Source organism: Catenuloplanes atrovinosus (assembly GCF_031458235.1).
GTDB classification, from domain to species: Bacteria; Actinomycetota; Actinomycetes; order Mycobacteriales; family Micromonosporaceae; genus Catenuloplanes; species Catenuloplanes atrovinosus.
Genome location: NZ_JAVDYB010000001.1, coordinates 7,864,664 through 7,978,724 on the forward strand (window position 1 = coordinate 7,864,664; position 114,061 = coordinate 7,978,724).

The window sequence follows — 114,061 nt, forward strand, 5'->3', positions numbered from 1 at the left end:
CGCTCGGCGGTGGCGAGGGCTACATGTTCAACGCCAAGGCCTCGCCCGCGAAGATCAAGGCCGGGCTGAAGTGGCTGACGTTCTGGTTCACCAGCGCGGAGCGGTTCGAGGCGGAGAACAAGTGGTCCGCGGACAACAAGATCCCGATCGGCCTGCCCGAGCCGGCGATCTTCACCGGTGATGCCGCGCAGCTCCAGGCCGCCGCGGACGCCAAGTACGCCAACGTGCCGCAGGAGAACTACGCGCCGTTCAAGGCCGCGATGCCGAGCATCCCGGTGAAGCTGGAGCCGCCGAACGCGCAGCAGATCTACGCGGTGCTGGACGTGGCCATGCAGAAGGTGCTGACCGAGCGCGACGCGAATGTGGACCAGCTCCTGGCGGACGCGGAGAAGCAGGTCAACCAGATCCTGGCATCGGTCAGGTGACGACGAGGGGCCGCCGGGACACCGGCGGCCCCGCCGCCCGCGGGGCGGGGCGGCGCACGGCGGCCGAGGACGCCGGTCACCTCGCGCGAGAGCCGTCCCGCGCCCCCTTCGTACCGCTGCATGCTTTGGAGAAAGGTGACCACGATGGCGGTCCTGTCGGCCGGAACACGCACGCCGCCACGGACCCCGCCCGGTCCGCGAGAGCGGCCGCGAAGCGGGCGTCTGCGGCGGGTGATCGGCGACAATCTGCTGGCCTACGCGTTCATGGCGGGCGGGCTCGCGTGTTTCGCGCTGTTCTCCTGGTACCCGCTGATCCGCGGCATCATGCTGAGCTTCCAGCAGGTCAACTTCGTGACCGATCCCTATTGGGTGGGCACGGAGAACTACGTCGCGCTGTTCGAGGATCCGCTGTTCTGGACCGCGTGGCGGAACACGCTGGTCTTCAGCGGGATCGCGCTGGTGTTCGGTTATCTGGTGCCGCTGTTCCTGGCGATTCTGATGAACGAGCTGCGGCACCTGAAGGGGTTCTTCCGGGTCGCGGTCTACCTGCCGGTGATGCTGCCGCCGATCGTGGTGGTGCTGCTCTGGCGCTATTTCTACGACCCGGGCAACGGCCTGTTCAACACCGTGCTGTCCGCGGTCGGGCTGCCCACCTCACAGTGGACACAGAGTTCCGGCACGGCGCTGTTCTCCCTGGTCCTGGTCTCGACCTGGGCGAACCTGGGCGGCGCCACGCTGATGTACCTCGCGGGTCTGCAGAGCATTCCGGGCGAGCTCTACGAGGCGGCGGAACTGGACGGCGCGTCGGTCTGGCAGCGGCTGCGGCACGTCACCATTCCGCAGCTGCGCTTTCTGATGCTGGTGCTGCTGCTGTTGCAGGTCATCGCGACCATGCAGGTGTTCATCGAGCCCTATCAGCTGACCGGCACCACGAATCCGGACACCATCACGGTGATGGTGCTGATCTACCGGTACGCGTTCACGGTGAACAACGACTTCGGCCTGGCCGCCGCGATGAGCGTGACGCTGTTCGTGGTGCTGGCCGCGTTCTCCGCCGTCTATCTGCGGCTCACCCGAAGCCAGGAGTCCTGATGCGCACGCTGATCTCGGAGACGGAGATCCGCCGCCACCGCGCGCTCTATCTCGCGGTGCTCGGCGCGGTGACGATCGCGTTCACGCTGGCGTTCCTCTTCCCGGTCTACTGGATGGTGACCGGCGCGCTGAAATCCCCGGTGGAGCTGGCCCAGCCGACCCCGACGCTCATTCCGGAGCGCTTCCGGCCGGAGTCCTATGCGGACGCCTGGAATCGGATGGACATCGCGCGCTACTTCGGCAACACGGTGTTCTACGCGTTCGGCGGCTGGCTGTTCGTGCTGGTCCTGGACGTGGCGGTGGCCTACGCGCTGTCCAAGCTGCGCCCGGTGCTGGGCAACGTGATCCTCGGCGGCATGCTGGCCAGCCTGATGCTGCCCGCGTCCGCGCTGCTGATCCCGGCCTACCTGACCGTGGCGGACGTGCCGCTGCTCGGCGTGAACCTGCTGAACACGCCGTGGGCGCTGTGGCTGCCCGCGGTGGCGAACGCGTTCAACATCTACGTGCTCAAGCGGTTCTTCGACCAGATCCCGAACGACCTGCTGGACGCGGCCGCGATCGACGGCGCGGGCCGGCTGCGCGTGCTCTGGTCGGTGGTGCTGCCGCTGTCCCGGCCGGTGCTCGGCGTGGTCTCGATCTTCGCCATCATCGGCATCTGGAAGGACTTCCTCTGGCCGCTGCTGGTGCTGCCGGAGCCGGCCGCGCAGACGCTCAGCGTGGCGCTGTCCCGGCTGTCCCTGACCAGCCAGGTGCCGCTGAACATGATGCTCGCGGGCCTGGTGATCGCCAGTATCCCGATGATCGTGATCTTCCTGATCTTCCAGCGCAGCATCATCGGGGGCCTCTCGGCCGGCGCGATGAAGGGTTGAAAGGTGTGAACGTGAGCAATTCGCCATGGTGGTGCGACGCGGTGATCTACCAGATCTACCCGCGCAGCTTCGCGGACGGCAACGGCGACGGCATCGGTGACCTGGCGGGCGTGCGAGCCCGCCTGGATCACCTCGTCGACCTGGGCGTGGACGCGATCTGGTTCAGCCCCTGGTACCCGTCGCCGCAGGCCGACGCCGGCTACGACGTCGCCGACTACCGGAACATCGAGCCGATCTTCGGCACGCTGGCCGAGGCCGAGCAACTGATCGCGGAGGCGCACGAGCGCGGCATCCGGGTCATCATCGACATCGTGCCGAACCACGTGTCGTCCGCGCACCCGTGGTTCCAGGCGGCGCTGGCCTCGCCGGACGCGCCGGAGCGGGAGCTGTTCTGGTTCCGGTCCGGCCCCGACCGGCCCACCGACTGGGAGGGCGAGTTCGGCGGGCCGACCTGGTCGCAGACCCCGGACGGTGCCTGGTACCTGCACCTCTTCGACGCGGCCCAGCCCGATCTGAACTGGAACCATCCGCGGGTACGGGAGGAGCACCTGGACATCCTGCGGTTCTGGCTGGAACGCGGGGTGGACGGGTTCCGCGTGGACTCGGCCGCGTTGCTGGTCAAGGACCCGGCGCTGCCCCCGGTGGCGCCGGACCGTCCGCACCCGTTCCACGACCTCGACGGCGTGCACGAGATCTACCGGTCCTGGCGGCGCCTGATCGACTCGTACGGTGGCGACCGCACGCTGATCGGCGAGGTGTGGCTGCCGGACCCCGACCGGTTCGCCCGCTATCTGCGCGCGGACGAGATGCACTCCGCGTTCAACCTTGAGTTCCTGTGCAGCCCGTGGGACCCCGCCCGGCTGCGCGAGATCATCGACGAGACGATCCGCGTGCACGAGCCGCTCGGCGCGGTCGCCACCTGGGTGCTCTCCAACCACGACGTGACCCGGCCGGTCACCCGGTACGGCCGCGCCGAGACCGGGTTCAGCTTCGCCGCCAAGCGCGAGGGCATCCCCACCGACCTGCGGCTCGGCACGGTCCGCGCGCGGGCCGCCGCGCTGCTCAGCCTCGCGCTGCCCGGCGCCGCCTACGTCTACCAGGGCGAGGAACTGGGCCTGGAGGAGGTCGAGGACATCCCGCCGGCGCTGCGGCAGGACCCGATGTGGCACCGCTCCGGGCACCGCGACCCGGGCCGCGACGGATGCCGGGTGCCGCTGCCGTGGTCGGGCGAGGAGCCGCCGTTCGGCTTCGGCACCGGGACGCCGTGGCTGCCGCAGCCGCGTGCGTGGAAGGACCGGACCGTGGCGGTGCAGCGGGCCGACCCGGCGTCGATGCTGTCGCTCTACCGGTCCGCGCTGCGGCTGCGCCGTACGCTGCCGTCCTCGCCGCTGACCTGGATGGACTCGGCGCCGGACGTGCTGGCGTTCCGCCGTGACCCGGGCTTCGGCTGCGTCGCCAACCTGTCCCCGGCCGCGGTGGCGCTGCCGGCCGGCTCCGCGGTGCTGCTCGCCAGCGGGCCGCTCGACGACGGGCTGCTGCCGCCGGACACCACGGTCTGGCTCGCTCTTTAGGGGTGTGGGCCGCGTCGTTGCCGGGCGCGCGGCCCGCTCCCGATCTAGGCTCGGCCGACATGACCACCGAAGCTGTCCTCGAAGAGAGCGCCGAGCCCGGCGAGATCTACACCGCCTACTTCCACACCGTGCAGGAGCTGACCGAGGCGCTGACGGCCGCGGACACGCTCGGCCTCGGCGTGCGGGTCGAGTCGTACACGGTGACCCCGGAGGACGACCCCGACTCGCAGACCACGGAGTTCAAGTTCACGCTGCTCACCGAGCAGCCGGTACGGACGGAGGAGGCGTGAACTGTCGGGGGGCCGCCCTACGATCCGGGGTATGGCCTACGACTTCCAGGTGACGATCGACAGCGCGGACCCGCACGCCCAGGCCGACTGGTGGGCGGAGACGCTCGGCTGGACCGTCGAGCCGCAGGACGCGGCCTTCATCAAATCCATGATCGATCAGGGGTACGCGACCGAGGCCGAGACCACGACGCACCGCGGTGCGCTGGTGTGGGCCTCGGGCGCGGCCATCCGGCACCCGTCCGACGACCGGCGCGTGCTGTTCCAGACCGCCCCCGAGGCGAAGACCGTGAAGAACCGCGTCCACCTCGACGTGCGCGTCGGCGACGAGAAGCGGGCGGCCGAGGTGGAGCGGCTCTCCGCGCGCGGCGCCACGTTCCTCTGGCGCGGGCAGCAGGGCCCGCACTCCTGGGTCACCATGGCCGACCCGGAGGGCAACGAGTTCTGCGTGGCTTGACCCTCCACCCGGTCGAGGGCGGAGGGTCTCCGGCGTGGAGAGCGACGAACTGCGCACCATCGGCGAGATGGCGCGGGCCACCGGCCTGACCATCAGCGCGCTGCGTTTCTACGACGGCGCGGGTGTGCTGGTGCCCGCGTCCGTCGACCCGCGCAACGGCTACCGGCGGTACGCGGCCGGCCAGGTCCCGGCCGCGCGCCTGGTCGCCGGCCTGCGCCGGGTCGGCATGCCGCTGCCCGGGATCACCGCGATGCTCGCCCGGCTGGACGACCGGCCGGCGCTGCACGCGATGCTCGACGCGCACCAGCGCCGCCTGGAGGACGGCCTGGCCTCGGCGCGGCGCGAGCTGTCCCGGATCCACCGGCTGATCGACGGTGACGACCCGTCCGAGGGAGGCGTGATGACCGTGCTGACCGTCTCCGCCGAGGTGCTGCGCGACGCGCTGGCGGCCGTCCGCTACGCCGCCGGCACCGACCCCGGCCTGCCCGTGCTCGGCGGCGTGTTCGTCGAGATCCTGGACGGCGCGCTGCGGCTGGTCGCCACCGACCGGTACCGGATGGCGATCGCGGACGTGCCGGTGGTCGACCTGGGCGGGCCGGACGTGGGCGTGGTCGCGCCGTTGCCGCTGGTGGACGCGCTGGTCCCGCTGCTCGGCGCCGGCGGCCCGGTCACCGTCTCGGTGGCGGCGGAGACGATCGCGGTGTCGGCCGGTGATCACGAGCTGAGCGGCGTACCGGTGCCGGGCGAGTTCCCGGACTACCGCCGGGCGCTCACGGCGCGGGCCGGGGAGCCGCTGCGGATCACCGTGGACGCGGGCGCGCTCCGCCGGGACGTGGCGGCCGCGCCCACGGTGGCGCGCGAGGACGCGTCCGTGCTGGTGCTGACCGTGAGCGAGGCCGGCGCGCTCGAGGTCGGCTCGCCGGATCGGCCGCACCGGGTGGCGGTCAACCGCGAGTTCCTGCTCGCGGCGCTGGACGCGGGCGGGCCCGGACAGCTCACGCTGGAACTGGACGGGCCGATCATGCCGCTGGCCCTGCGCGGGCGCGGCTCCTTCGCGATCCTGATGCCGGTGCGGCTGTGATCCGTACCCTTTCCCGGGTTGCACGCCGGGAGTTCTAAGGGTCGTGGACGGGACGCCGATGTGTGGCGTGCCCCGTCCCCCCAGACGATTGTGACCAGGCGTATGACGACCGAGCAGCCGCCCGGCGCTCCCCCGGCGAACCCCTACGAAGAGCTGACCAACGCCTACTACGCCCCCGGGCGGGGCGGATACGGCGCCGCACCTCAGGCGATGTGGGCGCCGCCGCCCACCCGCTCGTGGAAGGGCCCGGTCGCGGTCGGCGCCGTGGCCCTGGTGATGGTGGGCTTCGGCGCCGTGTTCGGCGCGAACGAGTTCGCCCGGACCAGGGTGTGCGAGGCGGTCGCCGCCTCCACCCCGGCACAGACCACCACGGCCACCACCGCCGGCACGCCCGCAGTGCAGACGACGCGGACCGTCGCGACCGAGGCCGAGCGGGAGCAGAGCGCGCAGCAGTTGCGCGACGAGATCGACGCCACCCGCCGGTTCACGGCCCTGCTCGTGGTGGACACCGACCTGAAGGTCGCGGTCAACGGGCTGACCACGGACGTGGAGACCATGCTCCGGCTGAACGAGGAGGTCAAGACCATAACGGCCGCTCAGCGTACGGAGTACGCGCAGAAGGTGGTCACGGTCGCGCAGGACCTGGACGGTCACTGGCGGGCGGCACAGCGCGCGTGCGGCCAGGCCGAGACCGGGCTGTTCCCGGCGCAGCCGTCATAGCCCGCGCCGTCACCGCCCCCGCGTCCACAGCCCTCGCTTTCACAGCCCTCGCTTTCACAGCCCGCCGTGAGACATCGGCTGTGGCGTGAGGACCGGGTAGTCCGGCAGGTCCGCCTCGGTCATCCCGGGTGGGCGCAACAGGAAGATCTTGGTGGCGAGGCGCTCCATCTCGCCACCCCGCCCGACGATCAGGCCCGCCGCGAAGTCGACCAGCGGCGTGGCCTCTTCGTCGGTGAGGCTGGTCAGGTCCATCACGACCGCGTACCCCTCGCGGAAGTAGTGCCCGACGTAGAACACCTCGTTGTAGCTCTGTGGACGCAGGGTCTTGACCATTTGTCCAGTCTCGCGGAGAGACCGCCCTCGTCAAGCCGTGTTCCGCCGTTTTCCTCCCGGCCCGGTGAGATCACTCGGCGGCGGTCAGCGCCCTCAGGTGGATCATCGTGTCGCGGATGACCTCGCGGAGGTCGCCGTCCTCGGCCGCGCCGGCCCAGCGCTCGAAGGCCACGCGGTAGACGGCGATGCCGGTGGCGGCGGCCAGGCTCGCGTCCAGGTCGCCGAAGCCGCGCCGCCGTAGCGCCTCCTCCAGCCGGGCGGACAGCGAGTTGAGCTTGATCAGCTCGCGTTCCCGCAGCTCGGCGCTGGACTCGATGATCGCCTGCCGCTTCCGGGCGAAGCCGTGGTCGCCGCCGAGCAGCCGTGCCGTGGCGTCCAGCGCGACCTCGACCGTCTCCAGCGCGGACGCCGTGGCCGGCGCCTTCTCCAGCGCGGCCAGCGACCACTCCTCCAGGTCGGCCGCGCCCTGGAAGATCACCTCGCGCTTGTCGGCGAAGTGCCGAAAGAAGGTGCGCGCGGTGACGCCGGCGCGCTCGGCGATGTCGGCCACCATCGTCTGCTCGAAGCCGCGCTCCAGGAACAGCTCGATCGCCGCCTCGCGCAGCCGGCTGTCGGCTCCCGGCTCCCACCGTCCCATGCCGCGAGTCTAGGTGACGTACCGGCCATGTTATTCGGTGACATGACCGTGCTAGCGTGCGTGATGTCACCTCATGACGTCACGTTCGTGGAGGTCCGGTTGAAGCGCGTTCAGTACCACCAGTACGGCGGGCCGGAGGTCCTGCGGCTCGAGGACTTCACCCCGGCGCGGCCGGGCCCCGGCGAGGTCCTGGTCCGGGTGCGGGCCGCGGCGGCCAACCCGATGGACTGGAAGATCCGTAGCGGTGCCCTGCGGTCGATGACCGGCCGGGAGTTCCCGCGCGGCATCGGGCACGACTTCGCCGGCGTCGTCGAGGCCGTCGGTGCGGGCGTCACCCGGCTCCGGGTCGGCGACGAGGTACTCGGTGGCGCGCCGTTGCGGGCGGCCGGGGCGTTCGCCGAACTGGTCCTGGCCGAGGAAAAGGCGGTGGCGGGGAAGCCGGCCGGCCTGTCGTTCGAGGACGCCGCCGCGCTCCCGACGCCGGCCGTGACCGCGTTCCAGGCGCTGATCGGCAAAGGGCGGATTCGGGCGGGACACGCGGTCTTCGTGCATGGCTGCCTGGGCGGGGTCGGGCGGTCCGCCTGCCAGATCGCGCTCGCGCGGGGTGCCGTGGTGGGTGGCAGCTGCCGCACCGGTACGGCGCCGGAGGCGCGGGCACTGGGGGTCGGCCCGATCGTGGACTTCGACTTCGACCCGGCGCCCCTCAAGGGACGGTTCGATCTCATCCTGGACACGGCCGGCACGCTGCCGGGCGGAGCGGCCCGGACGATGCTGAAGCCGGGCGGGCGCGTGATCGATATCGTCCCGACGCCGGCGAAGTTCCTGCGCAGCTACCTGCCGGGCGGTTTCCAGGTCATGATCGCGCAGGCGGTTCCGGAGGACCTGGAGGCGGTCGCGCGAGCCGCGGAAACCGGGGCACTCCGGTTGCCGATCGCGCGCACGGTGCCGCTCGCGGACGCCGTCCCCGCTCTGACCGACCTCGAGCGGGGCCGCATCCCGGCACGCGGCAAGCTCGTCATCACGGTGTAGCCGCTCTCCGGCGGCGTCGAGTGCCGCGCGGAGAAGCGCGTGCCCGCCATGGTCGGTGTGGCTCTGCGCCGCGGAGGGGTGACGATCTGCCGAAGCCGCGAGGCGCGGGTGACCCGGTGCGGGGCTCGCGGGGTTTCGGTGAGCGGCGGCGGGACCGGCTCCGACGGGGCGCCGGAGCGGCGGCGGAGGCGCCGCGAGGTTGGCCCGCGGGAGCATGCGGGTCGGGCCACGCCGGAAGCGGGAAAAGCGGTTTTAAGAGCCCATGAGGCGGCGGAACCAGCTGCGGAAGCCCGGGTTCGGGACCGTGGGGTGCGGGTCGGCATGGGGTGGGCGGGGTGGGGTGTACGTGTCGCCGTGGTAGACGCGGCCGGGCTGGCGTGGGGGGCGGTTGGCCGGTGCGTGGTGGGTGTCGGGGTGGGGGTTGGGGAAGGGGTTGGGGGCGGCGCCGGGGAGGCGGACGTGGTAGAGCATGTCGCGCAGTTGTTCGGCGGTGGGGCGGGAGCCGGGCTCGTTGGCCATGCCGCGGCGGAGGACGGCGGTGAGTTCGGTGGGCACGTTCGGCAGGTCCGGGATGGGCTGGTTGAACATGTCCATGATGGTGAGCAGGCTGGGGTTGCGGTCGTCCTTCCACCGCGGGGGCTTGCCGCGCAGCATGGCGTAGAGCGTGGCGCAGAGCGCGTAGACGTCGACGGCGGCGGAGGGGCGGGACGCGCGGAACATCTCCGGTGGCGCGTATGCGGGCGTGAGCACCTCGAGCGTCACGTTCGGGTCGCGCATCTCGGCCAGCACGGCGAGGCCGAAGTCGGCGAGGACGGCCTCGTTGAACTTGGAGTAGAGGATGTTGGCCGGCTTGACGTCGCGGTGCAGGACCTGCTCGGAGTGGGCGTCGGCCAGCGCGTCGGCGATCTTGATGCCGACGGAGCGGACCTGGGCGGCGGGGAGCGGGCCGCGGTTGGCGTACGAGCCGTCGCAGAGCTCCATGATCAGATATGGATGCCCGTCCGCGGTCACGCCGACGTCGAAGAGGTCGACGACGTGCGGGTGGGACGACATGCGGCTGGCGGCGCGCGCCTCGCGGAGGAAGCGCGCACGGTCCCGGTCGTCGCCGAGCGCGCGGTTCTCCACCTTGATGGCGACCTCGCGGTCGACGGAGATCTGCGTGGCCCGGTAGATCGTGGCGTAACCGCCCCGGGCAAACCTGCGCAGATCGGTCATTCCGGGCACGACGGGTACGCGCTCATTGCCGCCTGACCCGTTCGAGGGCGGCGGTGGCCGATCCGAGTCGCCGGTCACGGATTAGAAAATACGCGATGCCGCCGGTCGAGCCACAGGCCGATGCCGGTCGCCAGCGCGCCGATGCCCTCCCAGGCGGCGACGCCGAAGAACCGCTCGGGCGCCTCGCCGCTGACCACCAGCAGCGTGAAGACCGTGAAGGTCAGCAGCCGGAACACCACGGTGAAGAGGTAGAACGCGCGCCACTCGGTATAGACGGATACCAGATAGTAGATGCCCATGTTGAAGCTGGCCATCGACGACGCCATGATGAACACGCGCGTGTAGTCGCCGGCCGCCCGCTCAGCATCCGGGACGACCTCGAAGCCGAGGCCGGTCAGCATCGCGTCCGGCCGGAGCAGGCCGGTCGCGCCCATGATGATCGCCAGAATGCCGAAGACGGCCATCGTCCACCCGGCTATGGACCTGGGCAGCCTCATCTGATCCTCCACAAAGGTCTATGGCCGGATCATGCTATCGGTTGTTCCAGCGGAAAATCATCGGCCGGTTTCAGCCGGTCGAACATCGCGTCCGCCTCGGCGCGCTCGCTGACCTGCTCGCTGGCGTACGCGAGCCGGACCGCCTCGGCCGCGGCCTGGCACGCCTCCTCCGGCGCGTCGTTGGCCACCAGCGCAGCGGCCAGCACCCGGTACGACCGGACGCCGCTGCGCACGTCCTCGGCCGGCATCGCCACCGCGCGCCGCGCCCAGTCCAGCGCCTGCATCGACTGCCGCTCGGCCAGCAGCGCCTGCGCGTAGGTGGCGACCGCGTCCCGCCGGGAGAACAGCAGTGACGGCGCCCGCCCGGCCGCGATCGGCGCCAGCAGGCCCACCGCGGTGAGCGCGTCGCCGGCGGTGAGCCGCACCGAGGCCAGCAGCACGCGCGGACCGACCTGCGCCGGCGCGAGCGGGTTGTGCGGCTCCACCGCGGTCAGCACGGACTGCGCGTCCCGTTCCGCGCCGGGGACGTCGCCGAGCCGCAGCCGGACGAAGCCGCGCATGGTGCCGGCGATGCCGAGCAGCAGCGGGTGCGACGTGCGCCGGCTGTAGCCGAGCGCGTCGGTGAGCAGGTCGTGCGCGTGTTCCCACTGGCCGAGGCCGCGCGCGACCGCGCCGCGCACGGAGAGCGCGAACCCGCGGCCCCAGTCGTCGGAGATCTCGCTGAAGTCCCGGTACGCCACGCGCGCCTGGTGGTCCGCGTCGACCAGGTCGCCGAGCTCCGCGGCCGCGAACGCGTCCACCGCCCGCAGCGTGCCGACCGCCCACGCCTCGCCCAGCCGCTCGCCGAACGGCAGGAACGAGCCGGCCAGCCGTCGCGCCTCGCCGAGCTGGCCGGCGAGCAGCCGGGAGAACGCGGTGGTGCCGCGCACCCACGCGTGCCCGACCGGGTCGCCGAGCTCCGCGAACAGCTTCGTGGCCCGGTCCAGCACCGCCTCGCTGCCGGCGAAGTCGCCGCGCGCGGTGGTCACCCAGGCCAGGTCCTGCAGCGACCACGCCTGCCCGTGCCGGTCGCCGGCGGCCTTGGTCACCTGGAACGCGGCCGCGAACCGGCTGCTGGCCTGGCTGAGCCGGCCGGTGAAGAAGTCGTTCATGCCGAGCCGGCGCATCGCCTCCGCGCGCTCCGCGGTCAGGCCCGCGTCCGTGGCCACGGCCAGCGCCTCCTGCCACGCCTCGGCCGCGCGGTGGCCGTCGCCGAGCAGCCGGTGGGCCTGGCCGGCGATCAGCAGCGCGCCGGACCGGCAGGCGGTGTCGTCGCCCGCGTTCGCGCTGAGCTTCTCCGCCAGGTCCAGCGCCTCGGTGATCCGGCCGTTCTGCATCAGCGCGTTCGCGTGGACGAGCTGGTCGATGTCGGAGAGCGCGTCGTCGGCGAGCGCGGTGGCCCGCTCCGCGTAGTCGACCGCCAGCCCGGGCTCGCCCATCGCGTGCGCGCGGCGGGTGGCCCGGCTGAGCGCGGCCACGCCGAGCGGCACCACCTCGCGGACGTCCGAGTCGGTGCGCAGGCCGACCGCGTCCGCCAGCCGCAGCGCGGACTCCACGTGGTGCGCGATGAACAGGTCTCGGGCGTCCTCGGTCATGCCGCTGGGGCCGGCGAGCCCGCTGGACAGCAGCGGCTCGACCTCGTCCTCCTCGGCCGCGGCCCACCGGGCCAGGAACGCGTGCCGCTCGGCCAGGTCCGCCTTGCCGATCCCGGCGTACGCGGCCTCACGCATCAGCGGCGTGCTGAACGCGAACCCCCCGCGGGTACGGGTGAGCATGCGCCGCTGCAGCAACTCCTCCACGGCCCGCTCGAAGTCGCCGGGGTGCCGCCCGCAGAGCGCCTGGAGCGTGGCCGTGGCGACCGCGTCACCGATCACGGCGGCGTCGCGCAGCACCGCGCGCGCGTCCGCGGGCAGCGCGTCGATGCGCGCGGCCAGCACGGCCGCGAGGTCCCGGGAGAGGAGCTGCCGGTCGAGCGAGCCGGCCGAGAGGCGCCACCGGCCGGCCGCGTTCGCGCCGACCGCGGCCTTCAGCGCGCCGCGCTCCATCAGCAACGTGACCAGCTCGGCCAGGTAGAACGGGTTGCCCTGCGCGGTGGCGAGCAGCCGGTCGGTGTCCTCCGGCGGCAGCTTCCCGCCGTTCAGGTACGACGTGAGCAGCCGGGACGCGTCCGCACCGCGCAGCGGCGGCAGCGAGTGCACCTCGGCCTCGGACATCCGGGTCATGATCCCGGCGGTCCGGACCAGCTCGGGCCGGCCGAGCAGCAGCACCAGCGCGGGGCCGGTGAGCCGGCCGAGCGTCACGCCGAGCGCCTCTATCGTCTCCGGCGTCGCGTCGTGCAGGTCGTCCACCACCACGAACAGCGGCGCCTCCGCGGCGAGCCCGCTGAGCAGCACGGAGACCGCGGCCGGCAGCACCTCCGCGTCCGGTGGCGCCGGGATGTCCTGCGACGACCAGTCCGGCGCGCCGGTCGGGGTCTGCGGGTCGCCGTAGCCGAGCAGCGTCATCAGCGCGTCCACCGCGATCGGCTTGTCCGGCGACGTCCTCGCCAGGCGCTGGGCGACGCGGCGAAGCCGCTCCTCGACCGCGGCCCGGGTGGCGGCCGTGAACGGCTCGTGCGGCAGGCCGATCGCGGACCTGACCAGGTCGGCGAGGGGCGCCAGCCGGCGTCGCTCGCCGAACGCGGCGCACTTGACCGCCAGCACGGTGGCGCCGCCGGTGCCCTCGAAGCCGGCGGCCAGCCGCTCCGCCTCCGCGCCGAACCGGGTCTTCCCGATCCCGGCCTCGGCCGTCATGATCAGCACGCCGGGCTCGCTGCGGTCGATCACCTCGGCGAGCCGGCTGGCGACGCGGCCCAGCTCCGCCTCGCGGCCCACGAACGGCGCCTCGTCGCCCAGGCCGGACCGGGTGCCGGGCGCGTCGCGCAGGCCGAGCAGCTCGAACGCGGGGACCGGCTGCCGCTTGCCCTTCAGCTTGAGCGGGCGCAGCTGCCGCCAGGAGGCGATGTGCCGGGTCGCGGTCATGGTCGTCTCGCCCGCGTAGACCGCGCCGATCGCGGACGCGTCCGCCAGCCGGGCCGCGGTGTTCACGGTGTCGCCGATGACCGTGTACTCGAGGGACGCCTGGATGCCGGCGACCACCTCGCCGGTGTTGAGCCCGACGCGGAGGCCGAGCGGTGCGCCGCCGCCGCGCTCGTCGTCCAGCACGCGGCGGACCGCGCGCTGCATGGACAGCGCGGCACGGACCGCGCGCTCGGCGTCGTCCTCGTGCGCGACCGGCGCGCCGAAGACCGCCATGATCCCGTCGCCGGTGAGCTTGTCGACGTGCCCGCCGAACGTCTTCACGGCGCCGGCCAGCGCGGCCATCACCCGGTCGGTGACCGCGCCGACGCGCTCCGGGTCGACCTCCTCGGACCAGGAGGTGAAGTCGGAGAGGTCACCGAAGAGGACGGTGACGACGCGGCGCTCCGCCGCCGGCAGGACGGCGGCGGTCTCGGCGGCGGCGGGGAGGGCTGCGCCACAGTTGTGGCAGAACCGGGCATTCGGAACCGCCACCGTCCCACACACCGGACACGTCACGGTGGGTCCAACCCGGCGGATCCGCTGGGGAATTCCCGGTCGAGCGAGTGCAGGTGGTCGAGCTGGGCGCGCACCGACCACTCGGCGGCCCACCACAGCGAGCGATCGACGTCCGCGTAGACGTGCGCCACCACCTCCTGCGCGGTGGTGGCACCGGCCCGGACCGCGTCACGCACCTGGTCGAGGCGGGCGACGCGGTGCGCGTGATAGAACGCGGCGGCCGCGCCGGTGTCGGCCAGCGCCGGGCCATGGCCCGGAAGGGCGACGATCCCACGGTACGCCGAGAGCCGCTCCAGACTCGCCAGGTAGTCACCGAGGTGCCCGTCCGGCCAGGCGACCACGGTGGTGCCGCGGCCCAGGATCGTGTCGCCGGTCAGCACCACCCGCTCGTCGCCGCTGCCCGCCACGAGGCTGACCGAGTCGTGCGTGTGCCCGGGCGTGCGCAGCACCTCGACGTCGAGACCGTCCGGCGCGAGCCCGTCGAACGGCAGACCGTGCCGCGGGTCCGCGGCCAGCACGGGTGTGCCGCCCAGCCGGGACGAGAGCGCCTGCGCGCCCTCGACGTGGTCCGGGTGGCCGTGGGTGATCAGGATGGCCGTGAACGGCGCCCGCTCCGCGATCGCGGCCAGGTGCTCCGCGATCTCCGGACCCGGGTCCACGACCAGGCCGCGCTCGGCGCCGGGCGCGCGCAGCAGCCACGTGTTCGTACCGTCGAGGGTCATGGGGCCGGGGTTGGGCGCCCGCAGCAGCGTCACCCAACGAGGCAACGCCTCCGCGAGCTCTCCCGCGGAGGCGGTCACGTGACCCGGCCCACTCATGACACCGATCCTACGGCGCGGGTCGGGTCAGGCCGTCAGCTCGACGATGACCTCGACCTCGACCGGTGCGCCGAGCGGTAGCTCGGTCACGCCGACCGCGCTGCGGGCGTGCCGGCCGGTCTCCCCGAACACGGCGCCGAACAGCTCGGACGCACCGTTGATCACGGCCGGCTGGCCGGTGAAGCCCGGTGCGGACGCGACGAACCCGGTCACCTTGACGATCTTGCCGACCCGGCCGAGGCCGACCAGCGCCTCGATCGCGCCGAGCGCGTTCAGCGCGCACTGTCGGGCCAGCGGTGCCGCGTCCTCGGCGGACACCTCCGCGCCGACCTTTCCGGTGGCCGGCAGCTTCCCGTCGACGAACGGCAGCTGACCGGAGACGTAGACGTGATTGCCGGACTGCACGGCCGGCACGTACGCGGCGACCGGCGGCACGACCTCGGGCAGCGTCAGGCCGAGCTGCGCGAGGTTGGCGTACGGGTCGACCGGACCCAGGATCGGCTCGGTCATCGTTACTCCTTCGGGCGCTTCATATAGGCCACGAGCTGCTCCGGGTTCGGGCCCGGCACGACCGCGACGAGCTCCCAGCCGTCGTCACCCCAGTTGTCGAGGATCTGCTTGGTGGCGTGGGTCAGCAGCGGCACGGTGGAGTACTCCCACTTCTGCATGGTCGACAGCCTAGAGGCTGCGTCGCCGAGCCCCGCATGACCGCTCCGGTTACGCTGGCCGACGGCGTCCCTGACGCCCGGTGAAGAGCGCCCCCGCTGCACCCGACCGGAGGAAGTGAGATGACGACCCCGCCAGACGGTTCGTACCCTCAGGAGGGTTTCGGTCCTGCTCCCGCCCCTGCGCAGGAGGGCTTCGGCCCGGCACCTGCGAAGCCGGCGAAGAAGCGGCGCCCGGTGCTGATCGCGTCGATCGTGCTGGCCGTGGTGGTGCTGCTCTGCGGCGGCGGCGGCCTGGCCGCGTTCCTGCTGCTGCGGTCCGTGGAGTCCGGCACCGGCGCGCCCGAGCCCGCGCAGGCGGTCGACAGCTTCCTCACCGCGGTCTACGCGGACCAGGACACGCGCGAGGTCGGGCAGTACGTCTGCTCGGACAGCCGGGACAGCGAGGACATCGACGCCAAGATCCAGGAGGTCAAGGGGTACGCGGCGCAGTACGAGGACCCGAAGTTCGACTGGACCGCGCCGCAGGTGTCCGACCAGACCGGCGAGACCGCCACCGTGACCACCACGGTGACGCTGGTCACCGCGGACGAGAAGACGGCGGACCAGGCGCTGACCTTCACGGTCGTGGAGAACAATGGGTGGTGGGTCTGCGAGGTCAAGGGGTGAGCATGTGACGGGGTCCTGGTCCGCGCGCCTCCACGTGGTCACCGGCAAGGGCGGCACCGGCAAGACGAGCGTGGCCGCCGCGCTGGCGCTCGCGCTGGCTCGGGACGGCAACCGCACGCTGCTGGTCGAGGTGGAGGGCCGGCAGGGCATCGCGCAGCTGTTCGGCCTGGACCCGTTGCCGTACGAGGAGCGGCGGATCGCCACGGTGCCGGGCGGCGGCGAGGTCCGCGCGCTGGCCGTGGACGCCGAGGCCGCGCTCCTGGAGTACCTGGACATGTTCTACAAGCTCGGCGCCGCGGGCCGGGCGCTGCGCAAGGTGGGCGCGATCGACTTCGCCACCGCCATCGCGCCCGGCCTGCGCGACGTGCTGCTCACCGGCAAGGCCAAGGAGGCCACCACCCGGTCGGTGAACGGGCGCCGGGCGTACCACGCGGTGGTGCTGGACGCGCCGCCGACCGGCCGGATCGGCCGGTTCCTGAACGTGACCGCGGAGACCGCGCGGCTCGCCAAGATCGGCCCGATCAAGACGCAGTCGGACGGCGTGGCCGCGCTGCTGCGCTCGCCGATGACCGCGGTGCACGTGGTGACGCTGCTGGAGGAGATGCCGGTCCAGGAGACGCTGGACGCGATCGTGGAGCTGGACCAGCTCGGCATCCCGGTGGGCAGGGTGATCGTCAACAACGCGCGCCCGCCGCTGCTGGCCGGTGGCCGGCCGACCCAGGCGGAGCTGCGGCGCGGGCTGGCCGCGGCCGGGCTGCCGGCGGACCGCGCGACCGTGGCCGGGCTGCACGCGGAGGCCAAGGCGTACCTGGCCCGGCGCGAGCTGGAGGACTCGCTGCGCACCGAACTGGCCGAGCTGAACCGGCCGCTGATCGAGCTGCCGCAGCTGCCGGGCGGGGTGACGCGCGAAGGGCTGGACGTGCTCGCCGACACCCTGCTGCGCTGAGCGCGGGCCGTTACGCTCGTTTCGTGCCAGCTGATCTCGACGTTGACGCGATTCTCGCCGATCCGGAATCCCGCATCATCGTGTGCTGCGGTGCGGGCGGCGTCGGCAAGACCACGACCGCGGCCGCGGTGGCGCTGCGCGCGGCGGAGCGGCACGGCCGCCGGACGGTGGTGCTGACCATCGACCCGGCGAAGCGGCTGGCCCAGTCGCTCGGCCTCTCCGAGCTGGACAACACGCCACGGCAGGTCAAGGGCATCGACACCGAGGCCACCGGCGGCGAGCTGCACGCCATGATGCTGGACATGAAGCGCACGTTCGACGACGTGGTGCTCACCCACACCGACCCGCAGCGCGCACAGGAGATCTTCGCCAACCCGTTCTACGCGGCCATGAGCTCGACCTTCGCCGGTACGCAGGAGTACATGGCGATGGAGAAGCTGGGCCAGTTGCGGGCCCGCGACGAGTGGGACCTGATCGTGGTGGACACACCGCCGTCCCGCTCCGCGCTGGACTTCCTGGACGCGCCGGCCCGGCTGGCCCGGTTCCTGGACGGGAAGATGCTGCGGCTGCTGCTGGCACCGGCAAAGGCCGGCGGCAAGAGCGTCTTCAGCCTGGTCACCGCGTCGTTCGGGATGTTCTCCCGGGTGGTGCAGAAGGTGATCGGCGCGCAGTTGCTGACTGATCTGTCCGGTTTCGTGGCCGCGCTGGACTCGATGTTCGGCGGGTTCCGGCAGCGCGCCGAGCAGACGTACCGAATCCTTCAGGCCAAGGAGACGTCGTTCCTGCTGGTGGCCGCGCCGGAGCCGGACGCGATCCGGGAGGCGGCCTACTTCGCGCAGCGGCTGCGCGACGACCGGATGCCGCTGGCCGGCCTGGTGCTCAACCGCATGCACGCGCCGGACGCGGACGGGCTCTCCGCGGCGGACAGCCTGGCCGCGGCGGAGGCGCTGGACGCGTCCGGGGAGAGCCCGGCCACCGCGGACGCGCTGCGCATCCACGCGGCGCTGACCGAGCAGGCGGCGCGCGAGCAGCGGGTGGCGGCGCGGTTCACGGACGCGTTCCCCACGGTCCCGACGGTGGTGGTGATGGCGCAGCCCGCCGACGTCCACGACGTCGACGGGCTGCGAAGTATCGGCGATGCGCTCGCCTAGTCCCGTTATCCGGCGTGCACCAGGACGTTGGTGCGGCTCTTGTCCTGCTCGCGCAGGGCTGCCTCGAACATCTTCCGCCAACTCGCCACGTGCGGGTGCCGGCGCAGCAGCGCACGCCGTTCCCGCTCGGTCATTCCTCCCCACACCCCGAACTCGATGCGGTTGTCGAGCGCGTCCGCCAGGCATTCGTTACGGACCGGGCAGCCGCGGCAGATCCTCTTCGCCACGTTCTGCTCCGCCCCCTGAACGAAGAGCGCGTCGGGATCGCCGTTCTGACACGCCGCCATGGTCGGCCAGTCGCTGATCATCCCCATCTGTGCACGTCCCCCCAAGCTGTACCGCCGCCGACCCGTATCCCCCGGTCGCGGCACATGTCCCTTGCCGGTGCGTCCCGACCGGCCACAGATCCCCCGGTCACTCCCCGCTATCCTCGCGGCACGGAGGGTGACATTCGATCTCCGGAACATCATGCTCCGTAGTTAGGCGATTACGCAACGTTGTCGGTTAAATCGACCAGGTCAGACACTTCGCCCTCTTCACCAATATCGTGATATCTATCGATGGGCCGCGTGGCCGGCCGAGATGCGCCCGGGCGGGATTGGCGGAAAAGGCATCACCGGTGGCCGGGAGGCGGCACACTGGTGCGGGGGAGAGCTGCCGCACGCCACGGGTAGTGCGACTTGCACAACGAATGCAAGGCCCGCGAGACATGCTCTCGATCGGTCGGGTTTTCCGCCGCGCGTGCCATAACGGACAGAAGGTGTAATCAGCCCTTTTCGCCGTAGCCTTGGACCGTGAGCTGGATCAGGAAACGTGACCACACCGTCTTTTCCGGCGCGTCGTCACTGGCCATCTGCGGCCTGCTGGCAGGCATCGTGGTGGCCGCGGCCGCGTTCCCGGCGGTGGCCATGTCCGGCCTGGCCGCGAAGGCCGGCGCCGAGACGTTCGACCGGCTGCCCACCGAGCTGACCGTGCAGCGCGCCCCGCAGAACACCTACCTGTACGCGTCGGACAACCGGACGCTGGTCGCCATGATCTACGACGAGAACCGGAAGGACGTCGAGATCAACGACATCCCGCCGGTGATGCGCAACGCGATCATCGCGGCCGAGGACCACAACTTCTACCGGCACAACGGCGTCGACATGAAGGGCATCGCGCGCGCGTTCGTCAACAACAAGGCCGGTGCGGCGCAGCAGGGCGCGTCCACGCTCACCATGCAGTACGTCCGGATGGCGATCTCCTACTCCGCCGCGCACCCGGCCGACGTCGTCCGCGCCACCGAGGACACCAGCGCCCGGAAGCTGCGCGAGATGCGGTACGCCATGCAGGTCGAGCGGGAGATGTCCAAGGACAAGATCCTGGAGCGCTACCTGAACATCGCGCCGTTCGGCAACGGCGCCTACGGCATCTGGGCCGCCAGCCAGGTCTACTTCAGCAAGCAGCCGAAGGACCTGAGCACGGAGGAGGCCGCGATGCTGGCCGGCATGGTCAAGGCGCCGTCCGCGTTCGACCCGACCACGCCCACCGGTCACCCGCTCGCGCTCAGCCGGCGCGACTACGTGATCGACAACATGACCGAGATCGGCGCGGTCACGCCCGCCGAGGCGGCCCGCGCCAAGGCCGCCGAGCTCACCGTGAACGGCACCCGCACGCCGAACGGCTGCATCAACTCGTCCCACAACGAGTGGGGCTTCTTCTGCGACTACGTCTACCGCTGGTGGATGGAGCAGGGCGAGTTCGGCGGCACCCCGTACGACCGGGAGCGGCGGCTGAAGAGCGGCGGCTACCGCATCGTCACCTCGATGAGCGTGCAGACGCAGAACGCGGCCCGCCGGCACGTGCACAAGCGCGCCAAGGACGACAACCGCAACGCGCTCATGGTCGCGGCCGTGGAGCCCGGCACCGGGCGGGTGCAGGCGCTGGCCGTCAACCGGGTCTACAAGAACGACGACGCGCACAACGAGCCGAACAGCGACCCGGCCAAGCGCCGCGCCGGGCTGCGCGGCACGTACCCGAACACCACGAACCCGGTGGTCACCGGCAGCGCGGACGTGCACGGGTACCAGGGCGGCTCGGTCTTCAAGATGTTCGCGCTGGTCGCGGCGCTGGAGAAGGGCTACCCGCTGAGCTACTCGATCTACGCGCCGGAGACCTACCACTCCCGGTACGTGATCAGCGCGTCCAGCCCGGCGGCCTGCGCGGGCCGCGCGCTCTACTGCCCGAAGAACGCGGCCAAGAGCATGACCGGCGTGCACAACATGTGGAGCGCGTTCGGCGCGTCCGTGAACACGTACTTCATCCCGCTGCAGGAGCGGGTGGGCGCGGACAACGCGGTGGACGTGGCCAAGCGGCTCGGCATCCGGTTCCGCGCCGCGAACGACGCCCGGTTCGCCGACGACGAGCAGGCCGCGTCGCAGTGGGGCGCGTTCGCGCTCGGCGTCTCCTCCACCACGCCGCTCGACCTGGCCACCGCGTACGCCACGCTCGCCGCGGACGGCCGCCACTGCGAGCCGATCCCGGTCATCGAGATCCGCCAGGAGGGCGAGGCGCTGCCCGCGGCCCGGCCCCGCTGCAACCAGGTGATCGCCAAGGACGTGGCGCGCGCCGCGATCGACGCGGCCCGCTGCCCGGTCGGCGACCGCTCCGAGACCTCCCGCTGCCGGGGCGCCACCGCCGGGTCCGTGCGCCGCGCGGTCGGCAAGCCGATCGCCGGCAAGTCCGGCACCACCGACGGCGACCGCACCGCCAGCTTCGTCGTCACCACCCGGCAGCTCACCGTGGCCGGCATCGTCGCGGACACGGACAACGCCAGCACCACCATGCGCGGCGGCGGCGACGGCTGGGGCAACCCGCACACCGAGGCGGTCAACCCGGCCGTCTACCTCACGCTCGCGGACGCCATGGAGGGCGTGGAGGCCGAGGACTTCCCGCCGCCCAGCCGGCGGATGCTCGACGGCGAACAGGTGGACATCCCGAACGTCCGCTGCGACTCCGAGCCCGACGCCCGCACCCGCCTGCTGGCCCGCGGCTTCGAGGTGCAGGTCGCGACCGGGCGGTACGACTCGTCCTGCCCGGCCGGCACGGTCGCGGGCACCGAGCCGGGTGGCAGCACCATCGAGGGCGGCGTGGTGGTGCTCCGGCTCAGCTCCGGCCGCCCGACCCGGCCGGCCACGCCGAGCCCTTCACCGTCCGCCCGCTGAGAACCGCGCCGGGGGTACGTACCCCCGGCGCGTTCTGGTGGACTCAGACCGCGAGCTGGCGGCGGACCTCGGCCGCCACCCGGCCGCCCTCCGCGCGCCCGGCCACCGCGGCCCGCGCCGCCTTCATCGCCGGCCCCATCGCGGGCGTGCCGCCCAGCCCGGCCAGCGCGCCGGCCACCACCTCGGCCAGCTCCTCGTCACCGAGCTGCTTCGGCAGGTAGCGGTCCAGGATCTCGTGCTCGGCCAGCTCCTTCGCGGCCGACTCGGCGCGGCCCGCGTCCGCGAACGCCTGCGCCGACTCACGGCGCTTCTTGGCCTCCTTGGTGAGCACCGTCAGCACCTCGTCGTCCGAGAGATCCCGCTTCGCCGACCCGGCGACCTCCGCGTTGCCCACCGCGGTCAGCGCCATCCGCAGCGTCGAGGTGGTGAGCTCGTCGCGGGCCTTCATGGCGGTGTGCAGGTCGTCGTTGAGGCGGTCCTTGAGCGTACCCATGGGCAGTGAAACTACCCTGGTCTCCATGCGGAAGCGCACCCTTTTCAGTCTGGCCGCCGGCACGGTCGCCGCCGGCGCCGCCACCCTCGCCTACGCCTCGCTCGTCGAGCGCAACATGTTCACACTGCGCCGGTTCGACGTGCCGGTGCTGGCCCCCGACGCCGAGCCGCTGCGCATCCTGCACCTCTCGGACCTGCACATGATGCCGGAGCAGCGCCGCAAGCAGCGCTGGGTCGCCGCGCTCGCCGCCACCGATCCCGACCTCGTCGTGGTCACCGGCGACAACATGGCCGACCCGGCCGCCGTCCCCGGCGTGCTGCGCGCGCTCCAGCCCCTGCTCGACCTGCCCGGCGCGTTCGTCTTCGGGTCCAACGACTACCGCGGCCCCGTCTTCAAGAACCCGTTCAGCTACTTCAACCCCGACCGCGAGTACGTCCAGGGCGTCGAACTCCCCGCCGACGAGCTCCGCCAGGTCCTGGTCGACGCCGGCTGGCACGACCTCAACAACGCCCGCACCACGCTCAAGGCCGGCGGGCGCGTCATCGAGCTGGTCGGCGTCGACGACCCGCACGTCGACCGCGACGACTACCCCCTGGTCGCCGGCCCCGTCTCCGACGTCGCCGACCTGCACGTGGCGCTCACCCACAGCCCCGAGCCCCCGCTGCTGGACCTGATGGCCTCGGACGGCTTCGACCTGCTGCTGGCCGGCCACACCCACGGCGGGCAGGTCTGCGTGCCGCTCTACGGCGCCCTGGTCACCAACTGCGGCATCCCCCGCAGCATGGTCAAGGGCCTGCACCGCTGGCCCGGGTCCGACTCGTGGCTGCACGTCTCCGCCGGCCTCGGCACCCACCCCACCGCGCCCGTCCGCTTCGCCTGCCCGCCGGAGGCCTCCCTACTCACGCTGATCCCGCGCTGACCTGCGGAAACGCGCCGACGGGTATACCGATTTCGCCTGGGCGATGTGGTCGGATAGTATTTGAGCCGCACCCCGGGGTGTGGCGCAGCTTGGTAGCGCGCCTCGTTCGGGACGAGGAGGTCGTCGGTTCAAATCCGGCCACCCCGACAACCGGAAGTGCAGGTCAGGGCCGGTCTCCGCTGGGAGACCGGCCCTGATTCGTCTCTCAGCGGCGCCGTACCGTTGAGGTATGCGTATCGCCCTCGTCACGTCGGAGCGGATGCCTGCGGCGCACTGGCACGACGGCGACTCGGAACTGCTGGCGGCGGAGCTTGAGCGGGCCGCGGCCGCATGATCTGACCGCGCGGCAACGTGCGGTCGCGGGCGATGTCTATGCGGCGTTCCTGGCGCAGCGGCCGGCGGACGTGCCGCCGCCGTTCTCGGTCCGGATGGACTTCATCCTCGATCCCGGCAGTGCGGCGGGGATGCTGCTGCTGGAGGTGGAGGCGGTGGCGCCGGTCCGGTTCCTCGGCCTCCACCCGTCCAGGGTTCCGGCGTTCGCCCGCATGATCGCGGCGCGGGCGGCCGGCTGAGCATCGCCGCCGGATGGCGTCGGACGGCCGGATGGGCAAGTGCGCGGCCGGGACCCACCGCGGAGCCGGCAGGGAGGAGCGCCAGCGACGACCGGTGCCCGCGGGAGCGTGCGGACCCCGGCCACGCCGGAAGCGGGAAAGGCTGGTCTTAATCGGGGTTCAGCACCGCCAGGAGGGTGCCGGCGGCGACGTGGATGCCGGGCTGGACGGGGACGGAGGCGATGATGCCGGCGGACGGGGCGTGGACCGGGTGCTCCACCATCATCGATTCGAGGGTGAGGAGGAGGTCGCCGGCGCGGACGCGCTGGCCGGGGACGACCATGACGCGGGCGATGGCGCCGGGGAGCGGGGCGGTCAGGGAGCCGTCGGTGAGTTCCGAGGGGCGGGGGAAGCGGGGGAGTTCGGTGAGGGCGACGGAGCCCTCGGGGCTGTCGACGTAGGAGACGTCGTGGACGCGGTGGACGCCGAAGGTGAGGCGGATGCCGTTGACGTCCAGGACGACCCGGTCGGGGGCGGCGGAGACGACGGCGACCGGGGGGTGGTCGTCGGTGAGCGGTGGGGCGCCGAGGCCGGCCAGGTCGAGTTCCTCGGGGTCGACGGCGCGGACCCACCAGCCGGCGAGCTCGCCGGTGCGTTCCAGGCGGTAGCCGACCTCGACCGGCCCGGCGGGGCCGTCGTAGACGGTGATCTGGGCGCCGGACGGGACGTTGCGCCAGCCGGACGGGATGGTGGCCAGCACGGTGCTGGTGGCGCGGCGGGCGGCGGCGCCGGCGAGCGCGGCGGCCAGGCAGGAGACGCGGACCGCGTCGACCGAGGAGAGCAGCGGGGCGAAGACCTCGGGGTGACGGTCCACGAAGTTGATGTCGACGTTGCCGGAGCGGAACGCCGGATGCCGCAGGACACGTACCAATAAATCGCGGTTTGTCACGACGCCGTGCACGTGCGAGCGGGTCAGCGCGGCGGCCAGCATGCGGGCGGCCTCGTGCCGGGTGGGCGCCCAGGCCACGAGCTTGGCCAGCATGGTGTCGTAGTGGACGCCGACCGCGGAGCCGTCGTCCACGCCGGTGTCGAGGCGCAGGCCGGGCTGGGGGAGCGGGCGGAACGAGCCGGCCACGTCCGGCACGTGGAAGCGGTGCAGGCGGCCGGTGGACGGCAGCCAGGCGTACGCCGGGTCCTCCGCGCAGAGCCGCACCTCGATCGCGTGCCCGCGGACCGGTGGCGGCGTGCTCATCGGCAGCGGCGAGCCCTCCGCGACCAGCAACTGCAGCCGGACCAGGTCGAAGCCGGAGACGCACTCGCTGGTGGCGTGCTCCACCTGGAGCGCGGTGTTCATCTCCAGGAAGAAGAACTCGCCGGACGGCGCCAGCAGGAACTCCACGGCGCCGGCGCCCACGAAGCCGGACGCGCGGACCACGGCGGTGGCGGCGGTGCACAGCTCGGCGCGCAGGCTGGGGGAGACCGCGGGGGACGGCGTCTCCTCGATCAGCTTCTGGTAGCGGCGCTGGATCGAGCACTCGCGCTCGCCGAACGTGATCACGCCGCCGGTGGAGTCCGCGATCACCGGGATCTCGATGTGCCGGGCGCGTTCCACGTACGGCTCGGCCAGCGCGGTGCCGTTGCCGAACAGCCCGGCCGCCTCGCGCCGGACCGCGGCGAACGCGTCCGCGAGCGTGTCCCGGTCCCGGACGATGCGCATCGCCCGGCCGCCGCTGCCGACGTCCGACTTGACCAGCACCGGGAAGCCCGGCACGTGCTCCGGCTCGCCGAACGCGGGCAGCATCGGCACGCCCGCGTCGGCCAGCAGCGCGCGGGACTCCAGCCGGGAGGTGAGCAGCGCGATCGACTTCGGCGGCGCGCCCACCCAGGTGAGGCCCGCGTCGATGACCGCGGCGGCGAAGTCCGCGCTGTCCGCGAGCAGCCCGTAGCCGGGGTGCACCGCGTCCGCGCCGGTCTTGCGCGCGGCGCCGAGGATCAGGTCCGCCCGCAGGTACGTGGCGGTCGGCGCGTTGCCCGGCAGGTGCACCGCGTAGTCCGCCTCGGCCACGTGCGGCGCGTGCGCGTCCGCGTCGGAGTAGACCGCGACCGTCTCGATGCCGATCAGCCGGCAGGTGGCGAAGATCCGCCGGGCGATCTCTCCGCGATTGGCGACCAGAAGTCGTCGGATCATCAAGCCCTCACATCCGGAATACGCCGAACCGGTCGGCGCCACCGACCGGGCCACTGTGGATCGCGGACAGACACAGCCCGAGTACGGTCCGGGTGTCCCGCGGGTCGATCACGCCGTCGTCGTGCAGCCGGCCGGAGACGAACAGCGCGGCGGTCTGCGCCTCGACCTGCCGCTCCACGTTCATCCGCAGGTTCCGGTCGAAGTCCTCCTCGTACCGCTGGCCCTTGACCTCCGCGGCCTGCCGGGCGAGCGCGGTGAGCACGCCGGTGAGCTGCGCGGGCGCGAGCGCGGCGGTGCGCGCGTTGGGCCAGCTGAACAGGAAGCGCGGGCGCATGGCGCGGCCGGACATCGCGTACGCGGCGGGACCGTGCGCGGCGCCGAGGTTCACCGCCAGGTGCGGTACGGCGGACGAGGCCACCGCGCTCATCATCGCGGACGCGTGCTTGACGATCCCGGCCTGCTCGAACTCGGGGCCGGTCATCAGCCCGGACGCGTTCTGCAGGAACAGCAGCGGCGTGCCGGACGCGTTCGCCAACTGGATGAACTGTGCGGCCTTCTGCGCCTCCGCGGAGACCAGCACGCCGCGCGCGTTGGCCAGCACGCCGACCGGATAGCCGTGCACCTCGCCCCAGCCGGTGACCAGCGCGGGGCCGTAGCCGGGCTTGAACTCGTCGAAGTCGCTGGCGTCCAGGACCCGGGCCAGCACCTCGCGCGGGTCGAACGGCGTGCGCTCGTCCGCGGACGGGATCGCCAGCAGGTCCTCCGGGTCGTACTTCGGCGGCGCGGCGAGCGCGGTGCGCGGCGGCGGGCCGAGCTTGCGCCAGTTCAGCCGGCGCATGCACTGGCGGGCCAGGCGTACCGCGTCGCGCTCGTCCTCGGCCAGGAAGTCGGCCAGGCCGGAGCGGGTGGCGTGCATGGCGGCGCCGCCGAGCGCCTCGCCGTCGATGATCTCGCCGGTCGCCTCCTGGACCAGCCGCGGCCCGGCCACCGAGACCTTCGCCTGCGCGCGGACCAGCACCGTGTAGTCGGAGAGGCCGGGCAGCCAGGCGGCCACGTCCACCGCGTCGCCGAAGACCACGCAGACCGTGGGGATTCGGCCGGCGGAGAGGCGGGCCAGGTCGCGCAACACGGCGCCGCCGGGCACGAACGCCTCGACCTGGGCCGGCAGGTCCGCGCCGGCGGACTCGACCAGGCTGATCAGCGGCAGCCGGTTGGCCAGCGCGATCTCGCCGGCCCGCTCGATCTTGCGCAGCGCGATCGGGTTGAGCACGCCGCCGCGCACGGTCGGGTCGTGCGCCACGATCACGCACTCGACGCCCTCGACCACGCCCAGGCCGGTGACCACGCCGGCGCCGACCGGCTGGTCGGTGTGCCAGCCCGCGACCGGGGAGAGTTCCAGGAACGGCGCGTCCTGGTCGAGCAGCAGATCCACGCGCTCGCGGGGCATCAGCCGCCCGCGCGCGTGGTGCCGGGTGACGTGCCGCTCGCCGCCGCCGGCGCGCGCCAGATCGAGCGCGTTCGCCAGCGCCGCGAGGCGCTCCCGCATCGCGTCCCGGTTCTCCTGGTACGCCGGGTTGCGCGGATCGATGGCACTGTCGAGGACAGCCATGCAACAACCCCTCTTCGGTTCGCCCGGCCCTGGTGCCACACGTCGTAACGAGTGACCCGCAGGGGCGAAACGCGCCGAGCCCCGGCGGATCACCCGCCGGGGCTCGAAACGATGAGGAGAGTTCTAGACGCGGGCCCGGCGGGCCAGGCGCTCCGGGTCCAGAATGATCACGCTCTTGCCGTCCAGACGCAGCCAGCCGCGCGACGCGAAGTCGGCGAGCGCCTTGTTGACGGTCTCCCGGGACGCGCCGACCAACTGGGCCAGCTCCTCCTGGGTGAGATCGTGCGTGACGCGGAGGACGCCCCCGTCGCGGGTGCCGAACCGGCCTGCCATCTGCAGGAGGTTCTTCGCGACCCGGCCGGGGACGTCGGTGAATATGAGGTCGGCCAGGTTGTCGTTCGTCCGTCGTAGCCTGCGGGCGAGCACCCGGAGCAGTTGCTCCGAGATCTCCGGCCGGTTGTGCAGCCACGGGCGCAGCGCCTGCTTGCGCAGCCGGGCCAGCCGGGTGTCGGTGACCGCGGTCGCCGTCGCGGTGCGCGGACCGGGGTCGAAGAGCGAGAGCTCCCCGAGCATGTCCGACGGACCCATGATCGAAACGAGATTCTGCCGGCCGTCAGCCGCGCGCCGCCCGAGCTTGATCTTGCCGGACAGTACGATGTACAGGCTGTCCCCGGGCTCGCCCTCGTTGAAGACGACCTCGCCCTTGCGGATCTCGAGGGTCTCCATCTCCTTGGCGAGCGCCTCGGCCGCCTCAGGATCAACCCCCTGGAAGATCCCGCTGCGGGCCAACACCTCGTCCATGCGCACCTCCGCCAAGCGCCGAGCTGTTTCTGCTACCGGTCAGAACCTGGATGGCCGGTGTAGCCTTCGCGCGCAGTCAGTCTAGGCGCACGCGGGCCGGAATCGGGCGTGCACCCCAGGAATCTTGATCCGGAAGCGTAACCAACCAGACCTCAACGGACGGTAACATCCGACGCCCGCCAGCTCTAGAGCGAAGATCACGCTCCGCAGTTCGACTTCCGATCTCGCATCCGTGCGTTTGTTCAGTATGGCGCGCAAACCGGTCTTTGTTGTGCTTTTCGCCCTGGTCCTGCTGCTGGCCACCGGACTGACCGGGGTCCACGCGGTCGCGGTCGCCACCGCACCGGGCAGCCGGCCGCTCTGGCTCGCGGTGCCGCCGTTCGTCCCGCGCCCGCCCGCGCCGCCGCCCCGGCAACGGCCGTCCGGGCTGCTCTCGATCGTCGCGACCGGCGACGTCACGGCGGGCGCCACCGTGCCGGACGGCGTCCGGCGGCTGCTCCGGGCGGACGTGGCGACCGCGAACCCGCCGTACCGCCGTACCCCGGCCGCCGCGGCGGGGCTGCGCGCGGCCGGCTTCACGATCATCAACGGGTACGGCACCACGGCGGTCCGCGGCATCCGGGTCGAAGTGCTCGGCTTCCCGGCCGGCGCCGACCCGACCGCGGCCCGGCGCGCCGTGACCGCGGCGGCGAAGCGCGCGGACGTGGTCGTGGTGCACGCGCGGCTGGGCGCGCCGGGACGCTACCGGGTGGCCGGCGGCGCCGAGGTCCGGTTCGCCCGCGCGGTGGTGGACGCGGGCGCGGACCTGGTGCTCGGCCACGGCCCGGGCGTGCTGCGCGGCATGGAGTTCCACCGGGGACGGCTGATCGCGTACGGCCTCGGCACGTTCGCCGGCCCCGCCGGGCGTACCGGCCGGTACGCGACCGCGGGCGTGCTGCGGGTGACGCTGCGCGCGGACGGCGGCTGGGCCGGCGGCACGTTCACCGCGACCCGCCCGGACCGGGCCGGCCGGCCGGTGGCGGACCGGACCGGCGCGGGACTGCGGCACGTGCGCGAGCTGACCGCGTCCGACTTCCCCGGCACCGGCCCGGCGGTCGGCGCGACGGGCGCGCTCTCGGCGCGGTAGACGACCCGCCGGAGGCGGCGGGCCGGGGCGCCGACGTACGCTGGCCGATGTGACCCGCACGCCCGCCCCGGCCGAGTCCCCGCTCGCGTTGACGCGCCGCGCCCGCCGGATCGGCCGGTTGCTCACCGAGACGCACCCGGACGCGCACTGCGAGTTGAACCACGACGGCCCGCTCCAACTCGCGGTCGCCACCATCCTGTCCGCGCAGTGCACGGACCAGCGGGTCAACGAGGTCACGCCGAAGCTGTTCGCCCACTACCCCACGGCCGCGGCCTACGCGGGCGCGGACCGGGCCGAGCTGGAGGAGCTGATCCGGCCGACCGGCTTCTTCCGCAACAAGACCACCGCGCTGATCGGGCTCGGCCAGGCGCTGGTCACCCACCACGGCGGCGAGGTGCCCGGCCGGCTGGACGACCTGGTCAAACTGCCCGGCATCGGCCGCAAGACGGCGAACGTGATCCTCGGCAACGCGTTCGGCGTGCCCGGCATCACCGTCGACACCCACTTCCAGCGGCTGGTCCAGCGGTGGCGGCTCACCGCGGAGACCGATCCCGTCAAGATCGAGCACGCGGTCGGCGCGCTCTATCCGAGGCGCGACTGGACCATGCTGTCGCACCGGATCATCTTCCACGGCCGCCGGGTCTGCCACGCCCGCAAGCCCGCCTGCGGCGCCTGCACGCTGGCGAAGGTCTGCCCGTCGTACGGCACCGGCCCGACCGAGCCCGAGGTCGCGGTGAAGCTGCTCAAGGGCCCGCGGGCCGGCGCACTGGCCGAGGCGGTCGGGCTCGACCCGGCGCTGGTGCCGGCGGCCGCCACGACCGTGGACGTGCCGTGAGAGGTGCCGTGCGGGCCGGTGCCGCCGCGATCGCGCTGGCGCTGGCCGGATGCACCCCGGCGCCGGCGACCGTGGCCGCCGGCGCGGGCGACGTCGTGCCCGCCTCCCCGTTCGCGGACTGCGCCGGGCTCGCCGCGCCGCCCGGTGCGGACCCGCCGGAGCCGCCCGGCGAGGTGCTGCTGGACCGGCTGCCGGAGCTGGAGCTGTCCTGCCTCAACGGCGGCGACATCGTCACGCTCACCGCGCTGCGCGGGCCCGCCGTGATCAACCTGTGGGGTTCCTGGTGCGGGCCCTGCCGGGAGGAGCTGCCGGCCGTCCAGGCGTACGCGGACCGCGCCGCCGGCCGGGTGCACGTGCTCGGCGTCGACACCGCCGACCGGCAGTCCACCGCCGAGGACCTGGGCCGCAAGCTGGGCTTCCGGTTCCCCTCGCTGTTCGACCCGAACCGGGAACTGCTGACCGCGCTCGCCGCCGCCGAGGTCGGCGCGCCCGGCCTGCCGGCCACCGTGCTGATCGACGCGGAGGGCCGGGTGCGCGGCGTCCACCAGACCACCGCGCTGGACGAGGCCGGGCTGGACCGGTTCGTCCGGGACCACCTCGGCGTGACGGTCCAGCCATGATTGAGCGGTTTCCGGCCGGCGGCCGTAGATCACCCGGAGGTGAGGGCGTGAGCGACGAGCTCCCGGAGTGGCTGGCGCCGCTGGCCAAGCGCGCGGCCGCGGCGACCGCGCGCGACTTCACCCGCCTGCCCACGCCCACCGGCGAGGGGCGGGCCAGCGCCGTGCTGGTGCTCTTCGGCGAAGGGCCGGACGGCCCGGACGTGCTGATGCTGGAGCGGGCCGCGGACATGCGCAACCACGCCGGCCAGCCCGCGTTCCCCGGCGGCGCCGCCGACCCGGGCGACGCGGACGCGGTCGCCACCGCGCTCCGCGAGGCGAACGAGGAGGTCGGGCTGGACCCGGCCAGCGTCACCGTGCTCGCCGAGCTGCCGAAGCTGTGGATCCCGATCAGCCGGTTCGTGGTCACGCCGGTGCTGGCCTGGTGGCACGCGCCGCACCCGGTGCACCCGCGCCAGCCGGCCGAGGTCGCGCACGTCGCCCGGCTGCCGATCGCGGAGCTGTGTGATCCCGACCACAGGTTGCAGGTGCGGCACGGCAGCGGCTGGATCGGACCGGCGTTCGACTCGCAGGGCATGGTCGTGTGGGGATTCACCGCCGGCGTGCTCTCCGCGCTGCTCGACATGGGCGGCTGGAGCCGGCCCTGGCCCCGCGACCGCGTCGCCGAACTCGACGAACGGCTGCGCCCGGTGCTCGTACCCTCGGAAAGCCCTGTGACCGAGCCGGCGGCGCCGCCGCCGGCCGACGACGTCAGCGGTCCCCTCGCATGAGGCGTCGTCGCAGCCCCCGGCGGCCCTTGGCCGGCATACCTACCCTAGGCGGGTGCCCGTGACCGACCTCGTCCTCCTTCTGCTGATAGTGCTGTTCGCGGCGAGCGGCTACCGGCAGGGATTCGTGGTGGGGACGCTGTCCTTCGCCGGTTTCTTCAGCGGTGCGCTGCTCGGCCTCCAGCTCGGGCCGCTGATCGCGACGCAGTTCGCGGACCCCGGGATGCGGGTGATCGCCTCGCTGGTCGCGATCTTCCTGCTCGCGGTGATCGCGCAGACGCTGGCCGGCTGGTTCGGGGCCCGGCTGCGGCACGGCATCGTCAACCCCACCGGGCAGCGGGCCGACGAGGTCGGCGGCGCGCTGGTCTCGGTCTGCGCGGTGCTGCTGGTGGCCTGGCTGGTCGCGGTGCCGCTGGCGGCCTCCTCCGTACCGTGGCTGTCCCGCTCGATCACCAGCAGTTACGTGCTCGGCGTCGTGGACCGGGTGATGCCCGCGCAGGCCGAGGTGCTCTCCCAGGGGCTGCGGCAGACGCTCAACACCCGCGGCTTCCCGGAGGTCTTCGGCGGCCTCGGGACCACCCGCGCGCCGCAGGTGGAGGCGCCGGACCCGGCACTGGCCAAGTCCCCCGTGGTCCAGGAGGCGCGGCAGTCCGTGGTCAAGATCCGCGGCATCGCCAACGACTGCAGCCGGCGGCTGGAGGGCTCCGGCTTCGTCTACGCCGACGACCGCGTGATGACCAACGCGCACGTGGTGGCCGGCACCGACTCGGTCAGCGTCGAGGTCGGCGAGGAGCGGCTGGACGGCCGGGTCACGGTCTACGAGCCCGACCTGGACCTGGCCGTCATCTACGTGCCCGGCCTGGACGCGCCCATCATGGAGTGGTCGGACAAGGCCGGCAGCCGCTCGGAGAGCGCCATCGTGCTCGGCTACCCGCTGGACGGCCCGTACAACGCGCAGGCCGCCCGCCTCCGCGACGTCAGCGACATCACCGGCCCGAACATCTACGACTCCCGCCAGGTCACCCGGGAGATCTACACGATCAACGCACTGGTCCGGAACGGCAACTCCGGCGGCCCACTCGTCGACGCCCAGGGCGACGTGCTCGGCGTCATCTTCGCCGCCGCCGCCAACGACCCGAACATCGGCTTCGCCGTCACGGCCGCGGAGGCGGCCCCGATCGCCCGGGAGGGCATCGAGCGCACCCGCGCCGCCGGCACGGGAGACTGCACCGAGGGCTGACCGGCGTCGTCTCTCGGAAGATCAAGATCTTGATCTTCCCGCTTCCGGCGTGGTCGCGGTCCGCATGCTCCCGCGGGCACCGGTCGTCGCTGGCGCTCCTCCCTTCCGGTCCCGCGGTGGTCACCGCAGACCCACGTCGGGCGCGCCCGACGTGCGTGGCGGAACCACGCTGCGGCCCCGCATGCGCGAGCGTCCCCCGGCAGCGGGCCGGGACCGGCAGCGCGGAATGGCGGGCCGGGGGCCGCGACGGTGCGCTAAGGGCCTCGTCGGCCCGAGGGGCGGAGGCGGGGGAGGCGGTGGAGGGTCACGAAGTAGAGGATCGCGATCACGATCAGGACGGCTGAGCCGCCGATCAGGACGCCGAGGAGGCCGCGGCCGCGGGGGGCGGTGGGGGCGGCTTCCGCGGGGGCGGGCTGGGCCGCGCCGCCGGGGCGGCCCTCGACGCCGTTGCCGGGGGCCTTGGAGGCGTCGCCGGACTCGGCACGGGAGTCGCGGCCGGCGCCGGGGGCGAAGCCGAAGCCCACGTCGCCCGGGGGCTGCTCGTTGTCGAGCACGTTGTAGGACGCCTCGGGCAGGCCGTCGGCGAGCGCGGCGACCGGGTTGACCATGCCGAAGCCATAACGGTCGTCGCGGCCGGGCGCGCCGAGGTCGGTGGCGGTGCCGATCAGCCGGTTCACCACGGAGGCGGCGGACATCTGCGGCCAGCGTGCGCGGATCAGCGCCGCGGTGGCGGCCACCATCGGCGCCGCGAAGCTGGTGCCCTGGACCCGCCAGTAGCCGCCGGGGCGGGCGCCGATCAGGTCGGTGGCCGGCGCGGACAGCACCGTCTCCGGGCCGGTGATCGAGCCGGACCAGAGGCTGGTGCCGTTCTCCTCCAGGCCGGTCACCGCGATCACGCCGGGCTCGCGTGCCGGGTACCACACCTCGGACGGCGCGGACGCGGTGGAGTTGCCGGTGCAGGCGATCACCACCACGTCCTTGACGAACGCGTAGTCGATGGCGGTGGCGAGCGCGGGGCTGCTGCCCAGGCCGCCGAGCGAGAGGTTGATCACCTTGGCGCCGTTGTCCACGGCCAGGCGCACCGCCTTCGCCACGACCTGCGCGTCGTCGTACCGATTCTGCTTGTCCAGCACGCGGATCGGCAGGATCTGGGCGTCCGGCGCCATGCCGATGATGCCGGACTGATCCGGCACGCCGGCGATCAGCGCGGCGACCGTGGTGCCGTGCCCGACCGGGTCCGTGGTGCCGTCGCCGCCGGTGGTGACCAGGTCGAAGCCGGAACGCACCCGGCCGGCCAGGTCCGCGTGGGTGTCGTCCACGCCCGAGTCGATCACCGCGACCGTGACGCCCGCGCCGGTCGAGCGCTGCCACGCCTCGGCCATGCCCAACTCGGTCAGCGACCACTGCTCGTCGCGCACCTCGTCACCGGTCACCGGCAACGGAACCGCCGCGAACGAGCCCCCGAACGAGGCGGCCGGGCCGGCCGAGGCGGACGGCGGGCCGAACGGCAGCGTGGCCGTGGCGCCGACGAGCACCGCGGCGGCCAGGCGGGCCACGGCGGCACCCGGTCTCCAACGCCTGCTCAACTGTCACCTCGCTGCGGTCTCGGCTGGGTGAAGGTTACTCCCCGACGGCGCGCCGGCGGGCCGGACAACAAGTCCGAATTCACGCGGGATCGGACGGTGGCAGATAGGCGACCTGCACGAGGCGTATACCCTCGCGCCGCGTCTTCAACTGTCCCCGGCCGGGCGGCATCGCCGTAGGGCGCACATCACCCAGCAACGGGCCGTCCTCGCGGTTGCCGGACATCACCAGCCCGGGCGCGGACAGCTCGCGCAGCTGCGTCAGGACCGGGTCGTACGCGCGGCCGGCACCACCGGACCGGCGCGCCAGCACCAGGTGCAGCCCGATGTCGCGGGCCTGCGGCAGCAGCTCGGCCAGCGGTTGCAGCGGACCCGACGCGCCACCGGCCAACTCGTAGTCGTCGACCAGCACGAACAGCTCCGGGCCGGTCCACCACGAGCGGTCGCGCAACTGCCGGGCGGTCACGTCCGCGCCGGGCAGCCGCCGGCGCAGTGACTCGGCCGCGCCCTCGACCATGGTCCGCGCGGCCGCGGCGGTGGAGGCGTGCCCGAGCAGGTGGTCGGTCTCCACGGCGCCGAGCAGCGTACGGCGGAAGTCCACGATGACCAGCCGGGCCTCCGCCGGCGCGAACCGCGTGGTGATCGTGGTGACCAGCGCGCGCAGGAACGACGTCTTGCCGCACTCACCGTCGCCGAAGAGCAGGAAGTGCGGATCGGCCGCGAAGTCCAGCACGGCCGGGGAGAGGTCGGTCTCCACCACGCCGACCGGCAGCCGCAGCCCGGTCTCGCGCACGTCCCGTACCGCCGCGTAGGGCAGTTCGGCCGGGAGCCGGCGCACCGGCGGCGCCGGCGGCCCGGTCCACGCCTTCGCGATCTCCTCCGGCGCGACGCCGGGCAGCGCGACCAGCAGGTGCATCGACTCCGCGGTGATGCCCCGGCCGGGCGCACCGGCCGACACGTTCGCGGCGGAGCGGCGGGAGACCGTGGAGTCGGCCGGGTCGCCCAGGCGCAGCTCCAGGCGGGCGCCGAGCAGGTCGCGGAACGCCGGGCGAAGGTCCATCCAGCGGCCCGCGGAGACGACCACGTGCACGCCGTACGACAGCCCGCGCTGCGCCACCTCGACCACCAGTGGCTCCAGGTCGTCGAAGTCGGCGCGCAGCGTCGCCCAGCCGTCCACCACCAGGAACACGTCGCCGTACGGATCGTCCTCCACCTCACCGGACGCGCGCCGGGCCCGGTAGTCGGCCATGCCGTCCACGCCCAGCGCCGCGAACCGGGCCTCCCGCTCGGTGAGCAGCGCCCGCACCTCGCCGACCGTGCGCCGCACGCCCACCGGGTCCAGCCGCCCGGCCACGCCGCCGACGTGCGGGAGCCGCTGCGCCTGGGCCAGCGAACCGCCGCCGAAGTCCAGGCAGTAGATCTGCGTCTCCTCCGGCGTGTGGGTCAGCGCCAGCGCGGTGATCAGCGTGCGCAGCGCGGTGGACTTGCCGCTGCGCGGGCCGCCGGCGACCGCGACGTGCCCGGCCGCGCCGGCGAGGTCCAGCCACAGCGTCTCCCGGCGCTGGTCCAGCGGCCGGTCCACCACCGCGACCGGCACGCGCAACGCGCCGCGCAGCGCCGGGTCGGCCACGGTCAGGCCGCGGCGCGGGTCCACGTGGACCGGCCCGAGCAGCTCGGCGAGGGGTGGCGCGTCGCCGAGCGGCGGCAGCCACACCCGGTGCGCGGCCGGCCCGGCGCCCTCCAGCGCGTCCACCATCAGGTCGAGCAGGCTTCTGGTGGCCGGCTCGCGTGCGATCTGCGCGCGCGGGCGCGGCACCCGCGGCGCCGCCACCGTGCCGGTGGTGTACGGCACCACCCGGGCCGTGGGCGCCGGCTCGGCGACCGGTGGCCCGGCCGCGGGCCGGTACGGCCCGGAGGCGTACGCGGCCCGGAACCGCACCAGCGGCTCGGTGCCGAACCGCAGGTAGCCGTGGCCGGGCGAGCGCGGCAGCTCGAACGCGTCCGGCACGCCCAGCACCGCGCGGGACTCCAGCGAGGAGAACGTGCGCAGCCCGATCCGGTACGACAGGTGCGTGTCCAGCCCGCGCAGCCGCCCCTCCTCCAGCCGCTGGCTGGCCAGTAGCAGGTGCACGCCGAGCGACCGCCCCACCCGGCCGATCTGCACGAACAGGTCGATGAAGTCCGGCTTCGCGGAGAGCAGCTCGGAGAACTCGTCGCACACGATCAGCAGCGAGGGCAGCGGCGCGAGCGCGGCGCCGGCGGCGCGGGCCCGGTCGTACTCGCGCAGGCTCGGGATGTTCCCGCTGCGCCGCAGCAACTCCTGGCGGCGCAGCAGCTCTCCGTTGATCGCGTCGACCATGCGGTCCACCAGCGGCAACTCGTCCGCGAGGTTCGTGATCACCGCAGCCGTGTGCGGCAGCCGGTCCAGCGACGCGAACGTGGCGCCGCCCTTGAAGTCCACCAGCACGAAGTTGAGCGTCTCCGACGAGTGCTCCGCGGCCAGCCCCAGCACCAGCGTGCGCAGCAGCTCCGACTTGCCGGAGCCGGTCGCGCCGATCAGCAGCCCGTGCGGGCCCATGCCGTCCTGCGCGGACTCCTTCAGGTCCAGCTCCACCGGGCGGCCGTCGGCGCCCACGCCGATCGGCACGCGCAGCCGGTCGCGCGGCGGCCGGGGCCGCGACCAGCGCTCGGCCGGACGCAGCCGCGCGGGGTCGCCCAGCCCGAGCAGTTCCGCCAGTCCGGCCTCCGCGCCGCTCTCCCCGGTGCGTGGCGCCTCCACGGCCGCGAGCCGCAGCGGTGCCAGCCGGCGCGCGACCGCCTCCGCCTCGGCCACGGTCAGCGAGTCCGGCACGCCCACCTCGGTCTCCGACTCGGTGGTACGGCTGATCAGCCGCCGGCCGCCGGTCAGCACCAGCGTGGCGCGGTCCGGGCTGCGCGGCGGCGGCGTGTCCAGGTCCAGCACGGTCACGCCGGAGCCGGCCGGCCGGGCCGCTCCCGCCTGATCGGCGCCGTCCAGCACCAGGACCAGCTGGGCCCGGTCGGTACGGTCGGCGAGCAACGGCTCCAACTCCGCCAGCGCCGGCGCGACCAGCCGGAGCGGGCCGGCCGCGTCCGTCCGGGTGCGGTGCAGCGCGTGCGGCAGCCACTTCACCCACTCCCAGTCCGCGCGCCGGTCCGGCCCGGCGCAGACCGCGATCACCAGGTCGTCCGGCGCGTGGAAGACCGCGAGCTGGGCCAGCATCGCGCGGGCCACGCCGGGCGCGCCGCGCAGGTGGATGCGGCCGAACGCGCGCAGCGACACCGCCACCGGCAGGTCGGGCACCAGGGAGTACGCGTCCAGGAACCGGCGCAGCGCGCCCGCGCACATCGGCTCCAGCTCGGCCAGCGGCCTGGTCACCGGCGGCACCAGCGGCGTGGCCAGCGCCTGCGGCCCGAGCGCCACCCGCACGATGCCGAAGTCCGGATCGGACGCGCGCCGCTCCCACAGCCGGTGGCTGTCCACCGTGGACCACAGCCGGTCCGGGTCGGGGTGCCGGTAGCGCAGGCCGTCCCGCTGCGCCAGCGCGGTCTGCCGGGCGCGGCGGCGCAGCGCGGCCAGCCGGCGAAGGTACTCCCGGCGCGCGGCGGCGACCTCCGCGCGCGTGGGCTGGCCGGCGCCGCCCCAACTGGTCACCAGCATCGCCAGCGAGGAGACGCCGAAGAGCGCGCCGACCACGTACGAGTAGGTGCCGCCGCCGCGGCCGAACATCATCGCCATCGCGACCGAGCCGCCCAGCATCGGCAGCGCGGTCATCAGCGTCCGCCATCGCCCGCCGGTCGGCTCCGGCAGCTCCGGCGGCGCGTCCACGACCAGCTCACCGGCGGGTATCTCGGGCGCCGCGCGACGCGGCGGACGCCGCACGATCACGGTCGCCAACAGAAACTCCTCGATGGTACGGACTGCGACGCGCCGCTCATCCTAGGTAAGGTGCCATGGTTTCGCAGCCCGCCGGAGTGAGGGGGACGTCGATGGGTGCCGGTCTCGCGCGCGTCACGATCGCCGCCCCGCGCCGCCGCGTCGACCTGGCGCTGCCGGACCAGATCCCGCTCGCCGAGCTGCTGCCCGACCTGCTCCGGCATGCCGGTGAGTCGCTGGCCGACGAGGGCGAGCGGCACGGCGGCTGGCTGCTGCGCCGGCCGGACGGCGCGCCGCTGCTCGGTGGCCGCCCGCTGCGCGCGCAGGGCATCCGGGACGGGGAGATCCTGCACCTCACGCCGGCCCGCGTGCGGTGGCCGGAGCCGGAGTACGACGACGTGGTGGACGTGATCGCGGGCGCGCCACGGCGGACCGGCCCGTGGTCCCCGGCCGCGACCCGGCTGGCGACCCGCGCGGCGGCCGTGGCGCTGATGCCGTCCGCGTTGCCGCCGCTGCTGCTCGCGCCGCCGTCCCCGGCCGGCGCGTACGCCGCGGCAGCGCTCGCCGTCGCGCTGCTGCTGGCCGCGGTGACCGCGTCCCGTGCGTACGGCGACGCCGGCACCGCCGCGGTGCTCGGCGCGCTGTCGATCCCGTTCGCCGGGGCGGCCGGCGCGCTGCTCACCGCGCTGGACCGGCCGGCACCGCCCGGCTTCCCGGGCTGGTGGGGCACGCCGGAGACGCTGGTCGCCGCGGTCGCGGTGCTGCTCGCCGCGCTGATCGCCGCGGCCGGCACGGCGGTGCACCCGCGGGTGCCGGTCGCGTTCGCGTCCGCGGCGGTGCAGGCCGTTCCCGCCGCCGCGCTGGCGCTGGTGGTGCCGCCGGTGCACGCGGCCGCGGTGCTGGTCACGGCCGCGGCCTGCACGCTCGGGCTGCTCCCGCTGGCCGCGATCCGGCTCGGGCGGCTGCCGATCCCGGCGATCGCGCTGCCCGCGCCGGTCCCGGATCCGGACGACCCGGGCCGGGACGGGCTGGCGGAGGCGCGCCGGCGACCGCCGCGCGCGGCCGTGCTGGCGGCGCTGAGCAGGACCGACGAGTTCCTCACCGGGCTGCTCGCCGGGCACGCCCTGGTGATCACGGTGGCCGCGCCGGTTCTGGCGCTGCACGGCGGTGCGGTGGCGCGTGTGCTGGCCGGCGCGGTCGCGGTGAGCCTGCTGCTGCGCACCCGCGTGTTCGGCACGGCGCACCACCGCGTGCCGCTGCTCGCGGCCGGCGTCGTCACGCTCGCGGTGCTCGCGTTCACGGTGTCCGTGGCGGTGCCCTCGCCGCTGCTCACGGTGCTGCCGGCGGCGGTGGCGGTGGCCGTGCTGGCGGCCGGCGCCGCCTGGTCGCGGCGCCCGCCGTCGCTCTACCTGGCCCGGGGCGCCGAGCTGCTGGACACGCTGGCGCTGGTCTCGCTCATCCCGCTGGCCTGCGTGATCCTCGGCCTCTACGCGAACCTGCGGAACCTCAACGGCTGAGAACGGGAAAGCGCGCCGGACCGGGGTCCGGCGCGCTCACGTCAGCGACCGTCGTCAGTGGGCGTCGTCGCCCAGCTCGAGGGCCCGCTGGTGACGCAGGATCGAGTTGCGGACCTCCTGCTCGGCCTCCACCCGGCCGGTCCAGGTCGCGCCCTCGACGGACTTGCCCGGCTCGAGGTCCTTGTACACGGTGAAGAAGTGCTGGATCTCCATCCGGTCGAACTCGCCCAGGTGGTGGATGTCCCGCAGGTGCTCCTGACGCGGGTCCTCGAACGGCACGCAGAGGACCTTGTCGTCGCCGCCCATCTCGTCCTTCATCCGGTACATGCCGATCGCGCGGCACCGGATGAGGCAGCCCGGGAACGTCGGCTCCTGCACCAGCACGAGCGCGTCCAGCGGGTCGCCGTCCTCGCCCAGGGTGCCCTCGATGAAGCCGTAGTCCGCCGGGTATTGAGTCGCGGTGAAGAGCGTGCGGTCCAGCCGGATGCGACCGGTCTTGTGGTCCACCTCGTACTTGTTGCGGTGACCCTTGGGGATCTCAACCGTAACGTCGAAATCCATACTCACGCTCCCTCGTTCGCCCACGCTGGCTAACGGAACTCGCACAGCTCACGCCACACCCCGGGCACGGCATATGCAGTCTCGGACCCCGTTAGTCTCCTCTAAAGCGGCGGGCGAGGACGAGGAGGGGCCGGGATGGGGAGGCAAGATTCACACAACGGCAACGAAAACGGTGATCAGCACCGGGACGGGCCGGGCTCGGACCCGTCCAGCCCGGCGGACAAAAGCGACATAACCTCCGGCGCGAATGTCACCGAGAATACCCAGGTATCCGCCACACCCGCCTCGGACCAGCCGGAACGCGCCGGCGCGCCGCATTCCACGCCGCCTGAACCCGCAGCCCCGCACCGTCCGGCCCCGAATCCGCCGTCCTCCGCGCCCGCCATCCCATCATCCGGACCTTCGGTCCCAGAAACCAAAACCCAGACCACGCCGGGGTACGCCGAGCAGCCGCGTCGCGCCGACCGGCCGCCCGCGCTCCGGCCGCCCGCGACCATCCGCCCCACGCTGTCGCACCCCGGCGGAACCCGGGAGAAGCCGTCCCCGACCCCCTCTCCGACCCCGCGTACCCCGGCATCGGGATCTCCGGCTTCGGACCGTGCGCCGGCGCAACGTCCGCAGGACGATCAGGCGACCGTGGTGATGCCGCGCGTGGAGAGGGCGCCGGACGGCGGGTCCGGGACGCCGGGACGCTCGCAGGACGCGGGTGGGCAGCCGCAGCGACCGGTGCCGCAGGACGATCAGGCGACCGTGGTGATGCCGCGTGCGACGCAGGCCGGGCCGGCCGGTAGTGCGGCGGTCGGGGTGGCGGGTGCGGCGTCGCCCCGTCCCGCGCCGGTCAACGCCGCGGGCGCGGCCCCGGCGGCCGGGGGTGACGCCGGGGCGCGCGGGAGTGCGGTGGTGTCGCCCGCGGCGTCGGTGGGTGGGCGCGCGACGGTGGGCGGCGGTGGAGCGCCGGGCGGGCCGTCGGGGGTCTCGGTCGTACCGGCTGATGGTCTTGAGAAGGACGGCGGGGCGGGAGCGGCCGGCGCGGCCGGTGGCGGTGCGGAAGCGGCGCCGTGGCGGTCGCGGAAGGTGCTGATCGGGGCCGGGGCGGCGGTGCTGGCGCTGGTGGTGTTGGGCGTGGCGGTGCTGGCCGGGCGGCCGGAGCCGGCGGAGGAGCCGGTGGCCGCGCCGAGCGCGGCGCGGAGCACGGAGCCGGCGCCGCGGCCGGTGCTGGTGGCGAACACGGACCAGGCGCCGATGCCGACCGCCGCGGGCGTGGCGGCCGCGATCGCGCCGCTGGTCACCCGCGGTGACCTGGGGCCGGGACTGCACGTGTCCGTGGTGGACGTGGCGACCGGGACCGAGCTGTACGGGTACGAGCAGACCGAGCCGGCCACGCCGGCCTCGACGACGAAGCTGGTCACGGCCGCGGCGGCGCTGGCGGCGCGCGGGGCCGGCTACCGCATCCCGACGCGCGTGGTGGCCGGTTCCGCGCCCGGCGAGGTGGTGCTGATCGGCGGCGGCGATCCGACGCTGGCGATCGGCGAGACCGCGGCCTACGACGGCGCGGCGCGACTGGACACGCTGGCGGAGCAGGTGAAGCGGGCGCTGGGCGGCGCGCCGGTGTCCCGGGTGACCGTGGACTCGTCGCTGTTCACCGGCCCGCTGACCGCGCCGGGCTGGGACTCGGACGCGGTGTCGTCCGGGTACGGCGCGCCGATCACCGCGCTGATGACGGACGGCGCCCGGGTCAACCCGAAGGCGACCGGCGGTGCGCGGCGCCACGCCGCGCCGGACCTGGCGGCGGGTAAGGCGTTCGCGGCGCTGCTGGGGACGAATGTGACGGTGGGGCGCGGCGCGAGCCCGAAACCGGGCACGCCCGCGCCCGCGGCGTCGAGCGCGCCGGCGGCGGCCGGCCCGGTGCCGGGGACCGAGCTCGGCCGCGTCGAGTCGCCGATCATGTTGCGGCTGGTCGAGGTGATGCTGACCGAGAGCGACAACGTGGTGGCCGAGGCGCTGGCGCGGCAGGTGGCGATCGCGGTCGGCCGCCCGGCCTCGTTCGAGGGCGGCGCGTCCGCCACCCGCGAGCTGATCGCCGGGTACGGGCTGCCGGTGGACGGGTTCGGGCTGACCGACGGCAGCGGGCTGTCCCGGGACAACGGGATCAGCCCGGCGCTGCTGACCTCGCTGGTCCGGCTGGCCGGGGACGGCTCGCACCCGGAACTGGGCGCGCTCTTCTCCGGGCTGCCGGTGGGCGGCTGGTCGGGCACGCTGGACACCCGGTTCCGGGACCCCGCGCCGCCGGAGTCGCGCGGCGGCGCCGGATCGGTGCGGGCCAAGACCGGGTCGCTGGACGGCGTCACCGCGCTGGCCGGCGTGCTCACCACCGCGGACGGGCGGCTGCTGGCGTTCGCGCTGCTGGCGGACGAGGTGCCGTACCGGACGGTGAGCCCGTGGCAGGCCGAGTGGAAACTGGACCGGATCGCGTCGGAGCTCGCCGCCTGCGGCTGCTAGCCGACGCGGGTACGGGTCGTGCTGGTGATGCGCGGGTACGTTGGATTTCATGACGCAGTTCGTGGACTGGGATCTGGCCGCCGCCACCGCGGGTGCTCTGGGCAAGTCCGGGCCACGGGTGACCTATGACGAGGCCGCCGCGGTCGTCGCGGACCTGCGGCGGCTCACCGACGAGGCCGCGGGGCACGTCGCGGCGTACACCGGGCTGACGTCCCGGGTCGACCACCCGCCGGTGCGGATCGTGGACCGGCGGGACTGGGCCCAGGTCAACATCGAGGGCCTGCGCACCGTGATCGCGCCGCTGCTCGGCCGGCTGACCGGCGACCGGACGCCGAGCGCGTTCGCGGACGCGATCGGTTCCCGGGTGACCGCGGTGCAGGCCGGCGGCGTGCTGGCCTACCTGTCCGGGCGGGTGCTCGGGCAGTACGAGGTGTTCTCCGGCGAGCACGGCCGGCTGCTGCTGGTCGCGCCGAACATCGTGGAGATCGAGCGGAAGCTCGGCGCCGACCCGCGCGACTTCCGGCTGTGGGTGGCGCTGCACGAGGTGACGCACCGGACGCAGTTCACGGCCGTGCCGTGGATGCGCGGCTACTTCCTCGACCAGGTGCGCGCGTTCGTGGACGCGTCCCAGTCCGCGGAGGACCCGCTGGTGGAGCGGCTGCGCCGGGCGGTCGGCACGCTGTCCGACGCGGTGCGCGACCCGGAGAGCCGGTCGTCCGTGCTGGACCTGGTGCAGACGCCCGCGCAGAAGGAGGTGCTGGACCGGCTGACCGCGCTGATGACGCTGCTGGAGGGCCACGCCGAGTTCGTGATGGACGGCGTCGGGCCGGAGGTGATCCCGAGCGTGGAGACGATCCGCGCCCGGTTCAACCGGCGTCGCGAGGCGGGCAACCCGCTGGAGAAGGCGGTCCGCCGGCTGCTCGGCGTGGACGTGAAGATGCGGCAGTACGCGGAGGGCCGCAAGTTCGTGCACGGCGTGGTGGAACGGGTCGGCATGGCCGGCTTCAACGAGATCTTCCGGTCGCCGGAGACGTTGCCGCTGGTGTCCGAGCTGAGCGATCCGGATGCCTGGGTGAGCCGGGTGCGCCCGGCGCCCCCGACGCCCGCCCGCGAGTCCGGCCCGGCCTCCCCGCCGGACGGCGACTGACCGGTTAGCGTTTTTCCATGGCTCGGATCGCGCCGCCGGTCGCGGAGATGCGGGTGGCGGTGCGTCGCGCCCTGACCGGCTTTCCCCCCGACGGACTGGTGCTCACGGCCTGCTCCGGCGGCGCCGACTCGCTCGCGCTGGCCGCGGCCGTGGCGTTCGTCGCACCGCGGCTCGGCCTGCGCGCCGGGCTGGTCACGGTCGACCACCGGCTCCAGGACGGCTCCGCCGACCGCGCCGCCGCCGTGGCCCGGTGGGCGGGCGAGGCCGGACTGGACCCGGTCGAGGTCGCGGCCGTGACGGTCGCGGGCCGGCCCGGAGGCCCGGAGGCGGCCGCGCGGGAGGCCCGCTACGCCGCGCTGGCCGACGCCGCACGCCGGCACGGCGCCGCCGCGGTGCTGGTCGGGCACACCCGGGACGACCAGGCCGAGACCGTGCTGCTCGCGCTCGCGCGCGGTGCCGGGATAAAGGGCCTGGCCGGGATGCGCGAGCGCCGGCCGCTGCCCGGCGCGGACGACGTGCTGCTGGTACGCCCGCTGCTGGAGATCACCCGGGAGCAGACGCACAAGGCCTGCGTGGCACTCGGCCTGCACCCGTGGTCCGACCCGCACAACGCCGACCCGGCGTACGCGCGCAGCCGGGTCCGGGCCGACGCGCTCCCCGCCCTGGTCGCCGCGCTCGGCCCGCGGGTGGTCGGCAACCTGGCGCGCACGGCCGGGCTGCTGGCGGCGGACGCGGCCGCGCTGGACGGGCTGGCCAGGACCGCGCTGGCCGAGGCGCGGCGCGGCGGCCCCGGCGGCGGCGCGCTGCGGGTGCGGAGCCTGTCCGGGCTGGACCCGGCGATACGCAGCCGCGTGCTGCACCTGTGGGCGCGCGAGCTCGGCGCGCCGGGCACCGCGCTGTCCCAGCGGCACGTGTCCGCGCTGGACGCGCTGGTGGTGGACTGGCACGGGCAGGGGTCGGCCTACCTCCCGGGGGGGATCGCGGTACGCCGTTCCGGTGACGCGCTGGCGGCCGTGACCACCGACACAGAAGTGGATCAAACCGGGTGATCGACGGCGTGCCTCCCGCGTACCAGCGCCGGGTTTGTGGGTTTCACGGGTTTTCTGTCCGTATGTCATGCGGAGAACGTGACCGTTCCACGCCTGAATGCGCCCGGAAACGCCCGGGCCGGGCGACGGGTCGTAACCTTCATGCGGCAGGCTAGGAACCATGGCTGACGGGTCCTGGTACGACGCCGACATCGAGCGCGTGATCATCTCTGAGCAGCAGATCCGGGACAAGGTCGCGGAGCTGGCCAAGCAGGTCTCCGCCGACCACGCCGACGCGCCGGACGGCGTGCTGCTGGTCTGCGTGCTGAAGGGCGCCGTGATGTTCATGGCCGACTTCGCGCGTGAGCTGGGCCGGCTCGGCCCGTCCAGCGAGATGGAGTTCATGGCGGTCTCCTCCTACGGGCAGGGCACCACCTCGTCCGGCGTGGTCCGCATCCTCAAGGACCTGGACCGCGACATCGCCGGCCGGCACGTGATCGTGGTCGAGGACATCGTCGACTCCGGCCTCACGCTCTCCTGGCTGCTGAAGTACCTGGAGTCGCGCGGTGCCGCCGCGATCGACGTGGTCGCGCTGTTCCGCAAGCCGGAGGCGGTCAAGGTCCCGGTCGACGTGCGCTACGTCGGGTTCGACATCCCGAGCGAGTTCGTGGTCGGCTACGGCCTGGACTTCGCGGAGCGGTACCGCGAGCTGCCGTACGTCGGTGTGCTCAAGCCCGAGGTGTACGCGCGCGGCTGAGTGGCCGATTACGCCCTGAGCTGAGTCGTGTCGGTGGGGTGAAGCTTCAGCGCACTCTCAGAAAACCGGACTACCGTGCTGATCGGCGCGCGTGGGCGCGCTGCGGGAACCGGGTATTCACGGGGCTCGCAACCTCACCCGTCGCACCTACGGTGTACCGTCGAATGACCGATGGCGCCGCCCGCCGGCGTCCGCGGTTGTCACGGCGCCTCCCTGGGTAGGGAGGACGCGGGGGCAGCGTTGGTGGTAGACAAGCCGGACGATCAGGAGGGTGCGGGCGCCAGGCGCTCGACAACAGTATGGAACGCACGCGTTTGTTCCGCCGCCCGGTGGTCTGGATCATTCTGGTGATCGCCGCCGCGATCGCCGCCAGCTCCTTCTTCACGGGCGGCCCCAGTTATCACCGGGTCGAGACGTCGGTCGCACTCGACAGGCTCAACGCGGGCGGCATCAAGACCGCCGTCTACGAGGACAAGGAGCAGACGCTCCAGCTCGAGCTGACCGAGAAGGCCACCTTCGACAAGACGACCACCGACCGGATCGAGACCCAGGTCCCGTACGAGGTCAGTGACGACATCTGGGCCGCAGTGGTCCAGGCCAAGGCGGCCGGCAAGATCACCGGCGCGATCGACGCCAAGGTGACGCGCGACAACATCCTGGTGACGCTGGCGCTCAACCTGCTGCCGATCATCATTCTCGTGGTTCTGCTGCTGCTGTTCATGTCGCAGATGCAGGGCGGCGGCTCGCGGGTGCTCAACTTCGGCAAGTCCAAGGCCAAGATGATCACCAAGGACACGCCGAAGACGACGTTCGCGGACGTCGCCGGCGCGGACGAGGCCGTCGAGGAACTGCACGAGATCAAGGACTTCCTGCAGAACCCGTCGAAGTACCAGGCCCTGGGCGCCAAGATCCCGAAGGGCGTGCTGCTGTTCGGCCCGCCCGGAACCGGTAAGACGCTGCTGGCCCGCGCGGTCGCCGGCGAGGCCGGCGTCCCGTTCTACTCGATCTCCGGCTCGGACTTCGTCGAGATGTTCGTCGGTGTCGGTGCCTCCCGCGTCCGTGACCTGTTCGAGCAGGCCAAGGCGAACGCGCCGGCCATCGTCTTCGTCGACGAGATCGACGCGGTCGGCCGGCACCGCGGCGCCGGCATGGGCGGCGGTCACGACGAGCGCGAGCAGACGCTCAACCAGCTGCTCGTCGAGATGGACGGCTTCGACACGAAGGGCGGCGTCATCCTGATCGCCGCGACGAACCGGCCGGACATCCTCGACCCCGCGCTGCTGCGCCCCGGCCGCTTCGACCGGCAGATCGCGGTCGACGCCCCCGACATGGAGGGCCGCAAGGCCATCCTCCGCGTGCACGCCAAGGGCAAGCCGTTCACGCCGGACGTCGACCTCGACTCCGTCGCGCGGCGCACCCCCGGCTTCTCGGGCGCGGACCTGGCCAACGTGATCAACGAGGCGGCGCTGCTGACCGCGCGGCACGAGAAGCGCGCGATCTCGAACGAGTACCTGGAAGAGTCGATCGACCGGGTGATCGCCGGGCCGGAGCGCCGGACCCGCGCGATGAGCGACGGCGAGAAGAAGATCACCGCGTACCACGAGGGTGGGCACGCGCTGGTCGCCTGGGCGCTGCCGCACTCCGCGCCGGTGCACAAGGTGACGATCCTCCCGCGCGGCCGCTCGCTCGGCCACACGCTGGTGCTGCCCACCGAGGACAAGTACACGCAGACGCGCGCCGAGATGATCGACACGCTGGCGTACGCGCTGGGCGGCCGGGCCGCGGAGGAACTCGTCTTCCACGAGCCCACCACCGGTGCCGGCAACGACATCGAGAAGGCCAGCGGACTGGCCCGCGCGATGATCACCCAGTACGGCATGAGCTCGAAGCTGGGCGCGGTCAAGTACGGCACCAGCAACGACGAGCCGTTCCTCGGCCGCACCATGGGCCACGAGCGGGACTACTCCGACTCGGTCGCCGCAGAGATCGACGCCGAGGTGCGGGCGCTCATCGAGCTCGCGCACGACGAGGCGTGGGAGATCCTGGTGGAGTACCGGGACGTGCTGGACAACATGGTGCTGGAGCTGATGGAGAAGGAGACCATCTCCCAGCAGGACATGGCCCGCATCTGCGCCCGCGTGCAGAAGCGCCCGCCGATGGCGCCGTACAACGGCTTCGGCAAGCGCCGCCCGTCCACCGACCCGCCGGTGCTCACCCCGGCCGAGAAGGACAAGCTCAAGGCGCAGGCCGCCGCGGACGGCGCCGAGGCGACCGTCGGCACCGGCGCGTCCAGCGAGTCCACCAACAACTCGGACGGCACACACTGAGTTCCAACGGCCTACGCCCCGACCCCGTCGACGAGGAGAACTCGTCGGCGGGGTTGGACTATCTCGCCGCCCGGCTCGTCGACGGCAAGCTCAGCGGCACGCCCGTCGAGGACGCCGTCGACCTCCCCCGGATCGAGAACGCGGTCCGCGAGATCCTCCTCGCGCTCGGCGAGGACCCGGACCGGGACGGTCTCAAGCGCACGCCGGCCCGGGTGGCCCGCGCCTACGCCGAGCTATTCGCCGGCCTCCGCGTCGACCCGGCGCAGGTGCTCACCACCACGTTCGAGGCCAACCACGACGAGCTGGTGCTGGTCCGCGACATCGACGTGATGTCCCTCTGCGAACACCACCTGCTGCCGTTCCGCGGCGTCGCGCACATCGGCTACATCCCCGGCACGCACGGCCGGATCACCGGGCTGTCCAAGCTCGCCCGCCTGGTCGAGGTGTTCGCCCGCCGCCCGCAGGTCCAGGAGCGGCTCACCTCGCAGATCGCCGACCTGCTCACCGAGAGCCTCGACCCGCGCGGCGTGATCGTCGTGATGGAGTGCGAGCACATGTGCATGGCGATGCGCGGCATCCAGAAGTCCGGATCCAAGACCATCACCTCCGCGGTACGCGGCGGCCTGCAGACCGACGCGAAGTCACGCGCCGAGGCGATGAGCCTGATCCTGGGCCGCTAGGGCGTGTCTGGTGGATCTCGTCGAGCCGAGGCGAGGTCCAGGTGTCGTCTGGGTGTGCGGCGCGGAAGTCCGCATACCGGTGTTGTATGTGGGCTTTCGCGACGTGCGGCCAGACGACACCTGGGCCACGCCGCAGGCCGGCGAAGATCCACCAGACACGCCCTAGCCCAGCAGCGCGAGCACACCGACGCCGGCACAGGTCACCAGGCTCGGGGCGGCACAGACCAGCAGACCCAGCGCCGGGGTACGGTCCGCGCGCCCGTTGTCGCCGCGCGGGAACGCCAGCCCGATCGCCACCCAGCCCAGCGCGAACGCCAGCGCCGGCAGCGCCACCCCGAACAGCAGCGCGAACGCGGGCAGCGCCTCCGGGCTCGCGGTCGTGTAGAGCGCCAGCTGGACCACCAGCACGGCCACGGCCAGCGCGCCGTAGACGACCAGGTTGCGAATCCACACCGGCGTCCGCGGCGGGGCCGGCCGGTGCGGCGGCAGCTTCGTCTCCGCCGCCTCCACCGTGTCGCGTGCCCGCTGGAGCGCGGACCGGATCGCGGCCGGGCCCTCGCCCATGCCCACGGACACCGCGGTCACCTCGTCCAGCGTCGGGATCAGCGCGGACTCCTCCGCACCCAGCTCGCGCAGGCGGGTGCGCTGGGTGACCAGCCGGGCGCGGACCACCGCGAGGTCGTCGTGGGCGGCGCGGACCGGGCGGTCCAGGCCGGCGGCGACGGTGGCGTCCCGGCGGGCCACGTCCAGCTCGCGGGCGGCCTCGAGATAGGCGGCCCAGGCGTCGTCGGTCACGTCTCCCTCGCCTCCGCGGGCCGTACCGTGCTCCTCGGCGCGGGCAGGAGTGGCTCGGTCCTGGTGTCCGTTCCGGTCTTCGTGACTTCCGGCTTCGTGGTTTCCGGCTTCGTGGTCCGCGGCTTCGCGGGTTCCGTGCGGAAGGGGATGAAGGCGGTCGTGGTGCCGGTGCGGCGGTCGTGGAGCAGCGCGCCGGCCTGCTCGCCGGGGTCGCCGACCAGCGCGGTGACCTCGTCCGCGGGCAGGTCCAGCAGGGCGAGCCCGTCGATCCGCGCCGCGGCGCCGCTCAGGTCGCCGGTGAGCCGGTGGGTTCCCCGCCACCAGGACAGCAGGTGCACGCCCTTGGCCGGCCCGGTGCGCAGCAGGTGCGTGAGACGGTCCGGCGGGAGCGTCACCCGGTCACCCGCGTCCAGCCCGAAGACCACCAGGTAGGCCGGCTCGTCCAGCTCCAGCGCCTTGGTCAGGCCCGCGGCGTCCAGCTGCTCCACCTCGTGCCGGCGGGCCAGCGCCGCCGTCAGCGCGTCCGCGTGCCGGTCCGCGTCCGGAATCAGCGGGCAGACCAGGAACCGGGCCGTACCGGGCGCGTGATGGGCTGACAGGCTGCGGGTGGCGGCGTGCAGCAGGTCCGGGGCCTGCGGCGCCGAGCCAATGATCGCCAGATGCCGGCCCGGCCCGCCACCCAGCGGGAAGGCCACCGGCGGAGGCGGCGTGGCGGCGTCCCGCGGGACCGCCGGACGGCCGAGGAGGACCGCGGGCGGCTCCGCGGCGCGGGCGTGGAGGCGGCTGTGAAGCTCGCTGAGCGCCTTCCGGTCCGCCCGCGGGTTCGGGAAGCGGACCAGGCGCTCGTGGCCCCTGGTGGCGTTCCGGGGGCCGCCGAGCCCGCCCGCGGTGTTGATCACGGCGGTGCCGGCCGGCAGGCTCTGCGCGGACTCGTTCGTCGGTTCCAGCACGCCACCACCGCCGGGCAGCGCGATGCGTACCGTCCACTGGGCGAAGAGGCCGTCCCGCTCGTGCAACGCCGGAATGGCGCGCGGCGTGCGGGTGGTCAGCACCAGGTGGATGCCGCACGATCGCGCGCCGCGCGAGATGGCCGTCAGCGGCTCCAGCAGCCCGGGCCGCGCCTGGAGCAGCGGCACGAACTCGTCGATCACGCAGACGATGCGCGGGAGCGGCTGCACGGCCCGCAGGTCGGCGAAGCGCGTCGTACCGTGGCGGGCGGCCAGCGCGGCGCGGCGGTCCAGTTCCTCGACGAGCCGGTCGAGAATGTCGTCGCCGGTCGCTCTGACGTGCGGGGGCGGACCTTCGCCGGTCTGGTCGCCCGCGTGGCCGGTCTGGTCGCCCGCGTGGCCGGTCGGCTGAACCAGGTAGAGGGCGAGGTCGTCCGGGGAGTAGCGGGCGGTCAGCCCGGCCAGCGCCGCGGTCAGGAACGCGGACTTGCCCGCGCCCGCGCGGCCGCCGATCAGCCAGTGCGGTGCCAGATCGTTCAGCTGCACCGCCACGGTGCGCTCACCGTCCCGGCCCACGACGGTGGCCAGCCCTTCGGTGGCATCCTCCGCCCACAGCTCGGCCGGGAGCAGATCGCGCAGCGAAGGCCGCTCGAAGGCGAGGAACCCGGCCGCCAGGCGGCGGCAGACCGCGGCCAGCATCTCCGCAGGGGGGTCGCCGTCCAGCAGGACCGGAGAGTTGAGGCCCACGTCGTTCGGCTGCGCCGCGAACGAGTCACCGGGCGGGTCGCCCACTATCGCGTACGCCTCGCGGAGCGTGATCGGCGTGCTGAGCGGGAGCGGCTGGGCGGGCAGGCCGGTCGCCAGCGCGGGCGGTGGCCAGCCGGCGACCAACAGGTGCAGGCCCGCGGCCGGCCCGCGCGTGGCCAGGTCGCGGAACCGCAGCAGATCGATCGGATCCGCACCGGCCGGAAACGACGCGACGATCACGATGAGCAGCCGGTTGTCGTCCCGTTTCCGCTGCTCCGGCCTGCGCGCGTCGCCGCCCCGCAGGTCTGTGGGGCGTGTGTCCGGCATCCGGGCGTCCGCGCTGAGGCCTACCGGGACGTGGCCCTCGTGGCGTCGTGGCCCCGCCCCGCGAGTGTCCGCGTTCCGCGCTTCGAGCCGTTGCCCTTCGTGGTGACGCGCTCCCGCAACGCGGGTGCCTGCGCCGTGAGCCTCCGGCTCTACCTCGGTGGCGTGGCCCTCCGTGCGGTGCGGCTCCGGCCCTTGAGCCTCATGGCGGCGAGCGTCCGTGGCGCGGGTCTCGGTGTCCCGAGACTCCACACGCCGGGCGGCGCCGACTTCGGCGTTGCGGCTCCGGGGGTGGACGTCCTCCCGTGGCTCCGGATGACGGACCTCAGGGCTGCGCGCGTCAGCGCGGCGCGTCTGGGATTGCGCCTCCCGGCCACGCGTATCCTGCCTGCGGGCCTCCGGCGTTCGCGCCTCCGGCGTGCGAAGGCGAATCCACTGCTCGGCCTCGTCCAGAATCGCGCGCAGCCCCGCCGGATCCGTCGCCGGCGGCGGCATCAACCCCGCGTCCGCCAGCGGCGCGAAGGCCGCGAACACCGCCTCGTCCGCCCCGTCGACCGCCCGGACCAGCAGCGAACCCGGCGCCGCGGACGCCACCAGCCGCAGCAACACCGCCCGCAACAACGCCGCCGTCCGCGGATCACGCCCGTCCGCGTCCACGGTCAGATGCCCGGCCCCCGCCAGCGGCACCACGGCCGGAAAGCCCGCCTCCGGCAACGGCCGCGCCGTCCCCACCCGCACGAACGCCGGCACCCCGGGCGACGGCTCCGCCGGCACCCGCCCCGTCGCGAGATTGGCCCCCAACCACCCCGGCGCCAACAACGCCGCCGCCTTCGACAGCCGCTCCGCCAGACTCCGCTGCGCCTGCAGATCCGACGGCGCCGGCGTCAGCGCGTGCAACCCCGCATCCGCCGCCGCCAGCACCGCCGCAGCCTGCCGGTGCAGGGCGGCGGCCCGGCTGACGTCCGTCTCGTCGTCGGCCATGCGCTCACCTCCCTACGGACACAGACCGTATCCCAGAAGAGGAGGAAATCCGGCATGTCCCGGCCCCCAGGGTGACGAACCCACCCCCTTCCACCCGATCGGCGCCTCCACCCGTCCTGCTTGGAGCGTCACGCCAGGGTCTTGCCGCGACCGATAGGCTCAAGACGTGGACCACAGCCAGCCGGACGAACCAACCCCACCCCCGGCCAGGCCGGACGCGCCAGCCGGCGAGCAACCGGACGTCCCGCAGCCTTCAGCGCAGCCGGCAGCCAAGAAACGGCGCTCCTGGAAGACGGCTCTGCTAGTGGTGGCTTCTGTGCTGGGAGTGCTTTGTTCCGGCACCGTCGGCTATGGGCTCTGGTGGTATAACGAGGAGTCTAAGCCTGATCGCAGCGCCCCGGATGTTGTGGTCTCTAATTATCTACGCGCGCTATTGGTCGAGCGTAACGATGTCCAGGCTGGGCTTTACGTATGTGAGAGCGCGGCTCTGAAGGAAATTCTCGATTTCAGAAATGACATCGTGAATCGGGAGCGCACTTATGCGATTTCGATCCGAGTATCGTGGTCCGGGTTGGCTGCAGCGGACGAGGCTAGCGGTAAGTCGGTGCAGACGACCATCCGCCGATCGATAACTGATGGCAGTGAAAGCGACAAGAGTACCTGGAAGTTTGCAGTGGTTGACGAAGGTGGCTGGCGGGTCTGCTCGGCCAGTAGAGTTCCTTAACCTAGTCACTCCAGCCACGCTAAGTGAACCGGAACTTCCATTGTCTTAGGGAGTTGGCCGGTCCAGGCCCACCGGTACCAGTCCAGTTCTGCGGCGACCCGAACGCAGATGTCCCCCTCCGCGTTGCTGTAGAGATCGGTAACCGCCCGCAGATCACGCCGTTCCACCCCGTCGACCATCTGCACCACTCGCCGTCCCAGCACATTCGGCGAGTCGATGACCGGCACCGGATCCCGGCGTCCGGGCGCGTCCAGCGACACGAGCCGGGACAACAGGTCGCGCGGACCGTCCGACGCCGGTGTGGAACCGATCGTCTCGATCCACACCCGCTCCTGCGGCACCAGGGGCGCGAAGACCTCGATCTGCTCCGCCTCGGCCCGGTACCACTCCTGCTCCTGCATGATCGGTACATAGGTCCGGCTGCCCTGCACCACCCGCTCGTCGGCGCGCAGGTCGGCGCGCCACCCGAGCCCGGGCAGCCCGGTGATCACCCGCCGTCCGCGCAGGTCGCCACCGGCGGTGGCGGGCACGGGCACGATCGCCCGCGGCGGCTTCGGCGCCCAGTCCGGCTGCCCGGCGAAGGGATCCTCGGGCAGCGGCTCGCGGCTCACTGGCCGCCGTCCAGCGACGCGCCCTGGTCTTTCATGAAGGCCACCGGATTGACCGCGCCGGACGAGGAGCGGTCGTTGTTCAGGTGCACCTCGAAGTGCAGGTGCGGGCCCGACGAGTTACCACTCGACCCCACCCGCCCGATGACCTGCCCCGCCGTGACCACGTCGCCCACCTTCGTGGACGGTCGCTCCACCATGTGGCAGTACCGGGTCATGATGTTGCCGGCGTGCTGGACCTCTACGAACCAGCCGCAGCCCAGCTTCCCCGGATAACCGTCGACGTTGCAGCTACGGCCGGAGTTGTCGTTGTCGCAGGCCGCGACCGTGACGATGCCGCTGGACGCGGCCCAGATCGGCGCGCCCTTGCCGACGATCAGGTCCACGCCGTCGTGGTCCGGCCGCTCGGAGGTCCGGAAACCGGAACCGACCAGCGCCTTCACCGGAATGGTCCACCCCGATGCGGCGACCTCGCCGGCGGCGGCGCACCGTAGGTCGGTGCTGCTCCCGATCGCGCGCGCGGCGCCGTTCGCGAGCAGGTTCACGATCTGCGTCGCGATCGGCTCATGCTTGGCGTACGCGTCCGGGTAGGCGCTGCGCTGCACCTCCTGCGCCGCCACGGTGAGCGCCATGTCCTCCCAGCCCGCCACGGTGATCAGCTTCTCGTAGAACTTCGTGGACGCGTACTCCGGGTTCTGCAGCTGTTCCGGCGTGCCCCAGCCCATGCTGGGACGCTGCTGGAACAGGCCGAGCGAATCGTGATCGTTGCGATCGCCCAGGTTGCCCAGGTTGGACAGCCGGGACTCCTGCATCGCGGTGGCGACCGCGATGACCCAACCGCGCGGCGGTACGCCCATCTTGGAGCCCACGTTGATGATTATCGCGGCGTTGCGCACCTGCACCTTGCCGTACGGGCCGATCGCCGGAAGGTTGCCGTCCGCGCTCACCGGCCCGCCCTCACCGCAGCCGTACGCGCTCAGCGTCATGGTGTTGTCGTCGATGCCACCGAGACCGCCGAGGAAGAACGCGCTGACCGTGCCGCCGCAGCAGACGAGCGCCAGCGTGGCGGTCAGCGCGACCGCGAGCGCGATCCGCCGTATTCGCAGCTTCGGTCGCGGCGCGCCGTCGAAGTCGGTCATTCAGGACGATCCTCTGAGCCGTGGGTACGCCGTACCTGCAGCCGATCCGCCGATCCGCTCATGCCCGCTCCCAGTCGACGCTGTCCACCAGCCAGTGTCCGTCCGGCGCCACCAGCGTGAGCCGCAGCGTGCCGGAGTCCACCGGGACGGTCACGTCCACCACGCTCTCCGCGTACGACACGACGACCGGGTCGCCGGTGATCCGGTCCGCCGGAACGCCCACCGGGTCGACGCCACGCAGCTTCTCGGCCAGCGACTCGGTGGCGTGCGGCAGCAGCCGGTCGTACCAGACCTCGGCGGACGTGTTCTGGTGATCGACCCACGCGGCCGCGAACGCGTACCCGACCGCGTCCGGCTGGGCGCCGCCCGGGCTGGTCGACGGCGTCGGCGGCGTCAGCGAGGAGACGGGACCGTCGTAGTTGTAGCTCGGGTCGATCGACGGCCCCGCGACCGTGGCCGTACCGTCGGCGATCACGGTCGGCCCGCGGTCCGTGGCGTTCCCGGAGAAGCCGCGGGCGACCCCGACGATCAGCAGCACGATCGCGAACAGCACGATCGCCACCCCGGCCCGGGATCGCAGCAGACGCTTGACGATCAGGTCGAGGAATCGGCGCACCCCGCTCTCACCTCGCCTCGGCACGCACCCGCGGCGTCTGCGGGGTCTGCGGCGCGGTCGTGGTCTGCCCCGTGTCCGGTCGATAGATCGCGAACGACGCCGGCGCCTCGGCCACCTCCGGCTCCGTCCACTGCGCGGGCCGCCGTGTTCGCCGCGGCGCCGGACCGCCACCGCTCTCGCCGCCCCCACCGGCCACGACCGGCTCCGAGTCCGCCACGTGTTCGGCACCGTCCGGCCGCGTGCGCACCTGCGGCGCAGTGGTGGTCTCCGCACGCGGGCTGGCGTGCGCCGGATCCTCCAGCCGCGCCTCGGGCCGGATGTTGATCTGCTCCACCGTGACGTCCCGCTGCTTGATCCGCCGGCTGCCCCGATCGTCGCTCTCGTCCGCGCCGATCCTGGACGCCTCCCGCAGATCCCGGAACACCCGCCGCGACCACGAGTCCGACGCCGCGTTGTTCTTCCCACCCAACTGCGTGATCCGACGGTACGGACGGAGCAGCATCCAGCCGACCACACCACACAGGAAGACCAGCACGACCTGCAGCCACCCCGGCAACGTCGCCGTGCTCATAATCAGATCCACCGCGAACAGGTAGATCGCCGCACCCGTCCCGAAGATCGCGATATTGAACACCGCCGCCACAACCGCATTCGCCAGCCGCCGCAGCCCTTCCCCCGCCGGCCGCAACAACCCCACAGTCCCCAAAATCGGAGCCGCGATAACGGCCCACCGGAAAATTAGGAACCCAAGCAGAACCAAGACCGCAGCTGTGATGTCAAACAGCGCGAAGAGCACCGCCGCCAACATCGCGATAAAGCCCGCCCCGATTCGCTCCATCCCCTTGGTGCCCTGGAGATACTCGTAGGCTTCAGGATCCTCAGTCTTGATCTGTTCCGCAACCTTCATCCACTGCCGATTCTTGGCTGCAATGGTGGCGTCTCTATCATTTGGGTTAGATCGAAGGCGCTCGGCCTCCTCCCATGATAGGGATCTGGCATCGTAAAGGGCGAGCCCGTACTTCTTTGCTGTCTCGGTATCCGAAGAGCCGAGAACGCCTCGAACCCAGTTCTTGTAGAGCATGGACTCCGTTACGGTGTCGCTTGCGCGAACGGCGGGCGGGCGGTGGTCCTTGCAAGCTTCAGTGCCGCCGAGACGACATTGCTCTGCCGGTCGGTCCTCGGCACGTGGGCCTACGGCGTCATGAACTACCCCAAGGGTAGTGATCAGAGTTGAGTCGGCCATATTGGCCGACTTGACAGGCCATGCCGCGAGAGCGGTAATGGCTACCATGACTAGCAAGGCCCACCCTGCTGTAGTCATGAGGTTGCTCATGTCTGCCTGCCGTGACCGCCAGAGCAGGTAAAGCCCAATAACCGCTAAGGTCAGAATTCCGAAAACCGTAAAGACTTTCTCGTAAACGGCTCGAGTGGCTTGCTCTACAAGTGGATCCGCCCAACCCCACATTGACTCGGGATTCCAGGCTCGTTCTCGTAGGGCATTTGAGGCGCCGATGATTGCAGTGGCGATCATAAATTCGCCGTTCGCGACTGTGGTTTCGAACCTATACTCAGGTGCAATCAACGTAGACATGCAGCCGCCGTCGATATCATACGTTGTATAGCTATAGCCGGCGTAGCCGTACTCGCTATAGATTCCTTGCGGACCCGGCTCGTTCGCTGATGTCGGCTTACTAGAGAACCATCCTGCGAGGCCTGAGTCAGGAGACCCGGGCTTCGGGGCGGTCAGGCACTGAGCTCGTTGCTCGCTTACATCCGTGAGCTTGTCTACGCACGACCGGAAATCCGCCTGCCACTCCGCCGTTGTGCACAGATCACCCGGTGCGGCAGCCGTCGCCGACGCTCGGGTAGCTAAGGCTGGAGACGCGAAGGGCCAGCTGACTGTTCCCATGGCGAGGATCAGGACTGCCAGGATTACCGCGCCGATTCGTTCGCCGGAGCGCGTCATGTCAGGCCTCCACATCGCCGGCGAGGTCGAGTGCTGCGGTGGCGCCCGCCGAGGCGGCGGCCGCGGCGGGTGTCGTGTCGAGGTAGTCGAGCAGGCCCTCGACGTAGCTGACGTCGACCCGGACCTTCTGCACCCGGCCGTCCACGTCGCGCATGACGAACTCGCGGAAGCCGAGTCGGGTGGCCGAGGAGGAGTCGACGTTGGACAGTGAGGCCAGCGTCGCCTCGTAGCCGTCGTTGACCGGGACGCGGAGCAGCCGCAGCGCCTCCGAGGCGATCTCCTGGTCCTCGGCGATCCGGCCGACGAAGACGGTGGAGACCAGGTTCTGCACGTCGAGGCCGAGGATGTCGCGCGGGTTCTGCGAGGCGACCAGCGCGGCCAGGTTCCACTTACGGGAGTCGCGGGCGAGCCGGACCAGGAAGGAGCGGCCGGAGCGCCACCCCTCCATGAAGTGTGCCTCGTCCAGGCCGACCAGTTTCCGGGTGGACATCGACCCGCCGTACGCGCGCCGGACCGCGAGCCGGTGTGCGGTGTGCAGCATCGGCAGCGCCAGCGCCTCCTCCGCCGACCAGTACTCGCGCTCGATCTTGAGGTCCGGAAGCCGCAGCCCGGCCATGGTGATCACGGTGAGCGCCGCGTCCGACCCGAGTGCGTCCGGCGGCGGGGAGCCGAAGAAGAGCAGCGCGAGCGGCATCTCGGCGGTGTCGAGGAGCAGGTTGGCCAGCTCTTTGCCGTCGTCGTTGTCGAGCTGGGAGAGCGTCTGGACGACGTCGTCGAGCGTGGACGTCTCCTCCGCGGGGACCTGCCGGACCGCGTGCCGCAGCAGCGTGGCGGTGGAGGCCTGGCGCGCGACCTGCGGCGGGACCAGCATCGAGCAGATGTCTTGGACCAGCATGCGGCGCTCGGCCCGGGCGTTGGAGACCGCGATCTCGTACTCCCGGTCGCCGGCGGCGCCGGGCGCGAACTCGCCGCGCCGGGGCGTCGGGATCAGCGCGTACGGTGCCAGCGTCCCCTGCTCGGAGCCGGTCAGGTTCAGCACCCGCGAGTACGGGCGCAGCTCCGGCATGGCGCAGAGCCGGGCCAGCGGGCCGGACGGGTCGAGCAGCGTCACCTGCACGCCGCGCCGCGCGGCGAGGTAGCCGAGCGCGCCCATCAGCGTGGACTTACCACCACCGGGCTCGGCGACGAAGACGGCGAGACCGGACCGCTCCCGGATCTCCATCGGGAAGTGCAGGTCGAGGAAGACCGGCCGGCGGCAGGTGCCGGCGGTGCGCCCGATCAGGTCGCCGCGCCGGTCGCCGACCGTGGACGCGGCCTGCGGGAGCGCGGCGGCGAGCAGCCGGACCGGCATGCGCCGGACGTACCCGGTGTTCGCGATCGGCTCGCCGGGGATGAACTCGCGGGCCAGCCAGTCCTGGTTCTTCGGGTGCTGCAGCGAGATGCGCAGCTCGCGCGAGTACATCTGGATCAGGCGCCGGGCCCGCTCCAGGCACTCCTCGCGGGTGCGGCCGCCGACCGCGATGCGGTGCCAGCCGTGCGCGCGGGCGGACTCGACCGGCAGGCCGGTGGTCATCTCGTCGCCGATGTGCAGTGCGCGCTTGGCCAGGCGCTCCAGCTCCGGCGGCGCGTCGATGCCGTGCTCCGCGTAGTCGAGCTGCTGGGAGCGGATCATCCGCAGCCGGTGCTCGAGATTCCGGAACGAGTCGTTCGGCCCGAGGATGTCGATCCGCGAGGAGAGCTCCATCGGCCAGGGCAGCCGCTCGTGGAAGTGCATCCACGGCTCGTGCCGCTCCGGGATCTCCAGCGGCTCCATCCGGCCGACGGAGAGCACGGCGACGTGCCGCTCCTCGCCGGTCATCCGGTTGACCAGCTTCACGGTCGAGCCGTACGGCGTGCGGTAGCGCTCGATCTGCTCGGTCAGCGAGAGCATGTCGCCGCGCTCCCACTGCCCGTTGGTGACCGGGGAGAGCGGGCCGGGCGGTGACATGCAGAGCGCGACCGACCGGTACAGCAGCCACTCCAGCTCGCCGGGTGTGACCTGCCGCCCGCGCATGCCGAACGCGTTGAGCACCTCGTCGAACTGCTCGACCGTGCGCCCGAGCTTCTTCCGCTCGCCCTCGGCGACGCCGCGGCCGAACAGCCGCAGGATCCGCTCGCTGAGCGAGTCGCCGAGCGAGCGCCGCGCGAACGTGACGCCCAGGTAGGTCTGGCCCTCGGAGTGGTTGACCGACATCAGGTGCCGCTGTGCGGAGACCAGGTGGTCGGACCAGGAGGTGCCGCCGGGCACGTCGGGCAGCGGGCGCAGCGTGTTGGTGTCGATGGTGCGCGCCCACTCGTCGGCCGGGAACGGCCGGTTGGTGCGCCGCAGGTGCAGCCGGAAGCCGGCCAGGCCCGCGTACTGTTCGGAGATCGCGGAGAGCAGCGCCTCGCGCTCCGCGTCCGGCCGGAACGCCCACCGCACCTCGGGCAGCCAGTACCAGGCGGTCACCGTGTTCGGCGTGAACGTCAGGTGCCCGGCGATCTCGGTGATCGCGAGTTCGACGGCGGGGTCGCGGTCGTTGAACTTCTTCGGCGCGCGGGCCGGGATGACCAGCTGCGACTGCTTCTTGTCCTTGGCCTCTTTCCGCGCGGGCCGCCGGTCGCCCTGCCGGACGGCCGGCAGGTTGCGCGACTCGCGCGGCGCCGGGTCACGGTCCGTGGCCGGCTTCAGATCCGTGCCGGGCGGCTGCGCCGCCTCGGCGTCATGCGGCGGAGCCGCCTCAAGAGCATGATCAGCCGGTACGGGTAGCCGCGCGCCGGCCCCGATGGACGCGCTCGGCCCGCCCGTTCCGAGCGGCGTGGCCGGGCCCGGACGCGACGGGCGCCCCGGGGCGCCGCCACGGCCGGCGGGCGGGCGGCCGCCCGCGCCGTTCTGCCGCTCACGCGCGGGCGCGGCCGGCGTGCTCGCGGACGCCCGCCGGTCGCGGGTCTGCCACCGGTCGCCCGGGTGCTGCGGCGCGGGCGGCCTGCCGCCCTCCGGCCGCGCGGACGCACTCGGCGACCCGACGCCGGCCGGCTCGCCGCGCGTCACCGAGGACGGCTGCGCCACGGGCGACGGCTGCGCCACGGGCGACGGCTGCGCCACCGGGGCCGGCTGCGCGGGCGGCGCCGCGGGAGTGGACGGCTGCACCGGTGACGGCGCGGCCGGTACGTGCGTGCCGTCACCGGGCGTACCCCCGAAGAGATCGAGGAACGGCGAGTCGATGTCGGCGTTGTCGCCGCCGCGGGCCATGGTGGGCCGGCCTCTCACGGGCTGGGGCGCCTGGAAACGCGCGACGGAGCCGTGCCCGGGGTTGGTGATGAAGTCGGACTCGGCGGCAAGATCGGGCGCATCGTAGCCATGCTGCTGCTTACCGTTACCGATGATGCCGTTCTGATCTGCGGCCGGGCGCGCTGAGCCCGGCTGGGACGACCGCGTCATGCGCTCGCCCTGCCCCGGAGCGTGCGCCGTGGGCCGGGGAACGGACGGAAAATGATCGTCATACCAGCTCCTCCCGAACGCGGACGCGGACGGCGACGAGGCGGGGGTCCCGCTGCTCGACGGCCGGCTCGCGGGTGCGGCGCCAGTCGGTCAGCGCGGTGCGGATGACGGCCCGGGCCGGTCGGTCCGGGTCGACGTACCGGAAGATGAACGAGGTGGTGACCATGGCGAGCGCGATCTCCCACGCGGGGAACGCCTCGACCTGGAACGTCACCAGCCAGTGCAGGAACATGTAGAACGGCACCAGCAGAATGAAGACGCCGTACTGCGCGTAGGGCAGGTGGACCGGGAGCGTGTAGCCCGGCGGGCCGAGGTAGACGAGCCTCGCCCGGTAGATGTCGTCGTCAGTCCGCAGTCTCATGCTCTGCCCCGCGGCCTACTGGAACATCAGGTCGATCAGGGACTCGCCCACGAAGAACAGCGTCGCCGCGCCCGCGATGAACCCCAGGCCGACGATGGCGATGGCGGAGCTGGTCAGCACCTTCGAGATCTCACCCTTGCTGGCCCGGCCGATGAAGATGATGCCGAGGGCCGCCAGGAGGATGGGAGCGATCTTGCTGGCGAAGAAGCCGACGATGCCGTCCGTGTTGATGCCGGGCTCGGCCGGCTCGGCGGCGAGGTGCGAAGCGCTGGCGAGCGCGTCGACCGTATGCGTGACGAGCTCTATGGTGATCATTGGAGAACCTCCCCGGTCCGCGGCCGGCGTGTGCCGCGGCACAGCAGTTTGTCAACCTTGCGAGAACGCCGGGCGGCCGTGATGACCGTCCGCTCAACGTTTCGGTGTCGCCCCTGCGGGTGACCTGGGCGTTTTAAGTATCTTGCCCCGACTCCTCAAGATTCGACGTCTGAATGCTGCGCAATTGCAAAGCGTACGGCTCGTCCCCGTCGTGAACAAGCTTCCCAGTCCGTTACCCGTGGTGCCCACGTGATTGAACGTGAGTCACCGTGATCGTACACGTGTTCTAAGAAAATCGGGACAAGATCCAACTTTCCACCCGGTACGCCGAGGCCCGATGGTATGACGTCGACGGGCCCGCCGGGTGCTCGTTCACCCACTCGCTACCGTTTGGCTGTGACTGATCTGCACGCCCTCCAGGGCCCGGTCGTGATGGGAATTCTGAACGTCACGCCGGACTCGTTCTCCGACGGCGGCCGGTACGCCGACCGGGACGCCGCGGTCGCGCACGGCGTGGCCATGCGCGCGGACGGCGCGGCCCTGGTGGACGTGGGCGGCGAGTCCACCCGTCCGGGCGCGGCCCGGGTCGACGCGGAGGAGGAGTCCCGCCGGGTGCTGCCGGTGATCCGCGAGCTCGCCGCGGCGGGCGTGCTGGTCAGCATCGACACCACGCGCGCGTCCGTGGCCGCCGCCGCGATCGCGGCCGGCGCGGTCGCGGTCAACGACGTCTCCGGCGGGCTCGCTGATCCGGAGATGGCCAAGGTGGTCGCGGCCGAGGGCGTACCGTGGGTCCTGATGCACTGGCGCGGCCACTCGCAGCGGATGCAGCAGCTGGCGGTCTACGGCGACGTGGTGGCGGAGGTGCGTGCGGAGCTGTCCCGGCGGGTGGACGACGCGCTGGCCGCGGGCGTGGCCGCCGACAAGATCATCATCGATCCCGGCCTGGGGTTCGCCAAGGACGCCGCGCACAACTGGGAGCTGACCCGCCACCTCGGCGCGCTGCTGTCCCTGGGCTTCCCGCTGCTCTTCGCGTCCAGCCGCAAGTCCTACCTGGGCAGCCTGCTGGCGGGTCCGGACGGCACGCCCCGGCCGGCCGGCGGGCAGCGCGACGCGGCCACCGTGGCGACCAGCGTGCTCGCGGTCGCGGCCGGCGCCTGGGGCGTCCGCGTGCACCAGGTCCGGGACACGGTGGACGCGATCGCGGTCTGGAAGGCCTCCGGCGCACCCCGGCTGAGGGAGACGGCATGACCGACCGGATCACGCTGCGCGGCCTGCGGGTGCGCGGCAACCACGGCGTGTACGACTTCGAGCGCGCCCAGGGGCAGGACTTCCTGATCGACGTGGATCTGGAGCTGGACCTGGCCCGCGCCGCCGCCTCCGACGACGTGGCGGACACCGTGCACTACGGCGAGTTGGCCGAGCGGCTGGTCGCGATCACGGCCGGCGAGCCGGTGAACCTGATCGAGACGCTGGCCGACCGCCTGGTCACCGCGTGCCTGGACGACGCCCGGGTGAGCGCCGCGACCGTGACCGTGCACAAGCCACAGGCGCCGATCCCGCACGAGTTCGCGGACGTGGCGGTCACGCTGCGCCGGAGCCGGCCGTGACTCGCGCGCTGCTGTCGATCGGCGGCAATCTGGGCGACCGGCTCGCGCACCTGCGCGCGGCCGTGGCCGGGCTCGGCGACACGGTGCTGGTGGTGTCCGGTGTCTACGAGACACCGCCGTGGGGCGATGCGGACCAGCCGTCCTACCTGAACGCCGCGGTGATGGTCGCGGCGCCGGACCGCGGCCCGCGCGACTGGCTGGAGACCGCGTGGCGGCTGGAGGCGGAGGCCGGGCGCACCCGCGACCCGGAGCGCCGGTTCGGACCGCGCACGCTGGACGTGGACGTGATCGCGGTGTGGGCCGACGACGGCACGCCGGTGCTCAGCGACGACGAGCGGCTGACGCTGCCGCACCCGCGCGCGCACCTGCGCGCGTTCGTGCTGCGGCCGTGGATCGACATCGACCCGTTCGGCGCCGTGCCCGGTCACGGCTCCCTCGACGTGCTCCTCCGGGAGGGACCGGCCGCGGCCGACGCCGGAGGAATCCAGCCACGCCCGGACTTGACGCTAGAGTTCTCAAGGTGAGCGAGCGCAGCGAGCAGGCCCCCGATCCGGCGCCCCCGCCGCCGACCATGGGCCCGACTCGGGCCTCCACCCTCCTGGTCGCCGCGCTCGCGGCCGCCGCGGTCGGGTGGCTGCTGATCAGTGGCCTCTACTACGGCGAGACCGGGGTCTCGGTCCCGTGGCTGCCGACCGTCACCATCGCCGCGCTGGCGATCCTGGAGGCGTTCCTGGCGTACAACACGAGGGCGCGGATCGACCGCAAGCCCGGGCACGACCCGGTCGAGCCGCTGGCCGTGGCGCGGTTCGTGGTGCTGGCCAAGGCGTCCTCGCTGGCCGGTGCGATCTTCGCGGGCTTCTGCACGTCGCTGCTGGTCTGGCTGCTGATCGAGCAGACCCGGGCGGCGACCGAGGACCGGCCGTCCGCGGCCGGCGGCCTGATCGCCTCCGTGGCGCTGATCGCGGCCGCGCTCTGGCTGGAGCGCGCCTGCCGCGTCCCGGACCGCCCGGACGACGACGTGCCCGGACCCGGCCGAAAGCCGTGAAATCCCGGTAGTGCAGCGACAGGGGTGACGGCCGAGCCGCCGCGCGGGTACGGTGCGTCCGAACGGCCCCGCCGAGGCGGAGCCGACGCGACAACGCAGGCACGGGCGCGGTGCCGCGTCACCACAGGAGGCGCGCGAGATGGCGTACGACGAGCCGGCCTACCGGCGGCGCGACGGCGAGACCGACTCCACGGACGCGACCACCCGGATGTCCCGCGGCTACGGGCAGCCGGAGACCGGATACCGGCCGGAGGGCAGCCACCGCCGCGAGGAGCAGTACGCGCCGCAGTACGCCACCACGGCCGAGACCCGCGTGCCGGACTACGCCGAGGCCCCGCGGGTCACGCAGGCCGCGCTGGACGACGCGTTCGACGACCCGGCCCACGGCGAGGTCGGCCGCGACCGGATGGCCGTCCACTTCCTCTGGGAGTTCGTGCTGCTGCTGGCCGCCGGTGGCCTCGGCTACCTGCTCTACGCCTCGCAGCGCGACGCGGTGACCGGCGCGGCGCTGGACCAGCTCCTGGTGCAGGGCGCCGCGCTCGGCCTGCTCGCGCTCGGCGCCGCCGCCACGCTGCGCACCGCCGCGCCGAACCTGGCGATCGGCCCGGTCGCGGTCGCGTCCGCACTGCACTTCGCGGAGAACGGTGACACCGGCGTGCTCCAGGCGGCCGGCGTGGCCCTGGTGGTCGGCCTGGTCGGCGGCCTGCTCCTGGCGCTGCTCGTGGTCGGCTTCCACGTGCCCGGCTGGGCGGCGAGCCTGGCGGCCGCGCTCGGCGTGATCGTCTACATCCAGCTGCGCCCGGGCCCGGTCGACGTGCAGGGCGACTACGACCCGACCCGGCACGCGGTCTACCTGTTCGGCGGCTTCGCGGCGCTGACCATCATCGGCGGGCTGCTCGGCCTGATCAAGAACGTGCGGCGGACCGTGGGCCGGTTCCGGCCGGTCGGCGACCCGGCGGACCGGCGCGGCGTCGGCGGCGCGGTGGTGACGGCCGGCGCGATCGTGTTCTCCTCCGTGCTCGCGGTGGGCGCGGGCGTGCTGATCGCGTCCGGGAACGACACACCGGTCGTACCGTCGGTGGGCCTGGAGTGGACCGGGCTGGCGCTCGGCGCGGCGCTGGTCGGCGGCACGTCCGCCTACGGCCGGCGCGGCGGTGTCCTGGGCACGCTGCTCGCGGTCGCCGTCCTCACCATGTTCCTGCGCTACCAGGACCTGGAGGGCTGGGACATCTCCACCTACGCCACGGCCGCGGTCGCGGTGGCCGGCGGCCTGGTGGTCACGCGCCTGGTGGAGACGTTCGGCCGGCCCGCGCCCGCGGCGGACACGCAGTGGACGGAACCGCCGGCCGCGACGACCTGGCAGGCGCCGCCCGCGGAGCCCGGCCCGGCCCCGCGGACCGACCCGTGGGACAGCAGCCGCTGGGGATCCTGAGCCGCGTGGCCGCGCGCCGGATAGGCTCCCTGGCATGAGCGAGCTCGCGAGCGAATCACCGGCGCAGTGCCTCACCGGGCATGGCCGCAGCCGTCAGGGGACGTCGGCATGACCGGAGCATCCGCCGGGACCGGGGCCGGCGTCGGCGCGAACCACGCCCGGTTCGCGGAGTTGGACGCGCTGCCGACCGAGGAGCTGCGCCAGCGGGCGTTCGCGCTCGCCCGTGAGCGCCACGATCTGAAGTTCTTCTGGTCGATCTTCGAGCACCTGCCGCACTCGGACGACGCCGCGGAGCGCGACGATGGCCTCAGCTCGATCGGCCCGACGGTGGATCACGCGGTGGCGCTCTGGCGCGAGTTCACCGGCCACGCCTCGTACGGCGACAACGAGCCGATCCTGCGCGCCGCCTTCATCGACTATCTGCTCAAAAACGACTAAATCTCGGATATAGGTACGCGTGGTTTGGCCGTGTCCGCGGGCTGGGCACATACGCCGGCATGGCTCTCACCAATCGTTACAAATCCGCAACCGGCGCGGGCACGGCCGCCGCGCTCATACTCGTCCTCGTCTTCGGTAGCCCCTGGTACGCGGGCTGGGTGACGGACAACACCGACCCGGGCACGGCCGGCGGCTGGTTCCTCCAGCTGCTGGCCTGGCCCCGGTGGTACCTGGACAGCGACGACTCGCTGCAGGACGTGCTCGCCGCGGACCTCAAGGCGATCCTGGTCGTCGCGCTGACCGCGCTGTTCCTCTACCTGCTCCCCGGCTCCCAGCTGGCGCGGGCGCGAGGCACGCTCAGCCAGTTCTTCGCGGGCTGGTCGTCGTACGTCTTCGCCGGCGCGTTCGCCGCACTGGTCACCACGCTGGTCCAGTCCAACCCGTCGCTGCTCGGCGCGTTCAAGGCGGCCGGCGACGGCACCACCTACGGCTTCTTCGTCGGCTGGCTCGTCGGGCTGGTGACGCTCGGCAGCTGGCGCGGCACCCGGAGCTGACCGCGACGTGCGGCCGGGCTCCCCAGCCGGGCCCGGCCGCACGCCGTGAGATCTCAGGAGCCCGGCGTCAGCAGCCGGTCGCGGGTCAGCACGCCGAGCTCGCGCCCGTCCGAGACGATCCGCACCCGGTCGGTGCCGGCGCCGAGCATCCGGGCCAGCACGTCGTAGAGCGTGGTGTCGAGATCCACGTCCAGCAGCCCGTTCGCCGCGCCGGCCGGCTCCAGCATGTCCCGGCTGACCCGGGTCACGGACAGCCGCCGGATCGCCCGGTCCGTACCCACGAACTCGCGGACGAAGTCCGAGGCCGGCGTGCCGAGCAACTCGGCCGGCGCCGCGAACTGCTCCAGGTGACCGCCCTGGGAGAGCACCGCGATCCGGTCCCCGAGCCGAACCGCCTCGTCCAGGTCGTGCGTCACCAGCACGATCGTCTTGCGCACCTCGGCCTGCAGGCGCAGGAACTCCTCCTGCAGCCGGGCCCGCACGATCGGGTCGACCGCGGAGAACGGCTCGTCCATCAGCAGCACCACCGGGTCGGCCGCCAGCGCGCGGGCCACGCCGACGCGCTGCCGCTGACCGCCGGAGAGCTCCTTCGGGTAGCGGCCGCCGTGGACGGACGGGTCCAGGCCGACCAGCTCCAGCAGCTCGTCCACGCGCGCCCGGACGCGCGCCTTCGGCCAGCCGAGCAGCGTGGGAACGGTGCCGACGTTGGTCCGGATGGTCTGGTGCGGGAAGAGGCCGACGTTCTGGATCACGTAGCCGATCCGGCGCCGCAGGTGCACCGGGTCGAGCCGGGTGACGTCCTCGCCGTCGATCAGCAGCCGCCCGCCGGTCGGCTCGATCAGCCGGTTGATCATCCGTAGTACGGTCGACTTGCCGCACCCCGAGGGCCCGATCAGCACCGCCAGCTCGCCGGCCCGCACCTCCAGGCTCAGCTCGCGCACCGCCTTCGTACCGTCGTCGAACGTCTTGCTGACCTGGTCCAGCGTGATGGTGGCGGCCTTCTGTCCGCCGCCCACGGTAGGTTCCACGTATGTCCTCTCGGCAATGGGTGTTATGGAGCGTGCAGTACGCCGATGCACCCGGCAACCCGTGGTTCTCCTGGCAGTACCTGCGGGACAACTCCGACACGGTGCTGTCCGCGCTCGTCGAGCACGTGACCCTGACCACCCAGGCGGTGGCGCTCGCGGCGGCGGTCGGGCTCCCGCTGGCGGTGCTCGCCTACTGGTTCCGGCCGCTCACCGGCCCGATTCTCGCACTCTCCGGCGTGCTCTACACCATCCCGTCGCTGGCCCTGCTCGCGTTCGTCGCCCCGCTGGTCGGCACCACGCGCCCGGCCTCGGTGTTGATCGCCCTGGTCCTCTACGCGCTGCTGCTCATCGTGCGCAACGCGCTGGCGGGACTGAACCAGCTTCCGGCCGAGGTCCTGGACGCGGCGCGGGGCATGGGGTACGGACGGGTGGCCCGGCTTTTCCGGGTGGACCTTCCGCTGGCCGTCCCGGCGATCCTCACCGGCCTGCGCCTGGCCACCGTCTCCACCGTGGCGCTGGTCACGGTCGGCTCGCTGATCGGCTACGGCGGGCTCGGCGATCTGATCCTGGGCGGTTTCCGGAACAACTTCTACAAGGCGGAGATCCTCACCGGCACCGTGCTCTGCGTGGCGCTGGGCCTGCTGCTGGACCTGCTGCTGGCCGGCGCCGGGCGACTGCTCACGCCGTGGACGAGAGGGGCCCGCGGATGAACGCGATCGACCAGGCGATCGTCTGGCTCAACGACCCGCTCAACTGGACGAACCCCGGCGGCATCCTGGACCGGCTGGGCGAGCACCTGTGGATCTCGTTCGCCGCGGTCGCGATCGGCTGCCTGGTCGCCTGGCCGATCGGCCTCTGGCTGGGGCACACCGGCCGGGGCGGCGGCGCGGTGGTGTTGATCTCCAACGTCACGCTGGCCATCCCCACGGTCGCGCTGCTGACCATCCTGCCGCTGACGCCGCTCGGCTTCGGCCGCCCGCCGGTGATCCTGGCGCTGGCCGTGTTCGCGGTGCCGCCGCTGCTGGCCAACGCCTACACCGGCGTGCGGGAGATCGACCCGGAGGCGCGGGACGCGGCGCGCGGCATGGGCCTGTCCGGCCGGCAGTTGCTCACCCGGGTGGAGCTGGCGCTGGCCGTGCCGTACCTGGCGACCGGCTTCCGGACCGCGTCCGTGCAGGTGGTGGCCACGGCCGCGCTGGCGTCCTTCGTGAACGGCGGCGGCCTCGGGCAGATCATCAGCGCCGGCTTCGGGCTGGGCATGTCGGTCGGCGGCGGGCAGATCCTGGCCGGCGCGCTGCTGGTGGCACTGCTCGCGCTCGGCATCGAGGGGTTGCTGGCGCTGCTGGAGCGCGCGCTCACGCCGCGCCCGCTGCGCCGCCCGCGCCGGGTCCGCCGCCGCCCGGCGACGGCCTGACGCGGGTGCCCGCTGAGCGAAGAATGACAAGCTCAGCGGGAATAACGGCGACGATGTTCCAATCATGAACGCGGACGGGATATGGATCATGACGATCCGGTGACAAGTAACCGCGAAAGTTGTCGTACCCGCCGGTCACGATGTTGGGTGAGACAGCGCGGGCGGTCCCGATCCTGGTGCATGACCAGGCATCCGTCCGTCGGACACGCGGCCGTCCCCGCCCGGGGGCGCGCCGGGACACGGAAGGCGGGCACATTGAGATACAAGCGGCTGGCCGTGAGCGCGCTCGGCGCGCTGGCGGCGGCGACGATCCTGAGCGCGTGCGGGGAGGCCGGCTCGTCCGGCACCGAGGCGCCGGCCAGCGCGGCGGCGGGCGCCGGCTGCGCGGGCGTGCCGGGCACCTCGCTGGTGGTGCTCACCGACGACAAGGCGCTGCAGAACACGGACAACGTGCTCCCCGCGATCAACAAGGCGGCGGCGAAGCCCGAGCTGGTCGCGGCGCTGGACAAGGTCTCCGAGGCGCTGGACACCCCCAAGCTGATCGCGCTGAACAAGGCGGTCGACGTGGACCGCAAGACGCCCAAGGTGGCGGCGGACGAGTTCGCGGCGGGCGCGGGCCTGACCACCGGGATCGCCAAGGGCCCGGGCGGCGACATCAAGATCGGTGCGGCGAACTTCAGCGAGAACCAGACGCTCGCCGAGCTGTACAGCATCGCGCTCACCGCGGCCGGCTACAAGGTCACGGTGCAGCAGATCGGCAACCGTGAGCTGTACGAGCCGGCGCTGGAGAAGGGCGAGATCCAGGTCGTCCCGGAGTACGCGGCGACGCTCGCCGACTTCCTGAACGGCAAGGTCAACGGCAAGGACGCGGCGCCGGTCTCGTCGCCGGACCTGACCGCCACCACGACCGCGCTCGCCGGGCTGGGCGACAAGGTCGGCCTGGCGTTCGGCAAGCCGTCCGCCGCCCAGGACCAGAACGCGTTCGCGGTGACCAAGGAGTTCGCCGAGAAGTACGAGCTGACCACGCTCAGCGACCTGGCCGCGAAGTGCTCGGGCGCGGCCACCTCGCTCGGCGGCCCGCCGGAGTGCCCGCAGCGGCCGAAGTGCCAGGCCGGGCTGGTCACCACGTACGGCTTCCAGGCCGGTCAGTTCGTCTCGCTCGACGCGGGCGGCGCCCAGACGAAGAACGCGCTGAAGACCGGCACGGTCTCCGTCGGCCTGGTCTTCTCCTCCGACGGCGAACTCGCCACAAATTAGCTCGTTAACCGAAAATTCTGATCCGGCGCCATCGCCCCTGCTCAGGGCATCGATGGCGCCGGATCGCGCTATCCGAGCCCGTTTCGCTATCCGGCGACTCTGGGTAGGCTTCACGACCATGCCAGCCCCTGATCCGGTTGCCGAGCGGGCGAACCCACGCCTGGCACAGGGCCTGCTCTGGGCCGGTGTCGGGCTCGCGCCGCTCGCGGCGTTGTTCCTGCTCTTCGGCGGCGGCACCGGCACGCTCCGGTTCGCCGTCTTCCTCGTGCTCGTGTCGATCGCGCTCATCGGCGCCTCGGTCACCCTCCGTGGTGGATCAGGTGCGTCGCGAGTCGATCTCGAAGAGGCGATGGTCGAGGAGATGGTGCGGCTGCGCGCCGAGGTGCGCAGCGAGATAGCCAATGCCACCCGCGTCGGCCAGGCCGCGTCCCAGCAGCGCCTCCAGGCGCTCAGCGCCGCGGTCGACGGCCTCCAAGCCCAGTTCGCCGCGGTGCAGAACGCGGTGCCCGATCCGGCGCCGGTCGCGATCGCCGCGCCGCCCGGGCGGGCCGCGATCGCCGCGGCCGCGGTCGTGCCGCCGGTCGTCGAGCAGGAGGGCCGCGTCGCGACCGGCTACGCGCGCGCGTCCGTCGCACCGCCGGCCCCGGCCGAGCGCGACGAGCCCACCGCGTACGGGTCGGCGCAGGACGATACGTACGGCGGTGACCAGGGTGGATACACCCCGCGCCGGGCGCAGGCGGACGACGGCGGCTACACCGGCCAGCGGTACGCGGAGGCGGACGACGGCAACGCCTACGGCTACGGTGCCCGCTCCGGCGACGATCGCTACGGCAGCGACTACGGCCGCGGCGACCACGGCCGCGGCGACGACTACGAGCGGTCCGGCTACGACCGCGACGACCGGGACCGGGACGAGCGCCGTGCCCGTCGCGATCGCGACGACGAGTACGACCAGTACGACCGCGGCCGCGGCTACGACCAGGAAGAGCGTCGTGAGGACACCGGGCGCGCCCGGGCCAGCGCCTCCGCGAGCGTGAGCCGCGCCGGTGGCCGCGCGCAGGCCGGCCGCGGCAGCGTCCCCGGCCAGCTGGCCGGCGGCATCGTCCGGCACACCGAGACCGTGCACGTCACCACCCGGTCGACCATCGTGGACCCGCGCGGCGACAGCGGCTCCCTCTACGGCGCCGGCGAGTACAACGGCTCCCGCGGCGACGACTACGGCCGGGACACCGCGGACCGCGGCCGCCGCGCCCGCGGCAGCTTCGACCCGGGCGCCCGCGACTTCGACCCCGGCTACCGCGACTTCCGCGGCGGCGGCCACGGCACCGACGAGGGCGGCTACCGCGGCGACGACCGGGGTGGGTACGACAGCGACGACCGGGGTGGGTACGGCAACGACGACCGCGGCGGCTACGGCTACGGCGGTTACGGCAACGACGATCGGGCGGAGCGCGAGGAGAGCACCGAGGACGTCGGCCGCCGCGCCGCCCGGCCCGGCCGGCCCAGTTGGGGCGAGCAGGCCAACCCGTACGACCGGCCCGCGCTCGAGTCCAGCTCGTCCGAGCCCAGCTGGTCCCAGATCCGGCAGGCCGGCGACCGCTACGCCGCGGTCCGGCAGGACGACCGCGGCCAGGAGCTGCGCGTGGGCGAGCGCCGCGCCAGCGTCCGCAGCGACGACAGCGGCACCGAGATGCGCGTCGAGGACCGGTGGGAGTCGGTCCGCCGCGAGGACCGCGCGGCCAACCCGTACGACCGGGATCGCCGTGGCCCGCAGACCGGGCAGATGCGCCGCGTGATCGATCAGGGCCCGTCCACCGGGCAGATCCGCCGGGTCGGCGAGGACCCGCAGCCGTGGCGCACCCAGCAGCGGGGCGGCCGGCGCGAGGAGCCGTGGCGGGTCGGCCCGGACGACGGCCTGCCCGGCCCGGAGGAGCAGCCGCGCGGCCGGTACGACGACGGGCGGTACGACGGCGGCCGATACGACGACGGCCGGCGCGCCGACCGCGGCGGGTACGACTACCGGCAGGACGACCGCGGCCGGTCACCGCAGCGCTTCGACTCCAGCAGCCTCTACGGCGAGGCCAGCCAGTTCACCGGCGAGCAACGCGCGATCTCCGCCATCGAGTGGGACCGCGACGACTACCGGCGTTGACCCGGCCTATTTGTCGATATCCCCCACCACGAAGAACATCGACCCGAGGATCGCGATCAGGTCCGGCACCAGGCAGCCCGGCAGCAGCGTGGACAGCGCCTGCACGTTCGCATACGACGCGGTTCGCAGCTTGAGCCGCCACGGCGTCTTCTCCCCGCGCGACACCAGGTAGTACCCGTTGATCCCCAGCGGGTTCTCCGTCCACGCGTACGTGTGCCCCTCCGGCGCCTTCACCACCTTCGGCAGCCGCACGTTGACCGGCCCGGTGATCCGGTCCACCCGGTCCAGGCAGGCCCGCGCCAGGTCGAGCGACGCGTACACCTGGTCCAGCAGCACCTCGAACCGGGCGTGGCAGTCGCCCGCCGTCCGCGTCACCACCGGCACGTCCAACTCGCCGTACGCCAGGTAGGGCTCGTCCCGCCGCAGGTCCAGGTCGAGCCCGGAGGCGCGCGCGACCGGCCCGGACGCGCCGAACCCGGCCGCCTCCGCCGCGGAGAGCACGCCCACGCCCACGGTCCGAGCCAGGAAGATCTCGTTGCGCCGGATCAGGTCGTCCAGGTCCGGCATGCGCCGTCGCACCGCGTCGATCGCCTCCCGGGCCCGCCCGGTCCAGCCGTACGGCACCTCCTCCTTCAGCCCGCCGACGCGGTTGAACATGAAGTGCATGCGGCCGCCGGAGACCTCCTCCATCACCGCCTGCAGCGACTCCCGCTCGCGGAACGCGTAGAACATCGGCGTGATCGCACCGATCTCCAGCGGGTACGACCCGAGGAACATCAGGTGGTTGAGCACCCGGTTCAGCTCGGCCAGCGCGGTACGCAGCCAGATCGCGCGCTCCGGCACCTCCAGCCCCATCAGCCGCTCGACCGCGAGCACCACGCCCAGTTCGTTGGAGAACGCGGAGAGCCAGTCGTGCCGGTTCGCCAGCACGATGATCTGCCGGTAGTCGCGCACCTCGAACAGCTTCTCCGCGCCGCGGTGCATGTAGCCGACGATCGGCTCGCACTCGACCACCCGCTCGCCGTCGAGGCGCAGCCGTAGCCGGAGCACGCCGTGCGTGGACGGGTGCTGCGGCCCGATGTTGAGCACCATGTCCGCGGTGTCCAGCCCGGCCTGCGTCCCGACCGTCACTTCCCGGAGGCTCATGGCTCCACAATGCCATCTCCGGAGCCGAACGGGTGCGCCACGCCGACCGGCTGCACCAGCCACCAGTGGCCGCCCAGCCCGGCCGGGTCCAGCAGCTCACCCACCGCCGAGGCACTCGCCAGCGCGCGCACGTACCCCGCCGGATCCGTCGAGGCCAGGCCCAGCGGTGGTCGCCTCCCGTCGGCCCCGAGCGCTTTCAGCGCATCCCGTTGAGACATCAGCCGGTACGGATACCCGCCCGCCGGCCTTCCCGCGAGGGACACGGCGCCCGCGTCGGCCACGGCGTCCATCGCGACGTGTGCGGTGATGTCGGTCGTGCCGTCCGCCCGCGGTGGCACCTGCCGCCCGTCGCGGTACCCGGTGAGCGTGCCGTCGAGCGGCCGGCCGTCCCGGACATGTCCATAGTCGACGGCCAGCGCGACGCCGCGCTCGACCCGCGCGAGCGCGCCGGACCAGGCGAGATCCCGGGTGATCCCCACCTCCGCCCGCGCGCCCGGCGGCAGCGGCGGATACCAGCGCGCCAGCCACGCCGCGTCCGCGTCGGACACCGGCCCGCCGAGCGTGTCGTCGGTCAGCACGTACCGGAGACCGGACGGGCCCGCCTCCACCACGTCCACCGGCACGTTGTCCAGCCACTCGGTCGCGAGCAGCACGCCCACGATCCCGTCCGGGACCCGGTCGGTCCAGCCGACGCCGGGCGGCAGCTCCGCCGGCCGCCCGGCCAGCTCCACCGCGAGCGGCCGCAGCCGGCCGCCGAAATCGGCCCGGTGCCGCCGGGTGATCCGCAGCAGCAGTTCACCGCGCCCGGCACCCACGTCGACCAGCCAGAACGGGTCCGGATGGCCGAGCGCCGCGTCCACCCGCGCCAGCAGCGGGCGGAGCAGGCGGGCGAACATCGCGGTGGCGTGCGCGCTGGTCCGGAAGTGCCCGCCGGGACCGGCCGCGCCCGGCCGCGTGAAGAAGCCGTCCGGCCCGTAGAGCGCGGTCTCCATGGCCGCGCGCCATCGAGGGCTGTTCATGCCGAGTTCAGGATCAGTCATCGTGGACACCCTACGGTCGCGTCACATGCGAGCTCCTTCCCTGAGGTTCATCGGCGCGGCTCTCGCCGTACCCACGCTGCTCCTGACGACGACCGCGAATCCGGCGGCGGCCCACGGGCCGCGGCCCGTCGAGAAGGTCGTGCCGGCCGTGGAGACGCCCGCGCTCTACGACGACGAGGCCGGCGGCGACGCCGACGCGGACGACCCGGCGATCTGGGTGCACCCGGCCGACCGCGCCCGGTTCCGCAAGGGCGCCACCGCACAGAGCCGCGGGAGCGCCACCGCACTGAGCCGCGTGATCGCTACCGCACTGAGCCGCGTGATCGCTACCGCGAAGAACGGCGGCCTGCGCGTCTACGACCTGCGCGGACGTGAGCTGCAGTCGATCGCCACGCCGCCCGCGCCGGGCCCGGACGACGAGGCCGGCCGGTTCAACAACGTGGACATCGTCGAGGACTTCCGGCTCGGCGGCCGGACCGTGGACCTCGCCGCGGTCAGCGACCGGGGCCGTGACCAGCTCCGCTTCTACGCGATCGACGAGCGGACCGGCCTGCTCACGGACGTGACCGCGGCCGACGTGCCGTTCGCCTTCAACGCCACCCAGGCCGAGGTGAACGAGCAGCGCACCGCCTACGGCCTGGACGCCGTCGACGGCGGATATCTGCTGGTCAGCCGCCGCAGCACACCCGAGGTCGGCACGTTCCGGCTCGTCGAGCGGAACGGCCGGGTCAGCTACCGCCCGGTCGACCGCCTGACGCTCCCGGCCGAGTTCACGCTGCCCGACGGCACGCACTGGGCGCCCTGCACCGACCCGGGCGACGGCCCGCAGGTCGAGGGCGTGGTGGTCGACGCGGAGAACCGCACGGCCTACCTAGCGCAGGAGGACGTGGCGCTCTGGCGGGTGCCGATCCGCGACGGCCGCTTCACGGGCCGGCCGGCCATGGTGGAGCGGGTGCGCGAGTTTGGCATCCCGGCCACCTACGACGAGGCGACCGAGGAGTGCGTGGTCGACTACGGCGCGGACCCGGGCTTCGGCGGCCGGATCGCCGCGGACGTGGAGGGCCTGACCATCCTGCCGACCGGCCGGACCGGCGGCACGCTGCTGGTCTCCAGCCAGGGCGACGACACGTTCTACACGTACGACCGGCGCTCGAACCGGCCGATCGGGCACTTCGCCGTGGTCGACGGCCCGCGCGTGGACGGCTCGCAGGAGTGCGACGGCGCGGCCGTGACGCCCACGCCGCTGCCCGGCTTCCCCGGCGGGCTGCTGGTGGTGCACGACGGTCAGAACACGCCGGGCGACGGCGACCGGCCGAACACGAACTTCAAGTTCCTCGATGCGGGATTCCTGTACTGACCCTCACCAGCGGCCGTTCGGTTGCCCGCCGGACGGCCGTGGTGAACGTTTTCACACGTGCTTGTATCGGCTCTGAAACACTGGCGCATACTGGCCCCGACCGGTACCTACCCTTCGAGGACTGGATCGCTGACATGGCCGCATCGATGCGCCGCCCGTCCGCCGTCACCGCGCGGACGCCGAACCCCACGCTGACCGTCGGGATCGTCGGCGCCGGCCGGGTGGGCGCCACGCTCGGCGCCGCGCTGACCGCGGCCGGGCACCGGGTGATCGCCGCCTCCGGCACCTCCGACGCCACCACCGAGCGGATCGACCGGATGCTGCCGGACACCGCCCACCTGCCACCCACCCGGGTCGCCCGCGCGGCCACCGACCTGCTGCTGGTCGCGGTGCCGGACGACGCGCTGGCGGCCGTGGTGCGCGGCCTCGCGGACGAGGGCGCGCTGCGGCCCGGCCAGGTCGTCGCGCACACGTCCGGCGCGCACGGGCTCACGCCGCTGCATCCGGCCGTCGCGCGCGGCGCCCGCCCGCTGGCGCTGCACCCGGCGATGACGTTCACCGGCCGGCCGGACGACCTGGCCCGGCTGCACGGCATCTCGTACGGCGTGACCGCCCGCGCGGACGTCCGTCCGTTCGCCGCCCGCCTGGTCGAGCAGCTCGGCGGCGCGGTCGAGTGGATCCGGGACGGCGACCGCGCGCTCTACCACGCCTCGCTCGCGCACGGGGCGAACCACCTGATCACGCTGGTCAACGACGCGCTGGACCGGCTGCGCGACGCGGGTGTGCTGCACCCGGAGCGGGTGCTGGCGCCGCTGCTGCGCGCCTCGCTGGAGAACGCGCTGGCGTTCGGCGACGCGGCGCTGACCGGCCCGGTCTCCCGCGGCGACGCCGGCACGGTCGCGCGTCACCTGGCCGAGCTGACCGAGGTGGCGCCGGAGTCCGTTCCGGCCTACCGGGCGCTGGCCCGGCGCACCGCCGACCGCGCGATCTCCGCCGGCCGGCTCCGCCCCGTGGACGCCGAGCCGCTGCTCGACGTCCTCGCCGACGCCCGGGAGGGCACCCCGCATGACGACCTCTGAGCTGGTCAACACGGTCGCCGAACTCGCGGACGCGCGCGCGAAGCTGACCGGCCGGGTGGCCGTGGTGATGACCATGGGCGCGCTGCACGAGGGCCACGAGTCGCTGATGCGCGCGGCCCGGGAGCGGGCCGACCGGGTGATCGTGACGATCTTCGTGAACCCGTTGCAGTTCGGGCCGAACGAGGATCTCGACCGCTACCCGCGCACGCTCGACGCGGACCTGAAGATCTGCGCGCGGGCCGGCGTCGACCTGGTGTTCGCGCCGTCCGCCCGGGAGATGTACCCGGACGGCCCGCCGCAGGTCCGGCTCAACCCGGGGCCGCTCGGCGAGGAACTGGAGGGCGCGAGCCGGCCCGGCTTCTTCCACGGCGTGCTCACCGTGGTGCTGAAGCTGCTCCAGCTCACCCGCCCGGACCTGGCGTTCTTCGGGGAGAAGGACTATCAGCAGCTGACCCTGGTGACCCGGATGGTGCGCGACCTCAACGTACCGGTCGAGGTGGTGGGCGTGCCGACCGTGCGCGAGCCGGACGGGCTGGCGCTGTCCAGCCGCAACCGCTACCTCTCCGCCGGGGAGCGGGCGACCGCGCTCGCGCTCTCCGCCGGCCTGCGCGCCGGCGCGGAGACCGCGGCCGCCGGTGGCTCCGCGGCCGACGCGCTCGCCGCCGCGCACGCGCGGATTCGCGACGAGCCCGGCGTGGACCTGGACTATCTGGTGCTGCTCGCGCCCGACCTCGGCCCGGCACCGGAGCACGGCCCGGCCCGGCTGCTCACCGCCGCCCGGGTCGGCACCACGCGGCTCATCGACAACATTCCGATAGAACTGCGCTGAGCTGCGACGACACGGCAACACCAGGCTCCCGATCGGGGCACGCGGCATGCCGTGTCCCGTCGCGGACGTTACGTTAGGGCTCGGGCTTGATTCGGGTCCGTGTGGGCGATTGGGGAGGTCTCTCGGATGCGACGCTCGGTGGCGGCGCTGGCGCTCGGCGCCGTGATGGTGGCGGGACTGGCCGGCTGCGGCCTGCCCGGGGGCGTCGACGGTGAGCTGACCGACGACTGGGCAGGGCTTCCGGCGCCCACGTCGTTCGTGCCGGCCGCGGGTGTCTGCTATGCCACGGACTTCGCGCCGGTCGCGCCGCGCACGCTGTCGACGCCGGTGGACTGCGCCGCGGACCACCGCACCGAGACCACGTTCGTCGGCACGTTCACCGGCGCGCCGGCCGACGCGGACAAGCCGCCGGCCCGTGACTCCGACGCGGCGCGCGCCGCGTTCGCCGAGTGCGACAAGCAGTCCGCGACGTACCTCGGCGCCGACTGGCGGCTCGGCCGGCTCGCGCTCGGTCTCGCGCTCCCGTCCGACAAGGCGTGGACCGGCGGCGCCCGGTGGTACCGGTGCGACGTGACCGAGCGGACGAACGTGGAGGAGAACGGCACCACCGTGCTCCGCAAGGGCTCGGTCAAGGACGGGCTGAAGGCGGAGAACGCGCCGCTGCGGCTGGGCTGCTACACGATGGACGTGCAGAGCACGCTCGAGATCACCAAGATGGCCGCGATCGACTGCGCCAAGGAGCACAACGGCGAGTTCGTCGGCGTCTGGCAGGCCCCGGCGAACACGAAGTACCCGCAGGTCACCGACATCGCGGCGTGGCAGACGTTCTACAACAACTGCCGCCAGAGGATCGCCGACTACGTGAAGGTGCCGAAGGACGACGATCTCGCGGCGCGCAGCGGCGTCGCGCCGGTGCTGGCGAACGAGGCCGACTGGAAGACCGGTGACCGCGGCGCCCGCTGCTACGTCTGGCTCCAGGACATCAAGGTCAACAAGTCGCTGCGCGGTGCGGGGCCGAACGCGCTGCCGATCACCGACTAAGCACCCGATTTACCCGCTTCCGGCGGGCCGGGGTCCGCATGCCCCCGCGGGCACCGGCCGGCCGCGCGAGGCAGAGCATTCACGCCGGTCAGGGGCGGGCGGTCGGGGCGGCAGCCGGGCTCCCTGCCGGTTCCGCGGTGCGAGAACCGGAGCGGGCGAGCGATTAGCCCCACTTTTCGACGGCGGCGCTCCCCAAAGGGTAGGCGGGTCGAGTTGACTGGAGGGATGCGTCCACTCGATCTTCCGGCCCTGCCGACGCGTCTCGCCGCCCCGGCGCCGGGCTGGACCGAGACCACCGACGTCATCGTCGTGGGCTCCGGTATCGCCGGGCTTACCGCCGCGTTGCATCTTCGCGAAGGTGGGCTGCACGTCACCGTGGTCACCAAGGTGAACATCGACGACGGGTCGACCCGGTGGGCGCAGGGCGGGATCGCCGCGGTGCTCGATCCGCTGGACACCCCGGAGTCGCACGCCTACGACACCGAGGTCGCCGGCGTCGGGCTGTGCGACGCGGAGGCGGTGCGCGTGCTGGTGGAGGAGGGGCCGGCGCGGGTCCGCGAGCTGATCCGCACCGGCGCGGAGTTCGACCGCAACGCGGACGGCTCGCTGATGCTGACCCGCGAGGGCGGCCACCGCGCGAACCGGATCGTGCACGCCGGCGGCGACGCCACCGGCGCGGAGGTGCAGCGCGCGCTGCACGCCGCGGTCGGGCGCGACCCGTGGATCCGGATGGTCGAGCACGCGCTGGTCCTGGACCTGCTGACCGACGCGACGGGCCGGGCCTGCGGGATCACGCTGCACGTGCTGGGCGAGGGCTCGGAGGACGGCGTCGGCGCGATCCTGGGCCGGGCCGTGGTGCTGGCCACCGGCGGGATGGGCCAGATATTCGCGTCCACCACGAACCCGTCCGTCTCCACCGGCGACGGCGTGGCGCTCGCGCTGCGGGCCGGCGCCGCGGTGACCGATGTCGAGTTCGTCCAGTTCCACCCCACGTCGTTCGTCTCCGGCGCGGTCAGCGCGGTTCAGCGCCCGCTGATCAGCGAGGCGCTGCGCGGCGAGGGCGCGCACCTGGTCGACGGCGACGGCAAGCGGTTCATGGTCGGCCAGCACGAGCTGGCCGAGCTGGCGCCGCGCGACGTGGTGGCGAAGGGCATCCACCGGGTGCTGCTGTCCGAGGGCTCGGACCACGTCTACCTGGACGCCCGCCATCTCGGCCGGGACTTCCTGGAGCACCGCTTCCCGACCATCCTGGCGTCCTGCCGGGCCGCCGGCGTGGACCCGGTGACCGACCTGATCCCGGTGGCGCCGGCCGCGCACTACGCCTCCGGCGGCGTCCGTACCGACCTGCACGGCCGCACCAGCATTCCCGGGCTGTACGCGTGCGGCGAGGTGGCCTGCACCGGCGTGCACGGCGCGAACCGGCTGGCCAGCAACTCGCTGCTGGAGGGCCTGGTCTTCTCCCGCCGGATCGCCGACGACATCCGCCGCGACCTGCCGCCGCAGTCCGAGCCGGTGCTGGCCGACGCCAGCGCCCAGTGGGTGGTGGACGAGAACGCGCGCCCGGACCTGCAGCGCGCGATGAGCCGGGGCGCGGGCGTGCTGCGCTCGGCCGGTTCGCTGGTCGGCACCGCGGCCGCGCTCACCGCCACGGCCGGGCGCCGCGGCACGCCGCGCACCGCGAGCTGGGAGGCGACGAACCTGCTCACCGTGGCCACGGCGCTGACCGGCGCGGCGTACGCCCGGCAGGAGACCCGCGGCTGCCACTGGCGGGAGGATTTCGGCGTGGCGGAGGACGAGTGGCGCGGCCACCTGGTCACCGCGCTGGCCGAGGACGGAACACCCACCCACACCTGGGAGCCGATCGCATGACCACCAGCCTCAGTGACCCGACGCGGACCGCGCTGGACGAGGCCGGCCTGCCGGTCGCGGAGATCGAGCGGATCGTCCGCACCGCGCTCGAGGAGGACCTCGGGCCGGAGCACCGCGACGTGACCAGCGAGTCCACCATCCCGGCGGACCAGACGGACACGGCCGACCTGATCGCGCGCGCGGACGGCGTGGTGGCCGGGCTCGCGGTCGCCGCCGCGGTCTTCGAGCTCTCCTCCGGCCGTACCGTCGAGGTGGTGCTGACCGCGGCCGACGGCGCGCGCGTGACCCGCGGCGACGTCCTCGCCACCGTGACCGGGCCGACCCGGGCGTTGCTGACCGCGGAGCGCACCGCGCTGAACCTGCTGTGCCGGGCGTCCGGCGTGGCCACCCACACCCGCGCCTGGGCGGACGCGCTGGCCGGCACGAAGGCGACCGTGCTGGACACCCGCAAGACCACGCCGGGCCTGCGCGTGCTGGAGAAGTACGCGGTCCGGGCCGGCGGCGGCACCAACAAGCGGATGGGCCTGTACGACGTCGCGATGATCAAGGACAACCACAAGCTCGCGGCCGGCGGCCTGACCGCGGCCTACCGGCGGGTGCGCGAGACGTTCCCGGACGTGCCGGTGCAGGTGGAGGTCACCACGGTCGCGGAGGCGGTCGAGTCGGTGGAGGCCGGCGCGGACTTCCTGCTCTGCGACAACATGAGCCCGGAGCTGCTGCGCGAGGTGGTGGCCGCGGTCGGCGACCGGGCCGAGCTGGAGGCGACCGGCGGCCTGACGCTGGCGGTCGCGGCCGAGTACGGCGCGACCGGGGTGGACTACCTCTCGGTCGGCGGCCTGACCCACTCCTCGCCGATCCTGGACATCGCCATGGACCTGCGCCCGAGGTAGATCGCCTGCTCGCTAGGCTGCCACCGTGCTGCTCTGCATCGACATCGGAAACACGAACACCGTCCTGGCCACGTTCGACGGTGACCAGCTCCGGCACTCCTGGCGGGTGAAGACCGACGCCCGGTCGACCGCGGACGAGCTGGGCCTGATGTTCCGCGGGCTGCTGGCCGGTGACGCCGTGGAGATCACCGGGGTGGCGGCCTGCTCCACCGTGCCGGCCGCGCTGCGCAACCTGCGGGCGATGCTGGCCAAGTACTACGCGTCCGTCCCGAACGTGATCGTGGAGCCGGGCGTGCGCACCGGCGTGCAGCTCGCCATCGACAACCCGAAGGAGGTCGGCGCGGACCGCGTGGTGAACACGCTGGCCGCGCACAGCCTCTACGGCGGCCCGTCGATCGTGGTCGACTTCGGCACCACCACGAACTTCGACGTGATCAGCGCGCGCGGTGAGTTTCTCGGCGGCGCGTTCGCGCCGGGCATCGAGATCTCGTTCGACGCGCTCGCCGCCCGTGCCGCCCAACTGCGCAAGGTGGAGGCCACCAAGCCGCGCTCGGTGATCGGGAAGAACACCGTGGAGTGCCTGCAGTCCGGGCTGTACTTCGGTTTCGCCGGTCAGGTGGACCGCATCGTGGAGCGGATGACCGAGGAGATCGGTGAGGTCAAGGCCGTGATCGCGACCGGCGGCCTGGCGCCGCTGGTGGTCGGCGAGTGCCGCACGATCACGCACCATGAACCCATGATCACGTTGATCGGTCTTCGCATGGTGTACGAGCGCAACGTCTAATTGGAATTGCGGGTGCGCGCACCGCACCCCGGCGCGGGCGAGTTGATATTCGGCCGGTTCCATTCCGTGACGGACAGCAATCCGCCGGACACGGAACCGGGCGAATCGGTGGCGGCCTTTATCCTTGCCCTGACTGGCGAGTATGGTTCCGGGGCGAGCTGTCCCTATCCGCCCGGCCCGGGCCGGGCGCCGGCTGTCACAGTGGTGTGGGGCATGTCGGTACCGGAGTCCGAAATGCTCCCTTCCCGGCGGCCGGGTGTGACGCGGCGTGACTGCGGACACAACATCCACCTCGCAGTTCGCCAGGTAGCACTTGAGCGGTTCGCGGATTTCCGGTCACGATCCGGCCTCGTATCGTGGGTGAATGCCTTCCAAGGGCGCGGCGGAGAATGTCGCTTCGGTTCCTTGCACCCCGGTTGACCAGGGAATCCCTTCCACATCGGCATTCTGGAAAGCCTCCCCGCCCGGCACGCCACAAGACCCTGCCCATCCTATTGACGGGCGACGCATCTTTTGAGTTATTGTTCAGGTATTGCGGGAGAAACTTGCTCGGAAGGATAACGGCCCGTGGCCAAGCAGATCATTCACAAGCTGGTCGACGACATCGACGGCGGCGACGCGGACGAGACGGTCAAGTTCGCCCTCGACGGTGTGCAGTACGAGATCGACCTCTCGAAGAAGAACGCCGAGAAATTGCGGTCCCTTTTCGAGCCCTACGTCGGCGCCGGCACTAAGGTCGGCCGGGGCGGTGTCGTTGTCGGTGGTCGCGCCGCGCGAGGCCGTGGCGGCGCGGCGGCGGACCGGGAGCAGAACAAGGCCATCCGCCTCTGGGCCAAGAAAGAGGGCAAGGAGATCTCCGACCGCGGGCGCATCCCGCAGGAGATCGTCGACGAGTTTCACGCGAAGGGCCCCGGGCGCTGATCACCCCGTAACCCCATCGTTCTACGGCCGGAGGCCCGCGACGCGCACCGCGTCGCGGGCCTCCGTGCGTATTTGTGCTGCTCAGCGTGTTATCCACAGCGACCTGTTGATAACCACAGCCCCTGTGGATAACGTGGCGAACCTGTGGACAACCGGTGCCCACCTGATCGATTTCGCTGTCCGCGTAGCGCCCCTGGCCAGGGAACAGGTGTCCTGCGTGGCAGGTTGGTAAATGCGTCGCCGGCTGCCGGTTCTCGGACAACGTCGAGGAGCGGCGAAGTCGGTCGGCGGCGATAGAGTGATGGCATGGACATCCTCCGTGGATGTCCGGGCGTGGTTTACAGGCAGGGACGTGGTTTCGCGGGCAGAGGCGCCGCCACGTTGCTCGACTCACAAGATCGAGTGCGCACGGCACGTGAGGAGCACGAGGGATATGTTCGAGCGGTTCACCGACCGAGCGCGTCGGGTTGTCGTCCTGGCTCAGGAAGAGGCCCGGATGCTCAACCACAACTACATCGGCACCGAGCACATCCTGTTGGGCCTCATCCACGAGGGTGAGGGCGTCGCCGCCAAGGCCCTGGAGAGCCTGGGCATCTCGCTCGAAGGCGTGCGCCAGCAGGTCGAAGAGATCATCGGTCAGGGTCAGCAGGCCCCCAGCGGGCACATCCCGTTCACGCCTCGGGCCAAGAAGGTGCTGGAGCTGTCGCTCCGCGAGGCGCTGCAACTCGGCCACAACTACATCGGTACGGAGCACATCCTGCTCGGCCTGATCCGTGAGGGTGAGGGCGTGGCAGCGCAGGTGCTGGTCAAGCTGGGCGCCGACCTCAACCGGGTCCGCCAGCAGGTCATCCAGCTCCTTTCCGGATATCAGGACAAGGGCACCACGGCCGCCGCCGCGGCCGGTGGCGAGGCCACGCCGTCGACCAGCCTGGTGCTGGACCAGTTCGGCCGGAACCTCACCCAGGCCGCCCGCGAGGGCAAGCTCGACCCGGTGATCGGGCGCGAGAAGGAGATCGAGCGGGTCATGCAGGTGCTGTCCCGCCGGACCAAGAACAATCCGGTGCTGATCGGCGAGCCGGGTGTCGGTAAGACCGCGGTGGTGGAGGGCCTGTCGCAGAAGATCGTCAAGGGTGAGGTGCCCGAGACGCTGAAGGACAAGCAGCTCTACACGCTGGACCTGGGCGCGCTGGTGGCCGGTTCCCGCTACCGGGGTGATTTCGAGGAGCGCCTGAAGAAGGTGCTCAAGGAGATCCGCACCCGGGGCGACATCATCCTGTTCATCGACGAGATCCACACCCTCGTCGGTGCGGGCGCGGCCGAGGGCGCGATCGACGCCGCCAGCATCCTGAAGCCGATGCTGGCCCGCGGCGAGCTGCAGACCATCGGCGCCACCACGCTCGACGAGTACCGCAAGCACCTGGAGAAGGACGCGGCGCTGGAGCGCCGGTTCCAGCCGATCCAGGTGGGCGAGCCGTCGCTGGCGCACACCATCGAGATCCTCAAGGGTCTGCGTGACCGCTATGAGGCCCACCACCGGGTCTCGATCACGGATGCCGCGCTGGTCGCGGCGGCCACGCTGGCCGATCGGTACATCTCCGACCGCTACCTGCCGGACAAGGCGATCGACCTGATCGACGAGGCCGGCGCGCGGATGCGCATCCGCCGGATGACCGCGCCGCCGGACCTGCGCGACTTCGACGAGAAGATCGCCGAGGTGCGCCGGGGCAAGGAGTCCGCGATCGACGCGCAGGACTTCGAGCGGGCCGCGCAGCTGCGCGACAAGGAGAAGCAACTGCTCTCGCAGAAGGCACAGCGCGAGAAGCAGTGGAAGGCCGGCGACCTCGACGTGGTCAGCGAGGTGGACGACGAGCAGATCGCGGAGGTGCTGGGCAACTGGACCGGCATCCCGGTCTACAAGCTCACCGAGGAGGAGACCTCCCGGCTGCTGCGCATGGAGGACGAGCTGCACAAGCGGGTCGTCGGCCAGTCGGACGCGGTCAAGGCCGTCTCCAAGGCGATCCGGCGTACCCGGGCCGGCCTCAAGGACCCGAAGCGACCGTCCGGCTCGTTCATCTTCGCCGGCCCCTCGGGCGTCGGTAAGACCGAGCTCTCCAAGGCGCTGGCGGAGTTCCTGTTCGGCTCCGAGGATGCGCTGATTCAGCTGGACATGTCGGAGTTCCACGATCGGTATACGGTGTCGCGCCTGGTCGGTGCGCCTCCCGGTTACGTCGGTTACGACGAGGGTGGGCAGCTGACGGAGAAGGTGCGTCGTAAGCCGTTCAGTGTGGTGCTGTTCGACGAGATCGAGAAGGCGCACCCGGATGTCTTCAACACGCTGTTGCAGATCCTGGAGGACGGCCGGCTGACCGATGGTCAGGGCCGGATCGTGGACTTCAAGAACACGGTCATCATCCTGACGACCAACCTGGGCACCCGGGACGTGGCCAAGGCCGTGTCGCTCGGTTTCCAGGCGTCGGAGGACCAGGAGTCGAATTACGAGCGGATGAAGCAGAAGGTCAACGACGAGCTGAAGCAGCACTTCCGCCCGGAGTTCCTGAACCGCATCGACGACACGATCGTCTTCCACCAGCTCCAGCAGGAGGAGATCCTGCACATCGTGGACATCTTCGTCTCGCGCATCGAGTCGCAGCTGAAGAACAAGGACATGGGCCTGGAGCTGACGGACAACGCGAAGAAGTACCTGGCGAAGAAGGGCTTCGATCCGGTGCTGGGTGCCCGGCCGCTGCGCCGGACCATTCAGCGCGACGTCGAGGACAACCTGTCCGAGCGCATCCTCTTCAACGAGTTGCGCCCCGGCCACATCGTGGTCGTCGACTGCGAGGGCGACCCGGACAACATCGAGCAGTCCAAGCTCGTGTTCCGGGCGTCGGACCGGCCGGTCGAGGTGCCGGAGACGGTCCCGGCCGACCTGGGCGTCGCCACCGAGGAGTAGCCGAGCATGTGAGAAGGGGCCCCGCGAGGGGCCCCTTCTTCATGTCACGACCCGGGTCAGGGCAGGACGAAGTGCTCCGGCAGATCCGGTGCGGTCCGGGCCAGGCCGTCGGTCAGCAGGCCGGCCAGTGCACGCTCGCGCTGCGCCTCGTCCGGCCACACCAGGTCGATGCGGTGCCGCGACACCGGCGTCTCCGACTGCCGCAGCACCGCCATGATCAGGCCGCGGACGTGCCGGTCCGTCCCCGCGTACTTCTGCGGGCGCCGCGTCGGCCCGTCCGGCATCGGCCTGCCCGACGCCCGCCACGCGCACCCGGACGCCACCGGGCAGTCCGGGCAGCGCGGCGACCGGGCCGTGCAGATCAGCGCGCCGATCTCCATGAACGCGGCGCTGGCCCGTGCCGCCCGGGCCGGCTCCTCCGGCAGCAGGGCCTCGCACGCCACCAGATCGGCGGGCGTGGTCGCCAGGCCCGCGTCCGGCTCGCCCGCCACCGCGCGGGACACGAACCGGCGCACGTTCGTGTCCACGACCGGATGCCGCTGCCCGTACGCGAACGCGGCCACCGCACGCGACGTGTACACGCCGATGCCGGGCAGCGCCAGCAGCTGATCCAGGTCGTCCGGGACCTCGCCGCCGTGCCGCTCCACGATCGCGGTCGCGCACGCGTGCAGCCGCAGCGCGCGACGCGGGTAGCCCAGCCGGTCCCACATCCGGATCGCCTCGCCCGGCGGATCCGCGGCCAGCGCGGCCGGCACCGGCCACCTCGCCATCCAGGCACGCCAGGCCGGGAGCACCCGGACCACCGGCGTCTGCTGCAGCATCACCTCGCTGACCAGGATCGCCCAGGGGGAGGCGTCCGGCTCGCGCCAGGGCAGGTCGCGGGCGTGCGTGTCGAACCAGTCGATCGCGGTCTCGGCAATAGTCGTCGTCATCGCGCGACAATCCTGCCCGATCCACGCGGTGTCCCGCACGCTGGACCCTCCGGCGGGGGAACACGCGCGACCGGGACCACATCGGGGACACTGCTCGGGTGCAGGAGCTAGCGATCACCGTCATCGGCCACGACCGGCCGGGCATCGTCGCCGACGTCGCCGGCGTGCTGGCCGGCCTCGGCGCCAACCTCACCGACTCCACCATGACCAGGCTGCGCGGGCACTTCGCGATGACGCTGGTCTGCACCGGCCCGCACGCGCCCGCGGTCGAGGCCGCGCTGGCGCCGCTCACCGCGGACGGGGCACTGCTGGCCACGGTGCGGGCCGTGCAGCCGGAGGCCACCGGCGAGGTGCGCGGCGAGCCGTACCTGGTGAGCGTGCACGGCGCGGACCGGCTCGGCATCGTCGCGGCCGTCTGCCGCGTGGTCGAGGAGGAGGGCGGCAACGTCACGGACCTCACCACCCGGCTGACCGGTCCGCTCTACCTGCTGATCGCGGAGGTGGACCTGCCGCCGGACGCGGCGGACCGGCTCGCGGAGCGGCTGCGCGAGGTCGGGCAGCGGCTGGACGTCGAGGTCACGCTGCGGCGCGCGGAATCGGACCTGCTGTGACCGCGCCGATCGACGACCTGGCCGGGTGGACGCCCGAGTCACTGGGCGAGCCGGGCGCGGTCCGAGCCGTGGTCACCGCGCCCGACCCGGTGCTCAGCCGAGCCGGGTCCGAAGTGGACCCGCGCGACCCGGAGGTGGTACGGCTCGCCGCCGACCTGATCGCCACCATGCGCGTCTCGCCCGGCTGCGTCGGCCTGGCCGCCCCGCAGATCGGCGTGGGCGCCCAGGTCTTCTGCGTGGACGTGACCGGGCACCCCAAGGCGGTGACCGTGCACGGCGCGTTCGCGCTGTGCAACGCGACCGTGGTGGAGGCGAGCCGTTGGCGGCCCGGGCGCGAGGGCTGCATGTCGGTGCCGGACCTGACCGGCGACGTGAAGCGGGCCAGCCGGCTCGTGGTCGAGGGCCAGTTGCCCGGCAGCGGCGTGACCGTCAAGTTCGCGGCGGACGGGTTCGAGGCGCGCGCGTTGCAGCATGAGATCGATCACTGTGCCGGGATGCTGTTCCTGGACAGGGTGGCCGGCGCGCATGCGGTGTACCAACGCAAGACCTACCTGTGAGGGATACTCACGGCGCGTCGCGTCCGCCGAGCGCGCATCGCTCGATACGGTGACCCCATCATGAGAATGACGGTTGGACCCCACCCACCCGCCGTCTACTGGCGGAGACGCGCCGTTGTCCTCGGCGCGATACTCGTCGTCGTCATGGTGATCGCCTACTCGTGCACCAGAGGCGGCGGCACCGACACGCCGACCGGCCAGGGTGCGGGTACCGGCTCGCCGAACGCCGACTCCACCCCCGCGCCGACGGCCAGCGCCTCCGTGCTGACGCCGCGCACCGACCCACCCGGCCAGGACCAGACGTTCGCCCCCGCGCCCGAGGGCGGCTCGGCCGGCCGGCCCCAGCCCGAGGACTCGCTGTTCCCGACCGCGGGCGCGGACGGGATCGTGGTCGGCGGCAGCGGCTGCGCCCAGGGCGCCATCACCATCACCGCGGCGTCCGACAAGCCCAGCGCGGCCCGGGGCGCGGGACTCCAGTTCCAGCTGAGCATCAAGAACTCCTCGACACAGTCCTGCACCGTCGACGTCGGCTCCCGTGAGCAGGAGATATACCTCAAGCGGGGCGCGGAGACGGTGTGGTCGTCGGACACCTGCGCCGACCCGGGCGCGTCGGACATGCGCACGTTCGCGCCGGGCGAGCAGACCACGATCGGCACCGTCAACTGGAACGGCAAGTCCTCCGCCAAGTGCAGCGACGGGTCCCCGGCCGGCGACGCCCCGGCCGCCGGCACCTACCAGCTGTTCGGCCGGTTGTCCCAGCAGACCACCAACGGTGTGACCATAACGCTGAGCTGAGGAAGGGCCCGCGAGCCGGGCCCTTCCGTCACACGTACCGCTCGAGGATGCTGGCCTCGGCCAGGCGGGACAGGCCCTCGCGGACGCTGCGGGCGCGCGCGTCGCCGACGCCGTCCACCGCCTGTAGGTCCTCGACGGTGGCGCCGAGCAGCCGCTGCAGGCTGCCGAAGTGGTCGACCAGCCGGTCCACCACGCTGCCGGGCAGCCTCGGCACCTTGGCCAGCAGCCGGTAACCGCGCGGGCTGACCGGCGCGTCCAGCGCGTCGGAGGCCGGCGGGTAACCGATCGACTTCGCCACCGCGACCAGGTCGATCAGCTCGGCGGCGGTGAGCAGATCCAGTTCGACCAGCGCCTCGTCCAGCGTGCGCGCCTTGCGCCCGGTCGGCAGGTAGTCGCGGATGACCAGCGTGCGGTCCGCGTCGACGCCGGCCATCAGCTCGTCCAGCTGAAGCGCCAGCAGGCGACCGTCGGTGCCCAGCTCCACCACGTAACCCGCGATCTCGTCCGCGATGCGGCGGACCATCTCCAGCCGCTGCACCACCGCGACCGCGTCCCGCACGGTGACCAGGTCCTCGATCTCCAGCGCGGAGAGCGTGCCGGAGACCTCGTCCAGGCGCAGCTTGTACCGCTCCAGCGTGGCGAGCGCCTGGTTGGCCCGGCTGAGGATGGCGGCGGAGTCGTCCAGCACGTGGCGCTGTCCGTTCACGTACAGCCCGATGATGTGCATGGACTGGCTGACCGAGATCACCGGGTAGCCGGTCTGCTTCGCCACCCGCTCGGCCGTGCGGTGCCGGGTGCCGGACTCCTCGGTGTGGATGTCCGGGTTCGGCATCAGGTGCACGGCGGCGCGCACGATGCGCGTGCAGTCGCTGGACAGCACCACCGCGCCGTCCATCTTGCACAGCTCGCGCAGCCGGGTCGAGGAGAACTCCACGTCCAGCGGGAAGCCGCCGGTGCAGATCGCCTCCACGGTCGCGTCGTAGCCGAGCACGATCAGCGCACCGGTGCGGCCACGCAGGATGCGCTCCAGCCCGTCGCGGAGCGCGGTGCCCGGCGCCATCAGGGCGAGGTTGGCCCGGAGCGGGTCACCGGCGGCACTGGACCCGTTCAGCCCGGGGGATCCGTTCGTCACGGCGCGAGCGGGTGAGCCGACCACGCCGGCGCGCCCGGGCAGGCTGGCGCCAGCGGATCTGCTGGCATCTCGGTCGATCGGCACCCGCACAGTCTACGGACCGTCATCCACGGGCCGCCGTTGCGGTTCGGCCGCAACGGCACACAGTGATCTATCATCACGCTCCGTAGTCGATCACTCGGCGGAGAAGCGGGCCGCCCACTGCAGCGCGCTGCGCAGATCGCCCACCTCCTCCACCCGCATGCCGTCCGCCGCGACGCCGGTGGACGCCGGCCCGCACCCCGGCGGGACCAGCGCGAACTTGAACCCGAGCCGGGCCGCCTCGGCCAGCCGCCGCGGCACCGCGCCCACCCGGCGCACCTCGCCGGTCAGCCCGACCTCGCCGATCGCGGCCAGTGTCGGGTGCAGCGCCAGGTTGAGCCCACCGGACGCGACCGCCAGCGCCACCGCCAGGTCGGCCGCGGGCTCGACCACCCGGATGCCGCCGACCGTGGCCGCGAAGACCTCCTTGTCGTGCAGCGTCAGCCGCTCGACCCGGCGCTGAAGCACCGCCAGCACCATGGCCAGGCGCGCGCTGTCCAACCCGGAGACCGTGCGCCGCGGCGAGCCGGCGACCGTGCCGCCGATCAGCGCCTGCACCTCGGTGACCAGCGCGCGCCGGCCCTCCATGGCGACGGTCACACAGGTGCCCGGCACCGGCTCGGTGTAGCGCGTGAGGAACAGGCCGGACGGGTCGGGCAGGCTGTTGATGCCGCCCTCGTGCATCTCGAAGCAGCCCACCTCGTCGGCCGCGCCGAACCGGTTCTTGATGCCGCGGACCAGGCGTAGCGAGGAGTGCTTGTCGCCCTCGAAGTGCAGCACCACGTCGACCAGGTGCTCCAGCACCCGCGGACCGGCCACGTTGCCGTCCTTGGTCACGTGGCCGACCAGCACGGTCGCGATGTTGCGCTCCTTGGCGAGGCTGACCAGCGCGGCCGTGACCGCGCGGACCTGGGTGACGCCGCCGGCCACGCCCTCGTTCGCACCCGTGGAGATGGTCTGCACGGAGTCGAGCACCAGCAGGCCCGGCTTGACGGCATCCAGGTGGCCGATGACCGCGCCGAGGTCGCTCTCGGCCGCGAGGTAGAGCTGGTCGTGCAGCGCGCCCATCCGCTCCGCGCGCAGCCGCACCTGACTCACCGACTCCTCGCCGCTGACCACCAGCGACGGCGTCTCGCCCGCCTCGGCCCAGCGCTGCGCCACGTCCAGCAGCAGCGTCGACTTGCCCACGCCCGGCTCGCCGGCCAACAGCACCACGGCGCCGGGCACCATGCCGCCGCCGAGCACCCGGTCGAGCTCCGGCACGTGCGTCGGGCGTGCCTTGGCCGGCGCGGCGCTGATCTGCGAGATCGGCCGGGCCGGCTCGGCGGGCAGGCGGGAGGCGACCACCTTGCCGGAGACCATCGGCCCGGGCGCCGCCTCGATCACCGAGCCCCACTCGCCACACTCCGGGCAGCGGCCGACCCACTTGGGCGGCTGGTGCCCGCAGGAATCGCACTGGTACGTCGGGCGTGGCTCCCGGGAACCGCCGGAGCGGGGACGGGCCGCGGCGGCGCCGCGCGGAATGGGTCGGGTCACGCAGGCAACGGTAGCCACGCGGTACGACAAAATCGAAAGGCCCGCCCGGTGCGCCGGACGGGCCTTTCGGACGTGCCTGAGCAGCCTTACTCGTGGTGCTCTTCCTCGACCGCCTCGCGCGGCGCCGGCGTCAGCGGGATGTCCACCGGCGTCACCACGGTCAGCAGCGGGCTGGCGCTACCGCCCTCGGTGGCCTGGAACGTCAGCGTGACCGACATGCCGCTGCGCAGCGCCCCGGCCAGGCCGATCAGCATCAGCCGCTCCGCGCTCTCCGGCGAGAAGACCACCGAGCCGTTCGCCGGGATCTGCACGGTCGCCGCGCGGCCGGAGACCGGGGCGGAGGAGGTCTGGGACGGCGACGGGCTGCCGGTGCCCGCGGACGGCGAGGCCGGGACCGACGCGTTCGGCTCCGCGTTCTGCTCCTGGCCGCCCTCGTCCTCCGAGGCGGAGGAGGCCGTGTTCGGCTCGGCCTGCTGGCCGGTCGGCGACTCCGTGGTCTCCGGCGACTCGGGCGCGGCGGGGGATCCGGTCGCGGACGGCGACTCGGCGGCCGGGGTCGGGGCCGTCGTCGCGGTCTCGCCGGCCACGATCTGCACCGCGCGCGCCGAGGTGGCGGTCGGGTCCGCGCCGTCCGCCGGAGCGGCGACGTCGATCGTGACGGTCAGCGGGTTCGCCCGCTGGTTGATCAGCGTCACGTGCAGCGGCGCGTTGCCACCGGCCGGGTAGCCCTCGACGCCCTCGTACGCCACGGCGAGCCCGCGGACCGCCAGCTTTCCGTCCGTGGAGTCGGCGGACACGGTCGCGACCGACGGCGCCTTCATCGCTGTCTCGGCGATCTGCCCGGCACTGCATCCGGTCACCGCCAGCGCGACCGCGGCGGCACCCACCGCGAGGCGCACCGCCCGGCGGCCTACCGTCATCGAGCGCGTCACGTCGGTCCTCCTCGAACTACCAGAACGCGAGCTGGCCGGGCTTCAGCCTAGTTGGCCGTGATCGGCTACGTGAGCCGACCCGCCAACTGCCCGGCGCTCACCCCACCGAACCGCCGACGACCAGCAGAATCACGTCGATCAGCGCGACCGCGATGACGGACCGGAACGCGGCGTGCGAGCGGCGCCCACGCGCGGCGGCGGCGCGTCCGGCCAGCCAGCCCGCGGGCAGCGTCACGGCGGCCACCACCACCGCGGCCGTGCCCACCCAGGACGGCGGGCCGGGCGGTCCGAACGCGAGCGTCACGGTGGCGCCGAGCAGCAGCGCGGCCGCGGCGATCCGGGACGCGGTCGCGCCGAGCCGGTGCGGCAGGCCCCGTACCCCGGTGGTCAGGTCGTCCTCCAGATCGGGCAGCACGTTGGCGAAGTGCGCACCGCCGCCGATCAGCCCACCGGCCACGACCAGCCACGGCGGCGGCGCGGGCGCGCCGGGCAGCGCCAGCACCACGAACGCGGGCAGCGCGCCGAACGAGACCACATAGGGCAGCACGGACAGCGGCGTCCGCTTCAGCGGCGCGTTGTAGAGCAGGGCCGAGACCAGCGCCAGCGTGATGCAGGCCGCGGCCGGCAGCGTGGTCAGAAGACCCAGCGCGGGTACGGCCAGCGCGGACACCAGCGCCGCCACGCCCACCGCGGTGCGGCTCACCGCGCCGGTGGCGACCGGCTTGTCCGCGCGTCCCACGGTCCGGTCCCGCGTCGCGTCGAGCCAGTCGTTGCTCCAGCCCACCGCGGCCTGGCTGGCCAGCACGGTGGCGGTGACCAGCGCACCGCCGGCGAGCGAGTGCCCGGCGCCGGCCGCCAGCAACGCGGTGACCGCGGTGACGGCGAGCCCGGGCTCGGGGTGGGCGGCGCGGAAGAAACCTCGGAGGGCCATAGACGGTGAGTCTGGCCCTTCCCGCCGAGTCGTGCCAGGCTCGACGGATGAGCCCGCCCCGGACAGCGGCGCGCAACGACCCCCGGCAGTACGACGTACTCGCCGGGGAGTGGTGGCGTCCGGGCGGTCTCTTCGAGCTGCTGCACTGGCTGGCCGCGGCGCGGGCCACGCTGATCCCGCCGGCGTCGCGGGACGGCGCGCTGCTGATCGACGTGGGCTGCGGCGCCGGCCTGCTCGCCCCGCACCTGGACGGGTACGGCTACCGGCACGTCGGCGTGGACCTCGGCGCGGCCGCGCTCGCCCAGGCCGCCGCGCGGGGCGTGCTCCCGGTCCGGGCGGACGCGGCCCGGCTGCCGTTCCCGGACGCGGTCGCGGACGTGGTGGTCGCGGGCGAGCTGCTGGAGCACGTGCCGGACCTGGCCGCCACGGTCGCGGAGCTGTGCCGGGTGCTGCGCCCGGGCGGCCTGCTGGTGCTGGACACGCTGAACGACACGTTCCTGAGCCGGCTGGTCACCATCACCATCGCCGAGTTCCTGGTGCCGCGGGCGCGCGGCATCCACGACCCGCGCTTCTATGTGGATCCCGCGCGGCTCACTGCGCTCTGCGCCACACACGGTGTACGGCTGCGAATCCGGGGTATCCGACCGGGCCTGCCCGCGCTCGCCGGCTGGCTGCTTGGCCGCCGGCCGCCGGTCCGTGCCCCCCGCATGCGCCCGATCAGGTCGACCGCCGTTGCCTACCAGGGATTGGGGCGAAAAGAGTGGTGATCATCGGTGGGATGGGCGTGGCGCTGCCGCCGTCCGCCAATCAGGACGAGCTGTGGACCGGTTACTTCGCCGCGCACTACCAGGGCCGGGTCGCCGCGATCGCGGAACAGATCTTCGCCAACTCCGGCGTGCGTACCCGTCAGGCCGCGGTCAACCCGATGACCGAGGACGTCTCCGGCTGGTCGACCGAGCAGCGCATGCGCCGCTACCAGGAGGAGGCGCTGCCGCTCGGCAAGGAGGCGGTCGAACGCGCGCTCACCTCGTCCGGACTGGACGCCGCGGACGTCGGCCTCTTCGCGGTCTGCTCCTGCACCGGGTACGCCACGCCGGGCCTGGACATCCTGCTCGCCCGCGACCTGGGCATGTCACCGCGCACGCAGCGGCTGTTCGTCGGCCACATGGGCTGCTACGCCGCGCTCCCCGGGCTCGGCGCGGTCTCCGACTTCGTGACCGCGCGCGGCCGCCCGGCGCTGCTGCTCTGCGCGGAACTGCCCAGCCTGCACATCCAGCCGCCCGCGGCCCGGCTGGAGACGCAGCAGGTGGTCTCGCACGCGCTCTTCGGCGACGCGGCCGTGGCCGTGGTGCTGCGGCCGGAGGAGCGGAACCTGCGTGGGTACGCCGTGCGCGAGGTCGCCGCCGTGACCGACCCGACGACCGCGGACCACATGTCGTGGCAGGTCACCGACCTGGGTTTCCGGATGGGCCTGTCCGCCCGGGTGCCGCAGGTGCTGTCCCGGCACGTCCGCCCGATGGTCGACGACCTGCTCTCCGTCCACGGCCTGACCGTCGCGGACGTGGACGGCTGGGCCGTGCACCCGGGCGGCCCGCGCATCCTGGACACGGTGGAGCGGCAACTGGAGCTGGAACCGTCCGCACTGGCCGCGTCGCGTGAGGTGCTGGCCACGTACGGCAACTGTTCCTCGCCGACCGTGTTGCTGATCCTGGACGCGCTCCGCCGCCGCCCCGAGCCGCCGCGCCGGGTGCTGGCGCTCGCGTTCGGCCCGGGCCTGACGCTCTACGCCGTGCTCCTGGAACTGGCCTAGTGTCGTGAGCCGTTGCCGCGGGTGCACCATGGGGTGATGGGTTCGAGGATCTGGTCGGCGGTTGTGGTCCGGACGTAGGGCCTGGGGCCGTCGTTCCAGGTCTCGATCCCACCGCGGATCTCGTTGTCCGGCAGTCCGTGTACGTCCATGTGTCCCCATGATGAAGACCGCTCGGTCGGCTACCTGCGCGAGGCCTTCGTCACCACGCGCTGCACCGCCTGCACGGCGACCTCGGGCTCGTCGAGGTAGATGTAGTGACCACTATTGGCGGCGGTGCGGAAGTCGGCGCGGCACGACAGCCCGAGCCACGCACGCTGCCCCGCTCCCCACGCCTGCTCCAGGGCGGCCCCGTACTCCGGCACCTCAGCGAGGTAGGGCTTGCCGTGCTGGACGACCTCGACGGGGATGTCCCCCGCGGACCGCACCGGCCCGTCACCGATCACCAGCCGCTCCGGGTTCTCCCCGCGGAACACGGCCAGCGTCTGCGCCCGCAGCTCCGCCCCGAAGCCGGTGGCTGACTCCGGAATCGCCCGCTCGACGTCGGCCATCATCGTCGGTGAGGTGGCGTCCATCAGCACGACCCCCGAGACCTCACGCTTGTGGTCCGGCGCGTAACGCGCGGCGATCAGCCCGCCCAGCGAGTGCCCGGCCAGCACGACCGGCCTGCCACCGGACACCGTCCCGATCACCTTGGTCAACACCGCACCGGTGCTGTCGATGGTCTGGGGCCGGTCGGGCTGGTCGCTGCGCCCCTCACCGAGGCGGTCGTAGGAGCACACCCGGTTCGACCGGCTCAACGCCTGCTGCAACGCCGCCATCCGGTCCGTACCGTCACCGAGACCCGCCATCAGGACGACGACCGGCCTGTGCTTCTGCTGCACACCGGAGCAGGACACGTGAACCGACTTGCCGCCGACGTCGATCGACCTCTCGGCGGGTGTGGCCTGACCGGCGACCGCGGCCCCGGCGGGTGTGGCCTGACCGGCGATCGCGGCACCGGCGGCGGCGACGGCGACCATGGCGAGCACAGCGGAGGTCTTGAAGTGGCGGAACATCGCTTCTCCCAGCGTTTGCGGTGTTGTCGTTCCTGACACCGCAAACGCTATGGACTTCATGGATCAGGATCGTCACCACGCAGCGGGCATGTGCGCGTAGCTCTGGCGGGGGACGTCGTCGACGTGCCGCCGAGGACCCATTGTGACCATGCGGGGTTCGCGCAGGTCATGGCTCTCGGACCGCTCGGCAGGGCGGGCGGGATCGTTCCTCGGGCGAGACGGCCGGGCGGCGCGGCCGGGTAGTGCCTGCCGCGCAGGTGGCGTGGCACGGTGACCGGCGGCGGGACCGGCTCCGACGCGGCGTCCGGAGCGGCGGCGGAGGCCGCCGCGAGGTTGGCCCGCGGGAGCATGCGGGCCGCACCACGCCGGAAGCGGGAAGATCGAGTTGGGAAGTCTTCGCCCGGCGTAGCGGGCGAGGGCCTACGCGAGTTGTTCGAGCGTCCCGCGGTATTCGTCGGCGGTGGTGGCGGACGGGATGGTGCGGAGGATCTCGTTGCGCTCGTCGACCAGCAGCACGGCGCCGCCGCCGGCCGGCTCGGGGAGGTCGGACACCGCGCGGAGCGAGCCGGCCTGGTCGAGCAGGTGCAGCACGCCGGGGGCGGGGCCGCCGGGTGGGCCGGAGGCGGGCGCCCGGCTCACGGCTATCACCCGGACGCCGGGGGGCGTGGCGCGCAGCGTCTCCTGCAGCAGGCGGTCGCAGGCGCAGCCGTCGGTGATCACGAACACCGCCGGGAGCAGGCCCCGCAGCGGCGTGCTGCTTCCGTCCTCCGCGACCAGGTCGAGCGCGGGGAGCGTCCGGCCCGAGGTGGGGGTCTGGCCGGCGGGCGTGCGCTGCGCGGTGGGCGTGCGCGGCTGGCCGAGCCAGCTGACCAGGAACAGGCTGGTGAGGGTGGTGATGATGGCGATGCCCATGATGACCAGCGGGATGCGGAGCGCGGCCTCGTGCGGCGGGGTGAGCAGGCGGCCCAGGAACGTGCGGCGGCTCACCCGCGGAACGGGCGGGGAGGACCGTTGCCGCTCGCGCAGTTCGCGGCGCACGGCCGCGGCCTCGTCGGCGAGCGCGGAGGCGTCGTCCGGTATGACTATCGATCGCCACTCGGGAGGCAGTTCCGGCAGGTCACTGTCGTCCGGAGGAGGAACGTCGCCGTTGCCGCCACGCGTGCTCATCTGCACCCCCTGACCGCCCGCCGGAAGTGGCTCGGGGTCCGGCTTATAGCGTCTCGCACCCGAGCGTTCACCGCCAGTGGGGCGCGGGGTGGCCATCGGCGATAGAATGGGGCCGCCGCATCGTTGGAGCCACGACCTTCCTGCAAGACCGTGCAAGTTTTTCTGGCCAAGATTTTCTCGCCTCAGCCGAGCCGCTCGGACCGCCGCCGGTGCTCCGATTCGTCCCGGATGGGGTAGCTCGATCCAGACGTGCTGATTCGTCCGGCCTTAGCGACTGTCGATCTCGACCGCCGCCGCAGGCCGGTGATGTATTGGTTACGCTGCGTCAGCGAATCATCTGAATGGCGCGCTGTCAAGCCCGAGAAAGACCTTTCACAGGGTGTCTGAGCTGCGCAAATGGTCAGGGTCGGGGTGGGACATCGGTGTCCGACCGTGTTACGCTAGACACAGCGAAAGGGGTTTCGAACCTATGGTTTTCAGTGTCGGCGAGACCGTTGTTTACCCCCACCACGGGGCCGCACTCATCGAGGCTATCGAGACTCGGGTCGTCAAGGGCGAGGAAAAGCTCTACCTCGTCCTCAGGGTCGCTCAGGGTGACCTGACGGTGCGGGTTCCCGCTGAGAACGCCGAGATCGTCGGTGTGCGTGAAGTGGTCGGAGAAGAGGGCCTCGGCAAGGTCTTCGACGTTCTCCGCGCCCCGCACACCGAGGAGCCGACCAACTGGTCGCGGCGCTACAAGGCAAACCTGGAAAAGCTGGCCTCCGGCAACCCGCTGAAGGTCGCCGAGGTCGTCCGCGACCTGTGGCGTCGCGAGCGCGAGCGGGGTCTGTCCGCCGGTGAGAAGCGCATGCTGGCGAAGGCTCGGGACATTCTCGTCGGCGAGGTGGCGCTCGCGGAGAAGAGCACCAAGGACGAGGCGGAGACCCTCCTCGACAAGGTCCTCACCGAGGCCTGATCCGCACCCGATCAGCGCCTGCCCGATGAACGACCGCTCCACCCTGATAAACGACAGGACCGCGACGTGACCGCGCACCTTGACCCGCGCGGTGACGTCGCGGTCCTCGTTCCGGCCGCCGGCGCCGGTGTCCGGCTCGGCCCGGGCGGCCCCAAGGCGCTGCGTCTGCTCGGCGGCGAGCCGCTGCTGGTGCACGCGGTGCGCCGGGTGGCCGCCGCGCGCGGGGTGCGCTTGATCGTGGTCGCCGCGCCGCCCGCGGACGTGACGTTCGTGCGCGAGCTGCTGGCGCCGGTCGCCGAGGTGACGGTCGTCCCCGGCGGCGCCGACCGGCAGTCCTCCGTGTCGGCCGCGCTCTCCGCCGTACCCGCTGATGTGGAGGTCGTGCTCGTGCACGACGCGGCCCGGGCGCTGGCCCCGGCCGAACTGGTGGAATCGGTGGCCGAGGCCGTGCGGGCGGGCGCCGGCGCGGTGATCCCGGTGCTGCCGGTGGTCGACACGATCAAGGAGGTCGACGCGTCCGGGACCGTGCTCGGCACCGTCGACCGGTCCACGCTCCGCGCGGTGCAGACGCCGCAGGGCTTCCGCCAAGACCTCCTCGCCGCCGCGCACGCGGCCGCGGTCGCCGCGCACACCGACGACGCCGGCATGGTGGAGAAGCTGGGCGAGCGCGTGGTCTGCGTGCCCGGCTCGGACCACGCCATGAAGATCACCCGCCCGATCGACCTGGTGCTCGCGGAGTACCTGCTGACCCGTGCGGCAGGATCCACCACGTGATCATTCCGATGGTGGGCGTGGGGACCGACGTGCACGCGTTCGAGGCGGGGCGGGACTGCTGGGTCGCGGGCCTGCACTGGCCCGGCGACACCGGCCTGGCCGGGCACTCCGACGGCGACGTCGCCGCGCACGCCGCCTGTGACGCGCTGTTCTCCGCGGCCGGGCTCGGCGACCTGGGTGCCAACTTCGGCACCGACCGGCCGGAGTGGTCCGGCGCCTCCGGGGTCGCGCTGCTCACCGAGACCGCGGCCCGCGTGCGCGCGGCCGGCTACGAGATCGGCAACGTCTCGATCCAGGTGATCGGCGTCCGGCCGAAGATCGGCAAGCGCCGCGCCGAGGCGCAGCGGGTGCTCGGCGACGCGGCCGGCGCCACCGTGACCGTCTCCGGAACCACCACGGACGGGCTCGGCCTGACCGGCCGCGCCGAGGGCCTGGCCGCCATCGCGGTCGCCATGGTCTACCGCCCCGCGCCCGGCCGGTGACGGACCGGTTCCGGCCGGTGGACGGGACGGACGGGCTGGAGGCGCTCGCCTAAGCTCGGGGGCGTGCCGAGCGACGCCGCCCCCGACCGTACGCCCGACGAGGGCTCCGAGACCGTCAGCGCCAGCGAGCACGTGCAGCGTGCCGCGCTCCTCGCCGACCTGGAGGCCTACCCGGACGCGATCGCCGAGCTGGAGGCCGCGCTGGCGCTGGAGCCGGACGACTCTTGGGCGCGCGCCATGCTGGCCCGGGTCTACCTGGTCACCGACCGCCCGGCGGACGCGCTGGTGAGCGCGGACCAGGCGGTCGAGTCCGCGCCCGGGCAGGTGGCGCCGCTGGTGGTGCGGGGTATCGCGCTGGTCGAGCTGCACCGCTTCGCGGAGGCCGCCCAGGTCGCGGAGCAGATCATCCAGATCGGCCCGCAGGAGGCGTACGCGCAGCGCACCGGCGCCGCGCTGCTCAGCGAGACGCGCAACGGCCAGGTGGCGCTGGACACGGCGTGGCACGCGGTGACGCTGGCGCCGACCGAGCCGGAGAGCCACCTGGTGCTCGCGGTGGTCGCGGCCCGGCTGCACCAGTTCGACCTGGCCGAGCGCGCCTACCGGGAGGCGATCCGGCTGAACCCGGACCTGGAGCAGGCCGGCGGCGACTCCGGCCTGCTGCGGCTGGAGCAGCGGCGGTACGCGCGGGCGCTGGCCGGGCTCGCGGCCGAGGCCGCGCAGGACGAGCCGGTCGCGTTCGACCCGCGGACGCGGGAGACCGCCACCCAGACGCTCGGCCGCACCACGGACGAGACGCTGCACCGGACGCTGCTGGCCGGCGGCACCGGCGCGCTGATCGTGGCGATCCTGGTCGCGTTCTGCGCCGCGGTGGACGAGCCGCTGTCCCGGTTCGCCGCGGTCACGCTGACCGTGCTCGGTGCGATCGCGATGGCGATCTACCTCGCCCAGGTGCCCCGGGTGGTGCGGGAGCGCTTCCCGCGGCTGCTGCGCACGGAGCGATCGCTCATGATCGCGCTGGTGGCGACCGGCGCCATGCCCGCGTTCATCCTGGCCTACGCGGTGATCGGCACGCCCTGGCCGCTGGCGCTGTCGATCGCGGCCGGCGTGATCGCGGAGCTGATCATCATCCTGCGCGCCCGCCGCTCGTGACCGCGATGCCCTTGTCGGTCGATCGAGGCTTCCATTAGGTTCAATGCCGTGCCGCCCGGGTTGATACCGCCGCTGCTCGCGGGCCTGGTGGATGACGCGGCGCTGGTCTCCGGCGGCACCTCGCCGCTCGACGCCGCCGCGATCACCGACGCCGCGTCGGTTCACCGTGAGCACCTCTCGGGGTGGTATTCGGCGCTGGTCGGCCCGCTGCTGCTGCCCGCCACCGCGGTCTCCGTGCTGCCCGCCCCGCTGCCCGGCGCAGACCGGCCGGAGATCGCCGTGATAGCGGACACCGGCCTGGACGGCTACCTCGCGGTGCGCGACCGGCTGGAGTCGCACTTCGCCGTGCGCCACATCGAGGTCGCGGTCGCGAAGCGCGGCGAGGACCCGCAGCCGGGCCTGCACCGCCTGATCCGCGCGCTGGCCTCCGGTGCCGCCCCGCGCGGATACGCGGAGATCCCGCTCAGCTGGGGCCTGCTCGGCGCGCTGGACACGGTGGCCTCCGCGCGGGCCGCCGGTGCACCGGTCGGCGCGAAGTTCCGCACCGGCGGGCTGGCCGCCGAGCTGTTCCCGACGCCGGTCGAGCTGGCCGCCGTGATCTGCGCCTGCCGCGAGCGGGACCTGCCGTTCAAGCTCACGGCCGGGCCGCACCACGCGCTGCGCAGCGCGGACCCGGAGACCGGCTTCGTGCACCACGGCTTCCTGAACGTGCTGGTCGCGACGCTGCTAGCGGTGGAGGGCGGCGAGGTGGCGGACGTGGCCGAGGCGCTGGCCGCCACCGACCCGGTGCGGTTGATCGAGCCGGTGCGCGTGCGGAGGGAGGAGCCGCGGCCGCTCTGGGAAGGGTTCGGCACGGCGGCGGTGATCGACCCGCTGACCGATCTGATCCGATTCGGCCTGGTGGATGGCGGCTTCAATTGACCGATGGTGGAAATGCCCACCCACGGTCGTGACCGCCCCGTTACTCTGCGGCAGTAGGCAGATTCACATCGGTCGGGGGCGCTCATGTCGACCATCGCGGTCACCCAGCTGGTCCAGGCGCCCGCCGCGCGCGTGTGGGCGGTCTTCACCGATCTCGCGCACCGTGCCGCCTGGCTCTCCACGGTCGACGAGGTGGAGGTGCTCACGCCGGGCCGGCTGCGGGCCGGGTCGGTCTGGCGGGAGACGCGGCACATGCCGGACGGCGCGCGCGTGACCGAGGAGTTCCGGGTCGAGGAGTACGACGAGGGTGCGCGATTCGTGGTCAGCTCGCCCGGGATCGGCGCGGACTACCGGATGACGTACACGTTCGCGCCGGTCGAGGACGGCCGGCACCGGGGTGAGACCGCGGTCACGGTGGTGCAGGAGGGCACGCCGCTGGCGCCCGGCGGACGGCTGCTCGCGCTGCTGCTCGGCGGGTTGGCCGCCATGGTGTCCGAGGGCGCGCTCCGCCAGGACCTGCACGACCTCGCGATCGCGGCCCGCCCGATCTCCGCGAACCGCTGACCGGCCGCCGGGGTCCGCCGGACGCGCTGAGTGGTCGCGGTGCGACAGGAGGCGGCGGCGCGGCCACGGTAGGGTTCTCGGCGTGCGTGAGGAGGCGGGGAAGAAGAGTCGGGCCGTGTGGTGGCAGGCGTCGCTGGCGGCGTTGGTGCTGGCCGGGCTCGGGGTGGTCGCGGTCGTCCGGGTGCTCCCACCGGCCGAGGTGCTGACCGTGACGCCGGTGGCGAACGCCGCGCCGATCGAGCGGAAGACCGGCACCGCCGGGCTGCTCTACTCGGCGCCGCTGATCGTGGACGGCGACATCCGGGTCTACGCGAGCGACCGTCAGGTGCGCGCGGACACGCCGGCCGCGGCGCGGACCGAGCGGACCCCGGCCTGGACCTTCCGGCGCTGGCCGCAGAGCGTGCTCGGCGTGGTCGAGTCCGGCGGCGTCGTGATCAGCCGCTGGACGGACGGCGAACTGGTCGGCATCCGCGCGAGCACCGGCCGGATCGCCTGGCGGGCGCCCGGCCCGCAGCCGGCGCCGGACGCGACGCCGGCCACCCCGCGCCGCACCGGCGAGGAACTGGTCTGGACGCCGGCCGACCTCTACACCGCCACCGACTCGGCCGGCGCCGACCTGGTCGTGGTGCGCGGCGCGGACGCGGTCCGTGTCTTCGAGGCCGCCACCGGCCGGGAGCGGAGCCCGATCGCCGCGGCCTGCGGGCCGGCCGGCTTCACCACCGCGAGCGGCGGGTACGCGTGCCGCACCGCGACCGGCCTGACGCTGTACGACCTGGCGGCCGGCGGCCCCGGCCGGGCGTGGGCGGCGGACGGCGAGGTCACCGCGGACTCCTGCCGGCTCGGCGCGTCGTCCTGCGCGCTGGTCCGGGCCGGTGGGAAGGCGTACCGGTTCGCCGAGGACGGCGTGCGCGCCGCGCCGGTCGCGGACCCGCCCGGGTCGAAGGTGCTCGGCGAGCTCGTCTACACCACCGACGGCGTCCGGACCGCGACCGCGTACAACCTGGTCACCGGCGCGCGGGTCTGGTCCTGGCCGGGCCGGGAGTGGGACCGGGACCTGCGGGTGCTGGCCGTGCAGCCGAGCCGCGTGCACCTGTTCAACGCGGAGAGCCGGCTGATCACGCTGGACGCGGCGACCGGCACCGAGCTCTCGCTCTTCGCGTGGGGGGTGCCGAGCACGCGCGGCGAGCCGAAGCAGGAGCGCCACTGGACGCCCGGTACCGCGTACGCCACGGACGGCCTGGTCATCGCCGTGCGGCGGAAGCCGGAGTCCACGGAGACCGCGGAGGACAAGGACTACTACTTCGCGGGCGAGGGCGTGGCGGTCGCGGTCTCCTGACGGCCCGTCCCGGCGCCCGCGGGCGGGCGCCGGGTCCCCGATGTCAGAGCGCGTCGGCCGCGGCGGCGAGGAACGCGTCGTTCTCCGCCTCGGTGCCGACCGTGACGCGCACGCCGTCGCCCTGGAACGGGCGGACGATCACGCCGCGCGCCTCGCACGCGGCGCCGAACGCGGCGGCGCGGTCGCCGAGCGGCAGCCAGACGAAGTTGGCCTGGCTCTCCGGCACGTCCTGGCCGAGTTTGCGCAGCTCCACCGCGAGCCGGTCGCGTTCGCCGACTACGAGCGCGCAGCGGCGGCGGACCTCGTCCTCCTGCGCCAGCGCGGCCAGCGCGGCGGCCTGGGCCAGCAGGCTGGTGGAGAACGGCGTGGTCACCTTGCGGACCGCGGCCGCCACCTCCGGCGCCGCGACCAGGAAGCCGACCCGCAGCCCGGCCAGGCCCCACGCCTTGGAGAGCGTGCGCAGCACCGCCACGTTCGGCCGGTCCGCGTAGGTGTCGATGCCGTCCGGCACGTCCGGGTCCGTGGCGAACTCCCGGTACGCCTCGTCCAGCACCACCAGCACGGTCTCCGGCACCGCGTCTAGGAATCGGTCGATCTCCGTGCGGCGCAGCGCGGTGCCGGTCGGGTTGTTCGGGTTGCAGACGAAGACCAGCCGGGTCCGGCCGGTGATCGCGGCGGCCATCGCGGTCAGGTCGTGGCCGTGGCCGGGCGTGTTCGGCACCCGGACCGCGGTGGCGCCGACCGCCGCGGCCACGATCGGGTACGCCTCGAACGAGCGCCACGCGAAGATCATCTCGTCGCCCGGCAGGCAGGTGGCGCGCGCCAGGTTCTCGCAGAGCGCCACGGAGCCGCACCCGGTGACGAGCCGGTCGGCCGGTACGCCGTACCGCGCGGCCAGCCGGTCCCGCAGCTCGACCGCGGCCAGGTCCGGGTAGCGGTGGGTGCCCGCGGCGGCCGCGGTGATCGCCTCCACCACGCCGGGCAGCGGACCGAACGGCACCTCGTTGCTGGCGAGCTTGATCGCTTCCGTCATGCCCAGGTCGCGGGCCAGGTCGGCGGGGCTGCGACCGGGCACGTACGCCGGGATCGCGTCCAGATCGGCGCGGGTCAGCCGGGTCATCGGTCACCTCCGGTGGTGTCGGTGCGGCCGCCGGGATCGGCCGGTGGCCGCGCGGGGTTCGTCCCGGGCCGCCCCGCGGGTAGGGGAGCGCCCGACGCGTCTCGGGGCAGCTGGACCACCACGGTCTGCGCGACGCGGTCGTGCCACGCGCGCTGCAGGTGCCGGTCGAACAGCGGCGAGAGCCCGTCCAGCAGCTGCCAGAGGAGCCCGATGCCGCAGCAGGACCAGAAGAGCGTGGCGACGCCGTAGAGGTTCCACCGGCGGAACGCGCGGATGAAGCCGGGCGTCGCGCCGTCCTGCAGCCCGATGGCCTTGATGCCCATCAGCCGCTTGCCCACGGTCTGGCCGCTGTTCGCGATCTGCGGCACCTCGTAGGCGAACCACACCATCGCGGTCACCACCAGCATCGCCAGCTGGAGGAAGCTGAACCGGTCGGAGGCGGCCGGCACCGCCGGGTTCTCACCGCGCTCGGCCGCGGCCAGGTACTCGCTGACCTGCGGCAGGTACGCCTGGAGCTCCTGGAAGTACTGCACCAGGAACCACGAGTTGGCGATCAGCACGAGCACCAGCAGCACGCCCAGGTCGATCAGCCGGGCCACGAACCGGGCGCCGTACCCGGCCAGCGCCATCCCGTGCGGCATCACCGGCGCCGGTGCCCAGCCGGGCGGCGGCGGCGCGCCGTGCGGCCACCCGGGCGGCGGGGGCGCACCCTGCGGCCAGCCGGGCGGGGGCGCACCCTGCGGCCAGCCGGCGGGCGGCGGTGCGCCGTGCGGCCAGCCGGGCGGTGGCGGCGTCGGGACGGGGGAGTGCCGCGGAGGTACGGCCGTGCGGTCCACCGGCCAGCCGTGCGGCCCGCCGTCCCGGGCCGGGGGCGTGCCGTCGACGCCGGCGGCCGGCGCGGGCGGTGCGGGCGCGGGCTCCGGTGGCGGCGGGCCGTCGGGCGGCGTCGCGTCCGCCGGCAGCGGCGCACCGATCCAGCCCTCGCCGTCCCACCACCGCTGCGTGGCCGGATCCGCCGGGTCCTTGTACCAGCCGGGGGCGATGTCGCTCACTGGAACACCCCGCCGGGCATCGCTGTGCTCACCGGAGAAACCTTAACCACCGTGGTCGCGGCGGCCTTGTCGTGGAGGCACTGCTGGTACGGCTTGTCCCAGAGCTGCCACAGGCCGTCCAGGTACGCACCGAAGGGCACCAGGTTCAGGCCGAGGGTCGCGCCCCAGCGCTTCGCCGCGTCGCCGCGGCCGATCCCCTGGCCGGGCAGCTGCCCGAGGCGCACGATGTGCAGTTTCATGAACCGCTTCCCCGGTGTCTGGCCGCTTTTGAGCACGAACTCGACATGGTAGAGGTAGCTCAGCAGCGTACCCAGCACGAACGCGACGCCGGTCGAGATCAGGACCGAGGCGACGTAGCCGGGGACGGCCGCCGGGTCGCCGGTGCCGTCCGGGCCGGCCAGCGCCACGGCCTGCGACGTGACGTAGATGACCAGCGGGATCGTGTAGACCATCGCGATCGCGCCGAGGATGAGGCCGTCGACGAGGTACGCCACGAGGCGGTCGACGAACGGGGCCAGCACCGGCGGAGGTGCGGAATATCCGGGATGACCGGTATATGCGGGAGGGGGGCCCGAGTACTGCGGATTCACCGGCACAGTCTCCCAGGTCGCGCTGAGGAATGTCTGCGAGCGAGGCTCGGCTATCTGACCAGCACGTCCATCAATCGCTCCAGCTCCGCGGCCGGGTCCGCGGTCAGCCCGGTGTGCACCGGCCCGGTCTGGATGATCGTGCTGCGCGGCGCGGTCAGCCAGCGGAACCGTTCACCGGGCCGCATGCCGCCGGCCGGCCCGCAGACCGCGTCGCCCGCGGTGGTGACCTCGAACGACCGCAGCGCGCCGAGCACCGCGTCCGCGTCGACGGTACGGTCCAGCGCGCGCAGCCGGTCCAGGTCCAGTGCGGTGCGCGCGGCCAGGAACCCGGTTCGCTGGCAGTAGAGGATCACGCCGACGTTGATCTGCTCGCCGCGCTCCACCCGCGGCAGCACCCGCACCACCGCGTACTCGAACAGTTGCCGGTCGCTCATGCCGGAATCCCCTCGACGCTGCGGTGACGCCGTGGTCGGCGCTGAGCCGATGGTTCGCTCACTTCGACACCCCCACCGGCAGCCAGGCGTCCCGGCCGCCGGCGCGGGCCAGCAGGTGGTCGCGGTAGGCCGCGCGCACGCCGTCCGCCGTGGCCAGCGCCGGGTCCTCGCTGTCCGGCGCGGCCAGCCAGCCGTCCGGCACCAGCGCCAGCACGTCGCTCAGCAGCTCGCGGGTGATCTGCGGGCCGAGCGACGCGTCCGCCTCGGCCAGCCGGGTGGCGAACGGCGCCAGCACGTGATCGTCTCCCTTGAACGGCCGGTGCACCACCGCGCCGGCCCGCGGCCAGTTGTGGTGGAAGTAGAGCGCGGCGCCGTGGTCGATCAGCCAGAGGCCGCCGTGGTGCCAGGTCAGCATGTTCGGGTTGCGCCAGCTGCGGTCCACGTTCTCCACGAACGCGTCGAACCACAGGATGCGCGAGGCGAGCAGCGGGTCGACCGGGTGGGCGAGCGGGTCGAAGCCGAGCGCGCCGGGCAGGAAGTCCATGCCGAGGTTGTCGCCGCCGGAGTGACGCAGCAGCTCCTGGACCTCCTGGTCGGGCTCGGCGCGGGCGATCACCGGGTCCAGCTCCAGCACCACCAGCTCCGGCACGGGCAGGCCGAGGCGGCGGGCCAGCTCGCCCGCGATCACCTCGGCGACCAGCGCCTTCGGGCCCTGGCCGGCGCCGCGGAACTTGACCACGTAGGTGCCGAGGTCGTCGGCCTCGATCACGCCGGGCAGCGATCCGCCCTCGCGGAGCGGTGTGACATACCGCGTTCCGATCACTCGCCGAAGCATGGTGATCAGCTTAGGCGTACGTACCGGCCGATGCTTTTGGTCCTGTTTGTTATGGACAGGCGGGAATTGCGCATTCACGCCATGCCGGGGAGGCGTGGTTAGCGTGGGCGCGTGGCGAATGGCCGGCGTCCGTGCGTGAGGTGCTGGCTGATCCTTGCCGTCGTCGCGCTGGTGACGCTGGCGCTGACCAACGTGTGGAACCCGTGGCCCGGCGTGTGGGCCTGGGTCAACCAGAGCGGCCCGCTGGCGGAGCCCGCCCCGGCATGGCAGCAGCGGGTCGGCGCCCTGCCGCGGACCGTCACGATAGCCGGTGGCGCCGTGATCATCGACCGGGGTGACGCGGTCGAGGGACGCGCGCTCGCCAGCGGTGGCCTCGCCTGGGAGAAGACCGGGATCAGCTGGAACGCGGTGGCCGGCGAAGGGGACGGCGCGGTGGTGCTGACCGGCGAGCTGCTCACCAAGGGCTACCAGGTGCTCAACCCCTACGACGGCACGGTGCTGCGGACCAGCACGGACGCGGTGGGCGTCTGGACGTACCGAAACCTGCTGGTCGACGTGCGGTGCTTCGCCGCGAAGGACTGCGTGCTCTCCGCCTGGGACCCGCGCGGTACCGCGCCGCGCTGGTCCACCGACCTGCCCGGCATCCAGGTCGGCCTCAACCCCGACAACCCCAGGTCGTTCGGTACGGAACTGCTGACCACGCCGCGGGTGAGCGGCGACGCGGCCGGCCCCCAACCGGCGCCCGCGCTGCTCGGCCTGCCGATCGACAACAAGGTATACGTGGTGGAGACCGGCACCGGCCGGGTGGCCCGGGTCGCGGACCCGGGCCGGGAGGAGCGGGTGACCACCGCGGGCGGCCGGGTGATCCGGGTGCTCGCCCAGTCCGCGGACGGCACCTGCTACTTCACGGTGACCGGCCACGAGGCGGGCACCGGCCGGGAGGTCTGGCGGCAGACCGCGCTGAACCTGCGCACCACGGAGAGCGCCGGGTGCGCGCAGCGCGCGGACCCCAGCGGCGGGCGCAACGTGGTGCTCGGCGTGGCGCCGGACCGCCGCGAGGTGATCGTGGACATGTTCGACGGCCGGCTGCTGTGGACCGGCGAGCCGGGCGACCGGGTGCTCTCGGTGGACGACCAGTTCGTGGCCGTGCGCACCGAGGACGACCGGTTGCTCCGCGGGTACGTGCTGGGCCAGGAGGGCGTCGCCTGGTCGCGCGACGCGGACGGGGACACCCAGGCCGCGATCGCCCGGTACGCGGTGGTGGTGATCGAGAAGGACCCGGACCGGGTGGTGGCGCTCGCGCCGGTGAGCGGCGCCGTGCTGGCCGAGGTGCGGTCCGGCGCGGACGTGCTCGCGGTCGGCCCGGCCGGCCTGATCATCGGGGACGGCCGGGACATCGGATACGTGCCCTACGGGTCGCAACTTGCCGATGGCGGGAGTTCCGACCAAACGGGCGGAGCGCCCGGTGACGGCGATGCCGACGCGGTGTGCGCGGATCCGTCCCGGCCCAATTGCGGCCTCTCCGGCAAGTAGCCACGGACCGGTCACCGAAGCCGTCCCCGGACTGGCCTAGGCTTGCGGCTCATGAGCAGTGCCGCCGCCTTCTCCCATGCCCCCCTGCTGCCGCTCGGGGACGACCTGACCGAGTACCGCCTCGTGAGCGACGAGGGCGTGGATGTCGTCAACGGGCCGGGCGGGCGCCGTTTCCTGACCATAGAGCCGTCCGTGCTGACCCAGCTGACCGCGGAGGCGATGCACGACATCGCGCACTACCTGCGCCCGGCGCACCTGGCCCAGCTGCGATCCATCATCGACGACCCGGCCGCCTCGCCGAACGACCGCTTCGTCGCCACCGACCTGCTGCGCAACGCGAACATCGCGGCCGGCGGCGTGCTGCCGATGTGTCAGGACACCGGCACCGCGATCGTGGTCGGCAAACGCGGCCGGCACGTGCTCACGGACGGGCTGGACGAGGAGGCGATCTCGCGCGGCGTGTTCGAGGCGTACACCCGGCTCAACCTGCGCTACTCCCAGCTCGCGCCGCTGACCATGTGGGAGGAGCGGAACACCGGGACCAACCTGCCGGCGCAGATCGAGCTGTACGCGGAGGACCCGGGCGGGCACCCGGACGCGTACAAGTTCCTGTTCATGGCCAAGGGCGGCGGCTCGGCCAACAAGTCGTTCCTCTTCCAGGAGACGAAGGCGCTGCTCAACCCCGTCCGGATGATGCAGTTCCTGGAGGAGAAGCTGCGGGCGATCGGCACCTCGGCCTGCCCGCCGTACCACCTGGCGATCGTGATCGGCGGCACCTCCGCGGAGTACGCGCTGAAGACCGCGAAGCTGGCCAGCGCGAAGTACCTGGACACGCTGCCCACCTCCGGCTCGATGCTGGCGCATGGCTTCCGCGACCTGGAGCTGGAGGCGGAGGTGCTGGACCTGACCCGCCGGTTCGGCATCGGCGCGCAGTTCGGCGGCCGTTACTTCTGCCACGACGTGCGCGTGGTCCGGCTGCCCCGGCACGGCGCGTCCTGCCCGGTCGCGATCGCGGTCTCCTGCTCCGCGGACCGCCAGGCGGTTGCCAAGATCACTCCGTCCGGCGTGTGGCTGGAGCGGCTGGAGACGGACCCGGCCCGGTTCCTGCCGGACGTCACGGACGAGACGCTGGAGACGGACGAGGTCGTGAAGATCGACCTGAACCGTCCGATGGACGAGATCCGCGCGGAGCTGTCCCGCTACCCGGTGAAGACCCGGCTCTCGCTGAGCGGGCCGCTGGTCGTGGCGCGCGACATCGCGCACGCGAAGATCGCCGAGCTGCTGGACGGCGGCGGCGAGATGCCGCGGTACCTGCGCGACCACGCGGTCTACTACGCCGGCCCGGCGAAGACCCCCGAGGGGTACGCATCCGGCTCGTTCGGCCCGACCACGGCCGGCCGGATGGACGCCTACGTGGAGAAGTTCCAGGCCGCGGGCGGCAGCATGGTGATGCTGGCGAAGGGCAACCGCTCCCGGGGCGTCACCGAGGCCTGCCACCGGTACGGCGGCTTCTACCTCGGCTCGATCGGTGGCCCGGCCGCGCGCCTGGCCCAGGACTGCATCCGCCACGTCGAGGTGCTGGAGTACCCCGAGCTGGGCATGGAGGCGGTCTGGAAGATCGAGGTGGAGGACTTCCCCGCGTTCATCGTGGTGGACGACAAGGGCAACGACTTCTTCGCCGAGGTCACCAAGCCGGTCCTGACCGTGGGCCGTCGGTAGCCGCCGTGTCACGTCGGTCGCATGCCCGTCCCGGTCCGGGACCGCGCGGACGGGCAGGCGACCGCCCCCGTTGTGATCTTGCGGGACGTGTTCACACATCCGCAGCCATAGCCTGCCGGACGTCGCTTCCGAATCGCTGCCGTTCCGCTCTCACGGCCGATCATCGGGTGGCCTGCTGTTTGCCGTACCGCAATCGTTTGTCCCGGTTCGCCGTGATCGGCGATGGGAGCCACCGTCCGGAGGAGCTACATTTCTGCTCGGCGAGGCACGTCCGGGAGTCGCGATGTGGTTTGGCATCCTAGGTCCGCTGCGGGTCGCGAACGGTGGCGTCGACGCGCCGGTCGCCGCCGGCCGGGACCGGGTCGTGCTCGCCATGCTGCTGCTCAACTCGCTGCACGTGGTCTCGATCGACCAGCTGGTCGACGCGCTGTGGGACTCGTCGCCGCCCGCCACCGCCCGCGGCCAGCTGCAGAGCAGCGTCTCCCGGATCCGCCGCGCGTTCGCCGAGGCCGGGCTGCCCGCCGACCTGATCGTCACGGACCCGGCCGGATACCGCCTGGTCGCCGACCCGGAGCAGGTCGACGTGAACGTCTTCGACCGCCGCCTCGCCCAGGCCCGGCTCGCGGTGGAGAAGGAGGAGTGGGCGGAGGCGCGGGAGCACTTCCGCGCCGCGCTCTCGCTCTGGAAGGGACCCGCGCTGGCCGGCATCACCAGCCCGGCCGTGCGCCGCGCCGCCGCCGCGCTGGACGAGCAGCGGCTGCTGGCCATAGAGGACACGTTCGACGTGGAGCTGCGGCTCGGCCTGGAGCGCGAGGCGATCAGCGGGCTGACCGGGCTGGTCGAGCGCCACCCGCTGCGGGAACGGCTGCGCGGCCAGCTGATGATCGCGCTCTACCGGGCCGGCCGGCAGGCGGACGCGCTCGCGGTCTACCGGGACGCGCGCGAGGTGCTGGCCACCGAGCTGGGCATCGAGCCGGGACCGGCGCTGCGCGAGGTGCAGCGGCAGATCCTCACCGGTGAGGTGCAGGCCTCGGCCCCGCCGGCGCAGCGGGACGTGACGCTGCCGGTGCGCGCGCTGCCGCGTACCGTCGCGGACTTCACCGGCCGGGCCGACGCGGTGGACCGGCTGGTCGGCGCGGTCGAGGAGGCCGGCTTCGACGGCCCGGTGATCCAGGTGATCGACGGCATGGCCGGCAGCGGCAAGACCACGCTGGCGGTGCACGTGGCGAACCTGGTGGCGCCGCGCTACCCGGACGCGCAGCTCTTCATCGACCTGCACGGGCACAGCCTGCGCCGGCCGCTGGACGCGTCCGCCGCGCTGGTCACGCTGCTGCGCCAGCTCGGCCTGCCCGGCGACCGGATTCCGGTGGACATGGACGACCGGGTGGCGCTCTGGCGCAGCGAGCTGGCCGCCCGCCGGGCGCTGGTGGTGCTGGACAACGTGGCCAGTACCGCGCAGATCGCGCCGCTGCTGCCGGCCTCCGCGGGCAGCCTCGCGCTGATCACCAGCCGGCGCCGGCTGCTCGGGCTGGACGCGGTCCGCCCGGAGTCGCTGCCGGTGCTCTCCGAGTCCGAGGCGGTCGACCTGCTGGCCCGCATCGCCGGCGACCGGGTGCGCGCGGAGCCGGAGGCGGCGGCCGACGTGGTGCGCTGCTGCGGCTACCTCCCGCTGGCGATCCGGCTGGCCGCGGCCCGGCTGGCGCACCGTCCACGCTGGCGGGTCGCGGACCTGGCCCGGCGGCTGGCCGGCCGCTCCGCGCTGCCCGAGCTGGCGGCCGAGGAGCGCACCGTGGCCAGCGCGTTCGACCTCTCCTACGCGCACCTGCCGGCCGTGGCGCAGCGGGTGTTCCGGCTGCTCGGGCTGCACCCGGGCGAGCGGTTCGACGCGTACACCACGGCCGCGCTGGCCGGGCTGCCGCTGGACGACGCGCAGGACGTGCTGGACGACCTGGTGGACTGGCACCTGGTGGAGGAGCCGCAGGCCGGGCGCTACCGCCTGCACGACCTGATGCGCGAGTTCGCGTCCGGGCTCGCCGCCCGGGACCCGCTGCCGGAACGGCACGCCGCGGTCGGCCGGCTGCTCGACTTCTACCTGCACGCGGCGGACGCGTCCACGGTCGGCATGGAGGCGCACAGCTCCGGTGACGTGCGCGGCTGGGGGCCGGCGCAGCGCCCGGACCTGGTCGAGGCGCTGCCCAGCAAGCTGCGCTGGCTGGAGGACGAACGGGCCGCGCTGATCGCGCTGGCCGACCGGGCGATCGGCGCCGGGCACGCGCACTACGCCTGGTGGCTGGCGCGGGCGGCGTGGCGGTTCCTGTACGTCAACGCGTACCACGACGACCTGATCGTGCTGCACGAGCGCGGTCTGGCCGCCGCCCGGCTGGCGGGCGACGACGCGGCCGTGGCGCAGGTGCTCAACTACCTGGCCTCCTCCTACTACCGCACCGGCCGGTACGCGGACGCGGTGACGCACCTGACCGAGTCGCTGCGGCTGCGCGAGCTGCTCGGCGACGACCGGGGCACCGCCACCACGCGCGGCAACCTCTCCGCGGTGCAGCTGATGATGGGGCTGCTGCCGGAGGCGCTGGCGAACGCGCGCGCGTCCTACGCGGTCTGGGAACGGCTCGGCGACGACCGCGGGCGCATGCTGCACCTGCCGAAGATGGGCTTCGTCGCCACGCTGCTCGGCCGGTACGAGGAGGCGCTGCACTACCACCGCCGCCACCTGCTGCTCGCCTGCGAGCGCCGCGACCAGCACAA

The 114,061-nt window shown here is 73.0% G+C and carries 104 protein-coding genes and 1 tRNA gene (2 of these 105 cut by a window edge); 64 read left to right on the forward strand and 41 right to left on the reverse strand.

The window, feature by feature from the left end:
* The 8 genes from J2S41_RS35065 to J2S41_RS35100 all read left to right on the forward strand — a co-directional run.
* A protein-coding gene (locus J2S41_RS35065; RefSeq protein WP_310374502.1) for an ABC transporter substrate-binding protein crosses the window boundary here: on the forward strand, window positions 1-425 show its 3' end. It extends 931 nt beyond the left edge of the window; 425 of the gene's 1,356 nt are visible here — the last part of the coding sequence; its start codon lies off the left edge, out of view; its stop codon occupies window positions 423-425.
* 231 nt (window positions 426-656) lie between these two features.
* The gene (locus tag J2S41_RS35070) at window positions 657-1,517 is read left to right on the forward strand and encodes a carbohydrate ABC transporter permease (RefSeq protein ID WP_310374503.1); all 861 of its coding nucleotides are present in this window, start codon (window positions 657-659) and stop codon (window positions 1,515-1,517) included.
* Window positions 1,517-2,386, forward strand: coding sequence for a carbohydrate ABC transporter permease (locus J2S41_RS35075; protein WP_310374505.1), 870 nt, complete (start codon window positions 1,517-1,519; stop codon window positions 2,384-2,386). Before J2S41_RS35070 ends, J2S41_RS35075 begins: the two co-directional genes overlap by 1 nt.
* Before the next feature lie 5 nt (window positions 2,387-2,391).
* The gene (locus J2S41_RS35080) at window positions 2,392-3,957 is read left to right on the forward strand and encodes a glycoside hydrolase family 13 protein (protein WP_310374506.1); all 1,566 of its coding nucleotides are present in this window, start codon (window positions 2,392-2,394) and stop codon (window positions 3,955-3,957) included.
* A 59-nt stretch (window positions 3,958-4,016) separates the two neighbouring features.
* The gene (locus J2S41_RS35085) at window positions 4,017-4,247 is read left to right on the forward strand and encodes a hypothetical protein (RefSeq protein WP_310374508.1); all 231 of its coding nucleotides are present in this window, start codon (window positions 4,017-4,019) and stop codon (window positions 4,245-4,247) included.
* A gap of 31 nt (window positions 4,248-4,278) precedes the next feature.
* Window positions 4,279-4,701, forward strand: a complete 423-nt coding sequence (locus J2S41_RS35090; RefSeq protein WP_310374509.1) for a VOC family protein — start codon at window positions 4,279-4,281, stop codon at window positions 4,699-4,701.
* Between the two features lie 49 nt (window positions 4,702-4,750).
* Window positions 4,751-5,782, forward strand: a complete 1,032-nt coding sequence (locus J2S41_RS35095) for a DNA polymerase III subunit beta family protein (protein WP_310376757.1) — start codon at window positions 4,751-4,753, stop codon at window positions 5,780-5,782.
* A gap of 102 nt (window positions 5,783-5,884) precedes the next feature.
* Window positions 5,885-6,502, forward strand: coding sequence for a hypothetical protein (locus J2S41_RS35100; protein ID WP_310374511.1), 618 nt, complete (start codon window positions 5,885-5,887; stop codon window positions 6,500-6,502).
* A 54-nt stretch (window positions 6,503-6,556) separates the two neighbouring features.
* Here J2S41_RS35100 and J2S41_RS35105 read toward each other — a convergent pair whose 3' ends face one another.
* Together J2S41_RS35105 and J2S41_RS35110 are read right to left on the reverse strand one after the other, a co-directional pair.
* On the reverse strand, window positions 6,557-6,835 hold the full coding sequence (locus tag J2S41_RS35105) for a cell division protein SepF (protein ID WP_310374513.1): 279 nt from the start codon (window positions 6,833-6,835) through the stop codon (window positions 6,557-6,559).
* Between the two features lie 70 nt (window positions 6,836-6,905).
* Window positions 6,906-7,472, reverse strand: a complete 567-nt coding sequence (locus J2S41_RS35110) for a TetR/AcrR family transcriptional regulator (protein WP_310374515.1) — start codon at window positions 7,470-7,472, stop codon at window positions 6,906-6,908.
* A 42-nt stretch (window positions 7,473-7,514) separates the two neighbouring features.
* Between J2S41_RS35110 and J2S41_RS35115 the strand changes: the two genes are divergently transcribed.
* Window positions 7,515-8,501: an NADP-dependent oxidoreductase gene (locus J2S41_RS35115; protein ID WP_310374516.1), complete on the forward strand. Its 987-nt coding sequence runs from the start codon at window positions 7,515-7,517 to the stop codon at window positions 8,499-8,501.
* 252 nt (window positions 8,502-8,753) lie between these two features.
* Here the strand turns inward: J2S41_RS35115 and J2S41_RS35120 are convergent, their stop codons facing one another.
* The 6 genes from J2S41_RS35120 to sp36 all read right to left on the reverse strand — a co-directional run bounded on the left by J2S41_RS35120 (window position 8,754) and on the right by sp36 (window position 15,313).
* Window positions 8,754-9,716, reverse strand: coding sequence for a serine/threonine-protein kinase (locus tag J2S41_RS35120; protein ID WP_310374517.1), 963 nt, complete (start codon window positions 9,714-9,716; stop codon window positions 8,754-8,756).
* A 74-nt stretch (window positions 9,717-9,790) separates the two neighbouring features.
* A complete protein-coding gene (locus J2S41_RS35125) occupies window positions 9,791-10,213 on the reverse strand; it encodes a hypothetical protein (protein ID WP_310374518.1) in 423 nt (140 codons plus the stop codon).
* 29 nt (window positions 10,214-10,242) lie between these two features.
* Window positions 10,243-13,827, reverse strand: coding sequence for an adenylate/guanylate cyclase domain-containing protein (locus J2S41_RS35130; RefSeq protein WP_310374519.1), 3,585 nt, complete (start codon window positions 13,825-13,827; stop codon window positions 10,243-10,245).
* Window positions 13,824-14,645, reverse strand: coding sequence for an MBL fold metallo-hydrolase (locus J2S41_RS35135; RefSeq protein ID WP_310374520.1), 822 nt, complete (start codon window positions 14,643-14,645; stop codon window positions 13,824-13,826). Before J2S41_RS35135 ends, J2S41_RS35130 begins: the two co-directional genes overlap by 4 nt.
* Window positions 14,646-14,672: 27 nt before the next feature.
* Entirely contained in the window at window positions 14,673-15,155 is a 483-nt protein-coding gene (locus J2S41_RS35140) for a RidA family protein (protein WP_310374522.1), read from the reverse strand.
* Window positions 15,156-15,157: 2 nt separating this feature from the next.
* Window positions 15,158-15,313 carry a Sp36 family protein gene (gene sp36 / locus J2S41_RS35145; RefSeq protein ID WP_310374524.1) on the reverse strand — a complete coding sequence of 52 codons (156 nt, stop codon included), beginning with the start codon at window positions 15,311-15,313 and terminating at the stop codon, window positions 15,158-15,160.
* 120 nt (window positions 15,314-15,433) lie between these two features.
* Between sp36 and J2S41_RS35150 the strand changes: the two genes are divergently transcribed.
* From J2S41_RS35150 to bagB, 3 genes are read left to right on the forward strand one after another with little or no spacing between them, the layout of a single operon-like run.
* Window positions 15,434-15,979 (forward strand): Rv0361 family membrane protein, encoded by a 546-nt coding sequence (locus J2S41_RS35150; protein ID WP_310374526.1) that lies wholly within the window; start codon window positions 15,434-15,436, stop codon window positions 15,977-15,979.
* Complete coding sequence (gene bagA, locus J2S41_RS35155; protein ID WP_310374527.1) at window positions 15,948-16,925, forward strand: ATPase BagA; 978 nt, start codon at window positions 15,948-15,950, stop codon at window positions 16,923-16,925. Before J2S41_RS35150 ends, bagA begins: the two co-directional genes overlap by 32 nt.
* A complete protein-coding gene (gene bagB / locus J2S41_RS35160; protein ID WP_310376759.1) occupies window positions 16,922-18,076 on the forward strand; it encodes an ArsA family ATPase in 1,155 nt (384 codons plus the stop codon). The genes bagA and bagB overlap by 4 nt, the downstream gene beginning before the upstream one ends.
* Before the next feature lie 5 nt (window positions 18,077-18,081).
* Here bagB and J2S41_RS35165 read toward each other — a convergent pair whose 3' ends face one another.
* The gene (locus J2S41_RS35165; RefSeq protein ID WP_306836035.1) at window positions 18,082-18,390 is read right to left on the reverse strand and encodes a WhiB family transcriptional regulator; all 309 of its coding nucleotides are present in this window, start codon (window positions 18,388-18,390) and stop codon (window positions 18,082-18,084) included.
* 489 nt (window positions 18,391-18,879) lie between these two features.
* Here J2S41_RS35165 and J2S41_RS35170 point away from each other — a divergent pair, with 489 nt between their 5' ends.
* Window positions 18,880-21,279 (forward strand): transglycosylase domain-containing protein, encoded by a 2,400-nt coding sequence (locus tag J2S41_RS35170; protein ID WP_310376760.1) that lies wholly within the window; start codon window positions 18,880-18,882, stop codon window positions 21,277-21,279.
* A gap of 43 nt (window positions 21,280-21,322) precedes the next feature.
* On the opposite strand, the gene J2S41_RS35175 is transcribed toward J2S41_RS35170, so the two are convergent.
* On the reverse strand, window positions 21,323-21,772 hold the full coding sequence (locus J2S41_RS35175) for a GatB/YqeY domain-containing protein (RefSeq protein ID WP_310374530.1): 450 nt from the start codon (window positions 21,770-21,772) through the stop codon (window positions 21,323-21,325).
* A 25-nt stretch (window positions 21,773-21,797) separates the two neighbouring features.
* On the opposite strand from J2S41_RS35175, the gene J2S41_RS35180 reads away from it, so the two are divergent.
* From J2S41_RS35180 to J2S41_RS35190, 3 genes are all read left to right on the forward strand, one after another.
* Window positions 21,798-22,691, forward strand: coding sequence for a metallophosphoesterase (locus J2S41_RS35180; RefSeq protein ID WP_310374532.1), 894 nt, complete (start codon window positions 21,798-21,800; stop codon window positions 22,689-22,691).
* Between the two features lie 73 nt (window positions 22,692-22,764).
* Window positions 22,765-22,838: transfer RNA gene (locus J2S41_RS35185), tRNA-Pro, on the forward strand.
* Window positions 22,839-23,002: 164 nt separating this feature from the next.
* Complete coding sequence (locus J2S41_RS35190) at window positions 23,003-23,263, forward strand: hypothetical protein (RefSeq protein WP_310374533.1); 261 nt, start codon at window positions 23,003-23,005, stop codon at window positions 23,261-23,263.
* A 148-nt stretch (window positions 23,264-23,411) separates the two neighbouring features.
* On the opposite strand, the gene J2S41_RS35195 is transcribed toward J2S41_RS35190, so the two are convergent.
* The 3 genes from J2S41_RS35195 to J2S41_RS35205 form a co-directional block, all read right to left on the reverse strand.
* Window positions 23,412-25,430, reverse strand: coding sequence for an ATP-binding protein (locus J2S41_RS35195; protein WP_310374535.1), 2,019 nt, complete (start codon window positions 25,428-25,430; stop codon window positions 23,412-23,414).
* A 7-nt stretch (window positions 25,431-25,437) separates the two neighbouring features.
* Window positions 25,438-27,039, reverse strand: coding sequence for an acyl-CoA carboxylase subunit beta (locus J2S41_RS35200; protein WP_310374536.1), 1,602 nt, complete (start codon window positions 27,037-27,039; stop codon window positions 25,438-25,440).
* Window positions 27,040-27,162: 123 nt separating this feature from the next.
* Window positions 27,163-27,840, reverse strand: a complete 678-nt coding sequence (locus tag J2S41_RS35205; RefSeq protein ID WP_033343613.1) for a Crp/Fnr family transcriptional regulator — start codon at window positions 27,838-27,840, stop codon at window positions 27,163-27,165.
* A gap of 271 nt (window positions 27,841-28,111) precedes the next feature.
* On the opposite strand from J2S41_RS35205, the gene J2S41_RS35210 reads away from it, so the two are divergent.
* The 5 genes from J2S41_RS35210 to J2S41_RS35230 are packed head-to-tail and all read left to right on the forward strand — an operon-like array spanning window position 28,112 to window position 32,425.
* Entirely contained in the window at window positions 28,112-28,966 is an 855-nt protein-coding gene (locus tag J2S41_RS35210; RefSeq protein ID WP_310374539.1) for a CapA family protein, read from the forward strand.
* Window positions 28,967-29,015: 49 nt separating this feature from the next.
* On the forward strand, window positions 29,016-29,801 hold the full coding sequence (nth, locus tag J2S41_RS35215; RefSeq protein ID WP_374728209.1) for an endonuclease III: 786 nt from the start codon (window positions 29,016-29,018) through the stop codon (window positions 29,799-29,801).
* Complete coding sequence (locus tag J2S41_RS35220; protein WP_310374541.1) at window positions 29,798-30,421, forward strand: TlpA family protein disulfide reductase; 624 nt, start codon at window positions 29,798-29,800, stop codon at window positions 30,419-30,421. Before nth ends, J2S41_RS35220 begins: the two co-directional genes overlap by 4 nt.
* Before the next feature lie 47 nt (window positions 30,422-30,468).
* Window positions 30,469-31,188 carry an NUDIX hydrolase gene (locus J2S41_RS35225; protein WP_374728210.1) on the forward strand — a complete coding sequence of 240 codons (720 nt, stop codon included), beginning with the start codon at window positions 30,469-30,471 and terminating at the stop codon, window positions 31,186-31,188.
* 52 nt (window positions 31,189-31,240) lie between these two features.
* On the forward strand, window positions 31,241-32,425 hold the full coding sequence (locus J2S41_RS35230) for a MarP family serine protease (protein WP_310374542.1): 1,185 nt from the start codon (window positions 31,241-31,243) through the stop codon (window positions 32,423-32,425).
* Between the two features lie 254 nt (window positions 32,426-32,679).
* Here the strand turns inward: J2S41_RS35230 and mycP are convergent, their stop codons facing one another.
* Both mycP and eccCa read right to left on the reverse strand, forming a co-directional pair.
* Entirely contained in the window at window positions 32,680-33,981 is a 1,302-nt protein-coding gene (mycP, locus tag J2S41_RS35235; RefSeq protein ID WP_310374544.1) for a type VII secretion-associated serine protease mycosin, read from the reverse strand.
* A 109-nt stretch (window positions 33,982-34,090) separates the two neighbouring features.
* Complete coding sequence (gene eccCa / locus J2S41_RS35240) at window positions 34,091-37,924, reverse strand: type VII secretion protein EccCa (RefSeq protein ID WP_310374546.1); 3,834 nt, start codon at window positions 37,922-37,924, stop codon at window positions 34,091-34,093.
* A gap of 92 nt (window positions 37,925-38,016) precedes the next feature.
* On the opposite strand from eccCa, the gene eccD reads away from it, so the two are divergent.
* Entirely contained in the window at window positions 38,017-39,420 is a 1,404-nt protein-coding gene (gene eccD / locus J2S41_RS35245) for a type VII secretion integral membrane protein EccD (protein ID WP_310374548.1), read from the forward strand.
* A gap of 54 nt (window positions 39,421-39,474) precedes the next feature.
* Here eccD and J2S41_RS35250 read toward each other — a convergent pair whose 3' ends face one another.
* Entirely contained in the window at window positions 39,475-39,981 is a 507-nt protein-coding gene (locus J2S41_RS35250) for an inorganic diphosphatase (RefSeq protein WP_310374550.1), read from the reverse strand.
* A gap of 756 nt (window positions 39,982-40,737) precedes the next feature.
* On the opposite strand from J2S41_RS35250, the gene dacB reads away from it, so the two are divergent.
* The 6 genes from dacB (at window position 40,738) to folE (ending at window position 48,419) form a co-directional block, all read left to right on the forward strand.
* Entirely contained in the window at window positions 40,738-42,480 is a 1,743-nt protein-coding gene (gene dacB / locus J2S41_RS35255) for a D-alanyl-D-alanine carboxypeptidase/D-alanyl-D-alanine endopeptidase (protein ID WP_374728301.1), read from the forward strand.
* Window positions 42,481-42,529: 49 nt separating this feature from the next.
* The gene (locus tag J2S41_RS35260; protein ID WP_310374551.1) at window positions 42,530-43,627 is read left to right on the forward strand and encodes an Rv3626c family coenzyme F420 biosynthesis-associated protein; all 1,098 of its coding nucleotides are present in this window, start codon (window positions 42,530-42,532) and stop codon (window positions 43,625-43,627) included.
* Window positions 43,628-43,644: 17 nt separating this feature from the next.
* The gene (tilS, locus tag J2S41_RS35265) at window positions 43,645-44,676 is read left to right on the forward strand and encodes a tRNA lysidine(34) synthetase TilS (RefSeq protein WP_310374553.1); all 1,032 of its coding nucleotides are present in this window, start codon (window positions 43,645-43,647) and stop codon (window positions 44,674-44,676) included.
* A gap of 160 nt (window positions 44,677-44,836) precedes the next feature.
* Entirely contained in the window at window positions 44,837-45,412 is a 576-nt protein-coding gene (gene hpt, locus J2S41_RS35270) for a hypoxanthine phosphoribosyltransferase (protein ID WP_310374556.1), read from the forward strand.
* Window positions 45,413-45,711: 299 nt separating this feature from the next.
* The gene (gene ftsH / locus J2S41_RS35275) at window positions 45,712-47,739 is read left to right on the forward strand and encodes an ATP-dependent zinc metalloprotease FtsH (RefSeq protein ID WP_310374557.1); all 2,028 of its coding nucleotides are present in this window, start codon (window positions 45,712-45,714) and stop codon (window positions 47,737-47,739) included.
* 53 nt (window positions 47,740-47,792) lie between these two features.
* Window positions 47,793-48,419 carry a GTP cyclohydrolase I FolE gene (gene folE / locus J2S41_RS35280; protein WP_310374558.1) on the forward strand — a complete coding sequence of 209 codons (627 nt, stop codon included), beginning with the start codon at window positions 47,793-47,795 and terminating at the stop codon, window positions 48,417-48,419.
* 162 nt (window positions 48,420-48,581) lie between these two features.
* Here the strand turns inward: folE and J2S41_RS35285 are convergent, their stop codons facing one another.
* Together J2S41_RS35285 and J2S41_RS35290 are read right to left on the reverse strand one after the other, a co-directional pair.
* Window positions 48,582-49,214 (reverse strand): hypothetical protein, encoded by a 633-nt coding sequence (locus J2S41_RS35285; RefSeq protein ID WP_310374559.1) that lies wholly within the window; start codon window positions 49,212-49,214, stop codon window positions 48,582-48,584.
* Entirely contained in the window at window positions 49,211-52,213 is a 3,003-nt protein-coding gene (locus tag J2S41_RS35290; protein WP_310374560.1) for an FtsK/SpoIIIE domain-containing protein, read from the reverse strand. Before J2S41_RS35290 ends, J2S41_RS35285 begins: the two co-directional genes overlap by 4 nt.
* A gap of 166 nt (window positions 52,214-52,379) precedes the next feature.
* Between J2S41_RS35290 and J2S41_RS35295 the strand changes: the two genes are divergently transcribed.
* Window positions 52,380-52,937 carry a hypothetical protein gene (locus J2S41_RS35295; protein ID WP_310374561.1) on the forward strand — a complete coding sequence of 186 codons (558 nt, stop codon included), beginning with the start codon at window positions 52,380-52,382 and terminating at the stop codon, window positions 52,935-52,937.
* Between the two features lie 5 nt (window positions 52,938-52,942).
* Here the strand turns inward: J2S41_RS35295 and J2S41_RS35300 are convergent, their stop codons facing one another.
* From J2S41_RS35300 to J2S41_RS35330, 7 genes are read right to left on the reverse strand one after another with little or no spacing between them, the layout of a single operon-like run.
* Window positions 52,943-53,548 carry a hypothetical protein gene (locus J2S41_RS35300; RefSeq protein WP_310374562.1) on the reverse strand — a complete coding sequence of 202 codons (606 nt, stop codon included), beginning with the start codon at window positions 53,546-53,548 and terminating at the stop codon, window positions 52,943-52,945.
* Window positions 53,545-54,684, reverse strand: coding sequence for a M23 family metallopeptidase (locus J2S41_RS35305; RefSeq protein ID WP_310374563.1), 1,140 nt, complete (start codon window positions 54,682-54,684; stop codon window positions 53,545-53,547). Before J2S41_RS35305 ends, J2S41_RS35300 begins: the two co-directional genes overlap by 4 nt.
* A 58-nt stretch (window positions 54,685-54,742) precedes the next feature.
* Window positions 54,743-55,300, reverse strand: coding sequence for a hypothetical protein (locus J2S41_RS35310; RefSeq protein ID WP_310374564.1), 558 nt, complete (start codon window positions 55,298-55,300; stop codon window positions 54,743-54,745).
* A 7-nt stretch (window positions 55,301-55,307) separates the two neighbouring features.
* Complete coding sequence (locus tag J2S41_RS35315; RefSeq protein ID WP_310374567.1) at window positions 55,308-57,266, reverse strand: MFS transporter; 1,959 nt, start codon at window positions 57,264-57,266, stop codon at window positions 55,308-55,310.
* Window position 57,267: 1 nt separating this feature from the next.
* A complete protein-coding gene (locus tag J2S41_RS35320) occupies window positions 57,268-60,726 on the reverse strand; it encodes an ATP-binding protein (protein WP_310374569.1) in 3,459 nt (1,152 codons plus the stop codon).
* A 58-nt stretch (window positions 60,727-60,784) separates the two neighbouring features.
* Window positions 60,785-61,147, reverse strand: a complete 363-nt coding sequence (locus tag J2S41_RS35325; RefSeq protein ID WP_310374570.1) for a hypothetical protein — start codon at window positions 61,145-61,147, stop codon at window positions 60,785-60,787.
* Window positions 61,148-61,162: 15 nt separating this feature from the next.
* On the reverse strand, window positions 61,163-61,462 hold the full coding sequence (locus J2S41_RS35330; RefSeq protein WP_310374572.1) for a hypothetical protein: 300 nt from the start codon (window positions 61,460-61,462) through the stop codon (window positions 61,163-61,165).
* A 432-nt stretch (window positions 61,463-61,894) separates the two neighbouring features.
* Between J2S41_RS35330 and folP the strand changes: the two genes are divergently transcribed.
* From folP to J2S41_RS35365, 7 genes are all read left to right on the forward strand, one after another.
* On the forward strand, window positions 61,895-62,710 hold the full coding sequence (folP, locus tag J2S41_RS35335; protein WP_310376768.1) for a dihydropteroate synthase: 816 nt from the start codon (window positions 61,895-61,897) through the stop codon (window positions 62,708-62,710).
* Window positions 62,707-63,069, forward strand: coding sequence for a dihydroneopterin aldolase (folB, locus tag J2S41_RS35340; protein WP_310374574.1), 363 nt, complete (start codon window positions 62,707-62,709; stop codon window positions 63,067-63,069). Before folP ends, folB begins: the two co-directional genes overlap by 4 nt.
* Window positions 63,066-63,593: a 2-amino-4-hydroxy-6-hydroxymethyldihydropteridine diphosphokinase gene (gene folK / locus J2S41_RS35345; RefSeq protein ID WP_310374576.1), complete on the forward strand. Its 528-nt coding sequence runs from the start codon at window positions 63,066-63,068 to the stop codon at window positions 63,591-63,593. Before folB ends, folK begins: the two co-directional genes overlap by 4 nt.
* Before the next feature lie 47 nt (window positions 63,594-63,640).
* A complete protein-coding gene (locus J2S41_RS35350; protein WP_310376771.1) occupies window positions 63,641-64,114 on the forward strand; it encodes a DUF3180 domain-containing protein in 474 nt (157 codons plus the stop codon).
* Between the two features lie 139 nt (window positions 64,115-64,253).
* Window positions 64,254-65,546: an ABC transporter permease gene (locus tag J2S41_RS35355; protein WP_310374578.1), complete on the forward strand. Its 1,293-nt coding sequence runs from the start codon at window positions 64,254-64,256 to the stop codon at window positions 65,544-65,546.
* Between the two features lie 108 nt (window positions 65,547-65,654).
* Window positions 65,655-65,984, forward strand: a complete 330-nt coding sequence (locus J2S41_RS35360; RefSeq protein ID WP_310374580.1) for a hypothetical protein — start codon at window positions 65,655-65,657, stop codon at window positions 65,982-65,984.
* A gap of 158 nt (window positions 65,985-66,142) precedes the next feature.
* Window positions 66,143-66,538, forward strand: a complete 396-nt coding sequence (locus J2S41_RS35365; RefSeq protein WP_310374581.1) for a hypothetical protein — start codon at window positions 66,143-66,145, stop codon at window positions 66,536-66,538.
* A 53-nt stretch (window positions 66,539-66,591) separates the two neighbouring features.
* Here J2S41_RS35365 and J2S41_RS35370 read toward each other — a convergent pair whose 3' ends face one another.
* Complete coding sequence (locus tag J2S41_RS35370) at window positions 66,592-67,554, reverse strand: ABC transporter ATP-binding protein (protein ID WP_374728211.1); 963 nt, start codon at window positions 67,552-67,554, stop codon at window positions 66,592-66,594.
* A 14-nt stretch (window positions 67,555-67,568) separates the two neighbouring features.
* Here J2S41_RS35370 and J2S41_RS35375 point away from each other — a divergent pair, with 14 nt between their 5' ends.
* The 4 genes from J2S41_RS35375 to J2S41_RS35390 all read left to right on the forward strand — a co-directional run bounded on the left by J2S41_RS35375 (window position 67,569) and on the right by J2S41_RS35390 (window position 72,389).
* Window positions 67,569-68,276: an ABC transporter permease gene (locus J2S41_RS35375; RefSeq protein WP_310374585.1), complete on the forward strand. Its 708-nt coding sequence runs from the start codon at window positions 67,569-67,571 to the stop codon at window positions 68,274-68,276.
* Window positions 68,273-68,980 carry an ABC transporter permease gene (locus tag J2S41_RS35380; RefSeq protein WP_310374587.1) on the forward strand — a complete coding sequence of 236 codons (708 nt, stop codon included), beginning with the start codon at window positions 68,273-68,275 and terminating at the stop codon, window positions 68,978-68,980. Before J2S41_RS35375 ends, J2S41_RS35380 begins: the two co-directional genes overlap by 4 nt.
* An 81-nt stretch (window positions 68,981-69,061) precedes the next feature.
* Window positions 69,062-70,237 (forward strand): glycine betaine ABC transporter substrate-binding protein, encoded by a 1,176-nt coding sequence (locus J2S41_RS35385; protein WP_374728212.1) that lies wholly within the window; start codon window positions 69,062-69,064, stop codon window positions 70,235-70,237.
* Between the two features lie 118 nt (window positions 70,238-70,355).
* Entirely contained in the window at window positions 70,356-72,389 is a 2,034-nt protein-coding gene (locus J2S41_RS35390; RefSeq protein WP_310374591.1) for a hypothetical protein, read from the forward strand.
* Between the two features lie 6 nt (window positions 72,390-72,395).
* On the opposite strand, the gene J2S41_RS35395 is transcribed toward J2S41_RS35390, so the two are convergent.
* Both J2S41_RS35395 and J2S41_RS35400 read right to left on the reverse strand, forming a co-directional pair.
* Window positions 72,396-73,535, reverse strand: a complete 1,140-nt coding sequence (locus J2S41_RS35395; protein WP_310374593.1) for an NADH-quinone oxidoreductase subunit D — start codon at window positions 73,533-73,535, stop codon at window positions 72,396-72,398.
* Window positions 73,532-74,575 carry an SAM-dependent methyltransferase gene (locus J2S41_RS35400; RefSeq protein WP_310374595.1) on the reverse strand — a complete coding sequence of 348 codons (1,044 nt, stop codon included), beginning with the start codon at window positions 74,573-74,575 and terminating at the stop codon, window positions 73,532-73,534. The genes J2S41_RS35395 and J2S41_RS35400 overlap by 4 nt, the downstream gene beginning before the upstream one ends.
* A gap of 25 nt (window positions 74,576-74,600) precedes the next feature.
* On the opposite strand from J2S41_RS35400, the gene J2S41_RS35405 reads away from it, so the two are divergent.
* The 9 genes from J2S41_RS35405 (at window position 74,601) to J2S41_RS35445 (ending at window position 86,298) form a co-directional block, all read left to right on the forward strand.
* Complete coding sequence (locus J2S41_RS35405; RefSeq protein ID WP_310374597.1) at window positions 74,601-75,932, forward strand: phytase; 1,332 nt, start codon at window positions 74,601-74,603, stop codon at window positions 75,930-75,932.
* A 134-nt stretch (window positions 75,933-76,066) separates the two neighbouring features.
* Window positions 76,067-77,011, forward strand: coding sequence for a Rossmann-like and DUF2520 domain-containing protein (locus J2S41_RS35410; protein WP_310374599.1), 945 nt, complete (start codon window positions 76,067-76,069; stop codon window positions 77,009-77,011).
* Complete coding sequence (gene panC, locus J2S41_RS35415; RefSeq protein ID WP_310374601.1) at window positions 76,998-77,840, forward strand: pantoate--beta-alanine ligase; 843 nt, start codon at window positions 76,998-77,000, stop codon at window positions 77,838-77,840. The genes J2S41_RS35410 and panC overlap by 14 nt, the downstream gene beginning before the upstream one ends.
* Before the next feature lie 126 nt (window positions 77,841-77,966).
* Window positions 77,967-78,881, forward strand: a complete 915-nt coding sequence (locus J2S41_RS35420; protein WP_310374603.1) for a septum formation family protein — start codon at window positions 77,967-77,969, stop codon at window positions 78,879-78,881.
* Window positions 78,882-79,106: 225 nt separating this feature from the next.
* On the forward strand, window positions 79,107-80,750 hold the full coding sequence (locus J2S41_RS35425; protein WP_310374605.1) for an L-aspartate oxidase: 1,644 nt from the start codon (window positions 79,107-79,109) through the stop codon (window positions 80,748-80,750).
* Window positions 80,747-81,640: a carboxylating nicotinate-nucleotide diphosphorylase gene (nadC, locus tag J2S41_RS35430; protein WP_310374606.1), complete on the forward strand. Its 894-nt coding sequence runs from the start codon at window positions 80,747-80,749 to the stop codon at window positions 81,638-81,640. The genes J2S41_RS35425 and nadC overlap by 4 nt, the downstream gene beginning before the upstream one ends.
* Window positions 81,641-81,665: 25 nt before the next feature.
* Window positions 81,666-82,424 (forward strand): type III pantothenate kinase, encoded by a 759-nt coding sequence (locus J2S41_RS35435; protein ID WP_310374607.1) that lies wholly within the window; start codon window positions 81,666-81,668, stop codon window positions 82,422-82,424.
* A gap of 567 nt (window positions 82,425-82,991) precedes the next feature.
* A complete protein-coding gene (locus J2S41_RS35440) occupies window positions 82,992-83,345 on the forward strand; it encodes a histone-like nucleoid-structuring protein Lsr2 (RefSeq protein ID WP_310374609.1) in 354 nt (117 codons plus the stop codon).
* Between the two features lie 433 nt (window positions 83,346-83,778).
* Window positions 83,779-86,298, forward strand: coding sequence for an ATP-dependent Clp protease ATP-binding subunit (locus J2S41_RS35445; RefSeq protein ID WP_310374611.1), 2,520 nt, complete (start codon window positions 83,779-83,781; stop codon window positions 86,296-86,298).
* 56 nt (window positions 86,299-86,354) lie between these two features.
* Here J2S41_RS35445 and J2S41_RS35450 read toward each other — a convergent pair whose 3' ends face one another.
* Window positions 86,355-87,230, reverse strand: coding sequence for an iron-sulfur binding domain-containing protein (locus J2S41_RS35450; protein ID WP_310374613.1), 876 nt, complete (start codon window positions 87,228-87,230; stop codon window positions 86,355-86,357).
* Between the two features lie 98 nt (window positions 87,231-87,328).
* Here J2S41_RS35450 and J2S41_RS35455 point away from each other — a divergent pair, with 98 nt between their 5' ends.
* From J2S41_RS35455 to J2S41_RS35465, 3 genes are all read left to right on the forward strand, one after another.
* Window positions 87,329-87,841, forward strand: a complete 513-nt coding sequence (locus tag J2S41_RS35455; RefSeq protein ID WP_310374614.1) for a glycine cleavage system transcriptional repressor — start codon at window positions 87,329-87,331, stop codon at window positions 87,839-87,841.
* Window positions 87,838-88,398 (forward strand): peptide deformylase, encoded by a 561-nt coding sequence (locus tag J2S41_RS35460; protein ID WP_310374616.1) that lies wholly within the window; start codon window positions 87,838-87,840, stop codon window positions 88,396-88,398. Before J2S41_RS35455 ends, J2S41_RS35460 begins: the two co-directional genes overlap by 4 nt.
* A 66-nt stretch (window positions 88,399-88,464) precedes the next feature.
* Window positions 88,465-89,193 carry a hypothetical protein gene (locus J2S41_RS35465; protein WP_310374618.1) on the forward strand — a complete coding sequence of 243 codons (729 nt, stop codon included), beginning with the start codon at window positions 88,465-88,467 and terminating at the stop codon, window positions 89,191-89,193.
* 28 nt (window positions 89,194-89,221) lie between these two features.
* Here J2S41_RS35465 and disA read toward each other — a convergent pair whose 3' ends face one another.
* The 4 genes from disA to J2S41_RS35485 form a co-directional block, all read right to left on the reverse strand.
* A complete protein-coding gene (gene disA, locus J2S41_RS35470; protein WP_310374620.1) occupies window positions 89,222-90,409 on the reverse strand; it encodes a DNA integrity scanning diadenylate cyclase DisA in 1,188 nt (395 codons plus the stop codon).
* Between the two features lie 90 nt (window positions 90,410-90,499).
* Window positions 90,500-91,942 (reverse strand): DNA repair protein RadA, encoded by a 1,443-nt coding sequence (gene radA / locus J2S41_RS35475; RefSeq protein ID WP_310374622.1) that lies wholly within the window; start codon window positions 91,940-91,942, stop codon window positions 90,500-90,502.
* A gap of 86 nt (window positions 91,943-92,028) precedes the next feature.
* Window positions 92,029-92,874, reverse strand: a complete 846-nt coding sequence (locus J2S41_RS35480) for a hypothetical protein (protein ID WP_310374624.1) — start codon at window positions 92,872-92,874, stop codon at window positions 92,029-92,031.
* Between the two features lie 97 nt (window positions 92,875-92,971).
* Window positions 92,972-93,805: a UbiA family prenyltransferase gene (locus tag J2S41_RS35485; RefSeq protein ID WP_310374626.1), complete on the reverse strand. Its 834-nt coding sequence runs from the start codon at window positions 93,803-93,805 to the stop codon at window positions 92,972-92,974.
* Between the two features lie 47 nt (window positions 93,806-93,852).
* Here J2S41_RS35485 and J2S41_RS35490 point away from each other — a divergent pair, with 47 nt between their 5' ends.
* Window positions 93,853-94,572, forward strand: coding sequence for a methyltransferase domain-containing protein (locus J2S41_RS35490; protein ID WP_310374628.1), 720 nt, complete (start codon window positions 93,853-93,855; stop codon window positions 94,570-94,572).
* An 11-nt stretch (window positions 94,573-94,583) separates the two neighbouring features.
* Window positions 94,584-95,615, forward strand: coding sequence for a type III polyketide synthase (locus J2S41_RS35495; protein WP_374728213.1), 1,032 nt, complete (start codon window positions 94,584-94,586; stop codon window positions 95,613-95,615).
* Here the strand turns inward: J2S41_RS35495 and J2S41_RS35500 are convergent.
* The 3 genes from J2S41_RS35500 to J2S41_RS35510 form a co-directional block, all read right to left on the reverse strand.
* Window positions 95,612-95,764: a hypothetical protein gene (locus J2S41_RS35500; RefSeq protein WP_310374630.1), complete on the reverse strand. Its 153-nt coding sequence runs from the start codon at window positions 95,762-95,764 to the stop codon at window positions 95,612-95,614. The genes J2S41_RS35495 and J2S41_RS35500 overlap by 4 nt on opposite strands.
* A gap of 30 nt (window positions 95,765-95,794) precedes the next feature.
* Entirely contained in the window at window positions 95,795-96,730 is a 936-nt protein-coding gene (locus tag J2S41_RS35505) for an alpha/beta fold hydrolase (RefSeq protein ID WP_310374631.1), read from the reverse strand.
* 360 nt (window positions 96,731-97,090) lie between these two features.
* Entirely contained in the window at window positions 97,091-97,837 is a 747-nt protein-coding gene (locus J2S41_RS35510; RefSeq protein WP_310374633.1) for a hypothetical protein, read from the reverse strand.
* Between the two features lie 469 nt (window positions 97,838-98,306).
* On the opposite strand from J2S41_RS35510, the gene J2S41_RS35515 reads away from it, so the two are divergent.
* The 7 genes from J2S41_RS35515 to J2S41_RS35545 all read left to right on the forward strand — a co-directional run bounded on the left by J2S41_RS35515 (window position 98,307) and on the right by J2S41_RS35545 (window position 104,018).
* Window positions 98,307-98,792, forward strand: a complete 486-nt coding sequence (locus J2S41_RS35515) for a CarD family transcriptional regulator (protein WP_033342403.1) — start codon at window positions 98,307-98,309, stop codon at window positions 98,790-98,792.
* Window positions 98,793-98,858: 66 nt separating this feature from the next.
* The gene (ispD, locus tag J2S41_RS35520) at window positions 98,859-99,566 is read left to right on the forward strand and encodes a 2-C-methyl-D-erythritol 4-phosphate cytidylyltransferase (protein WP_310374636.1); all 708 of its coding nucleotides are present in this window, start codon (window positions 98,859-98,861) and stop codon (window positions 99,564-99,566) included.
* An 8-nt stretch (window positions 99,567-99,574) separates the two neighbouring features.
* Window positions 99,575-100,048, forward strand: a complete 474-nt coding sequence (gene ispF, locus J2S41_RS35525; protein WP_310376775.1) for a 2-C-methyl-D-erythritol 2,4-cyclodiphosphate synthase — start codon at window positions 99,575-99,577, stop codon at window positions 100,046-100,048.
* Window positions 100,049-100,111: 63 nt separating this feature from the next.
* Entirely contained in the window at window positions 100,112-101,197 is a 1,086-nt protein-coding gene (locus J2S41_RS35530) for a tetratricopeptide repeat protein (RefSeq protein ID WP_310374638.1), read from the forward strand.
* A 63-nt stretch (window positions 101,198-101,260) separates the two neighbouring features.
* Entirely contained in the window at window positions 101,261-102,118 is an 858-nt protein-coding gene (locus J2S41_RS35535; RefSeq protein ID WP_310376777.1) for a hypothetical protein, read from the forward strand.
* A gap of 84 nt (window positions 102,119-102,202) precedes the next feature.
* Window positions 102,203-102,682, forward strand: coding sequence for an SRPBCC family protein (locus tag J2S41_RS35540; RefSeq protein ID WP_310374639.1), 480 nt, complete (start codon window positions 102,203-102,205; stop codon window positions 102,680-102,682).
* Between the two features lie 82 nt (window positions 102,683-102,764).
* Window positions 102,765-104,018 (forward strand): PQQ-binding-like beta-propeller repeat protein, encoded by a 1,254-nt coding sequence (locus J2S41_RS35545; RefSeq protein ID WP_310374641.1) that lies wholly within the window; start codon window positions 102,765-102,767, stop codon window positions 104,016-104,018.
* A 43-nt stretch (window positions 104,019-104,061) separates the two neighbouring features.
* On the opposite strand, the gene hisC is transcribed toward J2S41_RS35545, so the two are convergent.
* The 5 genes from hisC to J2S41_RS35570 all read right to left on the reverse strand — a co-directional run bounded on the left by hisC (window position 104,062) and on the right by J2S41_RS35570 (window position 108,037).
* On the reverse strand, window positions 104,062-105,138 hold the full coding sequence (hisC, locus tag J2S41_RS35550) for a histidinol-phosphate transaminase (RefSeq protein WP_310374642.1): 1,077 nt from the start codon (window positions 105,136-105,138) through the stop codon (window positions 104,062-104,064).
* Window positions 105,135-106,190: an RDD family protein gene (locus J2S41_RS35555; protein ID WP_310374644.1), complete on the reverse strand. Its 1,056-nt coding sequence runs from the start codon at window positions 106,188-106,190 to the stop codon at window positions 105,135-105,137. The genes hisC and J2S41_RS35555 overlap by 4 nt, the downstream gene beginning before the upstream one ends.
* Window positions 106,187-106,711 carry an RDD family protein gene (locus J2S41_RS35560; protein WP_310374646.1) on the reverse strand — a complete coding sequence of 175 codons (525 nt, stop codon included), beginning with the start codon at window positions 106,709-106,711 and terminating at the stop codon, window positions 106,187-106,189. Before J2S41_RS35560 ends, J2S41_RS35555 begins: the two co-directional genes overlap by 4 nt.
* A 119-nt stretch (window positions 106,712-106,830) precedes the next feature.
* Window positions 106,831-107,214, reverse strand: a complete 384-nt coding sequence (locus J2S41_RS35565; RefSeq protein ID WP_310374647.1) for a DUF3037 domain-containing protein — start codon at window positions 107,212-107,214, stop codon at window positions 106,831-106,833.
* A 58-nt stretch (window positions 107,215-107,272) separates the two neighbouring features.
* Complete coding sequence (locus J2S41_RS35570; RefSeq protein WP_310374649.1) at window positions 107,273-108,037, reverse strand: HipA family kinase; 765 nt, start codon at window positions 108,035-108,037, stop codon at window positions 107,273-107,275.
* Window positions 108,038-108,184: 147 nt separating this feature from the next.
* Here J2S41_RS35570 and J2S41_RS35575 point away from each other — a divergent pair, with 147 nt between their 5' ends.
* The 3 genes from J2S41_RS35575 to J2S41_RS35585 form a co-directional block, all read left to right on the forward strand.
* Window positions 108,185-109,582 carry a PQQ-binding-like beta-propeller repeat protein gene (locus tag J2S41_RS35575; protein WP_310374652.1) on the forward strand — a complete coding sequence of 466 codons (1,398 nt, stop codon included), beginning with the start codon at window positions 108,185-108,187 and terminating at the stop codon, window positions 109,580-109,582.
* 51 nt (window positions 109,583-109,633) lie between these two features.
* On the forward strand, window positions 109,634-111,301 hold the full coding sequence (locus tag J2S41_RS35580; RefSeq protein WP_310374654.1) for a fumarate hydratase: 1,668 nt from the start codon (window positions 109,634-109,636) through the stop codon (window positions 111,299-111,301).
* Window positions 111,302-111,584: 283 nt separating this feature from the next.
* A protein-coding gene (locus J2S41_RS35585; RefSeq protein WP_310374656.1) for an AfsR/SARP family transcriptional regulator crosses the window boundary here: on the forward strand, window positions 111,585-114,061 show its 5' portion. It continues 505 nt past the right edge of the window; 2,477 of the gene's 2,982 nt are visible here — the first part of the coding sequence; its start codon is at window positions 111,585-111,587; its stop codon lies beyond the right edge, outside the window.

Coding starts and splice junctions, on each gene's coding strand:
- J2S41_RS35075 (WP_310374505.1), top strand. CDS start 1,517: ATGCGCACGCTGATCTCGGAGACGGAGATCCGCCGCCACCGCGCGCTC.
- J2S41_RS35085 (WP_310374508.1), top strand. CDS start 4,017: ATGACCACCGAAGCTGTCCTCGAAGAGAGCGCCGAGCCCGGCGAGATC.
- J2S41_RS35090 (WP_310374509.1), top strand. CDS start 4,279: ATGGCCTACGACTTCCAGGTGACGATCGACAGCGCGGACCCGCACGCC.
- J2S41_RS35100 (WP_310374511.1), top strand. CDS start 5,885: ATGACGACCGAGCAGCCGCCCGGCGCTCCCCCGGCGAACCCCTACGAA.
- J2S41_RS35105 (WP_310374513.1), bottom strand. CDS start 6,835: ATGGTCAAGACCCTGCGTCCACAGAGCTACAACGAGGTGTTCTACGTC.
- J2S41_RS35110 (WP_310374515.1), bottom strand. CDS start 7,472: ATGGGACGGTGGGAGCCGGGAGCCGACAGCCGGCTGCGCGAGGCGGCG.
- J2S41_RS35115 (WP_310374516.1), top strand. CDS start 7,515: ATGACCGTGCTAGCGTGCGTGATGTCACCTCATGACGTCACGTTCGTG.
- J2S41_RS35120 (WP_310374517.1), bottom strand. CDS start 9,716: ATGACCGATCTGCGCAGGTTTGCCCGGGGCGGTTACGCCACGATCTAC.
- J2S41_RS35125 (WP_310374518.1), bottom strand. CDS start 10,213: ATGAGGCTGCCCAGGTCCATAGCCGGGTGGACGATGGCCGTCTTCGGC.
- J2S41_RS35135 (WP_310374520.1), bottom strand. CDS start 14,645: ATGAGTGGGCCGGGTCACGTGACCGCCTCCGCGGGAGAGCTCGCGGAG.
- J2S41_RS35140 (WP_310374522.1), bottom strand. CDS start 15,155: ATGACCGAGCCGATCCTGGGTCCGGTCGACCCGTACGCCAACCTCGCG.
- sp36 (WP_310374524.1), bottom strand. CDS start 15,313: ATGCAGAAGTGGGAGTACTCCACCGTGCCGCTGCTGACCCACGCCACC.
- J2S41_RS35150 (WP_310374526.1), top strand. CDS start 15,434: ATGACGACCCCGCCAGACGGTTCGTACCCTCAGGAGGGTTTCGGTCCT.
- bagA (WP_310374527.1), top strand. CDS start 15,948: ATGGGTGGTGGGTCTGCGAGGTCAAGGGGTGAGCATGTGACGGGGTCC.
- J2S41_RS35165 (WP_306836035.1), bottom strand. CDS start 18,390: ATGGGGATGATCAGCGACTGGCCGACCATGGCGGCGTGTCAGAACGGC.
- J2S41_RS35175 (WP_310374530.1), bottom strand. CDS start 21,772: ATGGGTACGCTCAAGGACCGCCTCAACGACGACCTGCACACCGCCATG.
- J2S41_RS35180 (WP_310374532.1), top strand. CDS start 21,798: ATGCGGAAGCGCACCCTTTTCAGTCTGGCCGCCGGCACGGTCGCCGCC.
- J2S41_RS35195 (WP_310374535.1), bottom strand. CDS start 25,430: ATGATCCGACGACTTCTGGTCGCCAATCGCGGAGAGATCGCCCGGCGG.
- J2S41_RS35200 (WP_310374536.1), bottom strand. CDS start 27,039: ATGGCTGTCCTCGACAGTGCCATCGATCCGCGCAACCCGGCGTACCAG.
- J2S41_RS35205 (WP_033343613.1), bottom strand. CDS start 27,840: ATGGACGAGGTGTTGGCCCGCAGCGGGATCTTCCAGGGGGTTGATCCT.
- eccD (WP_310374548.1), top strand. CDS start 38,017: ATGGGTGCCGGTCTCGCGCGCGTCACGATCGCCGCCCCGCGCCGCCGC.
- J2S41_RS35250 (WP_310374550.1), bottom strand. CDS start 39,981: ATGGATTTCGACGTTACGGTTGAGATCCCCAAGGGTCACCGCAACAAG.
- dacB (WP_374728301.1), top strand. CDS start 40,738: ATGCCGCGTGCGACGCAGGCCGGGCCGGCCGGTAGTGCGGCGGTCGGG.
- J2S41_RS35260 (WP_310374551.1), top strand. CDS start 42,530: ATGACGCAGTTCGTGGACTGGGATCTGGCCGCCGCCACCGCGGGTGCT.
- tilS (WP_310374553.1), top strand. CDS start 43,645: ATGGCTCGGATCGCGCCGCCGGTCGCGGAGATGCGGGTGGCGGTGCGT.
- hpt (WP_310374556.1), top strand. CDS start 44,837: ATGGCTGACGGGTCCTGGTACGACGCCGACATCGAGCGCGTGATCATC.
- ftsH (WP_310374557.1), top strand. CDS start 45,712: ATGGAACGCACGCGTTTGTTCCGCCGCCCGGTGGTCTGGATCATTCTG.
- J2S41_RS35290 (WP_310374560.1), bottom strand. CDS start 52,213: ATGGCCGACGACGAGACGGACGTCAGCCGGGCCGCCGCCCTGCACCGG.
- J2S41_RS35305 (WP_310374563.1), bottom strand. CDS start 54,684: ATGACCGACTTCGACGGCGCGCCGCGACCGAAGCTGCGAATACGGCGG.
- J2S41_RS35315 (WP_310374567.1), bottom strand. CDS start 57,266: ATGACGCGCTCCGGCGAACGAATCGGCGCGGTAATCCTGGCAGTCCTG.
- J2S41_RS35320 (WP_310374569.1), bottom strand. CDS start 60,726: ATGACGCGGTCGTCCCAGCCGGGCTCAGCGCGCCCGGCCGCAGATCAG.
- J2S41_RS35325 (WP_310374570.1), bottom strand. CDS start 61,147: ATGAGACTGCGGACTGACGACGACATCTACCGGGCGAGGCTCGTCTAC.
- J2S41_RS35330 (WP_310374572.1), bottom strand. CDS start 61,462: ATGATCACCATAGAGCTCGTCACGCATACGGTCGACGCGCTCGCCAGC.
- folP (WP_310376768.1), top strand. CDS start 61,895: ATGGGAATTCTGAACGTCACGCCGGACTCGTTCTCCGACGGCGGCCGG.
- folB (WP_310374574.1), top strand. CDS start 62,707: ATGACCGACCGGATCACGCTGCGCGGCCTGCGGGTGCGCGGCAACCAC.
- J2S41_RS35350 (WP_310376771.1), top strand. CDS start 63,641: ATGGGCCCGACTCGGGCCTCCACCCTCCTGGTCGCCGCGCTCGCGGCC.
- J2S41_RS35355 (WP_310374578.1), top strand. CDS start 64,254: ATGGCGTACGACGAGCCGGCCTACCGGCGGCGCGACGGCGAGACCGAC.
- J2S41_RS35360 (WP_310374580.1), top strand. CDS start 65,655: ATGACCGGAGCATCCGCCGGGACCGGGGCCGGCGTCGGCGCGAACCAC.
- J2S41_RS35375 (WP_310374585.1), top strand. CDS start 67,569: ATGTCCTCTCGGCAATGGGTGTTATGGAGCGTGCAGTACGCCGATGCA.
- J2S41_RS35380 (WP_310374587.1), top strand. CDS start 68,273: ATGAACGCGATCGACCAGGCGATCGTCTGGCTCAACGACCCGCTCAAC.
- J2S41_RS35385 (WP_374728212.1), top strand. CDS start 69,062: ATGGATCATGACGATCCGGTGACAAGTAACCGCGAAAGTTGTCGTACC.
- J2S41_RS35390 (WP_310374591.1), top strand. CDS start 70,356: ATGCCAGCCCCTGATCCGGTTGCCGAGCGGGCGAACCCACGCCTGGCA.
- J2S41_RS35395 (WP_310374593.1), bottom strand. CDS start 73,535: ATGAGCCTCCGGGAAGTGACGGTCGGGACGCAGGCCGGGCTGGACACC.
- J2S41_RS35400 (WP_310374595.1), bottom strand. CDS start 74,575: ATGACTGATCCTGAACTCGGCATGAACAGCCCTCGATGGCGCGCGGCC.
- J2S41_RS35405 (WP_310374597.1), top strand. CDS start 74,601: ATGCGAGCTCCTTCCCTGAGGTTCATCGGCGCGGCTCTCGCCGTACCC.
- J2S41_RS35410 (WP_310374599.1), top strand. CDS start 76,067: ATGGCCGCATCGATGCGCCGCCCGTCCGCCGTCACCGCGCGGACGCCG.
- panC (WP_310374601.1), top strand. CDS start 76,998: ATGACGACCTCTGAGCTGGTCAACACGGTCGCCGAACTCGCGGACGCG.
- J2S41_RS35420 (WP_310374603.1), top strand. CDS start 77,967: ATGCGACGCTCGGTGGCGGCGCTGGCGCTCGGCGCCGTGATGGTGGCG.
- J2S41_RS35425 (WP_310374605.1), top strand. CDS start 79,107: ATGCGTCCACTCGATCTTCCGGCCCTGCCGACGCGTCTCGCCGCCCCG.
- nadC (WP_310374606.1), top strand. CDS start 80,747: ATGACCACCAGCCTCAGTGACCCGACGCGGACCGCGCTGGACGAGGCC.
- J2S41_RS35445 (WP_310374611.1), top strand. CDS start 83,779: ATGTTCGAGCGGTTCACCGACCGAGCGCGTCGGGTTGTCGTCCTGGCT.
- J2S41_RS35450 (WP_310374613.1), bottom strand. CDS start 87,230: ATGACGACGACTATTGCCGAGACCGCGATCGACTGGTTCGACACGCAC.
- J2S41_RS35465 (WP_310374618.1), top strand. CDS start 88,465: ATGACGGTTGGACCCCACCCACCCGCCGTCTACTGGCGGAGACGCGCC.
- J2S41_RS35485 (WP_310374626.1), bottom strand. CDS start 93,805: ATGGCCCTCCGAGGTTTCTTCCGCGCCGCCCACCCCGAGCCCGGGCTC.
- J2S41_RS35490 (WP_310374628.1), top strand. CDS start 93,853: ATGAGCCCGCCCCGGACAGCGGCGCGCAACGACCCCCGGCAGTACGAC.
- J2S41_RS35495 (WP_374728213.1), top strand. CDS start 94,584: ATGGGCGTGGCGCTGCCGCCGTCCGCCAATCAGGACGAGCTGTGGACC.
- J2S41_RS35500 (WP_310374630.1), bottom strand. CDS start 95,764: ATGGACGTACACGGACTGCCGGACAACGAGATCCGCGGTGGGATCGAG.
- J2S41_RS35505 (WP_310374631.1), bottom strand. CDS start 96,730: ATGAAGTCCATAGCGTTTGCGGTGTCAGGAACGACAACACCGCAAACG.
- J2S41_RS35510 (WP_310374633.1), bottom strand. CDS start 97,837: ATGAGCACGCGTGGCGGCAACGGCGACGTTCCTCCTCCGGACGACAGT.
- J2S41_RS35515 (WP_033342403.1), top strand. CDS start 98,307: ATGGTTTTCAGTGTCGGCGAGACCGTTGTTTACCCCCACCACGGGGCC.
- ispF (WP_310376775.1), top strand. CDS start 99,575: ATGGTGGGCGTGGGGACCGACGTGCACGCGTTCGAGGCGGGGCGGGAC.
- J2S41_RS35540 (WP_310374639.1), top strand. CDS start 102,203: ATGTCGACCATCGCGGTCACCCAGCTGGTCCAGGCGCCCGCCGCGCGC.
- hisC (WP_310374642.1), bottom strand. CDS start 105,138: ATGACCCGGCTGACCCGCGCCGATCTGGACGCGATCCCGGCGTACGTG.
- J2S41_RS35565 (WP_310374647.1), bottom strand. CDS start 107,214: ATGAGCGACCGGCAACTGTTCGAGTACGCGGTGGTGCGGGTGCTGCCG.
- J2S41_RS35580 (WP_310374654.1), top strand. CDS start 109,634: ATGAGCAGTGCCGCCGCCTTCTCCCATGCCCCCCTGCTGCCGCTCGGG.